The 111922-nt window shown below is 69.9% G+C and carries 107 protein-coding genes, 1 tRNA gene and 3 pseudogenes (1 of these 111 cut by a window edge); 58 read left to right on the forward strand and 53 right to left on the reverse strand.

The genetic code is table 11. From position 1 onward, the window contains the following. Positions 1–851 precede the first annotated feature (851 nt). Positions 852–1616 (forward strand): methyltransferase domain-containing protein, encoded by a 765-nt coding sequence (locus ACZ3I4_RS11735; RefSeq protein WP_465381856.1) that lies wholly within the window; start codon positions 852–854, stop codon positions 1614–1616. On the opposite strand, the gene ACZ3I4_RS11740 is transcribed toward ACZ3I4_RS11735, so the two are convergent. Continuing rightward, entirely contained in the window at positions 1613–2275 is a 663-nt protein-coding gene (locus ACZ3I4_RS11740) for a YqeB family protein (protein ID WP_465381857.1), read from the reverse strand. The genes ACZ3I4_RS11735 and ACZ3I4_RS11740 overlap by 4 nt on opposite strands. Positions 2276–2384: 109 nt before the next feature. Between ACZ3I4_RS11740 and ACZ3I4_RS11745 the strand changes: the two genes are divergently transcribed. Together ACZ3I4_RS11745 and ACZ3I4_RS11750 are read left to right on the forward strand one after the other, a co-directional pair. Further along, positions 2385–3491 carry a sensor histidine kinase gene (locus ACZ3I4_RS11745; protein ID WP_465381858.1) on the forward strand — a complete coding sequence of 369 codons (1107 nt, stop codon included), beginning with the start codon at positions 2385–2387 and terminating at the stop codon, positions 3489–3491. Further along, positions 3455–4129 (forward strand): response regulator transcription factor, encoded by a 675-nt coding sequence (locus ACZ3I4_RS11750; protein WP_465382415.1) that lies wholly within the window; start codon positions 3455–3457, stop codon positions 4127–4129. Before ACZ3I4_RS11745 ends, ACZ3I4_RS11750 begins: the two co-directional genes overlap by 37 nt. On the opposite strand, the gene ACZ3I4_RS11755 is transcribed toward ACZ3I4_RS11750, so the two are convergent. From ACZ3I4_RS11755 to ACZ3I4_RS11770, 4 genes are all read right to left on the reverse strand, one after another. After that, a complete protein-coding gene (locus tag ACZ3I4_RS11755; RefSeq protein WP_465381859.1) occupies positions 4068–5609 on the reverse strand; it encodes a glycoside hydrolase family 130 protein in 1542 nt (513 codons plus the stop codon). The genes ACZ3I4_RS11750 and ACZ3I4_RS11755 overlap by 62 nt on opposite strands. An 8-nt stretch (positions 5610–5617) precedes the next feature. Further along, complete coding sequence (locus tag ACZ3I4_RS11760; protein WP_465381860.1) at positions 5618–6715, reverse strand: glycosyltransferase; 1098 nt, start codon at positions 6713–6715, stop codon at positions 5618–5620. Beyond that, entirely contained in the window at positions 6712–7860 is a 1149-nt protein-coding gene (locus ACZ3I4_RS11765; protein ID WP_465381861.1) for a glycosyltransferase, read from the reverse strand. The genes ACZ3I4_RS11760 and ACZ3I4_RS11765 overlap by 4 nt, the downstream gene beginning before the upstream one ends. 158 nt (positions 7861–8018) lie before the next feature. After that, complete coding sequence (locus tag ACZ3I4_RS11770; RefSeq protein ID WP_465381862.1) at positions 8019–9020, reverse strand: glycosyltransferase family 4 protein; 1002 nt, start codon at positions 9018–9020, stop codon at positions 8019–8021. A gap of 82 nt (positions 9021–9102) precedes the next feature. Between ACZ3I4_RS11770 and ACZ3I4_RS11775 the strand changes: the two genes are divergently transcribed. Beyond that, the gene (locus ACZ3I4_RS11775; RefSeq protein ID WP_465381863.1) at positions 9103–10797 is read left to right on the forward strand and encodes a glycoside hydrolase family 13 protein; all 1695 of its coding nucleotides are present in this window, start codon (positions 9103–9105) and stop codon (positions 10795–10797) included. Here ACZ3I4_RS11775 and ACZ3I4_RS11780 read toward each other — a convergent pair. Continuing rightward, a complete protein-coding gene (locus ACZ3I4_RS11780; protein ID WP_465381864.1) occupies positions 10787–10933 on the reverse strand; it encodes a hypothetical protein in 147 nt (48 codons plus the stop codon). The two genes, ACZ3I4_RS11775 and ACZ3I4_RS11780, sit on opposite strands and share 11 nt — an antisense overlap. Positions 10934–10990: 57 nt before the next feature. Then, complete coding sequence (locus ACZ3I4_RS11785) at positions 10991–12544, reverse strand: CocE/NonD family hydrolase (RefSeq protein WP_465381865.1); 1554 nt, start codon at positions 12542–12544, stop codon at positions 10991–10993. A 55-nt stretch (positions 12545–12599) separates the two neighbouring features. Between ACZ3I4_RS11785 and ACZ3I4_RS11790 the strand changes: the two genes are divergently transcribed. Then, positions 12600–13238, forward strand: coding sequence for a TetR/AcrR family transcriptional regulator (locus tag ACZ3I4_RS11790; RefSeq protein WP_465381866.1), 639 nt, complete (start codon positions 12600–12602; stop codon positions 13236–13238). Here the strand turns inward: ACZ3I4_RS11790 and ACZ3I4_RS11795 are convergent. Both ACZ3I4_RS11795 and ACZ3I4_RS11800 read right to left on the reverse strand, forming a co-directional pair. Then, complete coding sequence (locus tag ACZ3I4_RS11795; protein ID WP_465381867.1) at positions 13228–13593, reverse strand: VOC family protein; 366 nt, start codon at positions 13591–13593, stop codon at positions 13228–13230. The two genes, ACZ3I4_RS11790 and ACZ3I4_RS11795, sit on opposite strands and share 11 nt — an antisense overlap. Before the next feature lie 40 nt (positions 13594–13633). Continuing rightward, complete coding sequence (locus ACZ3I4_RS11800; RefSeq protein ID WP_465381868.1) at positions 13634–15646, reverse strand: N-acetylmuramoyl-L-alanine amidase; 2013 nt, start codon at positions 15644–15646, stop codon at positions 13634–13636. A gap of 176 nt (positions 15647–15822) precedes the next feature. Between ACZ3I4_RS11800 and ACZ3I4_RS11805 the strand changes: the two genes are divergently transcribed. Then, positions 15823–18120, forward strand: coding sequence for a putative bifunctional diguanylate cyclase/phosphodiesterase (locus ACZ3I4_RS11805; RefSeq protein ID WP_465381869.1), 2298 nt, complete (start codon positions 15823–15825; stop codon positions 18118–18120). Here the strand turns inward: ACZ3I4_RS11805 and ACZ3I4_RS11810 are convergent. Beyond that, entirely contained in the window at positions 18080–19273 is a 1194-nt protein-coding gene (locus tag ACZ3I4_RS11810) for an FAD-dependent monooxygenase (protein ID WP_465381870.1), read from the reverse strand. The genes ACZ3I4_RS11805 and ACZ3I4_RS11810 overlap by 41 nt on opposite strands. 80 nt (positions 19274–19353) lie before the next feature. On the opposite strand from ACZ3I4_RS11810, the gene ACZ3I4_RS11815 reads away from it, so the two are divergent. Next, positions 19354–20262, forward strand: a complete 909-nt coding sequence (locus ACZ3I4_RS11815; protein ID WP_465381871.1) for a GntR family transcriptional regulator — start codon at positions 19354–19356, stop codon at positions 20260–20262. On the opposite strand, the gene ACZ3I4_RS11820 is transcribed toward ACZ3I4_RS11815, so the two are convergent. Together ACZ3I4_RS11820 and ACZ3I4_RS11825 are read right to left on the reverse strand one after the other, a co-directional pair. Further along, a complete protein-coding gene (locus ACZ3I4_RS11820) occupies positions 20243–21154 on the reverse strand; it encodes an NADP-dependent oxidoreductase (RefSeq protein ID WP_465382416.1) in 912 nt (303 codons plus the stop codon). The two genes, ACZ3I4_RS11815 and ACZ3I4_RS11820, sit on opposite strands and share 20 nt — an antisense overlap. Positions 21155–21319: 165 nt before the next feature. Beyond that, positions 21320–21541 (reverse strand): annotated as a pseudogene (locus ACZ3I4_RS11825) (TetR/AcrR family transcriptional regulator); the annotation flags it as partial. 263 nt (positions 21542–21804) lie between these two features. On the opposite strand from ACZ3I4_RS11825, the gene ACZ3I4_RS11830 reads away from it, so the two are divergent. The 3 genes from ACZ3I4_RS11830 to ACZ3I4_RS11840 are packed head-to-tail and all read left to right on the forward strand — an operon-like array spanning position 21805 to position 23962. Continuing rightward, positions 21805–22395 (forward strand): hypothetical protein, encoded by a 591-nt coding sequence (locus ACZ3I4_RS11830; protein WP_465381872.1) that lies wholly within the window; start codon positions 21805–21807, stop codon positions 22393–22395. Beyond that, entirely contained in the window at positions 22392–23039 is a 648-nt protein-coding gene (locus ACZ3I4_RS11835) for a bifunctional 4-hydroxy-2-oxoglutarate aldolase/2-dehydro-3-deoxy-phosphogluconate aldolase (protein WP_465381873.1), read from the forward strand. Before ACZ3I4_RS11830 ends, ACZ3I4_RS11835 begins: the two co-directional genes overlap by 4 nt. Then, the gene (locus ACZ3I4_RS11840) at positions 23036–23962 is read left to right on the forward strand and encodes a sugar kinase (RefSeq protein WP_465381874.1); all 927 of its coding nucleotides are present in this window, start codon (positions 23036–23038) and stop codon (positions 23960–23962) included. Before ACZ3I4_RS11835 ends, ACZ3I4_RS11840 begins: the two co-directional genes overlap by 4 nt. On the opposite strand, the gene ACZ3I4_RS11845 is transcribed toward ACZ3I4_RS11840, so the two are convergent. Together ACZ3I4_RS11845 and ACZ3I4_RS11850 are read right to left on the reverse strand one after the other, a co-directional pair. Beyond that, positions 23959–24150: a hypothetical protein gene (locus ACZ3I4_RS11845; protein ID WP_465381875.1), complete on the reverse strand. Its 192-nt coding sequence runs from the start codon at positions 24148–24150 to the stop codon at positions 23959–23961. The two genes, ACZ3I4_RS11840 and ACZ3I4_RS11845, sit on opposite strands and share 4 nt — an antisense overlap. Before the next feature lie 78 nt (positions 24151–24228). Beyond that, positions 24229–26304 (reverse strand): M14 family zinc carboxypeptidase, encoded by a 2076-nt coding sequence (locus ACZ3I4_RS11850; protein ID WP_465381876.1) that lies wholly within the window; start codon positions 26302–26304, stop codon positions 24229–24231. 117 nt (positions 26305–26421) lie between these two features. Between ACZ3I4_RS11850 and ACZ3I4_RS11855 the strand changes: the two genes are divergently transcribed. Continuing rightward, positions 26422–26919, forward strand: coding sequence for a hypothetical protein (locus tag ACZ3I4_RS11855; RefSeq protein WP_465381877.1), 498 nt, complete (start codon positions 26422–26424; stop codon positions 26917–26919). A gap of 5 nt (positions 26920–26924) precedes the next feature. Here ACZ3I4_RS11855 and ACZ3I4_RS11860 read toward each other — a convergent pair whose 3' ends face one another. From ACZ3I4_RS11860 to ACZ3I4_RS11870, 3 genes are all read right to left on the reverse strand, one after another. Beyond that, positions 26925–28136, reverse strand: coding sequence for an RNA polymerase sigma factor (locus ACZ3I4_RS11860; protein ID WP_465381878.1), 1212 nt, complete (start codon positions 28134–28136; stop codon positions 26925–26927). Continuing rightward, positions 28133–28474 (reverse strand): YciI family protein, encoded by a 342-nt coding sequence (locus tag ACZ3I4_RS11865; RefSeq protein ID WP_465381879.1) that lies wholly within the window; start codon positions 28472–28474, stop codon positions 28133–28135. The genes ACZ3I4_RS11860 and ACZ3I4_RS11865 overlap by 4 nt, the downstream gene beginning before the upstream one ends. A 69-nt stretch (positions 28475–28543) precedes the next feature. After that, positions 28544–29410 (reverse strand): S66 peptidase family protein, encoded by an 867-nt coding sequence (locus ACZ3I4_RS11870; protein ID WP_465381880.1) that lies wholly within the window; start codon positions 29408–29410, stop codon positions 28544–28546. Positions 29411–29525: 115 nt separating this feature from the next. On the opposite strand from ACZ3I4_RS11870, the gene ACZ3I4_RS11875 reads away from it, so the two are divergent. The 4 genes from ACZ3I4_RS11875 to ACZ3I4_RS11890 are packed head-to-tail and all read left to right on the forward strand — an operon-like array spanning position 29526 to position 32480. Continuing rightward, positions 29526–30110 (forward strand): isochorismatase family protein, encoded by a 585-nt coding sequence (locus tag ACZ3I4_RS11875; RefSeq protein WP_465381881.1) that lies wholly within the window; start codon positions 29526–29528, stop codon positions 30108–30110. A gap of 7 nt (positions 30111–30117) precedes the next feature. After that, positions 30118–30999, forward strand: a complete 882-nt coding sequence (locus tag ACZ3I4_RS11880; RefSeq protein WP_465381882.1) for a GlxA family transcriptional regulator — start codon at positions 30118–30120, stop codon at positions 30997–30999. A gap of 9 nt (positions 31000–31008) precedes the next feature. Beyond that, on the forward strand, positions 31009–31725 hold the full coding sequence (locus ACZ3I4_RS11885; protein ID WP_465381883.1) for an HAD family hydrolase: 717 nt from the start codon (positions 31009–31011) through the stop codon (positions 31723–31725). Positions 31726–31739: 14 nt separating this feature from the next. After that, positions 31740–32480: a dienelactone hydrolase family protein gene (locus ACZ3I4_RS11890; protein ID WP_465381884.1), complete on the forward strand. Its 741-nt coding sequence runs from the start codon at positions 31740–31742 to the stop codon at positions 32478–32480. On the opposite strand, the gene ACZ3I4_RS11895 is transcribed toward ACZ3I4_RS11890, so the two are convergent. Together ACZ3I4_RS11895 and ACZ3I4_RS11900 are read right to left on the reverse strand one after the other, a co-directional pair. Further along, complete coding sequence (locus ACZ3I4_RS11895) at positions 32422–33063, reverse strand: peptide chain release factor-like protein (RefSeq protein ID WP_465381885.1); 642 nt, start codon at positions 33061–33063, stop codon at positions 32422–32424. The two genes, ACZ3I4_RS11890 and ACZ3I4_RS11895, sit on opposite strands and share 59 nt — an antisense overlap. Further along, a complete protein-coding gene (locus tag ACZ3I4_RS11900) occupies positions 33060–34130 on the reverse strand; it encodes an RNA ligase RtcB family protein (protein WP_465381886.1) in 1071 nt (356 codons plus the stop codon). The genes ACZ3I4_RS11895 and ACZ3I4_RS11900 overlap by 4 nt, the downstream gene beginning before the upstream one ends. 215 nt (positions 34131–34345) lie before the next feature. Here ACZ3I4_RS11900 and ACZ3I4_RS11905 point away from each other — a divergent pair, with 215 nt between their 5' ends. Then, on the forward strand, positions 34346–34801 hold the full coding sequence (locus tag ACZ3I4_RS11905; RefSeq protein ID WP_465381887.1) for a hypothetical protein: 456 nt from the start codon (positions 34346–34348) through the stop codon (positions 34799–34801). 1 nt (position 34802) lies between these two features. Here ACZ3I4_RS11905 and ACZ3I4_RS11910 read toward each other — a convergent pair. After that, positions 34803–34979, reverse strand: a pseudogene (locus ACZ3I4_RS11910) (mycothiol transferase); the annotation flags it as partial. A gap of 37 nt (positions 34980–35016) precedes the next feature. Here ACZ3I4_RS11910 and ACZ3I4_RS11915 point away from each other — a divergent pair. Genes ACZ3I4_RS11915 through ACZ3I4_RS11925 form a run of 3 tightly spaced genes read left to right on the forward strand, consistent with a single transcriptional unit; the run spans position 35017 to position 37688 of the window. Then, positions 35017–35985 (forward strand): NAD-dependent epimerase/dehydratase family protein, encoded by a 969-nt coding sequence (locus tag ACZ3I4_RS11915; protein ID WP_465381888.1) that lies wholly within the window; start codon positions 35017–35019, stop codon positions 35983–35985. Positions 35986–36019: 34 nt separating this feature from the next. Beyond that, a complete protein-coding gene (locus ACZ3I4_RS11920; protein ID WP_465381889.1) occupies positions 36020–36598 on the forward strand; it encodes a nucleotidyltransferase family protein in 579 nt (192 codons plus the stop codon). Next, positions 36591–37688: an XdhC family protein gene (locus ACZ3I4_RS11925; RefSeq protein WP_465381890.1), complete on the forward strand. Its 1098-nt coding sequence runs from the start codon at positions 36591–36593 to the stop codon at positions 37686–37688. Before ACZ3I4_RS11920 ends, ACZ3I4_RS11925 begins: the two co-directional genes overlap by 8 nt. Here ACZ3I4_RS11925 and ACZ3I4_RS11930 read toward each other — a convergent pair. The 3 genes from ACZ3I4_RS11930 to ACZ3I4_RS11940 are packed head-to-tail and all read right to left on the reverse strand — an operon-like array spanning position 37676 to position 39803. Continuing rightward, on the reverse strand, positions 37676–38215 hold the full coding sequence (locus ACZ3I4_RS11930) for a dihydrofolate reductase family protein (protein WP_465381891.1): 540 nt from the start codon (positions 38213–38215) through the stop codon (positions 37676–37678). The genes ACZ3I4_RS11925 and ACZ3I4_RS11930 overlap by 13 nt on opposite strands. Before the next feature lie 9 nt (positions 38216–38224). Beyond that, positions 38225–38977 (reverse strand): class I SAM-dependent methyltransferase, encoded by a 753-nt coding sequence (locus tag ACZ3I4_RS11935; protein ID WP_465381892.1) that lies wholly within the window; start codon positions 38975–38977, stop codon positions 38225–38227. Beyond that, positions 38970–39803: a LysR family transcriptional regulator gene (locus ACZ3I4_RS11940; protein WP_465381893.1), complete on the reverse strand. Its 834-nt coding sequence runs from the start codon at positions 39801–39803 to the stop codon at positions 38970–38972. The genes ACZ3I4_RS11935 and ACZ3I4_RS11940 overlap by 8 nt, the downstream gene beginning before the upstream one ends. 92 nt (positions 39804–39895) lie before the next feature. Here ACZ3I4_RS11940 and ACZ3I4_RS11945 point away from each other — a divergent pair, with 92 nt between their 5' ends. Further along, positions 39896–40612 (forward strand): SDR family oxidoreductase, encoded by a 717-nt coding sequence (locus ACZ3I4_RS11945; protein WP_465381894.1) that lies wholly within the window; start codon positions 39896–39898, stop codon positions 40610–40612. Positions 40613–40616: 4 nt separating this feature from the next. On the opposite strand, the gene ACZ3I4_RS11950 is transcribed toward ACZ3I4_RS11945, so the two are convergent. Next, complete coding sequence (locus ACZ3I4_RS11950; protein WP_465381895.1) at positions 40617–41273, reverse strand: flagellar brake protein; 657 nt, start codon at positions 41271–41273, stop codon at positions 40617–40619. Positions 41274–41601: 328 nt separating this feature from the next. Between ACZ3I4_RS11950 and ACZ3I4_RS11955 the strand changes: the two genes are divergently transcribed. Continuing rightward, positions 41602–42792 (forward strand): reverse transcriptase family protein, encoded by a 1191-nt coding sequence (locus ACZ3I4_RS11955; RefSeq protein WP_465381896.1) that lies wholly within the window; start codon positions 41602–41604, stop codon positions 42790–42792. Here the strand turns inward: ACZ3I4_RS11955 and ACZ3I4_RS11960 are convergent. Continuing rightward, positions 42779–43342 carry a helix-turn-helix domain-containing protein gene (locus ACZ3I4_RS11960; protein ID WP_465381897.1) on the reverse strand — a complete coding sequence of 188 codons (564 nt, stop codon included), beginning with the start codon at positions 43340–43342 and terminating at the stop codon, positions 42779–42781. The genes ACZ3I4_RS11955 and ACZ3I4_RS11960 overlap by 14 nt on opposite strands. Positions 43343–43407: 65 nt before the next feature. Here ACZ3I4_RS11960 and ACZ3I4_RS11965 point away from each other — a divergent pair, with 65 nt between their 5' ends. Further along, entirely contained in the window at positions 43408–43854 is a 447-nt protein-coding gene (locus ACZ3I4_RS11965; RefSeq protein WP_465381898.1) for a DinB family protein, read from the forward strand. Here the strand turns inward: ACZ3I4_RS11965 and ACZ3I4_RS11970 are convergent. Next, entirely contained in the window at positions 43841–45184 is a 1344-nt protein-coding gene (locus ACZ3I4_RS11970) for a hypothetical protein (protein ID WP_465381899.1), read from the reverse strand. The two genes, ACZ3I4_RS11965 and ACZ3I4_RS11970, sit on opposite strands and share 14 nt — an antisense overlap. 120 nt (positions 45185–45304) lie before the next feature. On the opposite strand from ACZ3I4_RS11970, the gene ACZ3I4_RS11975 reads away from it, so the two are divergent. The 3 genes from ACZ3I4_RS11975 to ACZ3I4_RS11985 all read left to right on the forward strand — a co-directional run bounded on the left by ACZ3I4_RS11975 (position 45305) and on the right by ACZ3I4_RS11985 (position 48669). Continuing rightward, entirely contained in the window at positions 45305–46456 is a 1152-nt protein-coding gene (locus ACZ3I4_RS11975; protein WP_465381900.1) for a hypothetical protein, read from the forward strand. 390 nt (positions 46457–46846) lie between these two features. Further along, positions 46847–48043 (forward strand): sensor histidine kinase, encoded by a 1197-nt coding sequence (locus ACZ3I4_RS11980; protein WP_465381901.1) that lies wholly within the window; start codon positions 46847–46849, stop codon positions 48041–48043. Continuing rightward, on the forward strand, positions 48040–48669 hold the full coding sequence (locus tag ACZ3I4_RS11985; RefSeq protein WP_465381902.1) for a response regulator: 630 nt from the start codon (positions 48040–48042) through the stop codon (positions 48667–48669). Before ACZ3I4_RS11980 ends, ACZ3I4_RS11985 begins: the two co-directional genes overlap by 4 nt. 301 nt (positions 48670–48970) lie before the next feature. Here the strand turns inward: ACZ3I4_RS11985 and ACZ3I4_RS11990 are convergent, their stop codons facing one another. After that, positions 48971–49093, reverse strand: a complete 123-nt coding sequence (locus tag ACZ3I4_RS11990; RefSeq protein ID WP_465381903.1) for a ribosomal protein bL36 — start codon at positions 49091–49093, stop codon at positions 48971–48973. 116 nt (positions 49094–49209) lie between these two features. Here ACZ3I4_RS11990 and ACZ3I4_RS11995 point away from each other — a divergent pair, with 116 nt between their 5' ends. Then, positions 49210–50859 (forward strand): S8 family serine peptidase, encoded by a 1650-nt coding sequence (locus ACZ3I4_RS11995; RefSeq protein ID WP_465381904.1) that lies wholly within the window; start codon positions 49210–49212, stop codon positions 50857–50859. A 154-nt stretch (positions 50860–51013) separates the two neighbouring features. On the opposite strand, the gene ACZ3I4_RS12000 is transcribed toward ACZ3I4_RS11995, so the two are convergent. Next, positions 51014–51493 (reverse strand): NADPH-dependent FMN reductase, encoded by a 480-nt coding sequence (locus ACZ3I4_RS12000; RefSeq protein ID WP_465381905.1) that lies wholly within the window; start codon positions 51491–51493, stop codon positions 51014–51016. Positions 51494–51618: 125 nt separating this feature from the next. Here ACZ3I4_RS12000 and ACZ3I4_RS12005 point away from each other — a divergent pair, with 125 nt between their 5' ends. The 8 genes and pseudogenes from ACZ3I4_RS12005 (at position 51619) to ACZ3I4_RS12040 (ending at position 59800) form a co-directional block, all read left to right on the forward strand. After that, positions 51619–53820, forward strand: a complete 2202-nt coding sequence (locus tag ACZ3I4_RS12005; protein ID WP_465381906.1) for a molybdopterin-dependent oxidoreductase — start codon at positions 51619–51621, stop codon at positions 53818–53820. Between the two features lie 54 nt (positions 53821–53874). Then, on the forward strand, positions 53875–54375 hold the full coding sequence (locus ACZ3I4_RS12010; RefSeq protein ID WP_465381907.1) for a winged helix-turn-helix domain-containing protein: 501 nt from the start codon (positions 53875–53877) through the stop codon (positions 54373–54375). Further along, entirely contained in the window at positions 54372–55634 is a 1263-nt protein-coding gene (locus tag ACZ3I4_RS12015; RefSeq protein ID WP_465381908.1) for an FAD/NAD(P)-binding protein, read from the forward strand. The genes ACZ3I4_RS12010 and ACZ3I4_RS12015 overlap by 4 nt, the downstream gene beginning before the upstream one ends. Positions 55635–55799: 165 nt before the next feature. Next, entirely contained in the window at positions 55800–56831 is a 1032-nt protein-coding gene (locus ACZ3I4_RS12020) for a S1 family peptidase (RefSeq protein ID WP_465381909.1), read from the forward strand. 272 nt (positions 56832–57103) lie between these two features. Beyond that, positions 57104–58051: pseudogene (locus tag ACZ3I4_RS12025) on the forward strand (GAF domain-containing protein); the annotation flags it as partial. Positions 58052–58201: 150 nt separating this feature from the next. Further along, positions 58202–58558 (forward strand): methyl-accepting chemotaxis protein, encoded by a 357-nt coding sequence (locus ACZ3I4_RS12030; RefSeq protein ID WP_465382417.1) that lies wholly within the window; start codon positions 58202–58204, stop codon positions 58556–58558. Positions 58559–58575: 17 nt separating this feature from the next. Continuing rightward, positions 58576–59199 carry a carbonic anhydrase gene (locus ACZ3I4_RS12035; protein ID WP_465381910.1) on the forward strand — a complete coding sequence of 208 codons (624 nt, stop codon included), beginning with the start codon at positions 58576–58578 and terminating at the stop codon, positions 59197–59199. A 106-nt stretch (positions 59200–59305) separates the two neighbouring features. Further along, positions 59306–59800: a mycothiol transferase gene (locus ACZ3I4_RS12040; protein ID WP_465381911.1), complete on the forward strand. Its 495-nt coding sequence runs from the start codon at positions 59306–59308 to the stop codon at positions 59798–59800. On the opposite strand, the gene ACZ3I4_RS12045 is transcribed toward ACZ3I4_RS12040, so the two are convergent. After that, a complete protein-coding gene (locus ACZ3I4_RS12045; protein WP_465381912.1) occupies positions 59797–60609 on the reverse strand; it encodes a hypothetical protein in 813 nt (270 codons plus the stop codon). The genes ACZ3I4_RS12040 and ACZ3I4_RS12045 overlap by 4 nt on opposite strands. Positions 60610–60748: 139 nt before the next feature. Between ACZ3I4_RS12045 and ACZ3I4_RS12050 the strand changes: the two genes are divergently transcribed. Beyond that, positions 60749–61711, forward strand: a complete 963-nt coding sequence (locus ACZ3I4_RS12050) for a serine hydrolase (RefSeq protein ID WP_465381913.1) — start codon at positions 60749–60751, stop codon at positions 61709–61711. A 10-nt stretch (positions 61712–61721) separates the two neighbouring features. Here the strand turns inward: ACZ3I4_RS12050 and ACZ3I4_RS12055 are convergent, their stop codons facing one another. Both ACZ3I4_RS12055 and ACZ3I4_RS12060 read right to left on the reverse strand, forming a co-directional pair. Beyond that, positions 61722–62315, reverse strand: coding sequence for a DedA family protein (locus tag ACZ3I4_RS12055; protein WP_465381914.1), 594 nt, complete (start codon positions 62313–62315; stop codon positions 61722–61724). Further along, on the reverse strand, positions 62312–63082 hold the full coding sequence (locus tag ACZ3I4_RS12060) for an MBL fold metallo-hydrolase (RefSeq protein WP_465382418.1): 771 nt from the start codon (positions 63080–63082) through the stop codon (positions 62312–62314). The genes ACZ3I4_RS12055 and ACZ3I4_RS12060 overlap by 4 nt, the downstream gene beginning before the upstream one ends. A gap of 69 nt (positions 63083–63151) precedes the next feature. Between ACZ3I4_RS12060 and ACZ3I4_RS12065 the strand changes: the two genes are divergently transcribed. The 5 genes from ACZ3I4_RS12065 to ACZ3I4_RS12085 all read left to right on the forward strand — a co-directional run bounded on the left by ACZ3I4_RS12065 (position 63152) and on the right by ACZ3I4_RS12085 (position 69680). Continuing rightward, entirely contained in the window at positions 63152–64117 is a 966-nt protein-coding gene (locus tag ACZ3I4_RS12065) for a diacylglycerol/lipid kinase family protein (RefSeq protein WP_465381915.1), read from the forward strand. Next, a complete protein-coding gene (locus ACZ3I4_RS12070; RefSeq protein ID WP_465381916.1) occupies positions 64110–65153 on the forward strand; it encodes a YihY/virulence factor BrkB family protein in 1044 nt (347 codons plus the stop codon). The genes ACZ3I4_RS12065 and ACZ3I4_RS12070 overlap by 8 nt, the downstream gene beginning before the upstream one ends. A 10-nt stretch (positions 65154–65163) precedes the next feature. Next, entirely contained in the window at positions 65164–66657 is a 1494-nt protein-coding gene (locus tag ACZ3I4_RS12075; RefSeq protein ID WP_465381917.1) for a phosphatase PAP2 family protein, read from the forward strand. Between the two features lie 34 nt (positions 66658–66691). After that, a complete protein-coding gene (locus tag ACZ3I4_RS12080; RefSeq protein ID WP_465381918.1) occupies positions 66692–67495 on the forward strand; it encodes an endonuclease/exonuclease/phosphatase family protein in 804 nt (267 codons plus the stop codon). 70 nt (positions 67496–67565) lie between these two features. Continuing rightward, positions 67566–69680 carry an EAL domain-containing protein gene (locus tag ACZ3I4_RS12085; protein ID WP_465381919.1) on the forward strand — a complete coding sequence of 705 codons (2115 nt, stop codon included), beginning with the start codon at positions 67566–67568 and terminating at the stop codon, positions 69678–69680. Positions 69681–69694: 14 nt separating this feature from the next. On the opposite strand, the gene msrA is transcribed toward ACZ3I4_RS12085, so the two are convergent. Continuing rightward, a complete protein-coding gene (gene msrA / locus ACZ3I4_RS12090; RefSeq protein WP_465381920.1) occupies positions 69695–70192 on the reverse strand; it encodes a peptide-methionine (S)-S-oxide reductase MsrA in 498 nt (165 codons plus the stop codon). Between the two features lie 238 nt (positions 70193–70430). Here msrA and ACZ3I4_RS12095 point away from each other — a divergent pair, with 238 nt between their 5' ends. Beyond that, on the forward strand, positions 70431–71093 hold the full coding sequence (locus ACZ3I4_RS12095) for a DivIVA domain-containing protein (RefSeq protein WP_465381921.1): 663 nt from the start codon (positions 70431–70433) through the stop codon (positions 71091–71093). Between the two features lie 30 nt (positions 71094–71123). On the opposite strand, the gene ACZ3I4_RS12100 is transcribed toward ACZ3I4_RS12095, so the two are convergent. The 3 genes from ACZ3I4_RS12100 to ACZ3I4_RS12110 all read right to left on the reverse strand — a co-directional run bounded on the left by ACZ3I4_RS12100 (position 71124) and on the right by ACZ3I4_RS12110 (position 74329). Beyond that, positions 71124–72785: a DEAD/DEAH box helicase gene (locus ACZ3I4_RS12100; protein ID WP_465381922.1), complete on the reverse strand. Its 1662-nt coding sequence runs from the start codon at positions 72783–72785 to the stop codon at positions 71124–71126. A 117-nt stretch (positions 72786–72902) separates the two neighbouring features. Beyond that, the gene (locus ACZ3I4_RS12105; protein ID WP_465381923.1) at positions 72903–73046 is read right to left on the reverse strand and encodes an RICIN domain-containing protein; all 144 of its coding nucleotides are present in this window, start codon (positions 73044–73046) and stop codon (positions 72903–72905) included. 116 nt (positions 73047–73162) lie between these two features. After that, positions 73163–74329, reverse strand: a complete 1167-nt coding sequence (locus ACZ3I4_RS12110; RefSeq protein ID WP_465381924.1) for a sigma-70 family RNA polymerase sigma factor — start codon at positions 74327–74329, stop codon at positions 73163–73165. A 161-nt stretch (positions 74330–74490) separates the two neighbouring features. Here ACZ3I4_RS12110 and ACZ3I4_RS12115 point away from each other — a divergent pair, with 161 nt between their 5' ends. Both ACZ3I4_RS12115 and ACZ3I4_RS12120 read left to right on the forward strand, forming a co-directional pair. Continuing rightward, the gene (locus ACZ3I4_RS12115) at positions 74491–75075 is read left to right on the forward strand and encodes a GAF domain-containing protein (RefSeq protein WP_465381925.1); all 585 of its coding nucleotides are present in this window, start codon (positions 74491–74493) and stop codon (positions 75073–75075) included. A gap of 1 nt (position 75076) precedes the next feature. Continuing rightward, complete coding sequence (locus ACZ3I4_RS12120) at positions 75077–75778, forward strand: GAF and ANTAR domain-containing protein (RefSeq protein WP_465381926.1); 702 nt, start codon at positions 75077–75079, stop codon at positions 75776–75778. 1126 nt (positions 75779–76904) lie between these two features. Here ACZ3I4_RS12120 and ACZ3I4_RS12125 read toward each other — a convergent pair. Both ACZ3I4_RS12125 and ACZ3I4_RS12130 read right to left on the reverse strand, forming a co-directional pair. After that, positions 76905–77171, reverse strand: coding sequence for a Txe/YoeB family addiction module toxin (locus ACZ3I4_RS12125; protein WP_465381927.1), 267 nt, complete (start codon positions 77169–77171; stop codon positions 76905–76907). Next, the gene (locus tag ACZ3I4_RS12130) at positions 77168–77437 is read right to left on the reverse strand and encodes a type II toxin-antitoxin system Phd/YefM family antitoxin (RefSeq protein WP_465381928.1); all 270 of its coding nucleotides are present in this window, start codon (positions 77435–77437) and stop codon (positions 77168–77170) included. The genes ACZ3I4_RS12125 and ACZ3I4_RS12130 overlap by 4 nt, the downstream gene beginning before the upstream one ends. 846 nt (positions 77438–78283) lie before the next feature. Between ACZ3I4_RS12130 and ACZ3I4_RS12135 the strand changes: the two genes are divergently transcribed. Next, positions 78284–79036 (forward strand): hypothetical protein, encoded by a 753-nt coding sequence (locus tag ACZ3I4_RS12135; RefSeq protein ID WP_465381929.1) that lies wholly within the window; start codon positions 78284–78286, stop codon positions 79034–79036. 31 nt (positions 79037–79067) lie between these two features. Here the strand turns inward: ACZ3I4_RS12135 and ACZ3I4_RS12140 are convergent, their stop codons facing one another. Next, on the reverse strand, positions 79068–80588 hold the full coding sequence (locus ACZ3I4_RS12140) for a hypothetical protein (protein WP_465381930.1): 1521 nt from the start codon (positions 80586–80588) through the stop codon (positions 79068–79070). Between the two features lie 158 nt (positions 80589–80746). On the opposite strand from ACZ3I4_RS12140, the gene ACZ3I4_RS12145 reads away from it, so the two are divergent. Next, positions 80747–82036 (forward strand): plasmid pRiA4b ORF-3 family protein, encoded by a 1290-nt coding sequence (locus ACZ3I4_RS12145; RefSeq protein WP_465381931.1) that lies wholly within the window; start codon positions 80747–80749, stop codon positions 82034–82036. 109 nt (positions 82037–82145) lie between these two features. Here ACZ3I4_RS12145 and ACZ3I4_RS12150 read toward each other — a convergent pair whose 3' ends face one another. Then, positions 82146–83507 (reverse strand): DUF2786 domain-containing protein, encoded by a 1362-nt coding sequence (locus ACZ3I4_RS12150; protein WP_465382419.1) that lies wholly within the window; start codon positions 83505–83507, stop codon positions 82146–82148. A 138-nt stretch (positions 83508–83645) separates the two neighbouring features. Beyond that, the gene (locus ACZ3I4_RS12155; protein WP_465382420.1) at positions 83646–83879 is read right to left on the reverse strand and encodes a UPF0158 family protein; all 234 of its coding nucleotides are present in this window, start codon (positions 83877–83879) and stop codon (positions 83646–83648) included. 107 nt (positions 83880–83986) lie between these two features. Here ACZ3I4_RS12155 and ACZ3I4_RS12160 point away from each other — a divergent pair, with 107 nt between their 5' ends. The 3 genes from ACZ3I4_RS12160 (at position 83987) to ACZ3I4_RS12170 (ending at position 86527) form a co-directional block, all read left to right on the forward strand. Next, positions 83987–84493 (forward strand): hypothetical protein, encoded by a 507-nt coding sequence (locus tag ACZ3I4_RS12160; RefSeq protein ID WP_465381932.1) that lies wholly within the window; start codon positions 83987–83989, stop codon positions 84491–84493. 533 nt (positions 84494–85026) lie between these two features. Then, positions 85027–85644 (forward strand): hypothetical protein, encoded by a 618-nt coding sequence (locus ACZ3I4_RS12165; protein WP_465381933.1) that lies wholly within the window; start codon positions 85027–85029, stop codon positions 85642–85644. 367 nt (positions 85645–86011) lie between these two features. Next, positions 86012–86527, forward strand: a complete 516-nt coding sequence (locus ACZ3I4_RS12170; protein ID WP_465381934.1) for a GNAT family N-acetyltransferase — start codon at positions 86012–86014, stop codon at positions 86525–86527. A gap of 252 nt (positions 86528–86779) precedes the next feature. On the opposite strand, the gene ACZ3I4_RS12175 is transcribed toward ACZ3I4_RS12170, so the two are convergent. Both ACZ3I4_RS12175 and ACZ3I4_RS12180 read right to left on the reverse strand, forming a co-directional pair. Continuing rightward, a complete protein-coding gene (locus tag ACZ3I4_RS12175; protein ID WP_465381935.1) occupies positions 86780–87412 on the reverse strand; it encodes a hypothetical protein in 633 nt (210 codons plus the stop codon). Between the two features lie 39 nt (positions 87413–87451). Continuing rightward, positions 87452–87889: a hypothetical protein gene (locus ACZ3I4_RS12180; RefSeq protein WP_465381936.1), complete on the reverse strand. Its 438-nt coding sequence runs from the start codon at positions 87887–87889 to the stop codon at positions 87452–87454. Between the two features lie 267 nt (positions 87890–88156). Here ACZ3I4_RS12180 and ACZ3I4_RS12185 point away from each other — a divergent pair, with 267 nt between their 5' ends. Together ACZ3I4_RS12185 and ACZ3I4_RS12190 are read left to right on the forward strand one after the other, a co-directional pair. Then, positions 88157–88699, forward strand: coding sequence for a GNAT family N-acetyltransferase (locus ACZ3I4_RS12185; RefSeq protein ID WP_465381937.1), 543 nt, complete (start codon positions 88157–88159; stop codon positions 88697–88699). 571 nt (positions 88700–89270) lie between these two features. Then, the gene (locus ACZ3I4_RS12190; protein ID WP_465381938.1) at positions 89271–90176 is read left to right on the forward strand and encodes a helix-turn-helix domain-containing protein; all 906 of its coding nucleotides are present in this window, start codon (positions 89271–89273) and stop codon (positions 90174–90176) included. A 386-nt stretch (positions 90177–90562) separates the two neighbouring features. Here ACZ3I4_RS12190 and ACZ3I4_RS12195 read toward each other — a convergent pair whose 3' ends face one another. Beyond that, the gene (locus ACZ3I4_RS12195) at positions 90563–91240 is read right to left on the reverse strand and encodes a hypothetical protein (protein WP_465381939.1); all 678 of its coding nucleotides are present in this window, start codon (positions 91238–91240) and stop codon (positions 90563–90565) included. A 530-nt stretch (positions 91241–91770) separates the two neighbouring features. Further along, the gene (locus tag ACZ3I4_RS12200; protein WP_465381940.1) at positions 91771–92187 is read right to left on the reverse strand and encodes a scabin-related ADP-ribosyltransferase; all 417 of its coding nucleotides are present in this window, start codon (positions 92185–92187) and stop codon (positions 91771–91773) included. 116 nt (positions 92188–92303) lie between these two features. Here ACZ3I4_RS12200 and ACZ3I4_RS12205 point away from each other — a divergent pair, with 116 nt between their 5' ends. Together ACZ3I4_RS12205 and ACZ3I4_RS12210 are read left to right on the forward strand one after the other, a co-directional pair. Next, on the forward strand, positions 92304–92618 hold the full coding sequence (locus ACZ3I4_RS12205; RefSeq protein ID WP_465382421.1) for a type II toxin-antitoxin system RelE/ParE family toxin: 315 nt from the start codon (positions 92304–92306) through the stop codon (positions 92616–92618). After that, positions 92615–92932 (forward strand): helix-turn-helix domain-containing protein, encoded by a 318-nt coding sequence (locus ACZ3I4_RS12210; protein ID WP_465381941.1) that lies wholly within the window; start codon positions 92615–92617, stop codon positions 92930–92932. Before ACZ3I4_RS12205 ends, ACZ3I4_RS12210 begins: the two co-directional genes overlap by 4 nt. Before the next feature lie 204 nt (positions 92933–93136). Here the strand turns inward: ACZ3I4_RS12210 and ACZ3I4_RS12215 are convergent, their stop codons facing one another. From ACZ3I4_RS12215 to ACZ3I4_RS12235, 5 genes are all read right to left on the reverse strand, one after another. After that, a complete protein-coding gene (locus ACZ3I4_RS12215) occupies positions 93137–93595 on the reverse strand; it encodes an SMI1/KNR4 family protein (protein ID WP_465381942.1) in 459 nt (152 codons plus the stop codon). Positions 93596–93616: 21 nt separating this feature from the next. Further along, positions 93617–100489 (reverse strand): RHS repeat-associated core domain-containing protein, encoded by a 6873-nt coding sequence (locus ACZ3I4_RS12220; RefSeq protein ID WP_465382422.1) that lies wholly within the window; start codon positions 100487–100489, stop codon positions 93617–93619. 100 nt (positions 100490–100589) lie between these two features. After that, the gene (locus tag ACZ3I4_RS12225) at positions 100590–102740 is read right to left on the reverse strand and encodes a LamG domain-containing protein (protein ID WP_465381943.1); all 2151 of its coding nucleotides are present in this window, start codon (positions 102738–102740) and stop codon (positions 100590–100592) included. A gap of 75 nt (positions 102741–102815) precedes the next feature. Then, positions 102816–104078 carry a hypothetical protein gene (locus ACZ3I4_RS12230; RefSeq protein WP_465381944.1) on the reverse strand — a complete coding sequence of 421 codons (1263 nt, stop codon included), beginning with the start codon at positions 104076–104078 and terminating at the stop codon, positions 102816–102818. Between the two features lie 355 nt (positions 104079–104433). After that, positions 104434–104754: a hypothetical protein gene (locus ACZ3I4_RS12235; RefSeq protein ID WP_465381945.1), complete on the reverse strand. Its 321-nt coding sequence runs from the start codon at positions 104752–104754 to the stop codon at positions 104434–104436. A 554-nt stretch (positions 104755–105308) separates the two neighbouring features. Here ACZ3I4_RS12235 and ACZ3I4_RS12240 point away from each other — a divergent pair. After that, positions 105309–105986, forward strand: coding sequence for a site-specific integrase (locus tag ACZ3I4_RS12240; protein WP_465381946.1), 678 nt, complete (start codon positions 105309–105311; stop codon positions 105984–105986). A 223-nt stretch (positions 105987–106209) separates the two neighbouring features. On the opposite strand, the gene ACZ3I4_RS12245 is transcribed toward ACZ3I4_RS12240, so the two are convergent. Together ACZ3I4_RS12245 and ACZ3I4_RS12250 are read right to left on the reverse strand one after the other, a co-directional pair. Then, a tRNA-Val gene (locus ACZ3I4_RS12245) sits at positions 106210–106281 on the reverse strand. A 51-nt stretch (positions 106282–106332) separates the two neighbouring features. Next, positions 106333–106734 (reverse strand): TIGR02611 family protein, encoded by a 402-nt coding sequence (locus ACZ3I4_RS12250; RefSeq protein WP_465381947.1) that lies wholly within the window; start codon positions 106732–106734, stop codon positions 106333–106335. A gap of 276 nt (positions 106735–107010) precedes the next feature. Here ACZ3I4_RS12250 and ACZ3I4_RS12255 point away from each other — a divergent pair, with 276 nt between their 5' ends. The 4 genes from ACZ3I4_RS12255 to ACZ3I4_RS12270 all read left to right on the forward strand — a co-directional run bounded on the left by ACZ3I4_RS12255 (position 107011) and on the right by ACZ3I4_RS12270 (position 109280). Further along, a complete protein-coding gene (locus ACZ3I4_RS12255) occupies positions 107011–107442 on the forward strand; it encodes an SsgA family sporulation/cell division regulator (RefSeq protein WP_020514863.1) in 432 nt (143 codons plus the stop codon). Between the two features lie 197 nt (positions 107443–107639). After that, positions 107640–108509, forward strand: a complete 870-nt coding sequence (locus ACZ3I4_RS12260; protein WP_465381948.1) for a helix-turn-helix transcriptional regulator — start codon at positions 107640–107642, stop codon at positions 108507–108509. Between the two features lie 65 nt (positions 108510–108574). After that, complete coding sequence (locus ACZ3I4_RS12265; RefSeq protein ID WP_184956002.1) at positions 108575–109030, forward strand: RrF2 family transcriptional regulator; 456 nt, start codon at positions 108575–108577, stop codon at positions 109028–109030. A 64-nt stretch (positions 109031–109094) separates the two neighbouring features. Further along, the gene (locus tag ACZ3I4_RS12270; protein ID WP_465381949.1) at positions 109095–109280 is read left to right on the forward strand and encodes a DUF4236 domain-containing protein; all 186 of its coding nucleotides are present in this window, start codon (positions 109095–109097) and stop codon (positions 109278–109280) included. 11 nt (positions 109281–109291) lie between these two features. Here the strand turns inward: ACZ3I4_RS12270 and ACZ3I4_RS12275 are convergent, their stop codons facing one another. Continuing rightward, positions 109292–110194: a hypothetical protein gene (locus ACZ3I4_RS12275; RefSeq protein ID WP_465381950.1), complete on the reverse strand. Its 903-nt coding sequence runs from the start codon at positions 110192–110194 to the stop codon at positions 109292–109294. Between the two features lie 67 nt (positions 110195–110261). Between ACZ3I4_RS12275 and ACZ3I4_RS12280 the strand changes: the two genes are divergently transcribed. After that, the gene (locus ACZ3I4_RS12280; protein WP_465381951.1) at positions 110262–111836 is read left to right on the forward strand and encodes a fibronectin type III domain-containing protein; all 1575 of its coding nucleotides are present in this window, start codon (positions 110262–110264) and stop codon (positions 111834–111836) included. Here ACZ3I4_RS12280 and ACZ3I4_RS12285 read toward each other — a convergent pair. Further along, a protein-coding gene (locus ACZ3I4_RS12285; protein WP_465381952.1) for an MBL fold metallo-hydrolase crosses the window boundary here: on the reverse strand, positions 111833–111922 show its 3' end. Its footprint extends 714 nt past the window's final position; only the last 90 of its 804 coding nucleotides appear in the window; its start codon lies off the right edge, out of view; its stop codon occupies positions 111833–111835. The two genes, ACZ3I4_RS12280 and ACZ3I4_RS12285, sit on opposite strands and share 4 nt — an antisense overlap.

Consider the following 111922-nt stretch of genomic DNA (forward strand, 5'->3'; position numbering starts at 1 on the left):
GACGCCGAAGATCCACCAAGTTCTATCGCGGATGCCATGTGGATAACGAGTCAGACTCGCCGCCAAGGGCCACCCAGCATCTCAACGTGGATAACCCTCCGCCTGTGGATAACCGGCTGGGCTGTCGCCCGCTGCGGTAGCTTCGGCATGGCTCGTCCCGGCGCGCCAGCCTCGGAGGGTGGAGGCCCCCTTGGTTGGGGTGGGTTGGGCTAGTTGGCGGCCCCGGCGAGGCGGCGGCGCCGACCGGCGTGGGCCTGGCGATGGGGACCGGGCTGAGCGGCGCGGGCCTGGCGAAGCGCGGCCGGGCTGGTTGGGCCGGGCTTGGCGGGGCGACGGAGATCCGTGGCGCGGGCCCGGCGAGGCGGCGGGGCTGGTCCGGCGGGGGCCGGCGAGACGGCGGGGCTGGTTGGCGCGGGCTTGGACCAACGGACGGACCGGTTGCCGCGTCTGGCGAGGCGGTAGGGCGCGTTGTGGGCGGGTATTCAGGGACCTGGGGATGCGGCGGGTCTGATCCACGGGCCTGGAGACGGCGGTCCGGCAACCGCGGCGAGCTGGTCAAAGGCTGGGCGGCGCGGCGGTCCGAGCACTGTTCAGAGGCCTGGCGACAGCGGTCCTGGACCACTGATCAGCGAGGCCGCGCAGCTGGTGGAAGGACCCCGGCCGAGGCAACGACGGCCGCAGGAGACCCGCGGGCGAAAGCTTGGAAAACTGAGTGCGGGCTGTGATCCTCCGCTGTCGGATGAGTGACCGGTGCCGTCATCGAGGGCTTCTGATGCGTCAACATTTGCCGCATGAAGCCCGCACAGATGGAACGTACACCTTTCGCTGATCTTGATCGGCAGCCCCGTGAGATGACCGCGATGCTGCTTGCCGCGCTCGAGGCGATGGGCCGCCATCCCGAGATCCGGCGGGTTCGGCGTACGGCGATGGACGCGCTCCGCCCGGCCGAGGGCTGGCGGGTTCTCGACGCGGGCTCCGGGGCGGGCGACGTGGCGCGGTGGATCGCCGGTGAGGTCGGCCCGGGTGGTGAAGTGATCGCCCTGGACTACTCGGCCGCCACCATCGCGGCCGCCATCGAGCGGCATGACGGCAGCAACGTGCGCTACACCACGGGGGACGTGTCGGCCGTCGACCTGCCCGCGGACAGCGTGGACGGCGTCTGGTGCGAGCGGGTGCTGCAGCATGTGGACGACGCCGACCTGGCGATCGCCGAGCTCGTGCGGGTGACCCGGCCGGGCGGGCGGATCTGCCTGATCGACACGGACTGGAGTTCGCTGGCCTTCGACGGGGTGCCGGCGCGCCTGGCCCGCACGGTGGTGGCCGACATGCACGGCCGGCTCACGCCGCGGCAGTTCGACATGGGCCGCACCTTGCGGCGGCGGCTGGTCGGTCAGGGGCTTCGGGACATCAGCGCAACGCCGGTGACCTGCCTGTTCGGCGACCCGGCATCGGCCGCGGTGGTGCTGCCGATGGTCAATCCTATGGTGCCCGAGCAGGTGTGGATGACGGCCCCGGGCGTACGGGAGAAGTGGTTTTCGCAGGTCGACGAGGCGGGCTCGCGCGGCGACTTCCTCGCGGTGCTGACGATCTGGGTGGTCACCGGGACTGTGGCCTAGGACGCGACCCGCCGCCAGTACTGCTTCTTCTTGTCGTCCCGCACCACGAAGCCGAGCCGCCCCAGCTCTTCGCGCAGCTCCCGCACGTCCTCGTCGTCGCCGGAGTTGAGGGCCTTCTGACGGGCCGCGAAGACGGCGTTGGCCGCGTCCGACACGTCGGGCAACTGCGGAACCCAGCGCCGGTACGCCTCCAGGTACGGATCCTGTTCGGCCCAGGCCACGCCGTGCGAGCCGAACGCCTCCCGCAGCCGTTTCTTGGACAGGTGCGACGGCTCCCGCGCCAGTTCCTGACCGGTGCGGCCGAGCAGCACCAGCTGATCGCGGTCGGGGAAGGCCACGGCGATCTCGCCCCGGGGGACCGCGCGCCGGTGGCCGGGCCGGGTCAGCAGCACCTCGAGCGAGGAGACCCGTACGGTCAGCGACTCGGCGTCGACCAGGGCGGCCAGGATCAGCCCGATGATCGCCCCGACGCCGAGCGAGACGACCACGTCCCACGGCGGGGGCAGCTTGCGCACGAGGTCGAACGGGCCGCCGAACGGCAACCAGTCGATCAGCAGCAGGACGCCCCATAGCAGCGCGGCGCCCGCGATCGGCAGGACGAGCCACACGAGCACCCGCGACCACATCGGGGTGGGCACCGTCGTTTCCTGTTCCAGCACGCCACCGAGTCTGGACGGCCGGGCGGGCGCGCCGATACCGACTCGGGTCGACGCGACGTAGACCAAAGTCGACTGCCCGTCCGGGCGTGCCGCCGGTAGCGTCGACGGCATGCGGAGATGGCTGCTGGATGCGGCAGTGGTCCTGGCGGCGACCGGGGTTGGCGTCTTCTTCCTGGTCAACTCCCTCTCCGAGGACGGCGGCGCCCCGCTGCCGCTCGAGGTGACGCTGGCGGTGCTGTCGGCGGCCGGTCTCGTCTTCTTCCGGCGCACCCGTCCGATCACGCTCGTCCTGATTCTGCTGCCTGTGTCCATCCTGTTCGCGATGCCGATGGGCGCGCTGCCGTTCGCGTTGTTCAGCGTGGGGTTGTATCGCCGGGCCTGGGTCGCCATCGCGCTGACCGCATTGCACGCGGTGCTGGTCGCCGTCCTCTACCGGGCCGCCATCGGCGCCACCCAGGTCTATTACGAGAGCGTCGTCTTCCTGGTGATGCTGCACGTGATCGCGGTGGCGGCGGGCATGCTGACGCGCTCGCACCGGCAGCTGGTCGCGTCGTGGGCGGCGCGGGCCCGCGAGGCCGAGGAGGGCCAGCGGCTGCGGGTCGAGCAGGCCCGTCTGGCCGAGCGGGAACGTCTGGCCCGCGAGATGCACGACGTGCTGGCCCACCGCATCTCGTTGCTGGCCGTGCACGCCGGCGCCTTGGAGGTACGCCGGGAGTCCTCCCCTGAGGAGCAGCAGGCGGCCGGCGTGATCCGCGAATGCGCGTACGAGGCCCTGGAGGACCTGCGTTCGGTGATCCACGTGCTGCGGGCCACCGCCGACGACCATCCTCAGCCCACCTTGGGCGACGTTCCGGCGCTGGTCGAGCAGTCCCGGGTGGCCGGGGCCGAGGTCGGTCTGACCCTCGACGGCGAGCAGAACGTGCCCGAGAGCGTGGGCCGGCACGCGTACCGCATCGTGCAGGAGGCGCTGACCAACGCCCGCAAGCACGCGCCCGGCGCCCCGGTGCGGGTGGCCATCAAGGGCAGCGCCGAGCACGGGCTCGACGTCGCCGTCCGCAACAGCCTGGCCCGGGGCAGCGTGGAAAAGGTGCCGGGCGCCGGTGCGGGCCTGACCGGGCTGCGCGAGCGGGTCGCCCTGGCCGGCGGCCGCCTCGAACACGGCCCGACCGCGACCGGCGAATTCCATCTGAGAGCCTGGCTGCCGTGGGTGGCGTAAAAGTACTGCTGGTCGACGACGACGCCCTCGTACGGGCCGGGCTGACCATGATGCTCAAGGCGTTCGACGACCTCGAGGTGGTCGGCGCGATTTCCGACGGCACCGAGGTGGCCTCGGCCGTCAACTCGTACCGGCCGGACGTCGTGCTGATGGACATCCGGATGCCCGGTCTCGACGGGCTCAGCGCCACCGAGTCGCTGCGCGGGCGCAAGAACGCACCTCAGGTCATCGTGCTGACGACCTTCGACACCGACGAGCACGTGCTGCGGGCGTTGCGGGCCGGGGCGGGCGGGTTCCTGCTCAAGCACACCCCGCCCCGTCAGATTGCCGACGCCGTACGCCGGGTGGCGGCGGGCGAGCCGATGATGTCGCCCGAGGTGCTGCGCAAGATGATCGGCCTGGTCTCGGGCGTGGGTGTCGACCCGGCCCGCGACCGGGCGCGTGCGGCCCTCGACCGGCTCAGCCCGAGCGAACAGGATGTCGCCCGGCTGATCGCCGAGGGCCGCACGAACGCCGAGATCGCCTCGGAGCTGCTGATGAGCACCGCGACCGTGAAGGCGTACGTGTCCCGGATCTTTACGAAGCTGTCGCTGACGAACCGGGTGCAGATCGCGCTGCTTGTCCACGACGCCCGCTGACCTTCCGCGCGGACGGCGCCATGCGCGAGAGCAGCTCGTCGAGCGGCATGCTGGCGAACCCGATCCGCACGTCGCTGGCCCCGTACGGCATCCAGAAGCGCCCGCCGTGCACGAGTCCGCCGCACGAGTAGAGCACGTTGGGCACGTACCCCTCGCGCTCGACGTCGTCCGGGTCGATGAGGCCCTCGGGCAGGTCGGCGATGACCTTGGACGGGTCGTCCAGGTCGAGCAGCATCGCGCCGATCGCGTACCGCCGCATCGGGCCGACGCCGTGGGTCAGCACCAGCCACCCGGCCTCGGTCTCGATCGGCGAGCCGCAGTTGCCGACCTGGATCAGATCCCAGCCGCGGTGCGGCATGAGCAGCGGCACGGACTGCTGCCACCGGTGCTGGTCGTCGCGGACGGCCAGGCCCAGGGTCTCGCCGTCCGAGCGGCAGAGCGCCATCTTCTGGCCCTTGATGTAGCGCGGGAACAGCGCCACGCCCTTGTTGCGCGCGGCCGGCCCACTGAGCCGGGTCACCTCGAAGTGCCGCATATCGCGTGTGAAGATCACCCGGCCGGAGATCTGCCGGCCGTCGTACGCGGTGTAGGTGGCCTGATAGACGTGGCGGCCGTCCGGGTCGGTCACGCGCACGAACCGCGCGTCCTCCATGCCGTTGCTCTCGGCCGGGGTGGCCGGCCACATGACCCGCTGGTGCAGCGGCACCGCGCAGGGGAACGTGAGCGCGTAGTCCTCGGACACGATGTGCCGGATCCGGTCGATCGTCTCCTGCGAGTGCGGCCGGGCCAGCAGCTCGCCGGGCACGTGCGCGATGGTGTCCTCGAACTCGACGTCGGTGAACCGCTCGGGCAGCACGGAGACCACGTACGAGGAGGCCTCGTTGTCGATCTCGGCGTCGATCAGCGCCGCCGCCAGCTGGTTCTTCCAGTGCGTGGCGCCGACCCGCTGGCCGACGGTGAGCGGCCCGTCGCGGTCCTCCATGCGCAGCTGTTCGCCGGGGCCGAGCACGGCCGAGCAGAACCCGATCGACGAGATGTGTCCCTCGCCGATCTGCCGCAGACTGATCGCCACCCGCAGCTCGCCCGGTTCGAGACCGGTCTGGTCGGGGTGCTCGACCATCGACGGGTTGCACAGCGCGGCCGCCTCGACGGCGAACTCGTGGCTGAAGTAGGCGCCGATCAGCGAGCGTGCCGTCGGCGACAGGTCGATCTCGGGCGGCACCCGGTGCTGCACCAGTTCGTAGTGGTGCTGGAACGTGGCCAGCAGGTCGTGGTGCCGGCCGCCGAAGCGGGTCAGCACGTCGTCGAGCAGCCGGCCGATCTCCTCCTCGTCGAGCTGCAGGATGCGCTCGATCAGGCGGCCCGCCCGGTTCTTGACGGTCTGCGAGTCCTCACCGGGCACGAACAACTTGATCACGACGCGCCGGCCGTCCGGCTGCATCACGACGTCGTGCCTGGTGATGTTGGTTTGAGTATTCATGGTTGCGGTCACGCTAGGCCGCCTGACGGTCGGGTCGCGCTCCGGGTCGCCAGCGTGCGGGCGTGCTGCAACGTGGAGACGAGCGCGAGGGTGGATTCGGCTCCTTGATTCACATTAGGACCAGTTGCCGTCAATCCGTCATAACATCCGCCGGTTAGGGGGTCGTACATCGGTTTCTGCCCGTCGTTGTCGCCCAGGAACCAGGCCACCGACCGGAACAGCTGCTCGTCCCACCGGTCGTCGCCGGTGACCGCGGCCGCGGTGGCGCAGGCGTCGGCGGTCGCGGCCGCCTCGATCGGCTGCTGGTCGAAGCGGTGCTTGGGCACGCCCGGCCGCCACCCGCCGACCGGCACCACCGACAGGTGCCCGTGGTGGTCCTGCTCGCGGCACAACCAGACCAGCATCCGCAGCCCGGCCCGCAGCAGCGGCTCGTCGCCGAGCAGGTCGCCCGCCGCGATCAGCACCTCGGCCAGGGCCGGGTTGGAATAGGTCAGCTCGGGCTCGGGCCACACCCAGTCCGCCTGCGCGGAGGGCAGGCCGATCACCGTGGCCGCGTCGGCCAGCAGCTGGGTGGCCGCCGGCGAGCGCGGGTCGGACCGCAGCACCTCGGCCGCGCCCAGACCGGCGAAGGCCATCGCCCGCGGCCAGGCCGAGCGGTTCCGGCAGCCGATCAGGAACGCGTTGAGCGCCTCGCGCCGGATCCACGGCACGGTCGAGCGCCCGGCCGCGGTGCCCAGCCCCCAGAGCGCGCGGCCCCACCAGTCGCCCGTCGACGGCTCGTCCTCCCAGACCCGGGCGTACGAGAAACGGTTGCGGAAGCCGCCGTCCGGGCTCGCCGCGTGGGTCAGGAAGGCCAGATAGCGCTCGGCCAGCCCGACGAGCCGGCCGGTCGGGCGTGGCTCCCGGCAGATCAGCAGCAGGCCGCGGGAGACGTCGTCGACGCAGTAGCCGTGCTCGCGCCGCACGATGGCGTTGCGGGCGTGCTCGAGCAGGCCGGTGTCGTCGGAGAGCCGGACGACGTGCGACCAGTCGGGCGCCGGCGCGTCGGCGAGCTGGATGGGTGGCGGAACGAGGCGGAGCCCCCCGGGGGCCTTGGTCGTGGTCACGCCGGGACCGGGGCGGCCAGCGGCGTGCGGGCGGCGAGCAGGCGGGCGGCCAGCGACTGGTAGCGGGCGGCCACGGCCGGCCAGCGCAGGGTCGGCCCGCCGGCCAGACCGGTCAGTCCGACCGACATGCCGGGCTCGGCCAGCACGTGCCGGATCGCCGAGGCCATCGCTTCCGGGTCCTGATGCGGCACGAGCAGGCCCGGGCCGTCGGCCAGCAGCTCCACGGCGTGCGGGAACTCGGTCGCCACGACGGGGATCCCGGCCCCGACGGCCTCGATGAGCACGCCCGAGGTGACCTGTTCGGTGGAGTCGTACGGCAGCACCACCACGTCGGCCGAGCGGATCATCCGGGACAGCTCGTCCTCCTCCAGGTACGCGTCGTTCCATTGCACCGCGTCGGTCACGCCGAGCGAGACGGCCAGTTCCTCGAGCGAGTTCCGGTAGGCGTCGCCGAACTGTTCGAGCACCTTGGGGTGGGTGCGCCCGGCGACCGTGTAGACCGGCGCCGGGTCGAGGTCGCCCAGCAGCGCCAGCGCCCGCAGCGCCCACTCGATGCCCTTGCCCGGCCCGAGCAGGCCCCAGCTGAGCAGGTGCGGGCGGTCGTGGTCCTCGCGCGGGCCGGTGCCCCGGCTGGCCGCGCCGTGCGGGATCACTGAGATCTTGCGCGGGTCGACGGCGTACCCGGCGGTCAGCCGCTGCCGCGCGGTGTCGGTCATCGTGACGACCGCGTCGGCCGTCGCGGCGATCTCCTCGAGCACCTGGCGCTGCAGCGGGTCGGGCGAGCTGAGCACGGTGTGCAGCACGACGATCGAGGGCACGGTCAGGGCGCGCAGCACCGGGAGCACCTCGTAGCCGGCGTCACCCGGGTAGATGCCGTACTCGTGCTGGATGATCGCCACGTCGTAGCGGTTGAGCACGTCGGCCGCCGCCCGCCAGCCTCCCGGGATGCCGGTGTGCCAGGTGTGCACGGTTCGCGGCGCCGCTTTGTCGAGCTCGATTCCGCCCGCGACGCTGTCCTTGGCCAGCAGCCGGACGACTCCCGAGTCGCTGCCATTGGCCAAGTGGACGGCCAGCGCGGCATTGAAGGTCGCCAAACCGCATTGGGTCGGCGGGTACGTGCTCAGGAAACCGTACGTCGCGGGCATGACTAGGCCTTTCTCGCTCTGCGGCTTGCCTCCCCGCAGCACGGCTCAGCGCACGCGGACAGGCCAATGGCGGCCGCGCACAATCGGCATTGCGGAGTATCGGGAAATTGCCCGGTTTAACGCGCAATTCACAATACGACGTTAACAAGTAAGACCATTCAGCTGACGATTTTTCGATAAATCTCCAGGTAGTTCTCCACCATGCGGTCGCGGGAGAACCTTTCCCGGGCCCGTCGCGCGCAGGCTGCCCGGTCGATCCGGGCGACCCGATCGACTGCGGCGACCGCCTCGTCCACGTCCTCGACGAGATGTCCGGTCACGCCCTCGTCGACCACTTCGGGCATCGAGCCTTTCCGGTACGCGATCACCGGAGTCCCACAGGCCATCGACTCCACCACCGAGAGCCCGAACGGCTCGGCGAACCGGATCGGGTGCAGCAGCGCGAGCCCGGACCCGAGGACCGTGCCGCGCTCGTCCGGCCCGACCGAGCCCCGGTAGACGACGCGGTCCCCGTCGATCCGCGGCTCGATCAGCTCCTCGAAGTACGCGCGATCCTGCACGATCCCGCACATGATCAGCCGCCGGCCGGCCCGCGCCGCGATCTCGATGGCCAGGTCGGTCCCCTTGTCGGGGTGGATGCGCCCGAACAGGACGAGGTCCTCCTTCGCGCCCTCGGAGACCGGCAGCGCGTCCAGGTCGATCCCGTGGTGCACCGTGCCCAGATAGTCGAGGTCGGGGGAGCGGTCGCTGTCCGAGATTGACACGTACGCCGACCGGCCGCGGCGGTACGCGGGCAGGATGTTCGACCCCGAGAACCCGTGGATGGTCGTCACCATGGGCGCCCGGCACGACTGCGAGAACGCCAGCGGCAGCCAGTCCAGGTGGTTGTGCACGATGTCGAACTCGCCCGAGCGGGCCAGCGCGTGACCCACGTGCATCGCCTCCCACACCCGGCCGTCCAGCTCGTCGCTCTCCTCGTAGCCGGCCGGCGCGACCCCGTCGAGGGTGGCCTTGGTGATCGAGTCGAGGGTGGCGAACAGCGTCACGTCGATGCCGCGTTCCACCAGTCCCTCGGTGATCAGGCTGGTCACCAGTTCCCACGGGCCGTAGTGCCGGGGCGGCGTACGCCACGCGATCGGGCCCAACATGGCCACCTTCACGACAAAAGCCTCATTTCGGTAGTTAACACGTGCTTAGTATGCCCACCGGTTTGGCACGTCGTTCTCGTGTTACAGAAGACCCATGACGGATCTCTGGTGGAAGAACGCGGTCGTTTACCAGGTCTACCCGCGAAGCTTCGCGGACGCCGACGGCGACGGCATGGGCGACCTGCGGGGAATCATCGGCCACCTGGACCATCTGGCCGAACTAGGGGTCGACGTCATCTGGCTGTCGCCCATCTATCCCTCGCCCCAGGACGACAACGGCTACGACATCAGCGACTACCAGGACGTCGAGCCGGTCTTCGGCACCCTCGAGATCTTCGACGAGTTGCTCGCCGGAGTGCACGCCCGGGGCATGAAGCTGGTCATGGACCTGGTCGTCAACCACTCGTCCGACGAGCACCCGTGGTTCGTCGAGAGCCGGTCGAGCCGGGACAACCCGAAGCGCGACTGGTACTGGTGGCAGCCCGCCCGCGAGGGACTGGAGGCCGGCACGCCCGGAGCCGAGCCGACCAACTGGGGATCGGTGTTCGGCGGCTCGGCCTGGGAGTTCGACGAGACCACCGGCGAGTACTACCTGCACCTGTTCTCAAAGAAGCAGCCCGACCTCAACTGGGAGAACCCGGAGGTCCGGGAGGCCGTCTACGCGATGATGAACTGGTGGCTCGACCGGGGCATCGACGGCTTCCGGATGGACGTCATCAACATGATCTCCAAGGTGCTGCCGTTGCCCGACGGCCGTGTGGTCACCGGCTCCGCGTACGGGGACGGCTCGGAGGGTTTCATCAACGGCCCGCGGCTGCACGAGTTCCTGCAGGAGATGCACGCCAAGGTCTTCGCCGGCCGGGACGCGAAGCTGACCGTGGGTGAGATGCCCGGCGTGACGGTGGACGAGGCGATCCTGTTCACCGACCCCGAGCGGCACGAGGTCGACATGGTCTTCCAGTTCGACCACGTCTGGGCCGACCGCGGCGCCGACCCCTGGGCGCTGGTCCCGCTGCGGCTGACCAACCTCAAGGCCATCTTCAACCGGTGGCAGGCCGGGCTGGCCGAGGTGGGATGGAACAGCCTCTACTGGAACAACCACGACCAGCCGCGGGTCGTCTCGCGATACGGCGACGACAGCGCCGCCTATCGGGTGATCTCGGCCAAGATGCTCGGCACGGTGCTGCATCTGCACCGCGGGACGCCGTACGTCTATCAGGGCGAAGAGCTGGGAATGACCAACTTCCCCTTCCGGACGATCGACGACTTCCGCGACATCGAGGCGCTCGGCCAGTACGCGCAGGCAATCGACCAGGAGGGCCGCTCGCCCGAGGAAGTGCTGACCGTGCTGCGCGCCCGGGGCCGCGACAACGCGCGTACGCCCATGCAGTGGAACGCCTCCGAGCACGCCGGGTTCACCACCGGCACGCCGTGGCTGGCCGTCAACCCGAACTACCCCGAGATCAACGCCGAGGCCGCGCGGGCCGATCCGGACTCGGTCTTCCACTACTACCGCAAGCTGATCGAGCTGCGGCACACCGAGCCCGTGGTGGTGGACGGCGACTTCACGATGGTGCTGCCCAACCACGAGCAGCTGTACGCCTTCACCCGGCGCCTCGGCGACACCGAGCTGCTGGTGATCGGCAACTTCTCCGGCGACACCGTGAAGGCCGAGCTCGATGACGACTGGCCGGACGCCGAAGTGCTGCTGACCAACCTGCCCACGGCCCCGAAGGATCTGACCTTGGAGCCGTGGCAGGCGGTCGTCTACAAGCGGGTCAGGCGGTGAGGACCGGCCAGGAGTAGGCCAGCAGGGCGAACGCGGCGCCGAGCAGGGCCAGGCTGATGCCGCGGGTCGCGATCGGCAGCGCCGCCAGGACGAGCAGGATGACGGCGATCAGGTAAAGGATGCCCTGGAAGGACATGGAAGCTCCTCGATAGTGGGGGTGGCGGCGCCCCTGTTACCCCCACGCCGAGGATGCCTAAACCATGGTCAATTCCAGCGTCGACCCACGGCCGATCGTGGTCTCGGTCGGCACCAGGCGGGTCGCCCGGCCCGGAGCCTCCCCGGTGCCGTAGTTGCGCAGGAACCGGGGGTGCGCGCCGCCGCTGACCTGAACGCGTACGCGGTGGCCGGGCCGGAAGACGTGGGCGGTGTGGCCCAGGTCGACCACGACCCGGCCGTCGGAGGACATGCGGGTCAGGCCGTCGCAGATGTTGAGCGAGACCCCGGCCGGGTCGACGTCGCACAGCCGCACGAACAGGTCGCCGCTGGCCGCCGAGGTCGACGCGTCGAGCTCGGCCCGCACCGGTCCCATCAGCGTCAACGGCGACTCGACCGGCTCGCCGGTGAAGAGCAGAACGTCGGCGCGGCTCTCCAGCGGCGCGTTGTCGACCTGGCCCTGCGTCGGTGACTGCAGCGCGCCGCCGATCGACGGGGTCGGGTCGGCCGGGTCGTAGCGGAACGACCACCCGCGCTCGGCCTTCAAGCCGGCCATCGCCAGGCTCAGCGGACGGGCGCCGGGTGGCGGCCAGTCGGGCAGGTCACGCCACTCGCCGGCGCCGCCGACGTGCACCCGCACCCGATAGGCGGGCGGCTCCCGGCGCAGCCGGCGCATGGCCTGGGCGAACACCTGGGGCCAGTCGCGTTCCAGGAAGTTCGTGTGCGTCCAGGGGCCGATCAGCAGGTCGACGTCGCGCCCGGCGGCCCGCATCCGGGTGTACTGCTCGAGGACCTGGTCGGGGGAGAGGTCCCACCAGCCGGTGAGCAGGCTGGTCGGGATGTCCATGGCCCCGGCCACCTTGACCAGGTCGATGTCGTGCCAGTGGTCCGGCTCGGGGTGCGTCAGCCACTCCTCGAGCGCCGGCCGCCGGCCCCCGATTGCCGACGGATAGGCGTCGAGGAGTGGCAGGCCGTGGGTGGCCCGGCGCAGCCGGAACTTGAGGCGCAGGGCGCCGCGGAGCATGTCCCACGAGGTGACCTTGCCCTGCACCAGGCTGAGCCCGCCGACCAGCGCCCGTTCCAGCCCGAAGGCGCCGGTGGACCAGAAGAAGTCGTGCGGGTCGGTGTGGCCCACCTGCATCACGGCGCCCCGCCACTCGGGCGGCGGGTCGACGGCCAGCGCCGCCTGCGTGTACGACATGTAGCTCGCGCCCAGGGTGAACAGGTCGCCGGTGAACCACTCCTGCTTGCGGAGCCACTCGACGGCGGCGCGGCTGTCGGCGACCTCGTTGCGCCAGGTGTGGAACTCGCCGCCCGAGCCGCCGGTGCCCCGGCTGCTCTGCAGCACCACATGGAAGCCCTGCTCGGCGAAGCGCACGCCGAAGAAGAGATTCCAGGGAAACCCGCTCCGCACGTACGGCGCCCGGATGAGCACGGTCGGGCACGGTTCGCCGGTGACCGGGGCGTAGTGGTCGGTGAGCAGCGGGCTTCCGTCGGCGCCGGGCACGGGCAGGGCGGTCTCACGGTGAACCTCGTAGGGGGCTTTCGGGCCCCGGCGGGCGAGGAGTCGGAGGGAAAGTGGCAGTCTTCGCATGGCTACCCCCGTTTATTCTCGTACGTCGTACCGGAAATAGTAGCAGGAGGTATCGATGCCCCGCGGACGTCCGCCGTCGCACACCCGCGAGCAGGTCGTGGAGGCCGCGATCCGGATCGCCGACGCCGAGGGTCTGACGGCGCTGACCATGCGGCGGATCGCGCAGAACATCGGGGCGGGGGCGATGTCGCTCTACACCTACGTGCCCGACAAGGACCGGCTGCTCGATCTGATGGTCGACCGGGCCGGCAGCGAACTCGGCCCCTCGAAGGTCACCGGTGACTGGCGTACGGACCTGATCGCCCTGGCCGGCGCGCAGCGGACGCTCATGCTCGCGCACCCGTGGCTGCCCTCGGCCCTGCCGAACCGGCGGCTGACCGGGCGCAACATGCTGGCGTACCTGGAAAAGGGTCTGGCCTGCCTGGCGCCGACCGGCCTGGCCGGGCCGACCAAGATGGAGATCGTCGCGCTGATGACCGGCTTCGTGGCGTCCTTCGTGACGGCCGAGCTGGCCGGGACGACACCGCCGGAAGAGCAGGTCGCACTGATCGGCGAGGCGGTCGCCAGCGGCGCCTTCCCCGAGCTGGCGGCGGCCCTGGCCGAGGGTGGCCAGGGCCGCGAGCCGGGCTTCGACCGCATCGCCGACTGGATGATCACGGGCCTGGTCACCCAGGCCCTCGCGGTCAGCTCTTGAGGCAGATGTCGAACGGGTGACCCTCGGGGTCGAGCAGCACCCGCCACCGGTCGGGCTGGGGCTGCTCGCCCGCCTTGGTCGCGCCCAGCGCCAGAGCCTGCTCCTCGCCCTTGTCCAGATCCTCGACATAGAAGTCGAGGTGGTAGCGCTTGGGCGCCTTCTCCTGCGGCCAGCCCGGCCCCGAATAGCCCGGGACCTGGCCGAAGCCGAGGCTGGTCGAGCCGTCGCCGATCATCGCGTACTCGTCCTGGGCGTGCAGGACCTCCCAGCCGAGCACCGCCGCATAGAAACGGGCCTGCCCGGCCGGGTCGGACGCGTCCAGATTGATCATCGCCAGTGTTGCGAATCCACTCATGGACGCGATCCTGCCCGCAGAGGCTGACACCTTCTGTCAGTTATCGCAGATAGATGAGCCCGTCCAGCACCACTCCCGGGCGGCCGCTCGTGCCCTCGACCACCACCCGCACGGTGTGCTCGCCGCTGTCCGCCCACGAGCGGGACCAGACCACCTGACGCGGCGCCGAACTGGCCGAACGGAGGTCGACCATGCCCTGCGGGCGCCCGTCGACGAACACCCCGACCCGGCCCGCACCCGGTCCCTTGCTGAAGACGAGCGCGGCCGAGGCGCCGGTGAAGGTCCAGCTCGCGGCGGCCCCCCGGGTGCTGCCGCCGGTCGCGGTGCCACCGAGATAACCCCCGTTGCGCAGGGGCCGCCAGCTTCCCCGCCGCTGGGCCGAGACTTCCGAGATCACCCACGGCGTACGGGTGATGGTGGCGCTGGTGGCGTTGCCGGCGCGGTCGGTCGCGCGCACCGTGAACGGCGTGGCCCGGTTGGGCGGAGCGGCCACGTCCCGGCTGCTCGAGGCCGTGCCCAGGTTGATCGGCAACGGCCGGGTCAGGCCGACCGCGCCGAGGGCCACGCCGTCGCCGACGTTCCAGCGCAGCCGCAGCGGCACCGCCCCGGCGCTGACCGTGCCCGGCCGCAGCGCCAGAGCCGGCTTCGCGGCGAACACCGGCGAGTCGGTGTCGACGACCACCCGGCTGCTCACGGTGGTCGAGCGGCCGGACAGGTGCAGGGCCCGTACGGTCAGGGTGTGGCTGCCCGGGGCCAGGCGCAGCCGGGTGGTGCGGTGCCCGCCGGGGGTGGCGGTCCGCAGCACGCCGTCGACCCACACCTCGAAGCGGTTGATCAGCGCGGTGGGGGTGCTGGTCGTCCAGACCGGCTGAATCAGGCCCTGCGTGAAGTAGCGCCGGGCCGACAGCGCGGTGCCGCCGATCCGCAGCACGTGCAGGCCGGAAGGGGCGGCCCCGGCGATCGCGCGGATCGAGGGGAGCTGGGCGTAGAGCGCGTTGCCCGGGCAGGCGGTGAGGCCGGCGTCGCGGTGGCCGGCGATGCGCCACAGCGCGGCCCGCTGACCCTTGGGGAAACGGGGGCCGCCTCCGGAGGTGAGCACGACACGGCCGCTCGGAGCATTCCCGTACGCGCCGAGCTTGTACGCGGCGACGGCGGCGATCACGGTGCGGACCCTCGGGGTGACCCCGCGGCCGCCGTAGTTGCCGATCACGGCGATCGAGCTGGCGTCGGCGTTGAAGCCCACGGTGTGCGCGCCCAGCACCGTGCGGCCGACCCCGCCGCGGCGGCCCTCGAAGACCGTGCCGCACTTGTCGATCAGGAAGTTGTAGCCGACGTCGTCCCAGCCCCGGCTGCGCACTTGATAGACCTGGATGCCCCGGACGATGCCGGCCGACTGGGCACAGCTGTAGCCGTTGCCGGTGGCGGTGTGGTGCACGAAGAAGACCTGGGTGGGCCCGGTGTATTCGGCGCCGCCCTTGACGATCGCCTCGTTGGCCCGCCACCCGGCGCGGGTGACCATCCGCGGAACCGGCCGGGCCGGCAGCGGCACCGCCGACCTGCTTCCGATCTGTGCCTTCTCCGCCCGAATCCCGCCGTTGCGTACTTCGGTCCGCGCCGGCTCTTCGATCGTGTCCGGGTTGATCAGGTCGAGGCGCAGGCCGGGCGGGAGGGGGCGGCGGGCGCCGGTCACGCGGGCCTCGATCGCGTTCGAGGGGCCGACCCACAGCGGGTCGGACGAGCCGCGTACGTCGGCCGGAGCGCGACCGTCCGTCTCGAGCGTCTGCCACGGGGTCCACCGGGCCGAGCCGATCGGGCGGGTGCGCACCTGCACGACGCCCTCGACGGTGGCCCGCGGATCGGCCCAGGTGACACCGACCAGGCTGAACGGCCGGATCGTGGTCCGGGCGACACCGCCGAAGTCGATCGTTTGCAGGGCCGGGGCGATGACCCGGGCCGGCTGGGGCTCGACCGCTCGCGCCGGGAGGCCGCCGGTGCCGGCGATCAAGGCCAGCAGTCCCGAGGCAGCAAGAAGTTTCGTCCGATTCCGGTGCACGTGTCCCCCCGTGGTGCTGGTCGATCGGCCAAATGACACCCTCGCCGCTTGTGCCGTCGTCCGTCCCCGGAATCCGGAACTATGTCGGACATCTCCGTCAAAAAGCGGAGCATCCTGTCCGAACGTCGGAGCTGTCGGTCTTTTAAAAAGCCGGGCTGTGTGGCCGATGGAAGGACGTGACCAGAACCGAAGCCGCCGCTCCCGGCGCTCGCCGGTGGGGCTTCGCCCACCATCTGGCGCTGGCGTTGCCCGCGCTCGCGGCGTTGGTGTTCGGCCCGCCCGGTCTGCAGCAGGTCGCCGTCGTGCCGATCATGGTGCTGTGCCTGGTCGGACTGCGCACCGGGCCGCGCCGGTTCCTGCCGAGGGCCGAACGGGCGCCGTGGTGGTACCTCGAGATCAGCGCCTACCTGTTCGTCGCCACCTTCGTCATCCGCGTCGTCGTGCCGGGCGCGGACTCGACCCCGCCCACGCCGATGATGCTGATCCCGGACTCGGTGATCCTGCCCGCGTACGGGTTCATCGGGATGGCCTTCGCGACGATGCTGAAGCGCCGGCGCGCGGCCGAGGACGACCCGGCCCGGATCGACGCGCTGCTGATCGGCCTGGCCGCGGCCTTCCTGGTCTGGACGTTCGTGATCGAGCCGGCCGTGGCCAACTCCGGCATGAGCCCGCTGCGGATCTTCGACGCGTTCTTCTCGATCCTCGACGTGGTGCTGCTGGTGCTGGTCGCACAGCTCATGCTGGCCGGCGGCGTACGGCAGCCCGCGCTGTGGATGCTCGTGATCGCGGCGTGCTGCATGTTCCTGGCCGACACCTACTTCGTGTTCCGCACCGCCGAACTGGTCGACGTCTCGGCGCACACCATCCAGACGCTGTTCATGATCATGTTTGTGGCCGTTCCGGCGGCGGCGCTGCACCCGTCCATGCGGACGCTGACCGAACCGCAGCACATCGTCGTGCGTGACCTGAGCCGGCGCCGTCTCATGCTGATCGGCCTGGTCGTCTCCGTGCCGACCGCGGTGACCTCGATGATGCCGACCGGCGTCCTGGCCAACGACCTGATCCGCGCCGCGCTCAGCGTGGCGCTGATGCTGGCCGTGCTCGCCCGGGTGGTGCGTTCGAACAATTCGCGGGCCCGGGCCGAGCAGGCCAGCCGCCGGCGGGCGACGCACGACGCGCTCACCGACCTGCCCAACCGCGAACTGCTCGCCGAGACGATCGGCGAGTGGGGTGACCGGGCGGCCGACGAGCAGCTCGAGATCAGCCTGCTCTTCCTCGACCTCGACCGGTTCAAGCACGTCAACGACCATTGGGGCCACCAGGTCGGCGACGAGTTGCTGTGCGCGGTCGCGGACCGGCTGTCGGAGCAGGTGCGTACGGGCGATCTGGTCTGCCGCATCGGAGGCGACGAGTTCGTCATCGCCCTGGCCAGCCCCTCGCATCTGCGGCTGGCCGAATCGCTGGCCGAACGGTTGCTGGACGAGTTCGCCCGGCCGTTCCGCCTCTCGGTCGGCGAGGTCGTTGTTTCCGCGTCGATCGGGCTCGCCAAGTCGCACGGCGGCGCACACGCCCTCGAGCTGATCCGCGACGCCGACACCGCGATGTACAAGGCCAAGGGCTCCGGCCGCAACGCCGTGGCCCTGTTCGACTCGTCGCTGCGCGAGAAGCTGCGCGACCGGGTCAACCTCGAGCAGGCCCTGCGCGGCGCGGCCGAGCGCGGCGAACTGGCCGTGCACTTCCAGCCGATCGTCGACGTGGCCACCGGCGAGCTGGACGGCTTCGAGGCGCTGATGCGCTGGGAGTCGCCCACGCTCGGACCGGTCAGCCCGATGGAGTTCATCCCGGTCGCCGAGGAGACCGGAATGATCGTCGAGATGGGCGAGTGGCTGCTGCGCGAATCCGCCCGGCAGCTGGTCGAGTGGTCGCTGTGCCGCGGCCCGGGCGCGCGTCCGCTGCACATCTCGGTCAACGTGGCCGTGCGCCAGCTGCGCGACGGCTCCCTGGTGCGCGTCGTCGACGAGGTGCTGCACGACACCGGCCTGCCGCCGTCGTCGCTGTGGCTGGAGATCACCGAGTCCGGCGTCATGGAGAACATCGAGGCCGCGCTGCTCACGCTGAACGCGCTGCACGCCCTCGGTGTGACGCTGTGCATCGACGACTTCGGCACCGGCTATTCGTCGCTCAGCTACCTGCAGCGCCTGCCGATCGGCATTGTCAAGATCGACCGATCGTTCGTGTCCCGCATCGGCGACGGCACCGACGAGCCCATCGTCCGCGCGGTGCTAGCCATGACCCACGCGATGGGACACCGGGTGGTCGCCGAGGGCGTCGAGACCGCCGAGCAGCGTGACTGGCTGCGCAACCAGGGCTGCGACCTGATCCAGGGGTGGTTCTACGGCAAAGCCGACCGCCCCGAGAACCTGACCCACTGGATCAGCCCCGCGGTGCCGGCCGGGCGTACGGCTTCAGGGTGATCGCCTCGGCCTTGCCGAACTGCTTGGCCAGCAGCTGCTTCATCGGCCAGTGGCCCATCGAGCTCATCGACAGGGCCCGCAGGCGGATCATCAGGCGGCTGTCCGGCGCGAAGGCCGCCATGCCGCCCGGGGGCAGTTGCGTGCCGTCGGCGACGTAGTCGGCCATCGCGGACTGGTAGGCGGCGAACGCGGCCGCGGGGGAGGACGCCCCGGCCAGCTCGCCCGCCAGCACGTACGCGCCGACCAGGGCCATGCTCGTGCCCAGACCGGCGAGCGGGGAGCCGCAGTAGCCGGCGTCGCCGAGCAGGACGACGCGCCCGCGCGACCACCGGTCCACCTGCACCCGGTCGATGGAGTCGAAGTAGAAGTCGCCGGCCTCGGGCAGCGCGGCCAGAAACGACGGCACCCGCCAGCCGACCCCGGCGAAACGCCCAGCCAGCACCCGCTTCTGGGCCGCGCGGTCGAGCCGGCCGAGACGCCGCGACGACCGGAAACTGAGGCTGGCCTTGGCCGTTCCGCCGCGTTCGGGGCGCAGACCGGCCACCCGGCCGCCGGGCGCATTGAACATCAAAAACCAGTGATCGAGGTCGCCGGGGTCGGGCACGGTGAAATACGCGCCGTAGCCGCCCAGGGGGCGTACGAAATCGGCCTCGGGACCGAAGGCGAGCGCGCGCACCCCGGAGTGGACGCCGTCGGCGCCGACGACGATGTCGAAGCGCTCGGTGCCGCCGCTCGCGAACGTCACGCCGACACCACTGTCGTCCTGGCGCAGCGCCGTGACATGGTCGCCGTAGCGGTACCGGGCCGTCGTCGCGGTGGCGTCGAGCAGAACACCGGCCAGGTCACCCCGGGAGATCTCGATCTCGGCGACGATGCCCTCACCGCCGAACAGGCCGGCCGGCATCGACGCCAGGCGTCGGTCGCGCGCGTCGACCAGCGCGACACCGCGTTCGTCGACCTGGCGGGCCAGCACGGCGGGCATCAGGCCCATCCCTTCGACCACTGTGCGGGCCGCGCCGCGCACGTCGACCGCGTGGCCGCCCGGGCGCGGCCCGGACGCCCGCTCGACGACCGTGACGTCGGCGCCCGCGCGGTGCAGCCACCAGGCCAGCGCCGGGCCGGCGATGCCGCCGCCGGAGATCAGAACACGCATTTGCGTACCGTGTACTCGCATGTACTAGGACGCTAGAAGTGGCCTCAGCTGAGCGCAAAGCGCCCTAGTACAGTGCGACCATGGCGATCGAGCGTACTAGTACGGAGGCGCCGTATCGGCGGATCGTGGCCGACATCCGCCGCCGCATCGACTCGGGCGCGCTGCAGCCGGGCGACCGGGTGCCGTCGGCCCGGGCGATCACCCGCGAGTGGGGCGTCGCGATCGCCACGGCCACCAAGGCGCACGCCGCGCTGCGCGAGGAGGGCCTGACCATCTCGCGGCCCGGCGTGGGCACGGTCGTGGCCGGCCCGGTGCCGCGCCGCGAACACGAGCTGAGCCGGGAGCGCATCGTCCGGGCCGCGATCGCGATCGCCGACGAGCACGGCATGGCCGAGCTGACCATGCGCCGGCTCGCGGCCGAACTGGACGTGGCCACGATGTCGCTCTACCGCCACGTGCCCGGGCGCGAGGACCTCGTGCTCGCCATGATCGACGTGGCCCTCGGCGCGGTGCGACTGCCACCCCGGCCCCCGGCGAACTGGCGCACCGGCCTGGAACTGTGCGCCCGCGAGCAATGGGCGGTCTTCCAGCGCCACCCGTGGCTGGGCCCGTCGATGTCGCTGACCCGGCCCCAGATGGCGCCGAACGGGGTGCTGCTCACCGAGTGGGTGCTGACCGCCTTCGACGGCACCACGCTGACGGCCGGCGAGCGGATGTACGTCCAGATTCTGCTGTTCACGTTCGTACGGGGGCTGTCGACCGCTCTGGAGATCGAGAACGAGGCCATCCGGGAGACCGGCATGACCAACGAGCAGTGGCTGCGAACGCAAGAGGGATCGCTCGCCGGACTGATCGACTCCGGGGTGCTGAACCATTTCCGCGAGCTGACCGAGCACGGGTTCGACTTCGGGCTCGATCAGCTCTTCGAGTTCGGCCTGGCCCGGCTGCTGGACGGCATAGCCCAGTTCGTCACGCTCCGGGCTCGATGATCAGCACTACTTTGCCGTGGCTGTGGCGCGACGCGACCGCCCGGTGCGCCTCGGCCACCTCGGCCAGCGGGAACGCGTGCACCGGCAGGCGCACCCGGCCCTGCGCGGCCAGCTCGACCACCCGGGCCAGCCGCTCCGGATCCCGGCCGGCCCGCACGACCCGCGTTCCGTGCTCGGCCGCGGCCTTGTCGTCGACGATCGTGCCGATGCGGTCGGGCGCGATGCCGAGCTGCACGGACTGGGCGATCGCCTCGGCACCGGCGCCGTCCAGCGCGACGGTCGGCTGCAGCCCGAGTTCGCGCACCTCGGCCACGAGCCCGGCGCCGTACGTGACCGGGAGGGCGCCCTGCCGGCGTACGCGCTCATGGTTCTCCGGACTGGCCGAGCCGATCACCGTGGCCCCGCCCAGACGCGCGAGCTGCGTGGCCACCGTGCCGACACTGCCCGCGGCCGCGTGCACGAGCAACACGTCACCCTCGCCCACCCTCAGCTCGAGCAGCGCCCCACTGGCCGTCTGCGCCGCGGCGACCAGGGCCGCAGCGGTCGGAAAGTCGACCTCGGCCGGTTTGCGCACCACGTTCGCGGCCGCCACGACCACCAGCTCGGCGGCCCCGTTGAGCATGGTCGAGCCGAGCACGGCGTCACCCACGGCCAGATCCCGTACGCCCTCACCCAGCGCGTCGACCACTCCCGCGTACTCCTGGCCGATCGTCTGCGGGAACTCCACCTTCGCCCACGGCATGTTCCCCTCGCGCACAGCCACGTCGAAGGGCTGAACCCCGGCGGCCAGCACCCGGACGCGGACCTCACCCGGGCCGGGCCGCGGATCGGGAACGTGCACCACATGCAGCACGTCGGGCGGACCGAACCGGTCGAACACGGCAGCTCTCATGCGAGCGAGTCTGCAAGCTGAACCGAGGTTGAGGTCAAGCGCCGGTCTCTTCCGGCCGCTGACCGTGGAGCACGCGCAGCGCGTCGAGTGCGACCGCGGTGAGAACGCCGCGACCGACACCGGCGCGGCCGAGCAGCGATCCTCGGAGAGTGCCCGCAGGAACAATTCCCGCTTTCCGCCGAAAGCGTTGTACAAGCTCTGCTTCCCCAAGCCGGTCGCCCGCACCAGGTCGTCCAGCGTCGCGGCGGCCAGGCCATGCACGGCGAACACCTCACTGGCGCTGCTGACGACATCACTCTCGAGGAACTTGCGGGGGCCGCATCTCGGCGGGTTCCCGACTCCGATCGGCGAAATCCGCCCGACCGGTAACCGTATCGACGTGCCCACGGCGGATCTCTGGTATCTCCGTGACGGAAAATCGATAGCTTCAACTGCTACAACGCGGCGAATGTGCTGCTCGCTCAGATCGGAGCCACCCCCGACTTCAAGGCAGCCATCGAGGCCGCCGCCGGGGCGTAGTTCGACGAAGCGTCACGCGCCATCGACGCTGTGCTGTCCCGGATGGCCGGATAGGTCAGCTTTGGTCGCCGCCCGGCCACGATCGGACGGCATGCCGCGACCACCGGGCGCGGCCTCGCTACCGTTAGCGCGTGTCTAACGTCCCGTGGTGGGGGCTGCCCCTCATCGCAGCGCTGTTCGCCCTGGCCGGAGCGGCCGCTGTGCAGCTTCTGTCCGCCCGCAACGACTATCTGCTGAGCCGCCGCCGGCGCACCCGGAGGTGGTACGAGGAGCGCAAGGCGGCGTACGTGGCCCTGCTCGCCGTCTTCGAGCGCGACACGTTCCGCCTGCGGGCGGCGTTCGACGCGGGGGAGAAGCCGGTGCCCGCGCTCGTCTACATGGACGAGGTCGGCCCGGCCCTCATGCAGGTGCGGTTGCTCGCCTCAGGCCCGGTGCGCAGCGCCGCCCTGGCCGTGCACGTTCTGTTGCAGAAGTTGCACGGCGAGATGAACCCGGCCGCCGTGATCGGGGTGCAGCCCGAGATCCACTTCCGTGAGCTGCTGACCCAGGTCCCGCTGGTCCTGCAGCAGTTCGAGGCGGCCATCCGGGACGAACTGGGCATCGATGCCAATCCACCCGCTCCGCCGGCGGCGAACGGCCGGGCCCGCGGCCTGTTGAGACGCCCCGCACGCTCCGCGCCTCTGGAGGGTTTGGCCGAGATCGGGCAGGATCGCAAGGTGTGACCGATGAGAGCGTTCCCCTCGACGCCGTGTCCGCCGCCGTGGTCAACAGTGGGATCGTCGCGGTCCTGCGGGCTCCCACAGCCGACTATTTCGCCGCCGTCGCCGAAGTGCTGGCCGGCAACGGCATCACCGCGCTGGAGGTGACGCTCACCTCGCGGGGCGCCCTCGACGCGCTGGCCGGTCTGCGCCGGCAACTGCCCGCCTCGGTGGCGATCGGCGCGGGAACCGTGCTCACCGCCGACGATGCCAAGGCCGCGGCCGACGCCGGCGCCGAGTTCCTGGTGTCGCCGGTGCTCGACGCCGATCTCGTACGCGGCTCCGCGCTGCCGTTCTATCCCGGCACCTGCACCCCGACCGAGATGTACGCGGCCCACGTCGCCGGCGCCCCGCTGGTCAAGGTGTTCCCGGCGGCCGGGCTCGGCTTCGAGTGGCTGCGCAACGTGCGCGGCCCGCTGCCGCAGATCAACGTCATGCCGACCGGCGGCGTCAAGATCGAGGACATCGCGGACTGGCTGTTCGCCGGGGCCCGCGCGGTTGGTCTGGGCGGCCCGCTCATCGGCGACGCCGTCACCGGGGGCAGCCTGACCGCCCTGGCCAACCGCGCCCGCCACGCGGTCAGCGCGGTCAAGTTCGCACGCTCGTGACCGGCCTGCTCACCTTCGGCGAGACCATGGGCCTGGTCGCCGCGGACGGCATCGGCCCGCTCGGTCACGCCAAGAGCTTCTCGTTCGGCATCGGCGGCGCCGAGAGCAACGTGGCGATCGGCGTGGCCCGGCTGGGCGGCGAGGCGACGTGGCTGGGCCGGGTCGGCGCCGACGCGACGGGCGCGCTGATCGCGTCGAGGATCGCCTCGGCCGGCGTACGCACCCTGGCCGTCACCGACGAGTCGTTCACCGGTCTCATGGTGCGGCACCGGCGTTCCGGGGAGTTCGCCCAGGTCGACTATCACCGGGCGGGCAGCGCGGGCTCGCGGCTGTCCCCGGCCGACATCCCGCCCCACGAGGTGCGGGACGCGTCGATCGTGCACGTCACGGGCATCACGCCGGCCTTGAGCGAGACGGCCCGGGCCGCCGTGTTCCAGTCGATCGAGACCGCTCGCGCGGCCGGGGTCGCCGTGTCGGTCGACGTGAACTTCCGGGCCAAGCTGTGGAGCCGGTTCGACGCGGCACCCGTCCTGCGTGACCTGGTCTCGCGGGCCGACATCGTCTTCGCCTCGCCCGAGGAGGCGGCCCTGTTCGTCGACGAGGGCGACGTGGCGGCCGAGCTGGCCAAGCTGGGACCGGCCGAGGTGATCGTCAAGGACGGCGGCCGGGGGTGCACGGCCCTGATCGAGGGCGTCCGCCTCCACAAGCCGGCGCTCGCCGTGACGGTTGTCGACCCGGTCGGCGCCGGGGACGCGTTCGTGGCCGGCTATCTGGCCGACCGGCTGGCCGGGGCGGCGCCGGAGGACCGGCTGACCACGGCCATCGCCACCGGCGCGTTCGCGGTGACCGTGCCCGGCGACTGCGAGGGCGCCCCGACGCGGGACGAGCTGTCGGCGCTGAGCGGCGAGGACGTGCGCCGCTAGAGCTTGGCCTGACGCTTGCGTTCGCGCTGCTCACGGGTGTAACGCTTGCGGTTTTCGAGGTCGCGCTTCCACTGCTCGCGGGCACCCTCGTCGCAGCCCTGAACGGCGCCCTTGGTCTGGGCCGGGCCGATCAGCGACCGGAACCACCAGTCGTCGAACGTCTCGTGGAACCACTGGCGGACCTTCATGTCAGTGCCCTCCCGTTCGTTGCCGTGCCAATAATTTGTACCCCAACTATCGGCACGGCCCCAAACGGATGTGAGCGGTTACTCCCGGGAATCCGGGGCGTCCGCCTTGTCCTTGGCCACCCGGACGAGCTCGACCAGCCCGCCCGCGTACTCCTGCGACTCGCCGTGCGCCTCGTCGAACGGCGGCTGGAACCCGACACCCTCCCACTGCTGGGTGGCGTCGTTCCACCGGTCGTTGCCCACCTCGAAGTCCCAGGCGTCGATGCCCAGATCGTAGTAAAGCTGGTCGGCCGAGTTGCCCGCCGCCGAATAGAGCACGTCGGCCACCGGCCCGGTGTAGGACGGCCAGGTCACCGTGCCCCGCTCGGACGAGATCGCGCCGACGATCCGCCGCGCGCTGTCGAGGAAGAACTTCGACTCGTCGATCGACGGCCGCGGCAGCGTGACCCGCCCGTCGGCCCGGTACGCGCCGGGCGGCCACATGAAGTACCCGCCGTAGCTGTGCACGTTCATGGCCAGCCCGATGTTCGGGTGGGCCTTGGCCAGCGCGATCACGTTGCCGCTCTCGGCCTCGGACAGTTCGGCCGTGCCCGCGTACGTGCCGGAGAGGCAGTTGGCGCTCGCGCCGACATACCCGTCGAAGTACGACCCGACCGTGTAGTTGCGGTTGAGGTCGACGCCCCACGAGTCCCGGTTGCGCGGGTCGCGGGCGGGGCCCGTGCAGTGGTTGACCAGGTTCTTGCGCTGGAAGTTGAAGTCGTTGAACGAGTAGTTGGCGCCGTCCGGGTTGACCGTCGGGATCACGAATACGTCCACGGCGTCGACCAGCTCACGGGTGCCCGGGTCGGTCGCGTAGTTGGCCAGCAGCCGCTCGGCGAACTCCAGCGTCACCAGGGGAGTGGCCCACTCACGCGCGTGTTCCTGCGAATAGGCCAGCACGCCCGGTTTCGACCCGTCGCGGACCTTGCCGATGCGCAGCGCCTGCACGGTCCACGGGCCGCGGGGGACCTCGGTGCCCTTGAGGCCGTCGTCGAGGCGTACGGGACCTGTCACCGGCATCGGAATCCCGGCCGAGCCCTCCTCGACGAACGCGCGGAACCGTTGCGGATAGCGCGCTGAGATGAAAGCGGCGACGTCGTCCGTCGTGCTGATCACCTTGCCGCCGGCGTCGGTGGCCAGGCGCAAGGTCAAGACCCGGTCCCGGTACGTCGAGGAAAGCGGACGGTTGGGCAGGCCCGGGTCGACCGTGCGCACCTGGACGCCGTTCATCCCCTGATCACCGAACTGCACCGACTCGACGACGACGGCGGCCGCGGCCGGATCCCCGAGATACGCCACCGCCGTACGCCGATAGCCCTGGGTCTTGCCGGGCAGGTTGATCACGTCGACGAGCGCCGGGTACTGCCGGGCCAGCCGCTTGATCCGGGCCCGCACGTCGACCGGCGTCATGTACGCGTCGATGAAGTCCTTCTGGTATCCGCTCGGCGTGGCCGGCGGGGTCGCACCCGGCCAGGCCGCCGGTGTGACCGCGCGCGACGTCCCGCCCAGGCTGGAGGTGGCGGTGACCTGCACGGGCTTGGCGGGCAGCGGCTGCGGCAACGTGTAGTGGTACTGGTATTCGCCCGAGTCCTCGAACCGCACCAGCGGGAACGAGCCGGTCGCGCCGTCCGCCGTACGCCAGGTGACCGTGATCTCCACGTCCGGGTCGGCGGTCGCGGTCGTGGCCACCTGGGTCTGCAGGAACGTCCGGCCGCCGGTGGTCCACCAGTACGCCTGCAGGAAGTGCAGCGTGTCGGCCTGCGCCACCCGCGCCTGGTCCCGGTTGAGCGATCGCGGCGCCTCCGACGAGCGCTGGATGACCTGAACCGGCACGGCCCCCTGCCCGGTCAACGCGGTGAGCTGCGCCTGGTCGACCACCAGGTCGGCCAGCACCACGCCCTCCTGGGTGCGGGGCCGGGCGGCGAGGTCGGCGCCCTCGCGGACGAGCCGCTGCAGCGCGGCCTCGTCGGGGAGGCGGAACCGCACGAGCGCGGCCTCCCCGGCGGCCAGAGCGAGCGGCGCCTCGTCCGGCGCGGCCTGGGCCGGCAGTGACGCCGGCGTAACGATCAATGCGAGAACGGCGGCGACCGCCATCCATCGGGCACGAGACGACATCGAACCCCCTGCTTCATTGAAGGATGTCGCTCCCCACCCCATCGGGCGCATAGGCAATTGTCAATGAGCGGTGGTGCCGCGCCGGGTGCCGTCAAGGGATTCGCGTAAGGTGCGCGCATGCCTGACATCAAGGACGCGCAGGTGGAAGCCCGGGTGCGCGAGCATCTGGAGCCCGGCGAGAGCTTTCGCGTCGCCGTCTGGGTGAGCCGGGCCGACGGGCGTACGACGGCCGGGACGACCCGCGGCGAACTGTCGCCGTTCCGGTTCCGCCGGCCCGTGCCCAACCGCCCCGGCGACCGGCGCGGCGTCCACGGCGTGCCCAGCAGCCTGGCCGTCGGCCTCGACGAGCACATCCGCATCGTCACCGACCCGCGCGTGCTGGCCCTCACCGACCGGCGCCTGCTGGTGCTGGCCAAGCGCACCGGCTGGCGTGACATGTTCCGCCCGGCCCCCGACGACCTCGCGCCCCTCCAACTGCGCTGGCAGTGCCCGCGCACCCAGGTGAAGTCGGCCACCGGGCCGGCCGCCGGCCGCCTGCGCCTCGACTTCACCGACGGTTCGGCCGTCACCCTGCTCACCCCGGCCGCCGGCCTCCCGGCTTTCCTGGCCGGCTGACGCGGCTACGGCCCGAGGCTCCGCAGTTTTGCGGTGAGGAAGTCGCGCTCGGTCTCGTTCCCGGTCAGGGCCAGGGCTTCCTCGTACGCGGTGACCGCCTCGGCGACGCGGCCCAGCCGGCTCAGGAAGTCGGCCCGGGCCGCGGCCAGATAGGGGTAGGTGGCCAGGGCGGGCTCGGCGGTCAGCGGGTCCAGGGCGGCCAGCCCCGCCGCCGGCCCGTCCCGGAAGCCGATCGCCACCGCCCGGTTCAGGGCGACCACCGGCGAGTTGTCGGTCAGGCGCAGCAGGACCATGTAGAGGCCGGCGATCTCCGACCAGTCGGTCCGCTCCCACGTCGTGGCCTCGGCGTGCACGGCGGCGATCGCGGCCTCGACCGAGAAGCGGGACGGCGGGTGGCGGCGCAGCGAGTCGGTCAGCAGCGCCACACCCTCGGTGATGAGCTCACGATTCCACAGCGTGCGGTCCTGCTCGGAGAGCAGTAACAGACGGCCATCGGGAGCGACCCGGGCCGCCGCGCGGGCGTCGATCACCAGCATCAGGGCCAGCAGCGCGGTGACCGGCGCCGAGCGGGGCATGAGCAGGTGCAGCGTGCGGGCCAGCCGGATGGCGCTCGCCGTCAGGTCGGCCCGGGTCAGCGCCGGGCCGGTGGGGGCCGTGTGACCGGTCGTGAAGAGCAGGTGCACCACCTCGAGCACCGGTTCGAGCCGCTCGGCCAGGGCGTCCGGCGGCGGCACCCGGTACGGGATCCGGGCCGTGGCGATCTTCTTCTTGGCCCGGGTCAGCCGGGCCGCCATCGTCGGCTCGGAGACCAGGAAGGCCCGTGCCACGTCGGCCGTCGACAGGCCGCAGACCAGCCGGGCGGTCAGCGCCACCTGATGGTCGCGGGACAGCGCCGGGTGGCAACAGGTGAAGATCAGCCGCAGACGGTCGTCCCCGGCGGCCGGCGCGTCCTCGACGACCAGCAGGGGCAGGCGGCGCCGGAACGCCGCCTCCCGGCGCAGCAGGTCGAGCGCCCGGTTCCGGGCGACCCGGGTGAGCCAGGCGCCGGGCCGGGCCGGAATCCCGGTCCGGCCCCACGTCTCGAGAGCCTGCGCGTACGCGTCCTGGGTGCACTCCTCGGCCCGGTCCAGATCACGCGTGACCTGCACCGTCGTCGCCAGCACCTGGGCCCAGTCGCGGCGATGCGCCTCGGCCAGGGCGTCGGCGACCGAGGTCATCCGTGCTCGACCACCGGCCGGATCTCGACCCCGCTGTGCCCGGCCCGCACCTCCGGCAGCAGCTTGGCCAGGGCCAGCACCTCGTCCAGGTCGGCCGCCTCGAGCAGATAGAACCCGCCCAGCGCCTCCTTGGTCTCGAGGAACGGCCCGTCCGAGGTGGTGAACCCGCGCAGCGTGGTGGCCGTCGGCGCCGGCTCCAGCTCCTGCCCGCCGATCACCCGGTCGCCCGCCGCCGCGCGGAACTCGGCGTGCGCGGCGTCGTGCTCCCTGCGCTGCTCGTCGGTCAGCGCCTCCCACTCGGCCGAGTCGCCGTAGATGAGCAGCGTGTACTTCGCCATGATCAGTTCCTTCCGTCGTGGGCCGATCTCAGCTCACCGACGAACGGCACGGCCCCGGAATCGACAGTTTCAGGAAACCGCCGGCTCGATGGTCAGCGTCCCCGCGTCCGCGTCCAGCATGGCCGGCGTGCCGACCGGAATTGCCCCTTGACCGATCGGCAGACCACCCAGGATCGGTACGCCCAGTGGCGCCAGCCGGTCACGCAGCACGCCGAGCACATCGCCCGGCCCGCACTCGGTGTAACGACCGACCGCCACGGCCCGTACCCCCTTGAGCCGTCCCGTGCGGAGCAGCATGGTCAGCTGCCGGTCGATCTGCTCGGTCCGCAACCCGTACGCCTCGAGCAACAGGATCGCCCCGTGCAGGCTGGGCAGCACCCACCCGGCCGCGGTGGCGATCTGCTCCTGGTCGCCGCCGAGCAGCACCCCGGACGCCCGCCCGCCGGTGGTCAGCCCGGCCGTGTGCGAGTCGGGTTCGCTGCGCACCACCACCGGCTCGGTGCCGAAGGCGGCCTGCAGGAACGACCGGTCGGGCCGCCCGTAGACGCCGGCCAGCCCGGCCCGCTCCCAGAAGGCCAGGTGCAGGATCGTGCACTCGCGGAAGCCGACCAGCAGGGTCGGCAGGTGCGCCGCGGTGGTGAAGTCGAGGTCGTCGGCGATCCGGTGCGCCGCGGTCCCGGCGCCGACCGCGACGATCGCCTTGACCGACAGGTCGCGCAGGCCCCGGTCGATGTCCTGGATGCGGTCGGCGTCGTCCAGCGCGTCCACCGCGTGCGGGCCCACCGACACCTCGAGGCCCTGGTCCTCGAGCCACTGGACCGTGCGCTCGACCTCGGCCCGGTCGGGCGTTCCGGTCGGTGTCACCACCCGCACATGATCGCCGGGCCGCAGCCGCGGCGGCCGGACGACATCGACATACTCGTATGCACTCTGCACGTCCGCATTATCGCGTCGCTTTCGCCCCGACGCCTCGGGCGTACGACCGGATCGTTCCGCCTCGGGACGCGATGGTGCCTTTCCCGGCTCCGGCGAAAGGCGAAAGCTCGAGGGTATGACCACAGCGCTTCTCGTCATCGACGTCCAGGAATCGTTCCGGCAGCGCCCGCTCTGGCGCACCCTCGACAACCCCGCCCTGATCGCCAACGTGGGCCGGCTGGTCGAGGCGGCCCGCGCCGCCGGCGACCGGGTCGTGTGGGTGCTGCACGCCGAGCCCGGCACCGGCAACCTCTTCGACCCCGAGAGCGGCCACGTGCGCGTCGTCGACGAGCTCAAGCCGGCCGCGGACGAGCACGTCGTCGTCAAGACCTCGCACAACGCCTTCAGCACGACCAACCTGCAGCAGTACCTCACCGCGGCCGGGGTGACCGCCGTGACCACGTGCGGCCTGCGCACCGAACAGTGCGTGGAGACCACGACCCGGGTCGCGTCCGATTTCGGATACGAGGTCACCTTCGTCACCGATGCCACCGGCACGTTCCCGATCCCGCACTGGACCGCGCCGGACGGGCGATGCGTGGAGGAGCTGCTGGCCGACCCGCGTACGCTGGCCGCCGCGGACGTGGTGTCCCGCACCGAATACGCGCTGGCCGGCCGGTTCGCCGCCGTGCGCACCGTGGACGACTATCTGGGGGAGTGACCGGATCGTGCGGCGGGTGGTGTTCGTCCTGACCCCGCGGCTGCACCTGCTCGACCTGGCCGGCCCGGCCCAGGTGTTCTCGACCGCGCCCGGCTACCGGCTCGACTACGTGGCCGAGACCGAGTCCGTGCCGTCGTGGCAGGGCGTGACGCTGCGGGCGGAGGTCGAGTGGCCCGCGCTGACCGCCGACGACCTGGTGCTGGTGCCCGGCTGGCGCGACGGTTACGACCCGGTCGGCCCGGCGATGCTGCGGCGCATAGCGGCCCACCACGCGGCCGGGGGCACGGTGGCCAGCGTCTGCTCGGGCGCCGAGGCGCTGGCCCGGGCCGGGTTGCTCGACGGGCGGCGCTGCACCACCCACCACGACCTGCAGGACCGGCTGGCCCGCGAGTTCCCGCGGGCCTCGGTCGTACGGGATGTGCTGTTCGTCAGTGACGGCCGGGTGGTGACGTCGGCCGGGATCGCCAGCGGCATCGACCTCGCCCTGCATCTGGTGGCGCAACGGCACGGCCCGGCGGTGGCGGCCCGGGTCGCCCGCGAGATGGTCGTCTACGCCCGCCGCAACGGCGACGAGCAACAGGCGTCGGCCATGCTGCGCCACCGCGGCCACCTGAGCGACGTCGTGCACCGCGTGCAGGACCGAATCGACGCCGAGTTCACGAACGCGCTCCCACTGGGCGACCTGGCCTCCGGCGCGGGCGTCAGCGAACGCACCCTGACCCGCCTCTTCGAGACCGCGACGGGCCGCACGCCGCTGCGCTACCAGCAGCAACTACGCGTGGAGCGGGCCGAATACCTGATCGGCCACGGCACCACGGTCGAGGCCGCGGCCCGCGCGGTCGGCTTCAGCGACGCCCGCATGCTCCGCCGCCTGCGCGCCCGTGCCTAAGCTCATCGGGTGCTGCGCGGCGTACTGCTCGATCTCGACGACACGCTCGTCGACCATCGCGGGGCCGTGAGCGCGGCGCTCGACCGGTGGCTGCCCGAACTCGGCGTCGCCTCGACCCCGCACACTCTCGCGCTCTGGAACGAGGCCCAGGAGCGCCACCTGGTGGCCTGGCGCGAGCGCCGCGTCACCTTCGCCGAGCAGCGGCGCCGCCGGCTACGGGACTTCCTTCCGCAGATCCATGTCTCGTACGCCGAAAGCACGCTCGACGAGATCTTCGAGGGCTACCTGCGGGCGTACGAGTCCTCCTGGCGCCGTTTCCCCGATGTGGACGACGCGCTGGCCGCCCTCACGGCCGCGGGCCTGACCACCGCCGTCCTGACCAACGGCACCGTCGAGCAGCAGCGCGCCAAACTCGTCAAGACCGGGCTGGACGGGCGGGTCGGCCCGCTGTTCACGGTCGAGGACCTGGGCGTGGCCAAGCCGTCGCCCGAGGCGTTCCGGCTGGCCTGCGAACGTCTCGGCCTCCCGCCGGGCCAGGTCGTCAGCGTCGGCGACCGCCACGACCTCGACGTGCTGCCCGCCCGCGCGGCCGGCCTGCACGCGATCCACCTCGATCGCCACGACACCGGCCCGCACGACGAACCCCACCGGCTGACCACGCTGACCGGCCTGACCGCGGCGCTGGACGTCGCCGCGCGTCGCCCCCGGGATGGGCGATCTTCTTAGTAGGGTTCGGGGCCATGAAGGTGCAGGAGGAAGACGTACGGATTCCCGGTGCGGGCCATTCGATCCGGGCCAAGGTGCTCACCCCCGCCGGCGGCGGTGACCGGCCCGGGGTACTGCTCTACTCCGACATCTTCCAGCTGACCGAGTCGACGCTGCGGACGTGCCGCCGGCTCGCCGCGGCCGGGCTGATCGTGTGCGTGCCCGAGATCTATCCGCGGGGCGAGCTGGCCGGGGTGGCGCTCGAATTCGACGATGAGGGCAAGCAGGCCGGGCTGGCCGGGGCCGCGTCGATGACGACCGCCGAGTTCGACGAGGACCGCGCGAGCGTCCTCGACTATCTGGCCGGGCGTTCCGACGTCACCACCGTGCACGCGGCGGGCTACTGCCTGGGCGGGCACCTGGCCTTCCGGGCCGCGTTCGACGAGCGCGTGGCCTCGACCGTCTGCTTCTATCCGACCGGCCTGCACAACGGCTCGCTCGGCGCCGACAACGCCGACTCGCTGGCCCGTGGGGCCGACATCCCCGGCCGGCTGATGATCATTTTTGGGTCGCGGGACCCGCACGTGCCCGCGGCCGCGCGCGTGCAGATCCTGTCCGCGCTCTACGAGGCCGGTCACGAAGACCTCGAACTGCACGTCTACGCGGGCGGGGAGCACGCGTTCATGCGCGACGTCGGCCCCCGCTACGACCCCGAGCTCACCGACCGCGGGCTGGACGAGGCCGTGTCCTTCTTCCAGGGGCGCTCGATTCCGTAGCCGGCCTCTCCACCCGGGCCGGATTTCCCCGTACGAGCTCGTCGTGCACCCGCCACCGGGCGGTCACCGCCGCCCGCTCGGCCGCCGCGTCCCCCGCTTCGAGGCGTTCCCGCAGCAGCCGCATCGCGATCCGGCGGTTCAGCCCGAACTGCCGCTCGGTGTCGACCACGACGACCAGCCCCGAAGGACGGTGGGTGGCGCGGACGGCCGTGCTCGCCTTGTTGCGGTGCTGGCCGCCCGGGCCGCCGGTGCGGATCGCGACGACGACCACGTCCGCCTCGTCGAACGTCGTGCGTGGACTCTCCAGCGAGCACGGCTGCGAGATGACATACCAGTTCTTGCGGCCGATGCCCGTACGGAACGGGCTGGGAGCCTGCCAGCAGAGCGTGCCCGTCCAGCCCCGCGCGAACTCGTCCGCCCCCGGCCCGTCGATCTCCACCACCACGGACCGTGGCATCTCTGTCTTCCCGATCGTGAGTCCGCGCCCGGCCGCCTCCGCCTCGAGACGCCGTACGAGCTCGGCCAGCGCCCAGTCGCATTCCCGCGGCCCGCGCCCGGCCGACATCAGCAGGTGCACGCTCACGAGCGGTCCCGCGTCTTGTAGGTGACCAGCGGAACCGTCACCGCGACGGGCGTGGCCAGCTCGTGCGCGACCAGGTCGCCGACCACCTGCTCGATGCGCTTGTAGGCCGTCGGCGCCTCCTCGAACAGCAGCTGCCGGTCGCCGCAGACCACCAACGACCCCACCGCCGTACGCCGGAGCTCGGCCACGGTGTGCTTGGCCTTGTTGCGCCGCAGCGCGTCGGACCGCGACATCTTGCGGCCGGCCCCGTGCGCCACCGAGAAGTTGGCCTCCGCCCCCGCATGCCCCGCCACCAGATAGGACGGCGTGCCCCGCGTGCCCGCGACCAGCACCTCGCGTCCGTCACCGCGCGCGGCCCCCTTGCGGTGCAGATAGAGCCCGTCGCGAACCTCGACGAAGTTGTGGCATTCGTCGACGACCGGCTCGGCCGGCGCTGCTCCCAGCGCGTGCGCGACCCGTTCGGCCATGAGGCGCCGGTTCAGCGACCCCCACCGTACGGCGTCGTCGTGGGCTTGAAGATAGGCCGCGGGATCGGCCGCCGGCCCCGCGCCGTGCACCTCGGTGTGCGCCCGCAGAATGCTCTCGCCCAGCCCACGCGAGCCGCTGTGCACGATCAGCACCAGGTCACCCTTGCGCAGAGCCCCGTCCCGCATCACCGCGTCGACCCGGGCCAGCTCGACGAAATGGTTGCCGCGACCCACCGTGCCCAGGCTCTCGGCGTAACCGCCCGGGATGTCGTCCGGCCACTCCGGATCCTCCGGAGTCAGCCCACGGTCCAGGTCGGGAAAGCGGGCGGCCAGCCGCTCGAGATTGGGCCGCTTGAGCTTGACGGGAAAGACGGCGATGCCGCAGCCGATGTCCGACCCCACCAGAAACGGATAGAGCACCGACGACAACATGGCCGCCCCGATCGGCGCGCCCTTGCCCGGATGCAGATCCGGCATCCCGGCGACATGCCGCATGCCGTCGAGCGCGGCCACGCGGTGACATTGGTCGACAGCGTCGGACTCGATCCAGCTGCCCGGGGAGGAGAAGACACGAACGGAGGCAGAAACCTGCTCAGACAAGACAAGAACTCCGAAGACGACGAAGCGGCGGACAAACCTCGAACGAGGCGCCGAGAGAGGCTGAGTTCAGTCCGTCAGTACGTCATGCCGAGATGCTCCCGAACCCACCGCCGCACAGCAAGCGATTTACGCGGTCGCGGGTCGCTCGTGCTGGTCTTGTGGTGATCCGGTGAAGACCGTTGTGCTGCTGCCGTAGCTGACCCGAGCATGACTTCGTGTCCAAGCCGTCGCATCGAGTTGTGCTGGCGCTCACGGGCGTGATGACCGCCATGGTCGTGGCGTGCGGAGTTCTGGTTCACATGTCTTTTGTTGACTTCGCCGATACTTTTCGTGACGATCCGAGAGCACCGGCGGCCTCGATCGACGGCCGCTACTGCTCGGTGGCGGGCGACCTGCTGATAATCGCTGGGCACCAATTCACCGCACACCATTTGGCCCCGCAAATCGCCCAGTTGATCGGAATTCGCGGGCCGGCAGCGGAGGTCCAGGGTGCCGTCGGCTGGAGCCGGGGCGAGGGTTATTCGGCGGCGAACTTCTCGTTCGAGGATCCTCGTTCGAGGCAGCCGGTCGGCGAGCCCTTGGAGGCCATCATGACCGAGAGCATGGCTGGCTTGCAGCTCGACTTCGGCTTCTCCTCGAAGCCGCTGACGCCCTGGGCGGCCGGCAAGTGATTCAGCTACCGGTTACTCCGTCGACGAGTTCTCGGATGAGGTCGGCATGGCCGTTGTGCCGCGCGTACTCCTCGATCATGTGTACATAGACGTATCTAAGGTCGCATGACTTCTTCTCGGTTCCGAACAGCACGGGCAGGGCGACTTCTTCGATCCCGTCCCGTTCGGCCACGAGGCGACCGTGCCTGGATAGGGTCTGTACGGGAGGTGCTGGGATGAGTCGTGTGGTGGTGATCGGGGCGACCGGGCACACCGGCAGCTATCTGGTGCCGCGGCTGGTGCGGGCCGGGCACGAGGTGGTGGCGGTCAGCCGCGGGGAGCGGGGGCCGCATCAGGAGCGGCCCGAGTGGCAGGCCGTTGAGCGGGTGAGCGCCGACCGCAAGGCCGAGGACGCCGCGGGCACGTTCGGCGAGCGGATCGCGGCGTTGCGGCCCGACGCCGTGGTTGACCTGATCTGTTTTTTGCCCGATTCGGCCCGGCAGCTTGTCGAGGCGCTGCGACCGGCCCGGCCGCTGCTTCTGCACTGCGGCAGCATCTGGGTGCACGGGCCGGCGCTGCGGGTGCCGCTGACCGAGGACGAGCCGCGCACCCCGTACGGGGATTATGGCGTCGGCAAGGCCGCTATCGAAGCGTTGCTGCACCGCGAGACGATCGCCGGTGGGGTGCCCAGCGTGGTGCTGCATCCGGGGCACATCAGCGGTCCGGGGCGGCGGGCGATCAACCCGGCCGGAAACATGGACCCGGAGGTGTGGCGGCGCCTGGCGGTCGGTGAGCCGGTCGCCCTTCCCGCTCTGGGCCAGGGCGTTCTCAACCACGTGCACGCCGACGATGTGGCGCAGGCCTTCGAGCGCGCGCTGACCCGGCCGGCGGCCATCGGGTCCAGTTTTCACGTCGTCGCCGAGCAGGCCATGACGTCGCGAGGGCTGGCCACCGGCGTGGCCGCGTGGTTCGGGCGGCGGCCCGAGCTCGAGCTGGTCGACTGGGCCGAGTTCGAGGAGCGGGCGGGCAAGGAGCACGCCGAGGTGACCCGCGAGCACATCGAGCGCGGCATCGCGGCGAGCATCGACCGGGCCCGTACGGTGCTCGGCTACGCCCCGCGCTACTCCTCGCTGGACGCTCTCCACGGCTCCCTGCACTGGATGGTCGACAACGGCCAGGCCGACGTGGGCGGCCAGCAGTTCTAGAGAGCCGCCGGGAAAAGGTCGTACGCTCGGCCCCATGGCATGGATCACGGCGGGAGTGGTGCTCGCCGCGGGGGCGGGGCGGCGATACGGCATGCCCAAGGCCCTGATCCCGTACCCGGAGCAGTTGCTGGTCGATCGCGCCGCGGAAACCCTGCGTGAGGCGGGAACCTCACCCAACGTGGTGGTCCTCGGAGCCGACGCGCAACGAGTGATCGAAGCCGCGAAGAACTTGCCGCACACCGTCATCAACGCGGAGTGGCCGACCGGGATGGGGTCGTCACTGCGGGCGGCCCTGCGGGAGCTGGAAACGACGACGCGGGCCGACGCGGCGGTGATCGTGCTGGTGGACATGCCGGGCATCACCGCGGAAGCGGTCCGGCGGGTGATGGCCCACGCGTCTCCGGATGCGCTGGTCATGGGCGGTTACGGCGACGGCCGGCGCGGGCATCCGGTGCTGCTCGGAAGAAACCACTGGGCGGGCGTCATCGAGTCCGCGACCGGCGATCAAGGCGCGCGCGGTTACCTCAAGACCCGTCCCGTACGTGTCGTGCCCGTCGACGACGTGGCCGACGACCTCGACCTCGACCTTCCGGAGCTGAACCCTCATGCGTGACGTGCTGGACAGGCTGCTGGCCTGGTGGGAGGCGGGTGAGCCGGTCGGGCTGGCGACCGTCACGGCGACCTGGTCGAGCGCGCCCCGGCAGCCGGGCGCGGCCATGGTCGTCGGGCCGGACGGCGAGGTGGTGGGCAGCGTCTCCGGCGGGTGTGTCGAGGGTGCGGTCTACGAGCAGTGCCGCGAGGTGATCGAGACCGGCCGGGCCCGCACGGCCCGGTACGGCGTCAGCGACGACGACGCGTTCGAGGTGGGCCTGACCTGCGGCGGCATCATCGAGTTGCTGATCGAGCGGGTCGACCGGGAGTCGTTCCCGCAGCTGTCCGAGCTGGCCGCCGCGATCACGGCGTCCCGGCCGGTGGCGTTGCTGACCCGGCTCGACGACGCGCGCCATCTGCTGGTCACGCCGGACGAGCGGGCCGGCACGCTGGGCAGCGACCGCGTCGACGACGCCGTCACCGACGACGGGCGCGGGCTGCTGGCGGCGGGGCGCACCGGCGTGCTCCACTACGGACCGTCGGGGGAACGCCGCGGTGAGGGGCTTTCCGTCCTGGTGGCCTCGTTCGCGCCGCCGGCCCGGATGCTGGTCTTCGGCGCCACCGACCACGCCGCCGCGACCGCCCGCATCGGATCGTTCCTGGGCTATCACGTGACCGTCTGCGACGCGCGGCCGGTGTTCGCCACCGCCCGCCGCTTCCCGTCGGCCGACCAGGTCGTCGTCGACTGGCCGCACCGCTATCTCGCCGCCGAGGTCGAGGCGGGACGGATCGACGAGCGAACCGTCCTGTGCGTGCTGACCCACGACCCCAAGTTCGACGTGCCGGTGCTCGAGGTCGCGCTGCGGCTGCCGGTCGCGTACGTGGGCGCGATGGGTTCCCGCCGCACGCACGACGACCGCAACAAGCGCCTGCAGGAGGCCGGACTGTCCGATGAGGACCTGGTCCGGCTCGCCTCGCCGGTCGGGCTGGATCTGGGCGCGCGTACCCCGGAGGAGACCGCGGTCAGCATCGCGGCCGAGATCGTCGCGCTGCGCTGGGGCGGCTCAGGGGCGCGACTGGCCGCCACCGCCGGGCGCATTCACCCCGAATAGGGGGCGTATTCCAGCATGACCACCCCCGAGCCGAAAGTCATTGTCCGTACGGGCTCCAGCCGCAGCGAATGGTCCTCGAACAGCCGCGTGCCGTGCCCCTGCACGATCGGATGAACGAAGAGCCGGAAGATGTCCACCAAACCTGTCGGAATCAGTGACCGTACGAGCGTCGTGCTTCCCGTGACGGTGATGTCGTGGCCTTCGGTGGCTTTCAGGGCCGCGATCTCGTCGGCCATCGGGCCGCGCAGGATCGTGGTGTTCTGCCATTCCGCCTTCTCGAGGTTCGCCGACACCACGTATTTGGGCACCTGGTCGAGATACGCCGAGATCTCGCTGCCGTGACCGGGCCAGAAACCGGCGAATTCCTCGTACGTCGTCCGGCCCAGCACGAGCCCGTCGGAGTCGGCGCCGTTCTGCGCGTTGACCGCGGCCAGTTCCTCGTCCGCGGCCATCGGGTCGAACCAGTCGCCGATCGGCGAGATGATCCCGTCGAGGGTGATGTTCTCGGTCACCACGAGTCTTCGCATGGCCTGTCCTTACCCTCGGCGGCCGGTCCACAACGTCGCCGATCGGCGTAGCACGAAGCCGGGCTGCTCGACCATGCGCTCGAGCAGGCGGGCGTGCATCTCGGCCCGGCGGAACGGCGTCAGGTTGTCGATGAACCGTCCCGATCCGTGGGACCGGCTCCACCGCCAGTAGGTCTCCCCGTCCGGGACGGGAACCGCGATTTCCAATTCGATCGCCGTCAGTTCCTCCAGCCCGGGAAAGCCGTCCTCGAAGTCGAAGTCGTTCCCGTGCCGGCCGGAGCCGTCCTGTTGATAGGCGCGGTATTCGGCATAGAGCTCGACCAGCGGATCGGGATGGTCGCCGGCCGCCCCCGGCACGGTGAAAGCCAGCCGTCCGCCGGGTTTCGTCACCCGCAGACCCTCCCGCAGCGTGGCTTCGGGATCGGTCACGATGTGGATCGCGAAGCCGCACACCAGCAGATCGAAGGTCCCGTCGGCCAGCGCGAGGCGGGCCCCGTCCATGACGCTCACCGGCACCCCGGGGCGGGCCGCCTTGAGCAGCGAGACCATTCGGGGTGCGGCGTCGACGGCGGTGACGGCCGCGCCCCGATCGAGCAGCGCACCCGTGAGGGCTCCGCGACCGGCGGCCAGATCCAGCGCCCGTACGCCCGCAGCCGGCGCCAGCCTCGCCACGGTGACCTCGGCGAACCCGGAGAAGAAGGGCAGCACCTCGTCGTAGCGTTCCGCCACCTGGTCGAAGTGGGCGACCACGGCGTCAAGCACGGCGGGCCGCCCGCACGAGGGCATCGATCGCGGGGAAGTGATTGCCCGGCGGCCACGCCAGCAGGGTGGTGACGTCGGGCGCGTCGGTCACCGGCACCGCGACGTGTTCCGGCCACTGCCAGGCCCGGGCCGACGCCGGGATCACCAGCAGCGTCTTGCCCAGCGCCACCAGCTGGGCCAGCTGTGACTGCGTGTGCACCTCGGGACCGGGCCCGTCCGGATAGGTGCCGTCGAGCCGGGGCCACCGCGCGATCGGCAGGCCGGGCACGTGGCTCACCTCGGCCAGCGTGACCCGCTCCCGGGAGGCCAGCGGGTGCGCGGCCGGCACGATCGCGACCTGGCTCTCGACCAGCAGGTCCTCGGTGGCGAAGCCGTTCAGGTCGTCGTACGGCCGGTGCATGAGGGCGACGTCGGCCTGCCCGTCCCGCAGCCGCCCGGCCTGCTCACCCACCTCGCACAGCAGGACCTCGATCGGATCGGCGTACGCGTCGAGGAGCCGTTGCAGCAGTTCGTGGGACGCCCCGGCCTTGGTCACCAGCACCAGCGGCCCGCGGGGAGCCCCGGCCCGGCGGGTGCGCCGCGCGGCCGCCGCGACCGCGTCGAGCGCCACCCCGGCCTCCTTGAGCAGCACCCGGCCGGCGTCGGTGAGCGTGGCCCCGCGACGGTCCCGGTCGAGCAACCGGACGCCGAGTCGGCGCTCCAACCGGCCGATCGCGCGGGAGAGCGGCGGCTGCGCGATCCCGAGCCGGACGGCGGCCCGCCCGAAGTGCAGTTCCTCGGCGACGGCGACGAAATACCGCAGCTCGCGGGTCTCGAGATCATCCACGCGGACGAGCGTACGTCGTGATACCCGGCGAGTATCACAGCGTACGCAGATGGTCTTGGACCCGGAACGCGCGCACGACCAGCATGGGACGCATGAACGACACGAAGATCGCGCTGGTCACCGGCGCCAACAAGGGCATCGGGTTCGCCATCGCGCAGGGGCTCGGGGCGCTCGGCTTCCGGGTCGCGGTGGGGGCCCGGGACGACGCCCGGCGGGACGAGGCCGTCGGGAAGCTGCGGGCCGCGGGGGCCGACGCCTTCGGGGTGGCCCTCGACGTCACCTCGGACGAGAGCGTCGCCGCGGCGGCGGCGGTCCTCGAGCGTACGGGGGAACGCCTGGAGGTTCTGATCAACAACGCGGGCATCGCCGGGCGGACCGACGGCGACGCCCAGGACCCGACGACCCTCGACCTCGACGTGGTGCGCACGGTCCTCGACACGAACGTCTTCGGGGTCGTGCGGGTGACCAACGCGATGCTCCCGCTGCTGCGCCGGGCCGAGTCGCCGCGGATCGTCAACATGTCGAGCAACATGGGCTCGCTGACGCTGCAGACCGGTCCGATCATGGCCGCGTACGCCCCGTCGAAGTCGATGCTCAACAGCATCACCACCCAGTACGCGCGCCGGCTGGCCGGCACCAACGTCATCGTCAACGCGGCCTGCCCCGGCTATGTCGCCACCGACTTCACCGGTTTCCAGGCGCCGCGGACCGCCGAGCAGGGCGCCGCCATCGCGATCCGGCTGGCCACCCTGCCCGACGACGGACCGCGCGGCGGCTTCTTCGACGACGAGGGAGTAGTCCCGTGGTGAACGCCTAGGAAAGGCGCATCCGGCGCTCGCTGATCTCCCACGACATCACGTACAGGCGGATCATCTGGGCCAGGGACTCGCCGCTGCTGAAGGTGAGCACGATGTGCTGACCCGGGTCGCCGTGCGGAGCCTCCCGGACGGTCAGAATCGTCCCGGTCACCTCGACCTCGCCCGCCGCGCCGAGCGAGACGGTGGCGCGCATCCGGTCGCCCGGGGCGACGGCCGCCGGCTCGTCGATCCAGCAGCGCAGGCCGCCCTCGCTGATGTCCAGCAGGGCGCCCTCGATCCGGTGGCCGTCGTCGTCGCCCTCGGTCATGAGCCGGACCGCGGCGCCGCCCCCGCCGCGGACGTACTCCCGGCGGTTGCTCTGCCGCGGGGCCTCGGTCGGGGCGAGCCGCCAGCGGAACGGCGCCTCGTCGGAGATCGCGACCAGGCGGGTCGGCACCACGATGCGGGTACGCGGCGTGGCCCAGAAGACGTCGAACTGCTGACCCGGCGTGAACCCGCTGGGGCCGGCGGTCTCGAGCGGCGCGGCGACCGTGAAGGTATCGCCGTCGACCGACTCGAGGCGCGACCGGAAGTTCACCCCGTCGCCGAGGACGAGGAACATCGGCGTCCCGGCGGCGGGAAGTTCGATGGCAGCGGAGACGGCAACAGTCATGGGAACACCTCGGGTGGGGGATCGGTCGAGGAAGCTCATCGGCCGCGGGTGCGGGAACGTTAGGGTTCCGGTTGCGAAACGGGACGCTGGCGTCTGATCACTATGCTGACCCGATGGCAGCGTGTCCCGAGCTGGCCGTCGTCCGTCGTTCCCGGCGGCGAGGGCTCTCCGGGGCAACCCCGGGGAAGTTCGCTTGACCACCGCAGCGCATCGCCGGCGCGCCTCTGCGCTTCGCGCAGCTCGGCGCAGGCACGACCGGGATTCGTCGGGGCACGCTGCCGCCCCCGTCGCCGACGCGTTCCTCACGACGAACTGGCAACCCCAGGAAATGCTGGCCACCGTACGCTCGGTGGCCGGGCTGCGCCGCCGCCGCGCGCGGCGGCTGGTCAAGGTGGTGCTGCGGGCCTATCCGCGGATACCCGCCGACCGGCCGGGCGAGCTGCGCCGGTTCCTGGTGGCGCTCGGCCTGCTGCCCCGCTGGGCGGCCGTCCGGCATCGGCTGGTGGCGCCCACCCGGGTCGTACGGATGCGGTGGGGCGCCCCCGGAATCGGCGATCTGGCCGAACTGGCCGAGTTCCTGAGCCTCGACGGCGACGCGCTCGACTGGTTCGCCGACCGCCGCGAGATCAACCGCCACGCCACTGACGAGCGGCTGCGCCACTACCGGTACGCCTGGATGACGCACCGCCTGATCGAGGCGCCCAAACCGCGCCTGCGTGACTTGCAACGCCTGGTGCTCGATCGGATCCTGGCCGCGGTGCCCGTCCACGAGCGCGTCCACGGCTTCGTTCCCGGCCGCAGCACACACACCTTCGCCCGTACGCACGCCGGCCGCGACCTGCTCGTACGCCTGGACCTGCGGGCGTTCTTCTCCAGCATCACCGCGGCCCGGATCTACGGCCTGTTCCGGGGCATGGGCTACCCCGAGCCGGTCGCGCACGCCCTGACCGCGCTGACCACCACCCGTACGCCGGCCCGGATCCTGCGCGCCGCACCCGACGCGCATCTGGCCGCCCTGCTGCGCCGGCCCCACCTGCCGCAGGGCGCGCCCACCTCGCCCGCCCTGGCCAACCTGTGCGCGTACCGGCTGGACCGGCGACTGACCGGGCTGGCCGGCCGGTTCGACGTGACCTACGGGCGCTACGCCGACGACCTGGCCTTCTCGGGCCGTCTGAGCGGTGCCCACGTCGAGCGCCTGGTCGAGCTGACCGGCCGGATCGCGTACGAGGAAGGCTTCCGGATCCACCCGCACAAGACGCGGATCCGCACCCGGGCCCAGCGCCAGTCGCTGACCGGCCTGGTCGTCAACACCCGCCCGGCCGTGCCCCGCGAGGATTACGACCGCCTGCGCGCGATCCTGCACAACGCGGCCACCCACGGCCTGGCCGAGGCCAACCGCGACGGCCACGCCGACTTCGCCGCCCACCTGGCCGGCCGGGTCGCCTGGATGTCGCACCACCACCCGTCCCGCGCGGCCAAGCTGCACGCCCTGCTCGGCCGGGCCCTCAGCGCGGGGTGAGGTGGGCGCGTTCGCCCTGCGCGCCGAACAGCGTGAGCAGCTCGGCGGGCTGGGCGCCGGCGCTGCCGAGCCAGTGCGGCGTCCGGGTGTCGAACTCGGCGGCCTCACCCGGGCCCAGCTCGTACTCCCGGTCGCCGAGGACGAAGCGGATCCGGCCGTCGAGCACGTAGAACCACTCGTACCCGTCGTGGGTCTGCAGTCGTGTCGTGGTGGACCGGCCGGCCGGTGGATAGATCACCTTGTACGCCTGCACGCCGCCGGCCCGCCGGGTCAGCGGCACCACGGTGAGGCCGGAACGCCGGACCGGCCGCAGATGGATACGCGGATCACCGGTGGGCGGCGCGGCGACGAGATCGTCGAGCGGCACGTCATGGGCCCGGGCGAGCGGCAGCAACTGCTCCAGCGTCGGCCGCAACTTTCCGGTCTCGAGCCGCGACAGCGTGCTCGTGGTCAACCCGGTCTCGGCGGCCAGCACGGCCAGCGAGAGGCCCCGGGCCCGGCGCAGCGCCCGCAACCGCGGACCCACCCCGGCCAGCACATCATCGGTCACGAAGGCATTTTGCGGATCGGCAACGTTTCTTGCAACCCGGGAACGGCGCGGCCGACGCTGGCCCGATGAACACCGAGAAGAGCACCCTGCTCGACGTCCTCGACGGGCTGCGGGAATCGATCGCCGGCAAGCTCGACGGCGTGCCCGAACCGCAGGTCCGCGCCGCGGGCGTCGGCTCCGGCACCAACCTGCTCGGGCTGATCAAACACCTGACGTACGTGGAACGCTTCTACTTCCTGGCCGAACCGATCACCGACATGCGCCGCACCCTGCGGCCCACGGCCAAGGAAACCGCCGACGGCGTGCTGGCCGGTTACCGCGACACGATCGGGGAGGCCAACAAGGTGATCGGGTCGTGGACCGACCTGGCCGCGCCCGCACCCCGCCCGCCCGGCCGCAACGTGCCGGTGTCCCGCCGCTGGGTGCTGATCCACATGATCGAGGAGACCGGCCGCCACGCCGGGCACGCCGACATCCTGCGCGAGCGGGTCGACGGCGTTACCGGGCGCTGACCAGACCCCGCACGGCGGCCAGGCCCAGCGCCGTGCGCGGGTGGTAGGCCGTGGTCCACAGGCCGCCGTGGGCCGCCGCCACGGCCTCGTCCTGCCCCGTCGTCGCGGTGGCCGGGCGCGGCTTGCGGATCTGGTGGACCAGCAGCAGGGCCATCAGGCGGTTGGCCGTGGCCGGCTCGAAGATCTCGACGTCGAAGAGGTGCGCGCCCGCGTAGGCGGCGGCCAGCAGGCGGTTGCTGGTGACCGACCGGGTGCGGGTCGGAGGCGCCACGGCGAAGCTGACCACGCCGTCGCGGCGCGTGACCGAAGCCCGCCAGCGCTGGATGCGCTTGGCCAGCGCGTAGTTCGGGCCCTGCTGCGGCACCAGACTGTCGTTGATCGGCTCGCCGTCGTAGTTGGGCTGCAGCAGACGCCCGCCCGAGACCGCAGCCGTCATGCGGGCGGTCCGCGAACGCGACCGGAAACGCGACTCGGACAGCGCCACCGCGGCCGGCGGCGCGGCGAAGACGTCGGTCGGGGTGGCCAGGAAAGCCAGCGCCACGTCGTCGCGGCGGTCACGCAGGTGCACGGCCAGCGCGTCGACGGCGACCGAGAGCTTCGTGTACGCCGCCCCCGGCGCGTACACGTAGTTGCCCAGGATCAGCCGGCCCTCCAGCTGCTCGAGCCACTGCGCGACGGCGCCCAGCTCGGCCAGCAGGTCGGCGCCGGGGGAGCGGCCGGGAAGCACGGGGGCGATCAGGCGGCCCGCGCTCGGCACGGCGGCGATCCGGTCCCACACCGCCGGCAGGTCCACCGCGGCGACCGTTCCGCCCCAGGCCAGCACGGCCGGCAGCGGGCCCATCTCGGCCGCCGCGCCCAGCACGACGAGCCGCTGGTCGGAGAGGTCGAGCCAGTCCGGGTTGTCGGCGACCTCCCGTACGGCGTCGGCGCACGACTGCTCGATCACACCGCCCGCGACCCAGGCCTCGAGGCGCCGGACAAGCGCCGCGCCGCGCAGCGACTCCCCGCGGTACGGCAGCACCACCTCGGTCTCTCGCACGGCGTCACCGTCGGCCGTCAGCGTCTCGAACGGCCGGGCCGGCGCGGTGATCCCGACCGGCATCCGCTCGTGCACCGACGCCAGACCGGCCGCCGCGATGTCGTACCCACCCGTGGATCCCGCCGAGATCAGATCGCGGAAGGGACGCAGATAGCCGCGTCGCCAGTCCCGGACGCCGAGCGTGGCCTCGGCGGCGGCCGGGTCGGCCACGCGCAGGGCGTCGGCGACCACCTGACGGCCGAAGGCGGAGCTGCTGCGGCGGCCGGACTCGTCGGCGGGAAATTCGATCACGCGCGGCAGTATCTCCTACTCCGGATCTCCTACCCCGGTAGGAGCCCGCCTCGGACCACCGGCCGACACTGGGGCTCGCGGGCGGAAGATTCGGTCCCCGAACAACGCGACGCTGCCGTCATGACCAGAACCGAGAGATGGCACCGCCCGCTGCTTGTGCTGACCGCCGCCATGGCCGCGCTGACCATGGTGACCCTGGCCGGACTCGCGGTCGACGACCGGAGCCTGCTCGGCGCCCCGGTCTGGCTCAAGCCGTTCAAGTTCGCGGTCTCGTTCGCCGTCTACGCCGCCACGCTGGCCTGGATGCTCTCCGTGCTGCCGCGCCGCAGCCGCCTCGCCGAATGGGCCGCCACGATCATCGTCGCCGTCTCGGTCATCGAGGTAGCGATCATCACCGTCCAGGCCGCGCGCGGCCACCAAAGCCACTTCAACAACACCAACCCGCTCGACGAGCGCCTCTTCTCGATCATGGGCCCCTCGATCATGGTGCTCTTCGTCGCGCACCTCGGCATCGGGATCGTCGCGCTGATCCAGCGGATCCCCGACCCCGTTTCCGCGTACGCGATCCGCCTCGGGCTCTTCCTGTCCGTGCTCGGCATGCTGGCCGCCATCCCGATGGTGACCCCCATGCAGGACCCCGGCATCGACGGCATCTCGGGCGCCCACGCGGTCGGCGTGCCCGACGGCGGCCCCGGCCTGCCCGTCACCGGCTGGAGCACAACGGGCGGCGACCTGCGAATCGGCCACTTCGTCGGCATGCACGGCCTGCAGTTCCTGCCGCTGCTCGCCATCCTGCTGACCCGCCGCACCCGGCTGACCCGGCTGACCACCGCGCGGCTGCTGTTGGTGGCCGGGTTCGGATACGCCGGGATGGTCGTGCTGCTGACCTGGCAGGCGTTGCGGGGGCAGCCGCTGCTTCGGCCGGACGGGCTTACGTTGGTCGCGCTGGCCGTGCTGGTCGTTGTCACGGGGGTGGCCGCCCTGGCCGTCATCAAGTCCGGCGCGCGCGGTACGGAGGCGGCGGTGGGCGGGTCTGGTCTGGGTGGTTCAGAGCCCGGCGTGGCCGGGTCCGGTTTGGGCGGTCCGGAGTCGGTCGTGGCCGAGTCTGATCTGCGCGGCCCGGACTTCAGCGTGATCGAGTCTCACTCGCATGGGCCACAGTCAGCGGTGATCGAGTCGAACTCGCGCGATTCGCAGTCGGCCGGGATCGAGCTGAACGCGGGCGGCCCGAAGCCGACCGCGGTCGAGTCTCACCGGCGTGGCCGGATCTGACCGTGGCCAAGTCGTACCCGTGCGGCCCGCAGCGGCTGAAATCGAGTTGCACGCGGACGGCGCCTCAATCAGCCCGAACTCAAGTGCCCCCAACCCATCCCGGCGCGATCAAGTCGAACTGGCGTGGCACCGCGGCTGCCTCGTGGTGATCGAGTCGGACCGGCATGGCCCGGGTCTGCCCCACCGTGATCGAGTCCGACTGGCGTGGCCCCAGCCCCACCCCCACAGTGATCAAGTTCAACTGGAGTGGACAAAGGCCCGCCCTCCCAGGGGGTGCCCCCGCCGAGAATTCTGCCGGAGGAAGGCGATCTTTGCTGGGCCCCTGTGGATAACTTCGCGCCTGTGGATAACGAGGAAGGGATCATGGTGGCACCGCCTAAGGTGAGCGCCATGGGCTGGCTAGGGCGTGTTTTCGACAAGCGGGATGCTTGGGCGCGCATGGTCCTGCTCGATCTGACCGGCGTGAGCTATTTGCTGTTCACGCCGGATGGGCAGCACGTCACCTCGGTCACCCAGTGGACTCTGGCCGTCATCGCTTTCGTCTCGCTTCCGCTGCTCGGTCGCCGGCCGGTGACCAACCTGCTGGTTCAGACGGGCCTGCTGGTGCTGGCGTTCGTGCTCGTCGACGACAGCACGATCAACCAGGTCGGCAGCAGCTGGGCGCTGGGTGAGCTGGTCGTCTGGGCCTCCCGTCCGCGGGTCTTCGGGCTGGCCGCTGCGCTGCTCGCCGGCGTCCATGTGGCTTTCGACGTCCTGCCCGACAGCGAGCAGATCAAGGACGGCATCTTCAGCCTGGTCGTCCCGATCGGGTTGCCGATGCTTCTCGGGCTGGTCGTGCGCAACTCGCGCGAGCTGAGCCGGCAGGCCGAGCAGCGGGCCGCTATGGAAAACCGGGCCGCCCGGGCCGACGAGCGCAGCGCGATCGCCCGCGAGCTGCACGACGTGGTGGCGCACCACGTGGCGTCGATGGTGCTGCGGGTCGGCGTGACGCGGCACGTGATTGCCGACATCGATCCGCGGGTGCGTGAGGTGCTCGACGACGTGCACGGCACCGGCACGGCCGCGCTGGCCGATCTGCGGCGGCTGGTGGCGGTGCTGCGCGCGGACGGTGAGGTGCAGAGCGCGACGGCCACCGCGATCGAGCCGGGTTCGCTGCCGGTGGCCCTGGGCTCGGCCGTCGACACCGCGCGGCGTGCGGGGCTGACGGTCGAAGCCGACATCGACGAGGCGGTGGGAAACCTTGATTCCGTACGCGGTCTGGCCCTGCTGCGCCTCACCCAGGAGGCACTGACCAATGTGGCCAAGCACGCCGGGCCGTCCGCGCACGCGCGACTGCGGGTGGCCGTCGAGGGCGGCGACGTGGTGTGGGAGGTGTCCGACGACGGTGGTCAGGGTCCCGGGCCCAAGCCTCCGGGTGGCGGCCACGGCCTCACCGGCATGCGGGAACGCGTCGAGGTGCTGGGCGGCGAGCTGAGCGCGGGACCGTCGGGCCCGGGCTGGCGGGTCGCCACCGTCCTACCCGCAAACCCCGAGGAGCACAGCGGGGCAGGCCGCGGCGGGAACGGGCGTAGCGGGGCGGCGGCGTGATCCGGGTTTTGCTTGTTGATGACCAGCAGCTCATTCGGGCGGGGCTGCGGATGCTCTGTGATGCCGAGCCCGACCTCGAGGTGGTGGGTGAGGCGGGCAACGGGCGGGAGGCGATCGCCCTGGCCGCGCGGCTCGCGCCCGACGTGATCGTGATGGATCTGCGGATGCCGGGCGTCGACGGGATCAGCGCCACGAGCCGGGTGCTGGCCGAGCGGCCCGCGACCCGGGTGCTGGTGCTTACTACGTTCGGCGACGACGATCACCTTTATCCGGCGCTGAACGCGGGGGCGTGCGGGTTCCTGCTCAAGGACGCGCCGCCCGACGAACTGCTCGACGGGATCCGGCGGGCGGCGGCCGGGGACAGCCCGTTCAGCCGGGACGTGCTGCACCGGCTGGTGCGCCGGGCGACCGATGCGGGGGCCCAGCGGCGGCGGCCGGTCGAGGGGCTGACCGCCCGCGAACAGGACGTGCTCGATCTGGTGGGCGAGGGGCTGTCCAACGCCGAGATCGCCGAGCGGTTACACATCGGTATCACCACGGTGAAGACGCACATCACGGCGTTGATGACCAAGACGAACAGTCCCAATCGCGTACGGCTGGCGCTGGTCGCGCATCAGCGGAGCTGACGCGCGGGACGCGGTCGGCCGGGACGCGGGCGGCAGGGATGTGGGTGGGCGGGATGTGGGCGCGCAGCCAGGGCGTGGGCGGGCGCTTGGCACGCGGGGGCCGGGACGCTGGCGGGCGGCCCGGACGCTGGCGGGCGGGACGCAGGCGGGCGGGACGCAGGCGGGTGGGCGACACGCAGGCGGCGGGAAGCGGCCGGGCGGTGCGGGGCGAGAAAAAGCCGGAGCCCCGTGGCGGCGGGACTCCGGCTTTGTCGCATCTACGTTATCGCGGTTCGCCCGTGGCGTCCCGTGATCTGCGGTATCAACCCTGACGACCGTTCCAGCGCGGGTTCTTCCGGTTGATCACGACCTGGCGGCCACGGCGGCGGGTGATGATGCTGCCGGGCTTGCTCTTCAGGGACCGCAGGGAGTTTCGGACCTTCATGATGAGTTCCTCTCTTGAAGCCGTACCGGTCAACGCTCGTGGCAGGGCCGGTATTTCCCCGGTGCGGGCTGGGTCTTTTCCTCACCTTGACCAGGGCGTACGCCGATGAGGCGGCCATGCGAATGCGCACCCTTGCCACCGCGGCCGCCACGGCCGCCGTCGTCATCTCCGGCACCGCCGTTCCGGCGCAGGCCGCCGTCCCGGCCCAACTCGAGGGGACCGTCTTCGGCGCGGGTGCGGCCGGCGCGGTCCCGGGCCGCTACATCGTGACGCTGGACGAGCCGGCCCCGGGCCAGGCGTCGGCCCTGTCGCTCGACGGCGGCACGACCTACGTCGCCGACCTGAGCGCGACCGAGGCCCGCCGCCTGGCCGCCCAGCCGGGGGTGCGTTTCGTCGAGCAGGACCGCGTTCTGACCATCCAGGGCGCGCAGAAGAACCCCCCGTGGGGCCTCGACCGGGTCGACCAGCGGGCCGTCAAGGGCTCGAAGTCGTACACGGCAACCGACGACGGTAGTTCCGTGCACGCGTACGTGCTCGACACCGGCATCCGGGTCAGCCACGTCGACTTCGGGGGCCGGGCCTCCTACGGCTACGACGCGATCACCGGCACCTCGAACGCGGCCGACTGCAACGGGCACGGCACGCACGTGGCCGGCACGATCGGCGGTCAGGTCTTCGGGGTGGCCAAGAAGGTGCAGCTGGTGGCCGTACGGGTGCTCGACTGCAAGGGCGAGGGCACGCTGTCGCAGGTGATCAGCGGGGTGAACTGGGTGACCGCGCACGCCGTGAAGCCGGCCGTGGCCAACATGAGCATGGGCGGCTCGTACAGCGCCTCGCTCAACGCGGCCGTCCAGCGTTCGATCAACTCCGGGGTCACGTACGTGGTGGCGGCCGGCAACGAGAACGTCAGCGCGGGCAAGTTGAGCCCGGCCGGCCTGCCCGCGGCGATCACCGTGGGCGCCAGCGACGCGTCCGACCGCCGGGCGTCGTTCTCGAACTTCGGACCGGTGCTCGACCTGTTCGCGCCCGGCGTCAACATCCGCTCGGACTTCTACGGCGGCGACTATTCGACGGCCGTGGCCAGCGGCACCTCGATGGCCTCGCCGCACGTCGCCGGGGCCGCCGCCCTGGCCCTCGACGCGTCCCCGGCCCTGACCCCGGCCCAGGTGCGCAACTACCTCGTCAAGAACGCCACCGCGAGCAAGGTCAAGGACGTCAAGGGCTCGCCCAACAAGCTGCTGTTCGTGCCCGCGCCGCCGGCCCAGCCGGTCATCACCAGCTCCGCGCTGACCGTCACCACCGGGCAGGCGTACACGGGCAAGCTGGCCCTCAAGGCCGCGCGCCGGGGCGCCTGGAGCATCACGTCGGGCCGCCTGCCCGCGGGCATGACGTTGTGGCCGAGCGGTTCGATCACCGGCAAGCCGGTCGCGCCGGGCACCGCCACCGTGACGGTCCGCTTCACCGACTACGTGCCGCAGTCGGCCAGCCGCACGGTCACCGTGACGGTGCACAAGACCATGCCGGTGATCGCCACGACCTGGCTGCCGGACGGCTCGCCCGCCTCCTACTACTCGGAGACGCTCGCAGTCGCCGACGGTCGCACCGGCACCTGGTCGGTGGCCGGCGGCGCGCTGCCCGACGGGCTGTCGCTCACCGCGAGCGGTCTGATCGAGGGCTGGCCGGCCGGCTCGGGCACGTTCACCGTGGCCTTCACCGACGGCTGGGGCACCCGTACGACGCACACGCTGTCGATCAACGTCGCCTGAAGGGCGGAGAAGGCAAGACCAAAAAGGGACTCGTCCCGCTCGGTGACCGGGGGCACGGCATCACCGAGCGGGACGGGTCTTCTGTGCGTCGGGCCGGGCGGAGACCCATGATCGAACTAGCCGAAAGGTACGAGAGGCGGCTGTCAGCGCCCTGTCACGAGCCTGTGTACTCGCTGAAGGTGGCCGCGTACTTGCCGGCGATCGCCGCCGATTCCGGAAGTTCGGCCTCGACCACCGGCAGGCCCGGGGCGACGTCGGCGCCCAGTTCGGTGAGCAGCTGACGCAGCAGCGCCTCGGCCGCGGCCGCCTGGGGTGCGACACCGGCCGTCACCACCGGCACGGCCCGCTTGCCGGCCAGCGCCCGCGCGGGCAACTGGTCGAGCAGCACCTTGAGAATTCCGGTGTAGCTGCCCTTGTACGTGGGTGTGGCGACCACCAGGACGTCGGCCTCCTGAAGCGCGGTCACGGCGGCCGCGGTCGCCTCGTCGCCGGGGGTGAGCAGGCCGGTCCCGAGCTCGCCGACCTCGATGCGGGTGAAGGAGCCACCGGACAGGGCGGCGCCCACGGCGTCGGCCAGGGTCGAGGTCCGCGAGCCGGGACGGGGATTGCCGGACACGACGACGTACTGGGTCATGATTCTCCTGAGCTGGCGACAGGGCTGGGCTGGGCGACTGGGCTGGGCGACTGGGCTGGGCGACTGGGCGGAGTTGCCATATCCTATTACGCCTACAGGATATGGCCAATAGCTATTCTCGGGAGATGCCCGACCAGCAGTGGACCAGCAGCTCGCACTGGGGCGCCTTCCGGGTCTCCCGCACCTCCGCCGGCCTCGAAGTCACCCCGCGCCCGGGCGATCCCGACCCCGCGCCGCTGCTCGGCAACATCGCCGGCGCGCACCGGCACCGGTCCCGGGTGGCCCGCCCGTCGATCCGCCGTCGCTCGCAGGGCCGCGGTTGCGACTCGTACGAGGAAATCGCCTGGGACGACGCCCTCGATCTGGTCGCCACGGCCTTGCGAGACACCCGTACGCGGTACGGGGACAACGCCATCTTCGGCGGCTCGTACGGATGGGCCAGCGCCGGCCGCTTCCACCACGCGCAGTCCCAGCTGCACCGGTTCCTGGCCCTCGGCGGCGGGTTCACCCGGTCCCGCAACACCTACAGCCTCGGCGCGTCCGAGGTCGTGCTGCCGCACATCGTCGGGCGGCGTGGCGCCAACGGGATCCTCTGGCAGGGCACCGACTGGCCGGTGATCGCCGCGCACACCGATCTGATCGTCGCGTTCGGCGGCCTGCGCCGGAGCACCACGTTCGTCACGCCGGGCGGGCGCGCCACCCACACCAACCGGGGCGACCTGGCCGGCAGCAAGGCGCGGGTCGTCTCGATCTCGCCGCTGCGTAACGACGTGCCCGAGGGCAAGGGCGACTGGCTGCCCATCCGGGTCGGCACCGACGTGGCGCTGATGTTCGCGCTGGCCCGCCGGCTGGTCGCCGACGGGCACGCCGACCTCGGCTTCCTCGACCGTTTCACGGTCGGCGGCGATCGGTTCCTGGCGTCGATCAGCGAGGCCACCCCGGAGTGGGCGGCGGAGATCTGTGGCATCCCGGCCGCCCGCATTGTCGAGCTGGCGCGGCGGATGGCCGCCGGCCGCACGTTCGTCACGGTGAGCTGGTCGTTGCAGCGGGCCCGGCACGGCGAGCAGCCGCTGTGGGCCGGCATCGCGCTGGCCGCCGTGCTCGGGCAGATCGGCCTGCCCGGGGGCGGCTTCGGTCACGGGTACGGCTCGACCGGCGGCGTCGGGGGCGGCCGTCTCCCGTACGGGCTGCCGACCTTCCCGCAGGCGATGAACCCGGTCACCGACTTCATCCCGGTCGCCCGCGTGGCCGACATGCTGCTGCACCCGGGGGAGCCGTTCGAGTACGACGGCGGCCATCACAGATATCCCGACGCCAAGCTCGTCTATTGGGCCGGGGGCAACCCGTTCCACCACCATCAGGACCTGACCCGGCTGCGCCGCGCGTTCCAGCGGCCCGAGACGGTGATCGTGCACGAGCCGTTCTGGACGGCGACCGCGCGCCACGCCGACATCGTGCTGCCGGTGACCACCACGCTGGAGCGCGACGACCTCGGGATCAGCCACGGCGACACGCACCTGATCGCGATGAAGGCGGCCGACGAGCCGTACGAGCAGGCTCGCGACGAGTACGACATCTTCGCCGCGCTGGCCGCCCGGCTGGGCTACGCCGACACGTTCACCCAGGGCCGGACGAGCGCGCAGTGGCTGCGTCACCTCTACGAGCGGTGGCGCGCGGAGCCGAAGAAGCCGTTCGACGAGTTCTGGGCGGACGGCGAGATGGAGACGCCGGGACGACGTGAGGACACGGTGCTGTTCGCCGACTTCCGCGCGGGCCGGCCGTTGGACACGCCGAGCGGGCGGATCGAGCTCTATTCGGAGACCGTGGCCGGGTTCGGTTACGCCGAATGCCCGGGTAATCCTGTCTGGGCCGCCCCGCGCGAGGAGGCGTACGGGAAACTGGTCTTGATCTGTAATCAGCCGGCGTCGCGCCTGCACTCGCAGCTGGACATGGGTGGTTTCTCGCAGGCCTCGAAGCGGGCCGGACGCGAGCCGGTGCGGATGAACCCGGCCGACGCGGCCGCTCGCGGGATCGCCGACGGTGACGTCGTGCGGCTGCACAACGACCGCGGCAGCGTGCTGGCCGGCGCCGTGCTCAGTGAGGACTGCGCCCCCGGTGTGGCGCAACTCTCGACCGGCGCCTGGTGGGATCCGTCGGTGCCGTCGGTGGCCACCTGTGTGCACGGCAACCCGAACGCGCTGACCACGGACATCGGCACGTCGCGGCTGGCTCAGGGCTGCACCGGGCAGGTGACGAGCGTCGAGATCACCCGGTTCGACGGCGAGATTCCACCCGTACGGGCCTACGACCCGCCGATCGACTATTAACCTACCTCGCACATAGGAGATATATTATTCCTCCGTCACCGGAGGGAGAACCCCATGTCCGCGCTCGCCGTCGCCCACCCCGCCGTTCCCCGTCGCCGTCTGCACCCCGTGCCCGATCTCGACGACTCGCCCGTCACCGTGACCATCAGCATCTCCGGCGACGGAGCCGGACGCGACCGGGTCGTCGCCGCGCTGCGCGACCTCGTCGACGCCGCGGGTCAGGCGGTGCGGGTGACCCTGGCCGACCCCGGCGGAACCGGCGGGCTGAGACTCGATCCCGGCGCCCGTACCGCCATCCGGGACGGCAAGGCGCTCGACCTGAGCCGGCTCGAGTACGACCTGCTGCTGTTCTTCGCGCGGCACCCGCGGCAGGTGTTCAGCCGCAGCCAGCTGCTGGCCCAGGTGTGGGGGCACACGCACACCACCAACCGCACGGTCGACGTGCACGTCAGCCGGCTGCGCACCAAGCTGTCCGACCCCGAGGTCGTCACGACCGTGTACGGGCTGGGCTACCGCCTGGCCGACGAGTCCGGCGTGACAGTGGTGGAGCGGTGACCACGGTCGCCGTCGTGGGGGGTGGCTGTGCCGGCGTGCTGGCCACCCGGGAGCTGTTGGCCGGCGCCGGTGACCGGGTGGTGCTGATCGAGCCGGACGAGCCCGGGGGCGGTCTGGCCTACGGGTCGGCGCGGCCCTGGCATCTGCTCAACTCGCGGGCCGGGGCAATGAGCGCTGATCCCGCCGATCCGGGGCACTTCGCGCGCTGGGCCGGGTGTTCGCCCGACGAGTTCCGGCCGCGGGTGGAGTACGGGCAGTATCTGCGGTCGGTGTTCTCCGAGATGACCGGCCGGTCGGGCACGCGGTTGGAGGTGCGGCGCTCCCGGGCGTCGGGCCTCTCGTCCACCGGGGTGCTGCTGGCCGACGGCTCCGAGGTGCGGGCCGAGCACGTCGTGGTGGCGACCGGCAGCCCGGCGCCCGCCCAGCCCGCGGCCCGGCCCGACCACCCCGACTACGTGGCCGACCCGTGGGCCAAGGGCGCGCTCGAGGCGATCCCGTCCGATGTGCCGGTGCTGCTCGTCGGGGCCGGGCTGACCGCGATCGACGTGGCGCTCACGCTCACCGAGGGCGACCGGGACGCGCCGATCACCGCGGTCAGCCGCCGGGGTCAGTTGCCGCTGACCCACACCGAGGTGGCCGCCCCGCCGGTCGGGCCGGTGCTCGACGACTGCGCGACGCTGCGTGATGTCGTACGGGCGGTGCGGGCCGAGGCGGCGCGGGCGGGGGACTGGCGTGCGGTGGTCGACGGCCTGCGCCCGTACCTGGACCAGCTCTGGACCGCGTTCACGCCCGCCGAGCAGGACGCGTTCCTGCGTCATCTGGCCCGGCCGTGGGAGTGTCACCGGCACCGGATGGCGCCCTCGGTCGGCGCCCGGGTGGCCACGCTGCGCGAGGAGGGCCGCCTCGAGGTCCGGGCGGGCGGCGTCCGCTCGATGACCGCCCCGCCCGCCGGTGGCCTGCTGTTCGAGCTGGAGGCGGGCGTGCAGTGGTTCGGCGCGGTGGTGAACTGTGCCGGTCCCGGCCGCCTGCCCGCCGCGGCCGGGTCGTTCGTCGGCAGCCTGCTCGACACCGGACAGGCCCGGGTCGGCCCGCACGGGCTGGGCCTGGACATCGACGCGTCCGGGCGGCTGATCGGCGCCGACGGGCGGGTGCGGCCCGACCGCTGGCTGATCGGGCCGCTGCGCCGCGGGGCGAGGTGGGAGACGACCGCCGTGCCCGAGATCCGGGCCCAGGCCCATAACCTCGCCATCCCGGTTTAGTAATACGATTCGCGGTATGTGGGCTGTTTTGGCAGCTCAGGGTAGTTGTGAACGGACTTGTGGCAACAATTGCCAACCCTTGAACACGCATCGAGAAGTCTCAATACTCTCAGGGCAAGAGGTGCGCCGGTTCCGGCGTACCCCCCACCCCCTGGGAGGAACCCCGTGCTCAACCGGAAGCTGCGCCGGCCGATCGTCGGCCTTGCTGCCTGCATGCTCGTCGGCACCGGACTTGCCGCGTCACCCGCCTCGGCGGCCCCTGCCGGAGACCCCTCGTTCGCCCCCTCGGCCCTCGCCACCAAGCTCGACGCCCAGTTCGGCGTCAACACGGCCGGCTCGTACATCGACTCGGCCGGCAAGGTCGTCGTCAACGTCACCGACGCCGCCACCGCCAAGTCGGTGAAGGCCGCCGGGGCCACCCCGCGCTTCGTCACCCGTACGGGGGCCCAGCTCGCCTCGGCCGACAATGCCCTCAAGAGCTCGCTGAAGACCCCGGGCACCGCGTTCGCCATCGACCCGGTCAGCAACCAGGTCGTCGTCGAGGTGGACAGCTCGGTCACCGGCGCGTCGCTCGCGGCCGTCGAGGCCACCGTGGCCAAGCTCGGCGACAGCGCCCGCATCGAGAAGACCGCCGGCACGCTGAGCACCAAGATCAGTGGTGGTGACGCCATCTACGCCGGTGGCGGCCGTTGCTCGCTCGGCTTCAACGTGCGCTCGGGCAGCACCTACTACTTCCTGACGGCCGGCCACTGCACCAACATCGGGGCGACCTGGACGAACGGCTCGGCCACGCTCGGCACGCGCGCCGGCACCAGCTTCCCGGGCAACGACTACGGCATCGTCCGCTACACCAACACGTCGATCACCAAGAGCGGCACGGTCGGCTCCCAGGAGATCACCTCGGCCGGCACCCCGGCCGTCGGCGCCACGGTCTACCGCCGCGGCTCGACCACCGGCATCCACTCGGGCCGGGTCACCGCCCTCAACAGCACGGTGAACTACGCCGAGGGCTCGGTTTCCGGCCTGATCCGCACCACCGTCTGCGCCCAGCCCGGCGACAGCGGCGGCTCGCTCTACTCCGGCACCACCGCCCTGGGCCTGACCTCGGGCGGCAGCGGCAACTGCAGCTCCGGCGGCACCACGTACTTCCAGCCGGTCGTCGAGGCCCTGAACGTCTACGGCGTCGCGGTCTACTGATCGTCCCAGCTGAAGAAGGCCCCGCCGATCCGGCGGGGCCTTTTGCTGCTTAGCGTCAAGCCCGAACGCTCACCGAACCGCAACATTCCAACTCTTCATGTGCTCTCGGACGCGGCCGATCTTGCGGGCACCTGAGTGGCGCAGCGCCACTTCGACCCCCGAGGGGAGCTGTGGTGTTTCGATCCGGCAAGCGCGCGTCCGCCGAGAAGGCCGAGGCCGAACTGACCGAGGCCCGCGCCGACGTCCAGGCTGTCACCGCGATCATGCGGGCGATGGAGAACGCCAAGACTCCGGAACAGGCCATCGGTGAGGCACTGGACCTGGTGCGCGGTCTTCTCGGGTGGGCCTACGGCTCCTACTGGCAGCTCGACACGGCCGACAAGGTACTGCGCTTCACCCAGGAGAGCGGCCGGGTCAACGAGGACTTCCGCCGGGTGACGCTGGAAGCCTCCTTCGCCGAGGGCGTGGGTCTGTCCGGCCGGGCCTGGCGCAGCCGCGACCTCGTCTTCGTCACCAACATCGCCGACGTCACCGACTGCGTCCGCGCCCCGATCGCCGCCCGCTCCGGTGTGCACAGTGGTGTCTGCTTCCCGCTGATGGAGGAGGACAAGGTCGTCGGGACCATGGACTTCTTCGCCACCGAGGAACTGCACCTGTCCGAGGCCCGGCTCTCCGTGCTGCGCGCCGTCGGCCAGCTCGTCTCGGGCGCGCTGGCCCGGCTGCACGAGGCGGTCCGGCAGGAGAAGACGGCGCAGGACGTCGACGCGGTCTCCGAGGTGATCCGCGAGCTGACCCAGTCGACCAGCCGGGACGCCGCCCTGCGTACCGCCCTCGAGATCATCCGCAAGGACTTCGACTGGCAGTACGGTTCGTTCTGGCAGCTCGACGAGGACCAGAACGTGCTGCGCTTCGCCCTCGAGTCGGGCGACGCCGGCGCCGAGTTCCGCCGGGTGACGATGTCCGCGTCCTTCGCCAAGGGCGTCGGCCTGTCCGGCCGGACCTGGGCCCGCGGCGACCTCGTGTTCGTCGAGGACCTGGGCGAGCTGACCGACTGCGTACGCCGTCCGGCCGCGCAGGCCGCCGGGGTCAAGTCGGGCGTCTGCCTGCCGATCAAGGTCGGCGGCAAGATCATCGGCACGATGGACTTCTTCGCCACCCGGACGCTGATCATGTATCCGGGCCGCGAGAGCGCGCTGCGCAACACGGCGTTCCTGGTCGGTCAGGCGCTGGAGCGGTTCGCCTCGACCGAGCAGCTGCACAACGCCGGCCGTGAACTGCTCGACTCGATCGCCGAGGTCGAGCGGAACGTCACCTCGGCGGCCACCGTGGCCGCGCAGGGCGAGAAGCTGACCGTCGAGGCCAACCAGCAGGTGGCCGCGCTCGGCCAGGCCAGCGCCGAGATCAACGCCGTGGTGCAGAGCATCCAGTCGATCGCGGCCCAGACCAAGCTGCTCGCGCTCAACGCGACCATCGAGGCGGCCCGCGCGGGCGAGTCGGGCAAGGGCTTCGCGGTCGTCGCGGGCGAGGTCAAGGAACTGTCGACCGAGACCGAGCGCGCCACCGACGAGGTCAGCGCCAAGGTCAACGCCATTCAGGCCCGCGTCGACGCGGTGACGGCCTCGCTGGCCGAGATCCACACCGCCGTCGAGGAAATCAACCAGACCCAGCGCCTCATCAGCGGCGTTCTCACCGAGCAGGTCGCCACGACCGGCGCCATTCTCAACTGATTCCGGAGCCCCCCACCATGTTTTCTGATCAGACCTCAGCCTGGGAAAAGCTTCTCGAAGGCAACCACCGGTGGCTCGAGGACCGCAGCACGGGCGCCGCGAACCGCGGCGCCGTCCGGCGGGCGGAGCTCAGCCAGTCGCAGTCGCCGTTCGCGCTCGTCGTCGGCTGCGCGGACTCCCGCGTGCCGGCCGAGATCCTCTTCGACCAGGGCCTCGGCGACCTGTTCGTGGTCCGCACGGCCGGGCACGTCGTCGACTCGGCCACCCTCGGCTCGGTCGAGTACGCCGTCGGCATGCTCGGCGTGTCCCTGATCGTCGTCCTCGGCCACGAGGGCTGCGGCGCCGTGGCCGCGGCGACCGGGGTCGTCGACAACGCCACCGTCCCGGCCGGCTACGTCCGCGACATCGCCGAGCGCATCGCCCCCGACGTGCTGCGGGCCCGCCACAACGGCGCCACCACACCCAGCGAGATCGGCGCGCGGCACTCGATCTACACCCTCGACCTGCTGCGCGAGCGTTCGTCCGTGGTGGACAAGGCCGTCCGCAGCGGCGCGGTCCAGGCGGTGGCGGCCCAGTACTGCCTGTCCACCGGCGCCGTCACCGAGGTCCGCGACGTGACCAGCCTGGTGGCCGCCGCCTGACCCACCCGACCCCCCGAACAGTCGGCCGTCCCGGTTCCCCCTACCGGGACGGCCGGTCTGTTTCCTGGCAGGGTGACTACTCAGGAAGTTGCCGGGAGGTCGGTCGATGGACTATCCACATCTGCATCCGCCGGAGCGGGAGACGCTGGAGCAGTTCCTCGAGCAGCATCGCGCGATGGTGCTCGCGGCGCTCGACGGGCTCAGTGAGCGGGCGGCGGCCGCGCGGCTGCTTCCGGCCACCGATATGACCATCGGCGGCATCGTGAAGCACCTCGCGCACATGGAGGATCTCTGGTTCACCCACAAGCTGCTCGGCGCGGCCTATCCACCGCCGTGGGAGCAGGCGCAGGGCGACGAGAGCTGGGCCTGGGCGTCGGCGGGCGACGACTCGGTGGAACAGCTGCGGGAGCTCTATCGGGCCGCGTGCGCGCGGAGCCGGGAGGCGGTCGCGCGCTTCGACGACCTCGACCGTCGGGCGGCTCTGCCGTCGTTCGGTCAGGCGCCGGTCAGCCTGCGCTGGATGATCGTGCAGATGATCCGGGAGACCGCCCAGCATCGCGGCCACCTCGACCTGATGCTGGACGTCGTCCGTTCCGCCTAGCGCGACTCCTCCTCGACCCGCTCCTCGCCGCGGCGGCGCAGCAGCTTGAGGCCGGGCAGGCCGGCGATGGCCAGGTGCAGGTCCTCGGTGACCGAGAGCAGCTTGTGCAGGTCGGGGCCGACCTGGTCGAGCTTGCCGAGCAGCGGCATCACGTCGTCGACCAGGTGGGCGCGCAGGGCCGGCAGCTGGTCGACCATCCGGATGGCCGCGGTGACCTCCTCGGGCGACAACTCGTCGACGAAGCGCTGGGCGATCGGGGCCCCTTTCAGGAGCGTTTCCGAGTACGCCTCCAGCAGCCGGGTGGCCTCCCGGGCCGCGGCGTCGGCCCGCTCGACCACGCCCTCGGCCCGCGTGCTGACCTCGGTGGCCCGGCCGACTACGCCCTCGGCCGCGTCCGAGATGCCGACCGCGCGCAGCACGATCGTGCCGGCCTGCTCGCTGACTCCTTCGGCCGTGCCGACGACCACCCCGGCCCGCGAGCTGATCTCTTCGGCGCTGCCGACGATCATGTCGGCTCGGGCGCTGATCGCCACGGCCTGGCCGACCACGTCGGAGGCGGCGGCGGCGATCGTGCGGGCCTCGGTCACCGTCGACTCGGCCGCGGCGACCACCGCGGACACCCGCTGGATCAGGGATTCGGCCTCGTCGGCGAGCATCGTGACCCGGCTCACCAAGAGTTCTGTCTGGCCGAGCACGCTGATCACCCGTACGGGGACGGTGGCCACCGCGGCCGCGGTCTCGACCACCTGACCCACGGCGTAGCGGGTGAGCTCGGCGATCGCGGACGGGGACACCAACGGGAAGCGCATGACTCCATCATGCGGCAGGCGGTCACTTCCGGCCGGTTGTCACCCGGGGTGAGCGCAAATCACCCGTACGTCGATAGTCTCTGTCAATCTCGTACGCGAAGCACGCTAGGACGCACATGAACCGGCGCGACACGGCACTATGGCAGGCGTGCGACGTACGCGGAATTGGATCTTGGCCATCGCGGTGGTGGGCGTCCTCGGCGGTGCGGGGCTGGTCGGCGTGGCGATGATGCGCGACGACTCCGGCGGCGGCCCGATCGGGACGTTCAGCGACGCGGCCAACGCGGCTCCACCGCCGGCCTCGACCGGTCAGGCCCGGGTGCGCGCGCAGGCCGCCCCGACGCCGACCGGCCCGTCCCAGGCCCAGCTCGCGGCTCAGGAGCGGGCCAAGCGGGTGAAGGCCCTCGACGCGGCGCTGAAGAAGTACGCCGCCTCGGCCCCCGAGTTCTCGGTCGCCGTGCTCGACCGTCGCACCGGTCAGCGCTATTCGTTCCGGGGCAGCGAGAAATACGAGACCGCCAGCGTCGTCAAGGTGCAGGTGCTGGCCTGCCTGCTGCTCAAGGCCCAGGACGCCCGCCGCGATCTCACCGCGACCGAATTGTCGCTGGCCAAGCGGATGATCCGGCTCAGCGACAACGACGCCACGACGTCCCTTTTCGCCAAGCTGGGCCGGGCGAGCGGCGTCGGCGCGTGCAACAAGCGGCTCGGGCTGACCCAGACGAAGGTCAACAGCGCCTGGGGCCTGACCCGCACGACGGTGAACGACCAGGTCAAGCTGCTGTCCGAGCTGGTCGACACGTCCGGCCCGCTCGACGCCGGCTCGCGCAAGCTGGCCTACACGCTGATGAGCACGGTCGACGACAGCCAGGACTGGGGCGTCCCGGCGGCGGCCCGCGGCGCCGAGAAGTTCACCGTCAAGAACGGCTGGCTGGCCCGCTCGACCGAGAACTACCGCTGGATCATCAACTCGGTCGGCCGCATCACCGGCGCGGGCACCGACGTCTCGATCGCCGTCCTCTCCCACGACAACGGCACGATGTCGGGCGGCATCATCTCGGTGCAGAAGGTCGCCAAGCTGACCCGCCAGCACCTGAAGTATTGAGGGCGGGCGCTCAGGCTTCGGAGGGGCTCTCGGCCGCCTCGGCGCGGGCCTCGCGGCGTTTGGTGATCCACGAGACCGTCTGGTTGATGATCAGGATCAGCAGGACGGCGGCGACCACGCCCTCCCACGGCTCGGGAAAGATCGAGCCGCCGAGGACTCCGATGGCGGCGTAGACGGTCGACCACAGCGCGCACGCGGGGGCGTTGGCGACCACGAACGTGCGCCACGGCATGCCCAGGAAGGCGGCCGCCAGCAGCACCGGGACGCGGCCGCCGGGGATCAGGCGGGAGACCAGCAGCACCGGGATCTGGCTCTTGTGGAGCTTCTCCTTCACCGCGGCCAGGTGTTCCTCGTCGCGCAGCCAGCGCAGGCGGCGGGCCAGCTTTTCGCCGCCGACCCGGCACATCGCGTACATGACCAGGTCGCCCACGTACGCCCCGGCGGCGCCGGCCGCGATGACCAGGACGATGGTCAGCGGGTGGTGCTCGTGGAATGCCAGCGCGGCCGCGCCGCTGACGGCGGCTCCGGTCGGCACGATCGGCAGGATGGCGCCGAACGCCACCACCCCGAACAGCCAGGCCAGCGTGCCCAGAGTGGCCGTCACGCGGTGGGACCGATCGTCAGCGTCTCGCCGGGGGTCAGCACCCGCACCAGCGAGTCGGGGGCGGCCCGCCCGGCCAGGCGCGCGAAGTTGGCCCCGGGTTCGTGGAACATGTGCGAACGGACCCGGGCCAGGCCCATCGGCCACAGCGTGCCGTAGTGCACCGGAACCGCCCACGACGCCTTGGCCCGGCGCAGCGCCTCGGCCCCGTCGGCCGCGTCGAGGTGGCCGTGCGCACCGAGCGTGGGGCCCCAGCCGCCGACTGGGATCAGCGCCAGGTCGAGCGGGGCCAGGTCGCTCATCTCGTCGAACAGGCCGGTGTCGCCCGCGTACCACGTGCGGGCCGTGCCCTCGACGACGAAACCGATGGCGATCGCCCGCTCCCGCGACCACGGGCCGCGGCCACCGTCGTGGGCGGCGGGCACGGCCGTCACCCGTACGGAACCCACGGTGGTCTCGTCGCCCGGCGCCAGCTCGACCGTACGGGAAGCCGCCTCTGAGCCCAGGCATCGGACCACGAACTTCGCGGCGCCGCGCGGGACGATGAGCTTCGGACGGCCGCCGAGCTTGCGCAGCGACGCCACGTGGAAGTGGTCGGCGTGCAGATGGGAGAGCAGCACCGCGTCGGGCACGCCGGGCACCGCGGGGGTGGGACCGGCCATCCGTCTGAGGTGGGCGACACGATCGGTGAGCACCGGATCGGTGAGCAGAGTCGTGCCCGACTCCTCCAGCCACACGGTGCTGTGGCCCCACCAGGTGACTGCCGTCATGCTCACGAGGTAACGGTACAGAGCCACGGGGGAGTTTCAGTCGTTACCTCACCCGGGCAAACTGTCCGCGTGACGGGACCCCGCAGTGCAGTCGTCGTGAACCCCACCAAAGTGCCCGATATGGACGCCCTTCGCCGGATGGTCGACGAAGGTCTGGACAGCGTCGGCTGGCCCCGGCCGGACTGGTACGAGACCACCCCCGAGGACCCCGGCGAGGGGCAGGCCAAGCAGGCGATGGAGGACGGCGCCGAGCTGGTCTTCGCCTGTGGCGGCGACGGCACGGTGATGGCCGTGGTCAGCGCGCTGGCCGGCACGGACGTGACGATGGCCGTGCTCCCGGCCGGCACCGGCAACCTGCTGGCGGCCAACCTGGGCCTCGGCGCCGACGCGGCCACCGGCGTGCAGGTGGCCATCGAGGGCGGCCGCCGGCGCATCGACGTGGGCGTCTGCGAGGGCAAGAGCTTCGTGGTGATGGCCGGCATGGGGTTCGACGCCCAGATGCTGGCGGGCACGTCCGAGGAGGCCAAAAAGCGGATCGGCTGGCTCGCGTACGTCGGTGGGGCGGTCAAGCACCTGCGGGACCGCCCGATGCGCGCCCGGATCGTGCTGGACGACCGGCCGCCGATGCCGCGCCGCCCCCGTACGGTGATTGTCGGCAACGTGGGCCGTCTGCAGGGCGGCGTGCGGCTGCTGACCGAGGCCGACCCGGCCGACGGCCTGCTCGACGTGGCCATCCTCAGCCCGAACAACCTGGCCCACTGGGCGTCGCTGGCCTGGGGCGTGATCCGCCGCCGGGACCGGGTTCCGCTGATGGAGACGTACACGGCCTCCAAGATCGAAATTCATTCCCGCGGTACGCAACCCCGGCAGCTCGACGGCGACCTGATCGAGCCCGGCCGCAGCCTCAAGATCTCCGTGCGGCCCAAGGCGCTGCTGCTCAGCGTCCCGCGGCCCGCGGGCGACGCCGACCTCGCGTACGACGTGAGCACGGCGGCGGAGGCGGCCGAGGACATCCGAGAGGCGGCCCGTGAGTAGTACCGAGCCGGTCCCCGAGACGCGGGACATGCGGGGGGACGACCTCTCGGCCGACGACGCGGTGCACGCCCTCTGGCATTACGGCCGCTGGCCGCTGCTGCGCGACGCGTTCATCCGGTTCCGCTACGGCGACGGGTTCAGCCATGCCCGCGCGTTCGCGTTCCAGCTGTGCCTGGCCATCGTGCCGTTCCTCATCGCGCTGGCCGGTCTCGCGGCCGACCTGGGCGCCGAGGAGGGCGGCCGGGTTGTGGCCGAGACGGTGCTGGAGCTGACCCCGGGGGCCAGCGACCCGCTCGTCCAGGATCTGCTGGAGGACAGCGAGAGCAGCAGCGACGCCGGTGAGGTGGCGCTGACCCTGGGTCTGATCACCGGTCTGGCCGCGCTGATGACGGCGATGGCGCAGATCGAGCGGGGCGCCAACCGCATCTACGGCGTCGAGCGGGACCGGCCGGCGCTGTTCAAATACCTCTGGGCCGGTCTGCTGGCCGTGCTCGCGGGCATCCCCGCGCTCTTCGGGTTCCTGCTGCTCGTCGGGGGCCGGCCGTTCGGCGACGCGGCCGCGCGGCATTGGCCGTGGGCCGACGACCTGCGGGTGGCCTGGGACTTCGTGCGCTGGCCGCTCAGCCTGGTGCTGATCGTGTTCGCCGTCGGCCTGCTGTTCAAGTATTCGCCGCGCCGGCGCCAGCCGGGTCTGTCCTGGCTGCTGTTCGGGGCCGTGGTCGCGACCGCGCTGTGGTGGCTGGCCAGCCTGCTGCTGGCCGGGTACGTGCGCTTCGGCAGCAACTTCGGCGCCACGTACGGGCCGCTCACCGCGATCATGGCGTTGCTGCTCTGGGCCAATCTGACCGGCATCGCGCTGTTCCTGGGCATCGCGTTCGCGGCCCAGCTCGAGGCGGCCCGGGTCGGGGTGGACCGGCCCGCGCTCAAGGACAAGTGGGAGCCGAGCCCCGACGAACCCAAGGCGAGCCGGGGCAAACCCCGTCCGCGGCGGGCGGCCCGGATCGGGCGCGGTGTACGCGCGAAGCGCTCCGGGTAAAGCCCGCGGTGTGACGGACGACAACTATGTGGTGGAACGCGCCGGATGGGCGCCGGTCAGGCATTTCGCGGAGCGGAGCATCGCCGGTCTGATCGCGGTGGTGCTGGCCGGTCTCGGCTTCGGCACGCTGCTGCTGCTCGTTCGCAGCAACTGGGCGCCGATGCGCAACCTCGACCAGTCGATCGCCGACGGCATGAACGGCCTGGTCGCCCCGCACCCGGCGGTGGTCAAGGTGATCACCACGATCACCTCGCTGGGTGGCCGGGGCGTGCTGGTCCCGCTGGTCGTCATGGTGGTGCTGTGGCTGCTGATCCGCCGCCGGCCCCGCCTGGCGCTCTATCTGGCGGTCGCCGGCCTCGGCGCGATGGTCCTCGATCCGTCGCTGAAGGCGCTGGTCGGGCGGGTGCGGCCGGTGGTCGCCGACCCGGTCGCGTTCGGCGGCGGCCACAGCTTCCCGAGCGGGCACACGCTGGGCGCCACCATCGTCTGGGGCGCGCTGGCCCTGGTGGTGCTGTCGGCCACCCGCGGCCGCTGGAAGGGCGCGATCCTGTCGGTCGCGGCCGTGATCATCGTGGCCGTCGGGCTGACCCGCATCGCCCTGAGCGTGCACTTCCTGTCCGACGTGCTCGCCGGCTGGCTGCTCGGCCTGGCCTGGATCAGCATCACCGCGTACGCCTTCCGGGTGTGGCGCCGCGAATCCGGCCGCCCGGTTCCGGCGGTCACCGACGGCCTCGAACCGGAGGCCTCCGACGATCTCGTGCCCGCCCCCGCCGAGGAGGCCGTGCTGCCGCACCCGTGGGCCAAGGGGGCCGAGATCCTGGTCGGCTGGGTGTTCACATTCGGGGTTCTCTACTTCGTCGGGTACGCCCTGACCAAGTGGACGCCCGGCACCGCGTTCGGCTCGTGGGACGACGGCGTGCCCCGCTGGCTGCAGACGTTCCGCACCGAGCGGCTCGACCACCTGAGCTGGCTCGCCTCCAAGGCCGGCGACACCCACGCGATCCTGCTGATCTGCCTGGTCTTCTGCCCGCTGGCCCTGGCCCTGTGGCGGCAGTGGCGTCCGGTGCTGTTCCTCGTGCTGACCATGGCCGGCGAGCTCACCCTGTTCCTCACCAGCGCGGCCGCGACCGGGCGCCCGCGTCCGCCGGTCGAGCAGATGGACGGCCAGATGCCGACCTCGTCGTTCCCGTCCGGGCACATCGCCGCCACCATGTGCGTCTGGGTCGCCATCGCGGTCATCGTGATGCCCCGCGTACGGCAGTGGTGGCGTTACGTCTTCCTGGCGCTCGCGGTGCTCATGCCGGCGATGGTGGCGCTGTCCCGGATGTACCGCGGCATGCACCACCCGACCGACTTCCTCGGCGCGACGCTGCTGACGGCCTGCTGGGTGGGGGCGCTCTATCTCATCATTCGGCCCACCGAGCACGCCGAGACCGTCACCGAGGCCGCGGAGGAGGCGCAGCTCGTCCGCGACAGCGAGCAGCACCGGCCGGTCGCGGCCTGACCCGCCGGCCATCGCCACCAACCGGGAGTGAACCATGACCCTGCGCTTCATGACCTGGAACATCAAGACCGGCGGCAAGGGCCGGCTCGACGCGATCGCCGAGGTGATCCGTCGCGAGCGGCCCGACCTGCTCGCCCTGCAGGAGCTGCGCGACTTCGAGCGCAACGACCGCCGGGTGATGCGCGAGCTGGCCGGAACCGTGGGCATGGTGCCGCACCTGGCGCGCTCGTTCCTCGGGCAGCCGGTCGCCGTCCTGGTCCGGCCGCCGCTCGAGATCGTCGACCGGGCGGTGGTGCGGTTCCGGCTGCACCACGCCGCCGCGGTCGTCACGGTGGCGACTCCGGGCGGCCCGCTGCGCGTGGTCAGCGCCCACCTGAACCCGTTCTCGCCGTACCGCCGCATGCGCGAGGCCCGGTGGCTGGCCGCGCGCTACCGCCCGGACAAGGTGCCCACGATCGTCGCCGGTGACCTGAACGGGCTCGACCCGGGCACCGACCACACCGAGACGCTCGCCCCGCAGCCCGGTTTCCTGCGCGCCCGGCACCTGGCCGCCGACGGCACGGCCGACACCCGGGCGGTCGCCGCGTTCCTGGACGCCGGGTTCGCCGACCTGTGGAAGGTGGCCGGCTCGGGTTCGCCGCTGACCGTGCCGACCACGCGCGGCGGCGGACGCGAGTTCTCCCGGATGCGCCTGGACTATGTGCTGGCGAGCCCGCGGATCGCCGCCGCCGCGACCGGCATGACGGTGGTTCGCGGCGACGAGACCGAGTTTGCTTCGGACCACTACCCCGTACGGGTGGAAATGTCGCCGATGATCGATTTGATTGGCGCGAGCTGATCGCTATCATCAGCGACGGCCGCACTCGGATGCATTTCAGTGAGGGAGTGCGCGAAACCGGAGGCGTTCGATGGCAAATCAGCGCTTCGCGGTGATTGTGGGGGTCAACGACGCCCACACCCGCCTGCGCTTCGCCGAACGGGACGCCGAGGCCGTGCACGAGCTGTTCGAGCTCGAAGGCTTCGACGCGCGGCTGTTCACGGGCCCTCATGTGACTGCTAGTGACGTCAAGGCTGCGCTACGCCAGATCGCCACCCGCTCCGACAAAACGGATCTCCTGGTCGTCTATTTCGCCGGCCGGGTGACCACTCCTACGTGGAGTCGCGGCGCCGAGACCTATTTGGCCACTCCTGATCTGGACGAATCCGTTCTTTCCGAAAATCCCGACTTGGGGCTTCGGATGGCCTTTCTCGAACGGGACGTCCTCGAGTTCTTCTCCGGCGCGGCGGTGCTGATCGTCGACGCCGCCGGTCCGGCGGGAGTCTTCGGCGCGCCCAGCCACCGGTACGGCGCGTTGATGTCCTGCGCCGACGACGCGGCCGAGCGCGAGACCCCGGTGGTCGGGCACGGCGTGCTCACCGCGCACCTGCTGGCCACGTTGCGGCGACAGCCGTGCGTCACGTTCGGGGCGCTGGCCTCCGCCGTACGCGAACAGGGGTTGTCTCCGCAGGTCACCGGGCCGCCGTGGGCCGAGGACGTGGTGCTGGTCGGATCCTCGGGCAATGCCGCGCCGGCCGTCCTGCCGCTGGCCAACCCGCTCGACGCGGCCACCGCCGAGATCGGGCAGCTGATCCGGCGGCTGTCGCAGCACGCCCGCATGCCCCGGCACGCCGCCCCACGCTCGTCCGGCACCCGAGCCGACGCCGGGTCGGCCGCGCCGTCGCGTGTCGAATACGTGCGCGCCGCCACCCGGGCCCACTCGACGGCGCTGCTCGAATACACGTCCGGCGGGTTCCAGCCGATCGACTCCAGCAAGCGGTTCGACCTCGACGCGATCGGCCCGATGCTGCGCTTCCCGCCCGGCGCCGACTGGTTCGGCCACACCGTGCACGACGACCACCGCACGGTGCTCTGCGTTCCGCTGCGGCACGCCGAGGGCCGGTCCCTGCTGCTGGCCCTGGTCGACCCGGCGCCCGAGCTGCTGGGCCTCGGTCAGCCCCTGGCCAAGATCCTCGAGACGGTCTGGCGTACGGATTTCGCGGCGTCCCCGGACGAGGCCGAGATCGAGGTCGTGACCGCGCTGCGGGAGGCGTTCGGGCGGCTGCCGCGCGCGCTGTTCGAGCACTGCTTCGAGCTGTACCGCCGGGTGCTCGGGTCCTACAGCGTGGTGTTCCAGCCGGTCGTCACGCTGGGCAAGACCGCCCGCCGGATCGAGGTGCACAGCTACGAGGCGCTGGCCCGGCGCTCGGCCTCCGACTCGCGGGCCCCGGTCGCCATGCTGCGTCTGGCCGAGGTGTGGGGCGACCGGTTCGTCGTCGAGCGCGACAAGGTGATCCTGCGGATGGCCCTTTACACGTACGCCCGGGCGCACGCCGAGGGCCCGTGGGCCGAGCCCAAGCCGCTGTCGATCAACGTGGCCGTCCGCTCGTTGCTGAGCGACGCCTACGTCGAGGTGCTGCGCACGGCCATCGCCGAGCTGGGCATCGAGCCCGCCGCCATCACGCTGGAGATCTCGGAACAGGACCCGATCGAGCCCCGCCGCGGCGAGCAGTGGGCCGAGGCGCCGCACGCGTACTTCCACAACCGGCTGGCCGCGATCGCCCGCGACGTCGGGGTGGCGTTCGCCGTCGACGACTTCGGCGAGGGCTACGCGTCGCTGTCGCGGATGGCCGAGCTGCCGCTGACCCAGATCAAGGTGGACCGGGCCATCCTGCACCACCCGCTGGCGGCCAAGGAGCTGTCGCTGGTGATGGACACCGCCCGGCACGCCAGCCACGCGCCGCGGGTCGTCATCGTCGAGGGTGTCGACGACGAGTCCCCGCTGACGCTGCGCGAGATCTACGAGCAGCGGATCCGGCACGTGCAGGGTTACATCACCGAGCAGCCGGCCCGGCCGACCCTGAGCCGGCTCGAGCCCGAGGTGTGCGAGCGCATCGCCGCCCTCGTGCGGGGCGACGATGAGCATCGCGGCACCCTGATGACCCGGCCCCACACCGGCGAGTTACCCATGCAGCGCGGGGCTTAGCGCTCAGGCACGGCTCAGCGCTTCGGCAGCTTCCAGTCGGGGCGCGGGAAGTGGCAGGTGTAGCCGTCCGGGATGCGCTCCAGATAGTCCTGGTGCTCGGGCTCGGCCTCCCAGAACGGGCCGGCCGCGGTCACCTCGGTGACCACCTTGCCCGGCCACAGCCCCGACGCCTCGACGTCGGCGATGGTGTCCTCGGCGACGCGCTTCTGCTCGTCGTCGGTATAGAAGATCGCCGACCGGTAGCTGGTGCCGACGTCGTTGCCCTGCCGGTTGCGCGTGGTCGGGTCGTGGATCTGGAAAAAGAACTCCAGCAGATCCCGGTACGACGTGACGGCCGGGTCGTACGTGATCTCGATCGCCTCGGCGTGGCCGTCGTGGTTGTAGTAGGTCGCGTTCTCGACCCGGCCGCCGGTGTAGCCGACCCTCGTCGTGATCACCCCTGGGCGCCGGCGGATCAGGTCCTGCATCCCCCAGAAGCAGCCTCCGGCCAGAATCGCCCTCTGCTCGGCCATGCCGTCCACCCCTCAGTTCGTCGTCGGTGCCGACTACCAGCGTTACCCCATGTGCGGCGCACGGCCATTGTCACGTCGGTCACCGCGCCTGATCGATCGCGGCCGGGAGCGTACAGTGAGGCGGGTTCACTATCACCCGCCTCAGGGCTCCCGGGCGCCCTCCGGTACGTGACATCGGCACGGTCGCCATCCGTCCCCGAGCCCGCGAGCCACCGCTTCGGCGGAGATGAGGAGCACGATGCCACTTACACCGGCCGACATCCACAACATGGAATTCGGCAAGTCGCCCCTGGGCAAGCGCGGTTACGACGAGGAAGAGGTCGACGCCTTCCTCGACGAGGCCACCCAGGAGATGATCCGTCTGCTGGAAGAGAACGAGCTCCTCCGGACGCGATCCGTCCCGCCCCGCGCCGCCCCGGCCCCCGATCCGGGCGCCCGCGACGAGCTCGCCGCCGCGGGTGCGCAGCTGACTCGGATCCGCCGGGCCTGCGACGCCGCCGAACGCCACGCCAGCGAGACCCGTGACCTGCTGATGGAGGCTCGCCGGGCCGCACAGAGCGCTCCCGCGCCGGTCGCCCCCGACCTTCATCGCGTGCTGGCCATGGCGCAGCGCACCGCCGACGACCACATGCGCGACGCCCGCGAGGAATCCTCGTCGCTGCTGGTCGGGGCGAGGGAACGGTCCGATCAGCTGATCCGCGAGTCGGAGAGCCGGGCCGCCGCCATCGAGACCGACGCCCGCCGCGACCACGACCGGGCGCTGGCCGGCACCCAGGACGACCGCCGCCGCGTGGTGCAGGAGATCGAGGGCCTGACCGAGCTGGCCGGGCAATATCGCGCCGCCCTGCTCGGCCACATAGACCGCCAGCGGCAGCTGCTGGAGGGAACGGACCAGAGCTAGGCTCTGGCCCGTCCCGCACCGTCGTGGGCGCTAGCGGTCGTACCGCTCGCGCCGCACGGTGGGCCGCTTGCCGCGGATGGTGCTCTTCTGCAACGACTGGATCACCCGGTCGGCCTCCGCCTCGGGCACCTCGACCAGCGCGAAACGGTCGGTGATCTGAATGGCGCCGACGTCCCGCGCGGGCAGGCCGGCCTCGTTGGCGATGGCCCCGACCAGGTCCTGCGGGCGCAGACCGGCCCGGCGGCCGATGCCGACGAACAGCCGGGTCGTGTCGTTGTTCCGGTTCTTGGGCCCGCGGGTGGGCGGTTCGCGGCGCCGGTCCTCGCGTTCCCGCGGCGGGAACGCCGTGGGGATCTCGGGCTCGTCGACGTCGCCGCCGTTCGCGTCGTGCAGCAGCTTGAGGCCGGCCAGCGCCACCAGCTCGATGTCGGCCTCGTCGGTGAGCAGGTCCAGGATCGGCCGGAACCGGTCGAGATCGTCGTCCTCCAGCGCTTCCCGTACGGTCGTGCGGAGCAGTTCCAGGCGGCGCGCCCGCAGATCGGTCACGGTGGGCAGCTTCTCGGGGACGATCCGCTGCCCGGTGAGGCGCTCGATGGCCTTGAGCATCCGCTGCTCGCGCGGTTCGGCCAGGGTGATGGCGGCGCCCTCGCGCCCGGCCCGGCCCACCCGGCCGATGCGGTGCACGTACGCCTCGGGGGCCGACGGCACGTTGTAGTTGATCACGTGGGTCAGCTGTTCCACGTCGAGGCCGCGCGCGGCGACGTCGGTGGCCACCAGCAGTTCGGTGCTGCCGCCGCGCAGCCGTCCCATCACGCGGTCGCGCTGGTCCTGGCTCATGCCGCCGTGCAGCGCCTCGGCCCGGTAGCCCCGGCCGTTCAGGCTCTGGGTGACCTCGTCAACCTCTTCCCTCGTGCGGCAGAACACGATCGCCGCCTGCGGAGCTTCGACATCGAGCACCCGTCCGAGAGCAGCCGCCTTGTGGGCGCGGGCGATCAGGAAGGCGCTCTGACGGACCTTGGGCAGAGTGTCGGCCGCCGTGGTGTCCCGGCCCATCCGGATCCGCAGCGGGTCACGCAGGTGCCGCCGGGCGATCGCGTCGATGCGCGGCGGCATGGTCGCCGAGAACAGCACGGTCTGCCGGGTGTCGGGCGTCTCGGCCAGGATGGCCTCGATGTCTTCGGCGAAGCCCATGTCGAGCATCTCGTCGGCCTCGTCGAGCACGACGGCCCGCACCTGGCCGAGCTGCAGGGTGCCGCGCTCGATGTGGTCGAGCACCCGGCCCGGCGTCCCGACCACGATGTCCACCCCGCGTCGCAGCACCTGCAGCTGCCGGCTGATCGGCTGCCCGCCGTACACCGGAAGGACGCGAACTCCCAGCTCACGCCCGTAGCGGTGAACGGCCTGCGAGACCTGCTCGGCCAGCTCGCGGGTCGGCACCAGCACCAGCGACGCCGGCCCGTCCGATCCGCCGGGCTCGAGCCCCTGCAGCAGCGGCAGCGCGAAGGCCGCGGTCTTGCCCGTGCCCGTGGCCGCCTGGCCCACGAGGTCTTTGCCTTCGATCAGCGGCGGAATGGCCTCGCGCTGAATCGGTGTGGGTTCTTCGTAGCCCAGACCGCTGAGCGCTTGAAGCAACTCCGCCCGCAGCCCCAGCGCGCCGAAGTCCGTAGCGTCGTCAAGTCGGTCATCACCCATCCGTACAGGATACGAAGCCGTTTTTTCGCCGTCCCGGTGGGCGCTCCCGTGCGCCTCGCTCGGCAACGTGTGGAAGCGCCGGCCCGCCCGGCCTGGTCAGTTGTTGTCGTTAATGATCTACAGGCCCAGCGCGCCGTTGCACGGACACGTGATCGCCTGCACCCCCAGGTTCGGGTTGCCTTTCGGGATGGACAGGCGCCGGTCGCTCGCCGAATTGCGCAGCGTGTAAACGTGGTCGGCGGCGCCCTCGACCTCACGCATCTACCAGAGCTGGGCCGAGTTGCCCGGGCGAGCGACCGCTTGCTCTCCTGAACGACTCTCACCCCGACGTCGGTAAGCCTCCCGACCTCCGCTCTCACCGCGTTATCGATCGACTCTCAGCGCTCACCGCTTCCGTCTTGGGGCAGCAGCGGGCGCAAGCCCGCTGCTTCGGCGTACTGGCGGATGAAGGGTTGCATGGCCACGACGGTGACCGGGATGCCACGGCGGCGGCCGGTGTCGTAGGCGGTGAGCAGGGCTCGGGCGGCGGCGGCGTCCAGCAGTGGCACCGCGCCGAGGTGGATGTGTATCGGGGTGCCGGCGGGGGTGCGGGCGATGATGCGTACGAGGTCCTGCTGCAGCTGGTCGGCGTTGTCGCGGTCGAGCTCGCCGGTGAGGGTGACCTGGAGGGGTCCGGCGGTGGTGCGCCGGATCGCCACGAGGGGTCCGGTGCCGGTGGTGGGGTTGGCGCCGGGCCAGGAGGGTGTGTCGTCGGTGAGCATGGCGGTGCGGAGCCAGCCGAGGGTGCGGTTGATCAGCCGGGAGACGTGCATCTGGGAGATGCCGAGCTCGTCGGCGATGTCCTGCTGGGTGCGGTTCCCGTAGTAGCGCTGCAGCAGAATGTGTTTCTCGCGCGGGGGCAGCTGGTTGATCAGGCGGCGCAGGGTGAGTTGGTCGGTGAGCAGTTCGAGGTGGGTGTCGGGGTCGCCGAGGAGGTCGCCGAGTTCGGTGCCGGAGTCGCCGACGGGCAGGTTGAGCGAGACGGGCCGGTAGCCGGCTCGGGAGGCGGCGGCCTCGGTGATGTCGGCCGGGTCGACGCCGCAGTGCGCGGCGATCTCCTGTTCGGTCGGGGGGCGGTGCAGTTCGGCGGTCAGCGTTTCGGCGGCCCGTCCGGCCGTGCGGGAGAGGTCTTGCAGGCGGCGGGGTACTTGCAGGGCCCAGGTGTGGTCGCGGAAGTGGCGTTTGAGTTCGCCGCTGATCGTGGTGGCCGCGTAGGCGGTGAAGGATCCGCGTTCGGGGTCGTAGCGGTCGATGGCCTTGACCAGGGCGAGGCGGGCGACCTGTTCGAGGTCGTCGGCGGGTTCGCGGTTGTGCCGGTAGCGGGCGGAGAGCCGACCGGCGAAGGGCAGCAGCCGGCGGATCAGATCATCGCGGAGCCGGCGTGCCTGTGCCGGGTCGAGACCGGCGCGGTCGCGGTGGTACTGCTCGGCGATCTCGTCCAGGTCATCGGTGATCTCAACCGGCGCGTTGGTGCAGGCCGGAACGCCTTCGTGGTCCGTGAGCATGGGTCACCCTTCCGTGACACCAGCTCCGCGGACACAGGGCGGAGGTCTGACAGGACTTCCCACGATATCCGCGTATCGCCGGATCGGCATCCCGCATCGCTGTTTCGGTCGCGGTGTACCGGGCAACCACGCCACGCCCCTCTCCCACCGAAGGAGCCGCCGTGCCGGTCGATCATCGGGCGCTGTCGTCCTCCCTGCACGGTCTGCTGCAGACCGTGGACCTGCACGTCGCCACCGACAGCGTGGCGCTGGTGGAGCATCTCAACCGGGTGCTGCACGCGGCCCAGGAGGTCCTGCAGATCGATGGTGCCGGGCTGATGCTTCTCGACGAGAGGAACGACTTGCGGATAGTGGGTGTCTCCGACGCCACGGCGGCCGCGCTGGAACGGGGTCAGCTCGATCAGGGGCAGGGGCCGGGCATCGACTGCGTCATCCGGGACGCGACTGTGGGGGTGGCCGACCTCGGGGGCGCCGCTCCCTACGCCGGCCTGTGGGATTGGCTGACCGGGCACGCACCGGACGACGCGCCGGCCCGAGCCGTACTGTCCGCCCCGGTGCGGGTGGCGGGCAACGTCGTCGGCACGCTCAACGTCCTGCGTGCGGAGCCGCGACCGTGGACACCCGACGATGTCGGAGCGGTCGAGACCTACGCCGGGATCATCGGCGTTCTGCTGCGCCTTCAATCCGGAGCCGTCGCGGACACCATACGTGCGGGACGTCCGCCCGAGCCGAACCGAGGATCCTGACATGGCGCCCATCGACCCGCAGATGCTGGCCGGCAGCCTGCGCCGCCTGGACTCCCCTCCCGGCCACGACATCTCGGCCGCCGTCGACGAGGCCGTCCGAGCCTGCGCCACCCTCTTCTCGGTAACCGGCTGCGGCCTCATGATCATTAACGAGGACAGCACGCTGCACTACGTCGCGGCCAGCGACGACCGCGGCCGCATCCTGGAGAAGGTGCAGTCCAGCAGCGGCACCGGCCCCTGCGTCGACGCGTTCGTACGCAACGACGTGGTGGTGGCCGACAACATCAGCGCCGATTCCCGCTGGCCCGAGGTCACCCCCGTGCTGGTTCGCCACGGGGTCCTCGCGGTCCTGGGCTGCCCGCTGCGCCTGGGCGGTGTACCGGTGGGCACGCTCGACGTCTACCTCGACGAGCCACACGCCTGGGACGAATCGGAGCAGACCGCCCTGGCCCGCTACAGCGACGTCATCGAGGCCATGTTGAGCACCGCCATGGCCGCCCACCACGCCGACGTACTGGCCGGCCAGCTCCAGTACGCGCTGGACTACCGAGTAGTAATCGAACGAGCCGTCGGCTACCTGATGGCCCAAAACAACGCAGACGCCGTAACAGCCTTCAACACCCTACGAGCAGCCGCTCGAAACCACCGCCGAAAGGTAGCCGACATAGCCCAGCTCCTACTAGAAACCGGCGACCTGCCTTAAATCCCCAAAAAAAGGCCCCCCAGCTCGGCGACATGAGCCGGGGCTCGTGCAGTGGGCAAGCTGTGCGGCGGCGTGCTGCGGTGGCCTGCGTGGTGGGGTGGGGTGGGGGACGCGGTGTGATGGGTCTTGGCTGGAAGCTGTTGCGTTCCGAGCGGCAAGTCCGCCGGTGGCACGGCTGACCCCGCCCAGAGCAGCCCGTATTGCCGGCGCCGAAGCACGGGAACGGACAGGGAACCCGGCCCGCATCGGTCGCTTTCAATCGACTGGCAACCCAGCGGTCGGGACGTGTGGTTGCAGCCCGAGCGGGCGGGCCGGCCATAGTCGGCAGGACGCTGTAGCTGCGGCCCGAGCGGCCGAGTCAATGCGGGCATCAAAGCCCCCGGGAGCCTGCATAGCTCCAGCCCGAACCAGGCGGTGTGGATGCGGCCCGGCAATACCTGAGGGAACGGTATGTGGCGGCGACCCGACCAGGCGGAGTAGCTGCTGACAGGGAAGAGCTCGGCAGAAGCGCGGCTCTGCCGAGCGCGGTAGGCGCCGGCGAGAAGGCCTACGACAGGGTGTCGCCGCGGTCCAGGAGGCGGGGTGGTGCCCACGGCGGAGCCCCGGCGCCTGCGTCTCGTTCAGGCGAGCTGGGTGCCGGTGGCGAAGCCCCGGGGAGGCGCAACCCCCACGCCCCGATCAAGCCAGCTGGGTGCGGGCGGCGAAGCCCCCGGAGAAGCAAAACCCCCCACGACCGGCGACAATCCGGCAGAGGGGGTGCGGGTGGCGTCGCCCCCCGACTCGTGGACCATAGTTGGCAGAATAAGAACCGCATCCCCGCAGCTCAGGGGCCGATCGTGACGCTACCAGCCGTCCGCCGACGGATACCCTGACCCGGCTCACCGTTCGTCCACCTCGCCGCGCTGGTGTATCCACGATCAGCGGTCAAGATCAACCCGTGGGCCACCCCGTCCCAGTCCACAGCAGTGCGTGCCACGGCGGCAAAGAACATTTCTCCGTCGCCGCCGGTGAACCCACCACCAGCGGTGAGTTGCGCGCCGGATCCGAACAACTCGGCCATGGAAACCCACCGGCCGCCGAGGTGGAAGTCCGGCCGGGCCAGCAGCACCTGATCAGGAACGAAGCGTTATCGACCGTAGTGATAGCGGCAGGACATGATCTCCAACTGGTCCTGGGTGTCCAGTACGCGGTACACGAGCCGGTGTTCTTCGGTGATGCGCCGCGATGCCCAGCCTGAGAGGTCGCCCTTGAGGGGTTCCGGCTTGCCGATGCCGCCGTCTTCACCTCGCTGAATGTCCTTGATAAGAGCATTGATCCGCTTAAGGGTCTTGCGATCACCCGACTGCCAGCCCACGTACTCGTCCCACGCATCCGGGTGCCAGACGAGCTTCACGCAGAGCCCTCTGCGTCCTGTTCGATCAGCTCATGCTGGACCAGCCCACCGGCTTCCATCTCCGCCCGCCGACGGCGCAACTCGCGGCCATTGGCGCCCCGGGACAGGTACTCAGTTTCGCGCCACGCGTCATAGTCGCTCTTCAGCATGACGACCAGCGGCTCGTGCCCACTGCGGGTAACTACAAGATCTTCGGCGTCGTTCTCGATGGCGTCGAACTCGTTCGCGAGGTTCGCCCGCAAGTCCGAAGCAGTGATGACCTTCATGACCCCTCCAGTGTTGTACGTCATATCGTACAACACCCTGGAGATCAAACCCTAGAAAGCGACGACCACAGGGCAGCCGCCAGCGACAACAGCTACGACGACAACCTACGTGCCTCACCGCACACTCGCAGCTCAGCGCGCCGTTCCATGCCGCGAGCCGCGCTGCTGGCCGTGACATCCTTGTCCGCGCTCGCCCGCAGGCTCACCTGCAGCATGTTGACCGAGCGGCTCCAGGGTCCGAGGGGTATGCCCGGGGTCGGTGACTGTGCCCTGTGGCCCGGGTACGATCCGGGGCCCTGCCGGTGTCTCGTAAGCGTAAGAAGAAGTCGCAGTCCGGTCGCCGCCCCGGGGCGGCGACCCCGAGCAAAATGGCGCAGGCAAACCCGTTGCGGGAGGTGTTCGAGTACCGTCGTCAGCTCGACGAGCATCGCACCGCACTGGCTACGGAGTCCGCCGGACCGATGGTCGACGCGTTGGTCGCGGACGCTCCTGGGTGGTCCGACGACGATCTCGAGGACGATTTCTGTGCGCGCTTCGGCGCGGCGATGCTCCAGTACGAGCGCGGCCCGCTGGAGGACAGGGTCAACCCGGACGACTTCGTCCGCGCCGTGCTCTCCGTGCTCGACGAGCGGCTGCACGAGGCCGAGGAGTCCGGCATTGGCCTGGCTGTGGTGCAGCGGCTGCTGGCCGTTCTCGCCGGTGTGCTTCCGGCGCCGCTGAGCGTGTCTGCGCAGGACCTGGTCGCCGAGCATTTGGACGACGACGCGGCGCAGCGGGCCATTCGTGGGCGTGCCGTGACCGGCTCGGCCTTGTGGGCAAAGAGACAGCTACGGCAGCCGCTGGGCTGTGGTCGCCCTCTTCGCCTCAGCGGACGGCTCGGGCCGGTGGTACCTGTGGGATGTGGACGCCTGCGGATACGAGGTGGCCACTGTCTACAGCGCCTTCTATCAGTCAGCCGAGGGCGCCCTTGCCGAGTGGCGGCAAGCCGTTGGCTCCTCCGCCGCCGGTGCCACCCTGACCCCGGCGGACGACACGGAGACGCTCGACGCGCTTCTGGTCGGCGAGATGGAAGGCATCCGGCCGGGCGGAGAAGACCAGGAGCAGTACGCCGAGTTCCTGCGCAGCCGTCGGCTCGGCCACACCGTCCGGCAAGCGGCCGGCCAGGCCCGGCCCGGCCGTACGCTCGCACTGCTGAGCGCGGACACTGCAGCCGAACAGTTCGCCCGCAGGCTGCGACGACTCGGCCACGACGACAGGCCGGCCGGCGACGCGTCGGACGAGGGCACCGCCGGCGCCACCGACCTCGCTGCGGAAATGGCCGACTCCTGGTCCCCGCGCGAGTACCCCAGCTTGTATCCGGCCTGCTCGCCGCACAAGGTCGCCGCAATAGTGCTGCACCTGCGCGACTTCTACAAAGACGACTTCGCCGCAGAACTGGTCGCGATACTGCCCGAGTGGATCCGGTTCCTCGCCGAACACACCGGCATGACAGCTGACCTGATCAAACGCTGCGTCGACTACGCCTCTGGCGAACTCCGGTTCCCGGGCCTGCTCGACGAGCACGGACGGCCCAGCCTCATGACCCGAGTAACCGAATGACAACACCAGCGTCATGCCTGCAGTGCCCAGCTCAGGGCCGCCCCGTCGCCATCGGGCCGGCCGACGTCGCATCGTCCGGCTCACCGGCCACGGGCGCGTGTGCGCCTTCAGCGAGAAGGCGTTGGCGGACCAAGTAGCGGCCAAGATCGGTGAGGCCGACGGTCAGGCCGGGCTGGGGGTTCAAGGCCCATGGCGCGACGCCGATCGCAGCGGCGCGTTGGTCGTTGACGTGGTCGCCGATGCCGGCAACGGCGACGGCGCCATGGTCGGCCAGGTCGGAAAGGGCGTTGCGGACGACCGCGGCGGCCAGTCCGGCAAACAGCGCGGGATCGCCCGGCGGGAGGCGGCGCTCGTACTCGTCGAGCAATTGGTCGATCATGGTGTCCAGTACGGCGGGTTCGCCGCTTGCTGTGGCGGTGTACAGGATGCCGAGGAACCGGGGCATCCAAGGCCGCAGCCACTCACGTAGGTGCTCGCCGTTCTTCGGCGCGGTCGCCGGCGCTGGAGGATCCAGCAACTCGTCGGCCAGATCGGACCAGAAGTCGAGGACCTGTTCCGGCTCTGCGGAACTCGCCAGTGTGTTCGCGATGAGACTCGCGCCTGAGCCGGCGACGACTCGGGTACCGCGGCGTTGAATGACGTCGAACTCGATCGCCAGCCGCCACATTCGGGTGAGAGCCGGTGTGCCGCCTGTTCGGTCGCTGCTGGCCGGCAGGTCGAGCGACGCGAGCAGCACCGGCACGTCGGCCTTGCGAGGCTCGCCGCGACCGTCGACGGTCTTGCCCTCGCCGGCCCACCTCGCCAAGGCTGCGAGCCGACTGAGCCAGCCGGCCCCGTCGGTGGCCACCATCCTGGCGAGGTCGGCTGCCTCGGGCATCGCGACGGGCGGAAACTGTGCCTGCCGCTCGCAGCCACAGTCGCAGGCCAGATCTGGCCAGACCAGGTGCTTCGCGGCTGGCGCGGCGCGCCCGAGCATCGCGACCTGACCGTCGTGGATGAGCAGCTGCCCGGTGGCGTAGCCGGGGCGCTCGTCCATCAACTCGCCCAAGACCGCGCGGCGGCCCTCGCCGTCTCGAGCGTTGAATCGCTGCGCCCAGGCGTCAAGAGCCGCGGGCTCGGCCTCCAACGGGATCCCGTCGGCGAGGATCGCGTGGAACACTCGTTTCGCGAGCCGCCATCGGCTCGTGTCGGCCATCGCGACGGGATACCTGGGCGCGAGCCGCTCCAACTCCTTGAGCAAGGCCGGCACGCGGGTGCTGGCTGGGTGCAGCCGATCGGTGGCGTCGAGGAAACGAAGAAAGTCGCGGATGGTGTCCAGGCCCTGCGCGGTGAGATCCCAGTTGTCGACCTGCCGGGGCACGACATAGGTCATGAACATGTCATGGACGTCACCGCTGCGCCACCGGGTCGGATCCGGCCGATCAAGATACTGCGCGCGGCCCCGAAGCAGGATCGTGATCCGTTCCCGCCATCGTGTGCCAGCTTCTCCGCCCGGGACGAGCCCTGCAGCCGAAGCCCACTCCGCGAACTCGTCGATCACCGTCTGCTGCAAGCGAGGCACCGAGCGACCCTACCGCCGTCGCCTCGCCCGCCCGCAGCGGCACGCCAGGACCGCTCGCCGAGCCTAGCCCAGCCCAGCGAGCGCATCGCCGTACGGTTGTTTGTCGCAGCTGTCGATGATGACGATGACGCTCGAGAGGTTTACTGCCCATGCCTGAAGACGATCTCGCCGCCGTGGCAGCTTCCACACCTGCGCTACGACAGGTCACCGCTTTGACACGGTGGGTCGGACAGGGCCGCAAGCTAACCCAGACCGGACAGCTGACCATGGCCGACGCCCGCCATCTGGTGAGTCTGCTGGATACCGGCGACGAAATCGATCCTGTCATCGGCGAGCGGGTGTTCCGTACTCGCAGCAGCGCTGATCTGCCTGTCCTCGCGATCGTGGTGGCGTGGGCCAAGGCCGCGGGACTCATCCGCGTCGTCCACGGCCGGCTGGTCCCGGTGAAGAAGAACCAGCGGCTGATCGATCGGCCGGCCCAGCTGTGGAACCTCATGTTCGCTGCTTTCGACCAGCTCGGACCGGCAATCTGCTCCGCCGGTTGGTTCCAGTCGCTGCTTGGCGACAACTTCGCCGACGGCATCGCCGTCCTTTTCGGCGGCATCGCGGACGGCGACGGTGCCGCGCCCACCGGCGCGGTGCAGGAGGAGGCCTGGTCTGCGCTCAGCGCGCGCTATTACCTGGACGACGCCACGACCGAGCAACTGACTCGCCTGCGCAAGACAACGGACAATGACGTATGCCGCGCCGTGGCCGGTCTGGTGACCCTCGGCGCGCTCGCCGAAGAGGAAGCCGCAGCCGGGACGCTCCGACTGACGCCGTTGACCGAGTGGGCGCTGCGCTCCCGGTACGGCGTTGTCGCGCCCGGCGACCAGATTGCCCAGCTCAAGGTCACCCTGCTGGACACCGACCCGCCGGTGTGGCGCCGCCTGCTCGTACCCGCGACGATCCGCCTCGACCGGCTGGACCGGGTGATTCAAGCCGCCATGGGCTGGACCAACTCGCACCTGCACATGTTCGTCCACCCCCGCGGCCGCTACGGCGTCCCCGACCTCGACTTCCCGCTACACGACGAACGCCGCGCCACCCTGCGCGACCTGGTCCCACGAGAAGGCGAAACCGTCGGGTACGAGTACGACTTCGGCGACGGCTGGGAACACGAAATCGTGCTGGAGCAGCTGCTGGCCGCCGAGCCCGGCAGCCGGTACCCCAGCTGTGTGGCCGGTGCACGCGCCTGCCCACCGGAAGACTGCGGGGGTGTCCACGGCTACGCCGACCTCATCGACACCTTCGCCGACCCCACCCACCCCGAACATCAGCGCCTGCTGGAGTGGCTCGGCATCGAGAAAGCCAGCGACTTCGATCCGGCGCACTTCGACACGGCCGACGCCAACCGCCGACTCGACGCCGTCATCCTTGCCGCGACCCGCACCGCCTGACCAGGGAAGCGCCGCGGGCGTCGGCCACGCATGCGGGCGACACTCCGTACGGCCGGCAGCGGACACCGCGAAGAGCGAAACCGGCCGCTGCCGGGGCTGCCGGTGGGGTTCACTCGTGGGCGACCGCGTGCCGGCCGTGCAGTGCTGCCCGTTCGGCGGCGGCCCGGCCCGACGCCCAGCCCTGCCGATTGTTGATGTTCGTCGTGTGGTGCGTCAGCTGAGGGAACTGTTTCTCGAACGCGTCGCGTACCGCGTCGTCACGGGCCGCGAGCACCGGTAGCAGCTGGGCGCCGCTGGCCGAGCCGGCCGCTTCCTGGCCGACCTCGTCGGCCGCGGCGCTGAGCCGTTCGCCGATCCGCGACGCGTACGCCGTCAGGAAAGACTGCCGAAACGAGCGGGTGGTGTTACGCCCGTACTCGTCGGTGGTGGGTTTGGCCTGAGTCATCGCCCTGGTCGCCTGCACCAGCAGCGACGTGAACAGCAGTTCGGTGGAATCCAGATCCGCCGGGAAGCCGACGACGGTGGTGAAACCGAAGCGCTTCGCCCACACCGCCCGGCAACTGTTCGCCTCCGCGACGACCTGGAGCAGCAACGACTTCGGCGCCTCATACGGATTGTCGACGGCGATCCGGCGGGTGACCGGCTGGTCGCGTTCACCGGTCGCGGCTACCAGCAGGGCGTGGTCGATCCGGTGCCGGGCCATCAACTCCTGCGCCTTGGCCGTGAACGCGTCGGCCTCCTGCGGGAAGTCGGTAGACTCCGCCTTGGCCAGCAACGCCCGGACCCGATCGAGCATCCGCTGATCGACGTCCGTCGGCGCGGGCGCCGTGGCCGGCCGGGCATCGCCGGGAGCCGGGCCGACCACCTCGATCGCCGGCAGCGTCGCGAGCAGATGAAGCACGTCAATCAGCGCGGCGATCGAGGCGGCGCGGTCCAGACCCTGCCGGTCACCCCAGATCGTCACGTAATGGTCATCGTGGTCCCACCAGACCCGTGCTTCGAGGATCGCCAGCTGTGACTGCCACCGCGGGTCGACGGTGGCCATGGGATAGCCGCGCATCCGCGCCGCGATGGCATCGACCATCAGCCGGCCATGACGTGCGCCGCATTCGCGGCGCGCCACCCGGACCAGTTCGGCCGGCTGCCAGCCGCGCCGCCACGCCTGCTCCACATCGTGCAACAACCGCGCCAGCAGGGCGCGGTTGACGACCTGGATCCCGACTGCACCACCCGGCCCCGCGATCAACAGAGCATGACAACGGTCCAGCTCCGCCATGTGTTCGCCATGCTGGGCGTGGATTGCCTGCTCGATGATCTGCTCCGCTAGGTCGAGCTGCGACGGAACACGCGGTGCACCGAACAGACCCAACGGATCATCGGCACCACCCGCCGCCCGCTCGGACCTTCGGCGTAGCGCCGCGTCCGCCGCCTTCCGCTTGGCCTTGTGCCGTTCGCGACTGTTCTTACCCACTGATCTCCGCCCGATCTGGTCACGGCAAGCCGCCAACGCTACCAACCCGACAACCTCGCGGACGCACCCGTTAGGGTGGGATCGGCCTCATGGCACAGCCGGATCGGGATGGCTTGCCCGGAAGCGGTCCGCGGCGTCCTAGCTGATCAGCGAAGCGTCGAACAGCCAGTCGACCGCCCGGCGGGCGGCTCGGGCGTCACGGAACGCATACCAGGCCGGTAACAGGTGCGGGTACTCCTCGTGAAGTTCGTCCTTGAACCGGCGGAACGCACCGCGGCCGTTGATCGCACGGGCGAGCCGGCGGGCCGCCTGGTCATCGCTGACCAACTCGGTGAAGTCGGCCATGTCCTCATGCCAGACGTACGAGGGCAGGGGCGGATCGCGACGAGGTCCAGGTCGTCCAGGTCGACCGGGGTGTTGCCGTCGATGCCGCCGTCACGGGTCCACAGCATCATCTCCCCGGTCTCCGGGTCGACCAGGTGCAGGTGCTCGTCGTAGACGTTCTGATCCGACAACGCGAACGCGATCTCGTCAAGATCAAACTTGTCGATCTCCAGCATGGCCCGCTCCACCCGATCCGGTATGCGCCCGAGCGTATCGGCACCGTATCTAGCCACGGCCGCAGCCCAGTGGGTGCGCTGCTGCTGCAGTTTCGACTCGCACGAAGCTTTACCTCATCAGTCCTCGAGACAATCGGAGGTGTCACGGCTTGGGCAGAGCGACATGGTGATCGCCTTCGGGTGCATCACCGGCCTGCGGGCCAGCTGGAGACCAATCGCACCTACGAGCTGCAGACGCCGCATTCACGCGCGTACCGGACCAACCACGGCATGGGTTTGATCGGCTACTACGCCACCTCGACCGCAGCAAACGGCGTGCCCCTCAGGGAGGCGATGTACCGGGTCAAGCCGGCCACGCTCGAAAGCGCCTGGATCGCCTCGGCGTCTACCCCGAGGACGCCGAGGCTGCTGCTCACATTCGCGTGAGCAGCCAATATTTGCAGCTCAACGCGCTGTCGACCGAGGCGGTTCTTAAACTGCCAACAATCGATTCACGTTTGCCCTGGTCAGGGGCATTGGTGGACCATACGTGGCAGAATAAGAACCAGGTTTTCCCTGTTCAGGGGCTATCTGTAGCCGTCCCGGCGGTTCGTTTTCGCGCCGCACCAGCACAGTCGTGAGCGCACCAGGTGCCTGTCGTCACCGTACGTCACTATGGAGTACCGGCTTGCCGGAACCGCCGTCAACGCTTGGCCCACAAGCCGCGCGCTTTGTCCGCGGCCAGATGAGTAAGCAAACGCGGCGTGGACCGCCGATCGCCGTGCTGTTCGGATTGGCAAAGACCGCTCGGTGAAACGATGTCCAGCACTGCGGCAAGTACTGAGAGAGGAGTCCTGCTGCGGTTTCGACCAGCATCCACTGCACCGTCCGTGCACTGGTGTTCACATGGTCCTCTCCGCCAGCCAACCTGGAACTGACGTCGGTCCACACGCTGCCCGCCGATGGCATACCGTTTCGCGGTGATCGATACCTCGACTGAGTTCTGGGACCCGCCGCCGTCTCGGCCCAGCCTCGCGCCCGCTTGGATCGGCGCGTCCATCTCATCCGTGATGATCCTCGCGCTCGTCGCCGCGGGCGGCGTGGTCGTCCACGCATCGAACGACGAACGCTACCGCGAGACCAGCGACGTCTGTTCCCGCCTCGACATCTCGGCCGTCGCCACTCACCTCGGCGATCCCACGCTGCGACCGCGACCGTCGGCGAACGCCGGTGCCTGCGCCTACGTCGTCGAGAACGAGGACGGCCTCTGGGCCAGCTACGGCACCGTGCAACTCGCGTACGGCGCGAACGCGGCCGCTGCGTGGATCGGGTGGCGATACAACAAAACCGAAGGGAGTCCGCGCGACGTCGCGAACCTCGGACGAGCCGCGCGCCTCGACTCGCAGGCAAGGAACGTCGACGGCACGGCGGTCTGCTCCATATACCTGGACGTGCTCGACTCGAACCTGAGGCTCACCGCCAGCCTCGGCACCGACGCCGACATACCGTCGCGTCCTTGCGACGACTTGGAAGCGCTCGGCAACGCCATGATCGAAAGCACCCGAACGTCCCTGACCCACCTCGCCGAGAGTCCATGATCACGGGCCACGGCTGACGGGTGCGGGCTCCGCCTGCCGTTTCGACTCCTGTCGCTGGTCGGCGTCGCTGCGGCACGCCCCGCAGCATCACCACAAGCCGCCAAGGCGAGTGCTGGCGAACGAGCCGGCCATGGGCGACGCCGAACCCGGACCGCGCGTTCTACGCGGCAGATCCGTGCACTGGATGTCCTGACGACCGGAAGGCCGGCCGTAGTGAAGCGCGAAGTTGCCATTGTTGGCAGCGCCCGGTTCTCGGCAGAGCACAGAGAGGACGGCCGGCGCCGGTCGCACGCGTGTCACTGCCCTTTCGGCGGCATGACGGTGCATATCGCTTGCTGCCCGCGAGCGTGACGGGCAAGCTTCGCCGATGATCGAGACCCGTGTTCTTGACGAAGACGATTGGGCGTTGTGGCGCGAGCTGCGGCTGCAGGCGTTGACCGAGGCGCCCTACGCTTTCGGGAGCAGCCTGGCGGATTGGCAGGGCGACGGTGACCGAGAGGAACGCTGGCGTGCCCGGCTGGCCATTCCCGGCTCGTGCAACCTGGTGGCGTCGCTCGACGGCGAAGCGGTGGGGATGGTGAGCGGCGTTCCGGCCGACGAGGGCCGAGCCGTGGAGCTGATCTCCATGTATGTGCTGCCGCAGGGGCGCGGTCGCGGAGCGGGTGATCTGCTTGTGCAGCGGGTGGCGCAATGGGCGGGGCAGGCCGGTGCGGAGGAACTGCGGCTGGCAGTGGCACAGAGCAACAGCAATGCCTGGGCGCTTTATGAAAGAAACGGCTTTCATGGGACCGGCGAGGAGGGCGAACTCATGCCCGATGGAGTGACCCGGCAATACGTCATGGCAAAGAACTTGGCGGATCAGGCTTCGTTTCCGGACGCCTGACCTGACGCACGGTCATCGGCACGAGCGCGCGTCGGGCCGCCCCGGCGTGCGTCACGAAGCGTGACGATTCACCGCCGACCGCCGACCGCCGTGCGGTCGGCGGCCATGAGCGGATGTGGCTGGCGATGTCAACGCAGCCGGTGGACGAGCCAGAGACGTCGAACAACAGCGGGGTGCTGACGGGAGCTGATTCGGCAGCGCCCCGGGCCGGTGCTGCTATGCCCGGGGGGTCGGCGCGGCGCGAAGGCGCGGTCAGTCATCGGTGATCGGCAGTAGCTGGCGCCGCCGCTGCTGTTCAGTGCCGGCCAGGAGGGCCTGTCTGGTCCCGGCCGGGTCATCGATGACACGCTCGGCAAGGTGGCGCGCCTGCGACACAAGTTCCAGGTACCACTCGGCGGGATCGGGGTCCGGGTCGGCTCCGGCCATCCGGGCCATCCGCTCCAGCGCCCCTGTCGCCTCCACGTTGCGCCCCAGCACGACGCAGGTTGCCGCCAGGCGATAGAGGATGTGCGGGTCCCCTCCATACGGGTGCGTCTCGATGCTGTGCTCGCACCATGCCGCATAGCTTTCCGCGGTGCCGTTCTGCTCGAGGTAGGGGATGAGGTCACCGGTGACGACCTCCACCAGCTGGTTCATGTAGACCGAACCGTCCTGCATGGTTTTGAAGTGCGGGAAGTACCCGAGAGGAACATGGCTGGTGTCGAGCATGAGGCCGACGTCGAGGTAGTCCAGCGGCATGTAGAGCGGATGCAGGATCGGAGTCAGGTGGGAGTATGAGGCATCGATCCCCCGGGCGACCAGCCCGATCGGCCTCATGATCAGCTTGTGGTCGAGAACAACCCAGTCACCCGGCAGGCGGGGAACAGCGTACTGTTCGGCGGCCATGACCCACGGCTTGGCCCGGTTCGCCCGGCTCGGCGACATTCAGCCGACCCCGCCGATAACACTGCGACCCTGCTCGGCGGCCTCCCGGTAAAAGGTCGCGACAGCTAGCACCGGCCACGCTTCATCGGAGTCCGGACGAAGCCACTCCTCCGCGTCGAGGCCGGCAGCGATCTCGGCCACCTCACGTGGCGCGAGTACGAACACGTCCTCATAACCGAAGTCGATCCTGATGGTCGAACCTAGCCCGTTTGCCGCCTTGCGCATCCACTCGTACTCCTCAACCGACTCATCGAGAATTGCCGAGATCAGCAGATAGTTCTCCATCAGCGTGTCGGCCTCGATGTCCAAGGACGCGAGGACATCCGGCAGCGACTCCTGCTCGTCATCGGGAAAGACCAGCCGCAGCAGCTCCGGATTCGCGACGATCGCCTCCGCCTGACCCGGCGTCAGCTTGACCAGCAGCAGTTCCATACCCATGATCCAGCTCCTTGCGCCGCGACACCACGAGCCTACGATCAGTCAACCGATTCCACTGCTAAAGCGCAGTAACCAGCCAACCGATCACCTGATCACCCACCGTGAAGGACAAGGCGCCGGTCAGCCGCCTTCAAACGCACCGATCCTGACGGACACCGCGACACGAACCCGACCTGCGTCACACCACGAGACGGCTATCCGCGTCAAAGCGCACGATCGGCGGCAAATGAGGATGCGCGGCCAGCCGTCCTGCGGTGAGATTGGGCGATGTCGCACGCATGTATCCGCCTGACCGATCGGCTCCGCCTGGAGCCGATCGATGCCAGGCATGCAGGTGATCTGTTTGCGCTTTACCAGGATGCCGACGTGGCTCGATGGTACGGACGATGGACGCGCGAGCAGGTAGAGCAGGAGGTTGCCCGGATCGCCCGCAGCTGGCTGGTTGACGGAGTCCACAAATGGATGGCCTACCAGCGGGTGACCGGTGAATGCGTCGGACGTGGAGGCTTGTCACGGACACATGTAGAGGGCCGTGGGCGCCTGGAACTCGGATGGGCGCTGCACCGACAATTTTGGGGCCGGGGGTACGCCACTGAGATCGGGCGGGCGGGTCTGGAGCTCGCCTTCGGTGAGCTGGGCGCCCAGGAGGTCGCCTCCTTCACCGAAGTGCACAACCACCGTTCTCGGGCGGTCATGGAGCGGCTCGGATTCCGGTACAGCAAGGACATCACCGTCAACGACGAGCCTTTTGCGCTCTATCTCCTCGCGCGCGATGTCGACCGTTCACCAGCAGCAGGAGAAGGTGTATGACCGCGCACTGTTCTCGGCACGAGCGCGCTCCATGGCGTGACACGCTGTAGCCGATCTCCGTGGGCCGCGCGCACGCTCGGCGGCAGATGAGGGTGTCACGCGACGGTATTCATCGGTCCTGCCAAGTCGGTTATTGCCGTCGTTGGGCCAAGACGCGAGTGATACGTTCCGCAACGCCGTCAAACTCACGGAAGCTCTCAAACTTCGTTGCTTTTCGTCTCGTCGCCCTTCTCAGACGACCGGCTCCAAGTATGGCGTCCGACCGGTTCCAGGGCGTTCCACCATGGTCCATGACCCGCCTGGAAAGTGCCGACCCGATGTTCTCCTCGACGCATGAACATCTCGTCCGGCTCCCTCGCCGATCTTCTGGCACGAATCCTCACCCATGCGGGCACCCTCGCTGGCGTCGTCCCACTTGCGCTGGTGGCTCCTGATTGGGTAACAGTGACAACATGCGTATGCGGGACGGTACTCGGCGTGGTTCGGGCTGTCGTCCCACAGGAGTCATCTCATCGGTTGACCTGGTGGCACACCATCCTGGACTGGCGGCTACGAAGGAATGATGGCTCCGATGGCTGAGTCACCGTCCGGCATGATTGCGGCGGAGCTGAGGAGCGCCGTTCGAGATTTCCAATTTTCAACCGGCCGGCCCACCAGCGTGGCCGGCCTTGCCCGCGCTGCGAACATCTCGAAAAGTAGCCTCTACGCCTACCTGAGCGGCGACACTACGCCCGACGTGGCCAAGATGGACGCTATCCTCGCGGTTCTGAACGCCAGCGACGCCACCCGGCGGCGAGTAGCGGAGATTTACGACCGGCTCGCCGAGGGCGACAGCAGCCAACCAGCGCCGCAGCATCGGGGCGCCAGCATGGTGATCGAGCGCGAAGAGGCGGCGCTTAGCTACGCGGAAGGCCGTTACCGGTGTCGGGTTCGCCGCCTCATCCTAAACGACGGCGACGAGCCGATTGAACAACATCGCTTCCGCGTCGTCGTCGACCGCTATCCCAACGATCCCGCCTTTTCCAACCGGCACCACCGTGAACATCCTCTAACGTGGGCGGAGCTCGATCTCCAGGCGTGGTGTAACGGCATTCCGATGTCTTGGCGAGTTCGACTCGACCGCGACACCGAAAAGGGGGCCATGCTGCTGTTCGCCAACGCAGAACGGCGGTTCCCGCTGTATCCCGGCCGGAGCGCAGAGATCGTCTACTCGTACGAGGTCTCCTCCGAGAAGTGGGGTCCTTGGTTTGCCAGGAGCATCAAGTACCCGACTCGGGCGCTCGCGATTGTGCTTGATCTGCCGAGTAGCCTACGGCCGAGCGTCTGGGGCGTGCAGACCTCGGACCTCACCGGTTCTAAGCCTTTCACGACGCCGATCGTCGCTGAGACCACCGGTGATCGGGCACGCTTCTCGTGGGAAGTCGACAATCCAGCATTCGGAACTCAGTATCGTATCGAATGGATTTGTGAAGACTGAAAGAAATGTCGTCGAGAGCCCTTGCCCGGGGATCCATATAATTCAGCAGAGGTCAAGAGCCCAGATTGGGCTCTATCCTGATGTCGATCAACGTCGGGTGCGCACTCTCATCGGCATGTCCGTGCGTCAGCTACTTGCCTCGCCGTGACGCCGCGTAGCGCGCGGATCACGGCAGAAGAGTGCGCTGGTTCGCGAACCTTCGAACGGTGCTTCATCCCCTGCAACACTGCTCTTCTTTCATTTTTTCGATCGGTGTGCACGGTGGCTGTAGCGTTAGTAAGAACGGCAATGCCTCGGCGTACGTCGATCAGGGGCAAGACCGCCAGCAATTCATCGGCGCGCGGTATCGCCCGCGTGAGGCAAATCGGTAAGCAGCTAGCTTGGTGTCATCCGGAGAGCGGGATCTTTCGGCGGCGCTTTTGCTCTCCCACACCTGCGATTAGCTCCTCTCGGACGGCAGCCGGGTCGGCACTAATCCGATCACGAAACTCACCGGCTTGCTGATAAAGCTCTCGCACCACGTCACGATCATCGGTCGGGTCAGAGTCGATTACCTGCCGTACCTTTTCAAGCGCTTCTCGCGCATCATCCGGATGCCGCAGCATGACAGCTGTCGCCGCCTGCCTGTACAGCTCTTGAATGTCTCCCAATCCATTAGGGTGAGTGTTGTTCCTTCGCTGGCAGCGTTCGAAGTAGCCTTCCAAGCTGCCGTTCTTCAGAAGAAATGGGTGCACCGTATCATTGACGATCTCAACTAGGCCATGCATGTACTTCTCGGCGTGCTCCCCGCCAAGCTTGAGATCTTTGTATACGGAGAGCCGGCCTACGTTACAATCTGGTGCGATTAGCCAGCTTGCTTGACGGTAGTTGAGAGGCATGAATAGTGGCTCAAGGATAGGAACGAGAGAAAAATCCTGCGCTATCACGCCTCGCAGGATGAAGCCGAATGGGCGAAGCATCAGCTCCCGGCTGCCCATGATTTTCCAGTCCCCTGACAGGTTTGGCAGCGCATACTTTGCGGCGGCCGCCCTCCATACGTTCTGCCGTTTTGCCGCTGGACTCATGGGTTCACCTCTATCGAGAGCAAGTCTGGAAAGTTTGATTCCGAACCGGTCAAGTTGCAGGTTGCTGTCGCCGCGGATCGCGTTCTCTATTTAACTTTCCCCGGCAGGGTCCGGTCGGCGATGACTGTATCTTGCCATCCCGACCGAGCCCGTTCACTACTTGAACAGTCCGCCGCAAAAACGTCAACCAAGTCCTCGTCAGACACCAGTCGTCCAACTGGAAGCAGGTACGCCAACCGACCATTGCTCATCTGACGCGTCATCCCGGATGGGCTTACATTCTTCCTAGCCCCTTGGCAACACAGGAGCAGACTTTGCGATTCAAGATCCGCGCGGACTGAGATAAGACACTCAAACAGGGCAACACCCGAATATTTCCGAGGCTCCCCATGGCCCCAACGAGCTTGAAGAGCCGCCGGATCCTCAGATAGCAAGGTGAGCTCTACCTGGGCGTTCCCACCGTCGACTCCAGTGGCCAACAATTTGTAAAACATCGCCGCCACGTTACCTCCAACCGCCATAACTAGGATTCATGACCAATTCATGACCCGCGTACCGTCAGGCAAGCGACAGGAGACGATACATTCCGGTGCAACGCTTCTAGGAACTGCCGCTTCACGCTCATGCGAGAAGGGATTTCCTGGGAATTCCTTGTTTACATCCACACCATCCGCGCGCATTTCATAGACGTTGCCGCCCCTGTTTATCGCTACGCGCTCGCTTGTCGTTGTGGAAACATAACCAGAATCTCGCGACCACCCAGAGGCATGTTCCAGAACATCCATGTTATCCCCACGAGATTCGAAGCCATTGGCGAATATTTCGCTCGGATCCCGAGTGTCGCTCCGGTAAAGAGTCTGACTACCGCAGTTGTGCACCAGGACAGGCACCGATGCGCCGCAAGGCGGTTGACGGCAACCGTGACGGCAACCCGGAGAGACGACCACGCACCGCGGGCACCAACGGCCGCGTGCACCCAGCCGTCGGGTTTACTGTTCGCTATACTCGCCGGGTGGCGACCGGCGAGTGGGAGATCTACCTCGTGGACGAGGTGCGGGACTAGATCGACAGTCTTGATCCAGTTGCCCATGCGCGTGTCGTGCAGGCCCTCGATCTGCTCGCCGAAACCGGCCCGGGGCTCGGTCGGCCGCTGGTCGACACGATCCACGGCTCGACGATCGCCAATCTCAAGGAGCTACGCCCCGGCACCGTACGCGTCCTGTTCGCGTTCGACCCCTGGCGCGCCAGCATCCTGCTCGTCGCCGGCGACAAGGCCGGACGATGGAACCAGTGGTACACCGAAGCCATCCCGCTGGCCGAGCAGCGCTACGAGGCGTACCTGAAAGAACGCACCGAGGAAGAGGGCGGCACGCCATGAGCAGCTACACGCGGTGGAGCGAAATCCGCAGCGAGCACGTCGAGCGGGCCGGCGGCGAACAAGCGGTCGACGCCGGCAAGCAGGGGCTTCTGGCGACGGTCGTCGGGCACCGACTCGCCGAGATCCGCCGCACCCGCGGACTGACCCAGCAGCAGGTCGCCGAGCGCATGGGCGTGACCAAAGCACGCGTCTCCCAGATCGAACAGGGCAAGATCTCCGGCCAAGACGTTCTCGCCCGCTACGCCGCCGCTATCGGCGGACGCCTGCACCAGGCCATCTACTTCGACGACGGCAACATCTCCGCCATCGCGTAACACGTGCGTCCAGAGCTCCGGAACGATGGAGTCCCGGAACGAGCTGGTCCAAATTTGCTCTACATAATCAAGAAGGCGGCCCGGCGCAAGGCCGGGCCGCGCGCACGCACTCAAGGCCTACGGCGCCGCGCGCGCCCGATTTACCGAGGTCGAAACCTCAATCACCAAGCATCGATGTCACGCCACGAAGGCACACCGCCGAGGTTAGCGCACTACGCGGAGCCCTTTTGATGACACGAATTCATAAAAGTCGGGTGCGTCGAACTGGACCGCACCCGTTTCGTGATCGAGAAAGCTTACCGGCTCGCCACACATGCCATCTACGGAGACGAATCCCCACCAGTCACCCGTACCAACGGGAGCAACCGCTACAAAATTAGACACGGCGAATGTGCCAGTATTGACGGAAATTAGATCTTCACTACGGCCATCCGGCGATTTGGCCGGCAACAATTCAACGAAGGAAAATACGCCACCACCAAGGATCTGCATGAATTTCTTGTATTTAGATGGCAACTGAGTCTGCAAGGCTGCCTCGACGTCGGCGAGATCCGCCTCTGTTGCAGTCCAGGAGTCGAAGAGCTGAAACCCAGGCGGATACTGCTTACCTGCCCGTTCTCTACGGAACGATTCCACCTGGGCTTCTAGCTCTTCGAACTCCATTACCGTCTCCTTTGCTTCCTGCTAGCCCGGCCAGTTGTCGTACCAGAGGTCCGGCCCATAGTGACCCCAACCCTGCTCCTGTGAGCGATACCACCAGTGTAGTTGGGTATCTTCCGCGCGCATCGCTCCGGTAACGCCTTGGTTATTGGCGTTCGGATGGAGTTGAGAGCCGGGACCCCGATGAACTACCTGATCAAGTTCATGAATAGGCGACCCGGGCATTTGGTCCGCATGGTGAATCTCAATCCGGTCACCCAAATGATTCGGGCGCAACCCATGTGCACCACGACCAATGTCGCCCAGAGTCCACGGCCCTTCGGCGCGAATTGGCGGCACGTTTGGACCCGCACCGGTCGCAGGTGCGCAATTACAGCCAACTCCCGACGGAGTGTCACCGCAATTGTGAACCAGTACCGGTGTTGTGCCGGCGAGCACATAGTACGTGTGGACGTTGGAGACCGTGAGGTTGAACATCTGACGTAACCCGTCGAAGGTCTCAACCTTTGAAACTTCGGCACTTGCGCCCGCATCCGTCGATGTCAGCCGTTCACCTGATCGAAGTTCCGCCGCCGTCTTCCAAACGCCAAGGCTGTCGCTCCAGAACAGGTGATGTTCGGTGGTTTCGATTACCGCCGATTTCCCGCCCTCAGCGGTGACGGTGATGTCGGCGAACTCTTGGTCGAGGTTGTCGCGGATTGCCTCGACGGTTTCGGCGGAGGTTTCACCTGTTTCGGTGTTGGTGGCGACGATTTCGTCACCGATGTCGAGGTCCTCGATGGCTTTAGTGGCTCCACCAGCAAGGAGCACTAAGGTGCCCGGCGCGAAGCTGTCGCACTTCTCGGCCACTCGAGCGGCGCCGCCCTTAGTGGTCGTGGCCGCGCCACCCTTGGTGCCCTTGGCTCCCTTGACGCCTTTACCGCCGAGCACAAGGCCTACCACGGTGGTGGCGAAGTAGGCGGCGTGATAGGACCGGTCTGCAGCGTTGTCTGCGGTTGCTGCTGCTTTGCCTTGCTCGTAGATGTCTTTGACCATCTTGATGGTGCCGGGCAGGCTTCCGCCGCCGCCCCAGAAGGTTCGTTTCGTTTGGCCCCAGATCGCGTCGGTGAGGGTCATCTCGCCGTTGTTGATGGCAACGGCGTCTTGTTGTGCCTGGTCGTAGGTGGCAGAGAACATGTCGACGAAGCCACCGACGGTCTGGTCGTAGACGCTGTTGATGACGCCCTTGACGCCTGCTTTCCATGGCGAGTGGCCGTGGGAGCTGTTCGCCGTGGTGCCTTGCCGGCGCGGCTCTCCGTTGCCCGATGACGTGCTGCCGCCCGAGGACGTGCCGCCGCCCGAGGAAGAGTCGTTGCCGCCCGAGGTCGGCGCGGCGGCCCCGCCTTCGGCGTTCTCGCGGGCTATCAGGCCGCTCGGGTCGGAGAAGGTGATTGGGTTGTTGGTGGAGTAGGTGTAGGCGTTCCATTGCTGGGGGTTGCCGAGGTCCTGGATCGGGTCGACCGAGATGAACTTGCCCAGGCCGGGGTCGTACTCTCGTGCGCCGAGGTGGGTGAGACCGGTCGGGTCTTCTTGGCCGCCGAGGAAGCCGCGGGAGTTGACCCATGGGGCTGCGGGTCCGCGGTCCTCACCGTAGGGAGTCTGGCGGCGCAGTGTGAGGGTTTGCTGGGCGTCAGCGGTGACCGTCGCGCTGCTTGTTCCCTGGTGGTCCGTGGCGAGCCAGCGGAGGCCGGTGGCGTCGCGTTGACCGATGAGCTGGTCGCTGAAGGAGTAGTAGCGGGTTGCGGTGGCCTGGGTGGCACCCTTGGCGAGACGGACTTGGGCGCCGCCGACCTCGAGGGTGATGCCGGCGGGGTCGCGGGAGATCAGCCGGTTGCCGTCGGCGTCGTAGAGGTAGCTGTTGGGGCCGGCTTCGTCGGTGAGGGTGGCGAGTTTACCTTCGGGGTCCCAGGTCAGGGCCTGTTGTCCGTGGTCACCGGGGCGGGTTTTGGTATTGCCGTTCTTGTCGTAGGTGTATCCGGTGGTGACGGCGGAGGTGCCCTCGGTGCGCTTGGCGGTGGTGACCGCGTGGGGCTGCGCTCCGCCGGCTTGCGGGTAGGTGTAGTCGGTGACGACGTTGCCGGCCGCGGTGTGGTCGACCTCTTTGAGCCGGTTCCCGGTGCGGCCGATCGGGTCATCGGGGGCGCCGAATTCCCAGCTTTGCCAGTAAGGTGCCGGGCCGCCGAGCTGGCCGGTGGAAGCCGGCAGGTTGCTGCAGTCGTAGGAGGCGGGTGTCCAGGCCTCGGTCAGGCGGCGCAGGTAGTCGTACTGGAAGCACTGTTTGTCGCGGCCGGCGGCGGCGTTGTCGTCGAGCGAGAGCACGTTGCCGGCGGCGTCGTACTTGATCTCGGTGTTGGCGATGACCGAGGTACCGACATTGCGGCCGGTGCGGCGCTGGATGATCCGGCCGGTGGACTCCTCATAAGTTTGCGAGGACGAGACAAACCCGGCGCCGGTCAGCTGCGTAGAGCGCGAGATGCTACTCGGCTCGTACAGGTTGGTGTAGGTGGCCAGGTTGACGTAGTAGGCGGCACCGGAGTAGTTCGTCTTGAGGCTCGTCGGCACGGCGTATGTGGGGTCGTACTCGTACGTCAGAGTTTCGCCGGCGAGCCCGCCCACTGCCGGCAGCGTGATGCTGTTGGGTGACCCGTCGGCTTTGTAGGTGTAGCGGGTGCTGTAGGTGCCGGCCAGGCCTTGCTCACCGGCGACGGAGGGAATGGTCGTGCGGATCTGGGTGGGCCGGTACTCGGCGTCTGCGGTGAGCAATTCGGTGCTGTAGGCATTGGTGCCGACGTACCGGGTGCTCTTGGCGGTGGCGCCCAAGTAGGGAGTGTCGTAAGTCCAGTCGGCGCGCACCGTCCCGGTGATGCTGCCGTCCCGCACGCTCTTCTTACGACCGATCGCGTCGTAGGTGTAGGCCAGAGTCTGGTTCTCGGCGTCGGTGACGGTCTCGAGCTGGTCCTTGACGTTGTACGTCTGCCTTACGGCACCGCGGTCGGGGTCGGTGGTGTAAGTCTGCCGGCCGCGGATGTCGTAGTCGAAGGTCCAGACGTTACCGGCGGCGTCCCGGACGTTTTCGAGGCTGCCGAGCGGGCTGTACTGGGTCGTCGTCTCCTCGTAGGCGCCGGCGGGGGTGCGGCTGTGGAACTCGCGCAGTGCGGTGGTGCGGCCGCGGGCGTCGGTCCAGGTCGAGGTGCCGATTCCGCCTTCGGGCTGGGTGACATCGGTGTGGTCGCCGTGGTAGCTGGTGGTGGTCCGCCACTTCTCCTTGTTCTCGGACACAAGGATGGTGTCGGTCAGCCGGCCGACCGCGTCGTAGACGAAACGGTTCTGCCGCGGCATGTCGAGGTCTTCACCCAGCCCGTCGCGAACCTTTCCGGTGGGCAGGCCGGGCATAACGTGCGCGTCGTTGCTTTTCCAGAGGCGACCGGCGGAGTCGTAGAAGGTGTCGGTGACGATCTTCTCGGTCGGGGTCTCGCCGCCAAGGGCCATGGCTTGGGTCTGCCGGGGGCGGCTCAGCCCGTCGTACAGGGCGTAGGTCGTCTGGTATTTGCCGTTGGCGTCAAGCGTCTTAGTGGTGAGGACCGACGCGTCTTTCACCGTGTCGCCGTCCGCCTTGATGATCGTGTAGACGTAGCTGGTGGTGGGCGCGGTCTCCCACGTTCCCCGCGGACGGCTCGGAGACCACACGCTGAACGTACGGCCGGCCGGGTCGTAGGTGACCTCGGTGACGCGCTTGTTGTGGTCGGTCACCTTGGTGGGCAGGCTCCGGGCCGGGTTGAACTCCGTGGTGGTAGCCCAGTTGAGGGCGTTGGTGACGACGGTTTTAGTGAGCGGGCCGCCGGCGGCAGGGGTGTAGTCGGTGTGGGTGTTAGCGCCGGTGACGTCGGTCGCGTCGGTGATGCGGCCCTGTGGGTCGTACTTGGCGGTGCCGTCGACGTGGTAGGCGCGGGTGCCCCCGTTGAATCCGCTGATCGTCTCCGTTTTGGTGATCTTGCCGGTGGTGGGGGCGTCGCCGTAGTCGCCGTTGTCGAAGCTGTATCGGGTGTCGCTGATGACCTGGGTGTCCCGAATGGGGCCGGTGGCGCAGGAGCCGGACCAGCTGTGGCTGCGTTTGACCGGGGTGAGCAGCCACGGCCCGGTGGCCTCGGCGCGGCGCGCGTACTCGGTGACTTCGCACTGGTCGTCGGTCGTGGTGGCTTCGTCGCCGAGGTCGGCGGTCTGGGTGACCAGGCCGTAGTCGTCGTACTTGTTGATCGTCTTGGTGCGGCGCCACTCTCCGCCGTCGAGCGCGACACGTGTCCGTACCGTCTCGGGTGCGTAGTAGCGGGCTTCGACGGTGCTCTGGCCGATGGTGCGGCTGGCGCTGGGCGCCGATTGCCACCAGTCGGTGACGGTGGCGCTGCTGATCGACGAACCGTTCCAGCTGATCTGCTCGCGCGGCTTGCCGGCGAAGGCGTCGTAGTCGGTTGCCGGCCCGCCGTCGCGGCCGTCGACGGTCACGGTGCGCTTGGTGCCGTCGGCGAGCAGGTCGCCGTGCATGCCGCGGAAGTACAGCGTCTCGGTTTTGGTCTGTTCGCCGGGTTCACCGATGGTCGTGACAACCGTGGGGTAACCACGCCAGTCGCCCCAGGTCTTCTTGGACACCGGGACGAGGCCGTCATCGTCGTCGTGGTGCCACAGCGGCAGGTTCTTGGGGTTGAGGTAGTCGTAGTGGGTCAGCATTGGCTTGGACCCGCCGGCGTGATCAGTTTCGCGGATGTCGGTGACGACGTACTTGTGGAAGTAGTCGGTGACGTCGCCGGTCTGCCCTTGCGGCTGCCACCTGACCGGGTAGCACCGCAGCGGGTTCTTGTCGATCGTGTCCTTGGTGGGGACGCGGGTCTTGGCGATGCAGTCCCGGTCGCTGTAGGTGACGAAGATTTCGCCGCCGGTCTCGTTGCGGATCGAGTTGACGCGCCACCTGGTCATGGCCGGAGCCCAGTCGGAGCCGTTGGCGTCGACGCGGTTGTCCTTCTGAATGCCGGAGAAGGTGACGGACGGGTAGGTGACGGAGCCACCGTTGAGGCCGGTGTAGCTGATGCCCTTGAGCCACAGGCCCTTGCGGATGTCGTCGCCCTGGTTGAGCCAGTCCTGGTCGAGGGTCCACCGGTCGACGTCGGCACCGGAGACCTTTGTGGTGACCTGGGTGACACGCTTGGATGACCAGAACGTGGGCGAGCCGATCAGGCACTTGGTGTTGTTCGGCGCCCGGGTGCAGTCCAGGTCGACCGGGGTGTCCGGCCAGGCCGTCTCGGTGAACGTGGTGCAGTTGGCCTTGCAGCGCTCGGAGTTGGTGAAGACGACCTGCTGCGGGGCGTTGATGTACGGGGTGGTCGCCGTGTATTCGGTGCCGTCGCGGTTGTCGGTGCCGTAGTCGATGCGCTCCAGGTGGCCGGCGCGGTAGTAGTCGACTGGAGTGGTGGAGACGGCGTTGCGGGCGTACTTGTTGGTGTCCCGGCTGTACCAGTACGACATGGTGTTGCCGTGCGGGTCGACTACGTAGTCGAGATTCCACCGCCAGGCCTGCGCACAACTGGACGCGGCGAACGTTGCTGCGTTGCAGAGCTCGTTGGCGTGGTTGCCGAACACCGGCACCGTCAGCACCGAATTGGTGGTGGGCCGTCCGGTCGTCCAGCCCGGCAGCTGATGCCGGCCGAACCAGTACTCGGTACCGTCGGCCGCGGTGAGCTTCCAGTACTCGTTCTTGTAGGCGCCGTTGGTGAAAACGCTGGTGGTCAAAAGTTCGATCTTGGCGCCGTCTTCGGCCGTGGAGTGCCAGCGACCATCGGAGCTCTTGAGCAGCTCGCCGGATCGGCCTTGCATCGACAGGATCGCGTTGTCGGTGCCCCAGCACAGGTCATCGGTCTTGGTCGTGTTGTTGGCGCCACCGCCCATGTCGTCCGAGCAGGTCTTGTACCGACGCTCGATGTAGGCCTGGGTGATGTCGAAGCCCTCACCGACCGGGCCCGGCTGGTTGTTCGACACCGCGGTACGGCCGTCGACGCTTTGCGCCGAGTAGGACAAACCGATCTGCGGGGCCGGTCCGCTGGCCGACGGCGGTACCTGCATCGGATAGGACCAGGTGAAGTCACCGGTGGACCCGCTGTGGCCCCAGGTCGACGACGGCTTGAGGTCGCTGGCGGTGAAGGTACCGGCGCCGCCGGACGGCCCGGCCGCCAGCGCCACCATCGTGCCTGCCGCGGTGACCGCCTGGACGGTGGCAGTGGCTTTCTGGTTCTGGACGTTGTTGCGGGTGGGCAGCTCGACAAGCTTGCAGGCCGTACCGTCCGCGCATTCCGGAAGCGCGACGAGCCGCAGACGGGAGGCCCAGTCGGCGCCGAACGCGGTCGCGAAGGCGCCGTACTCCACGCTCACCTCGACCGAGGACGGGGTGCTCGCGCCCGGAGCGCTGACGCGCATCAGCAGACCGTTGACGCCGGCCCGGCCGGCGGCTGCCTGGTCGAAGGTCTGCACCCGTACCGTGCCGGCCGCACGGGCCGGACTCCCCGCGGCCTGCGCCACCAGTACCGGCAACCTGCCCGCCCGGACCGAACCCGTACCGGCCGCCTTCGCCCCGGCAGCGCGGGCCGGCAGCGCGGCCTCGGCGACGCCTGCCGACTGCCATACCGGCGCCGGGGCGGTCACTCTGGCTGCGGCGATCGTCGGGTCCGGTGTGCGGGTCACCTTCGCGGCCGGTGGTTCGGCGACAGGTACCGGCTTGTACTTCTGCGCGACGTACGGCCTGACCGGTTCGGCGGCCTCCGCCTGCCCAGGAGGAACGGCGATCACCGTGGTGACGGCGACCGCCCCGAGCATCACGGCGGGCAAGACACGTCCCGGAAGCAGACGGCGGGCACGGCTGGCGGACACAGCTGCCTCCAGGCAGTCCGTAGGGCGGGGGCGGGTGAAGTGGGTCATGTCAGGCCTCGGACGCCAGCGCGGCAACGGTGTCCGGGGACAGCACGCCCTGCCAGACCCGGACGCGGTCGATCGCACCGTTCCAGTAGCTTTCGTAGCCACCCTGGTACTTGACCCGTCCGATCCCGAACGGGCCGGTCGAGCCCCAGGTCGGACGGTAGGCGGCGCTGGCCGTCGCCTGATCTCGGCCGCCGTTGACGTACAGGGTCATGACGCCGGCCTGGGCGTCATACGTCGCCACCAGATGGGTCCATGCGGAGGTCGCGCCGACCGCGTACGCGGCAACCTGAACACCGGTCGTGTCGTCCTTGGTGCGCATGCCGAACACCCAGGCGCCTCCGGTAAAGTTGTCCTGGAAACGCACGTAGGCGGAGCTGTTGGACGTACCGTCCTGACCCCAGACGGCCTGGAAGCCGGTGTTGCTGTCCCGGCGGACCCAGGTGCTGACCGAGAAGGACTGATCGGTGCGCACCACCTGGCTTGTGGAGGCGGCCGCCCCGGACGCACCGTCGAACACCAGACCGCCGGACAAGCTGTAGCCGTCGCCGGTCCATTGCACAGAACGCCCGGACGGATTGCTTGCGTGCGCGGACTCGGTCAACGTGAGTGACCGTCTGAAGGTCGAGTCGTCGGAAGCCTCACGCGGCAGATCGTCGTCGAAGTCCTCCATTTCCCAGCGTGCCACCTCGACCGGCTCCACCAGCTGCTTGAGGTCCAGTCGTGGGTCGACGACCCGGTCCCAGACCCGGGCTTCGCCGACAGCCATGGCACCGTAATTGCTGTACGCGCCGCTGGACGTCTTTGCTTTGCCCAGATGCAGCGGACCGGCGGCCTTCCACGCCTGGGACGGGCTGAACGCGGCGGAACCTTCGAGGACCCCGTTGACGTAGAGGCGCACCTGTTGAGTACCGGCGTCATAGACACCCGCCACATGGGTCCACACCCCCGCCCGCGGAGCCGTCGTCGACATGGCGATCGCTGAACTGAACCCGGCGACGTCACCCGAGGTACGCACGAACCGCCACTTGTTGACGCTGGCCGGTTGCGCCTGTAGGTAAAAGGCGCTGGTGTAGGAACCCGCCTGGCTGATCACCGTCTGATAGGTGGTGTCGACCTTGTTGAGCTTCACCCATGCCGAAACGCTGAAGCTCTTGGACGTGTCGAGCACGCCCGTGGTGCTGTCGGCGGACTGGCTGGTGCCGTTGAACTGCACCGCTTTCGCGGCAACGCCGCCCTCTCGTGCTCCGACGATGCGGTCCTCGGTCCAGGCGGCACTATTACTCAGCTGCAATGCCCCCGCCGGGCCACCAGCAGCCGTACTGCCTGTTCCCTCGTCAAAGGCCCAGTGGCCGACGGGATTGTCGCCCTCGTTGACATCGAACTCGTACTCCCGGGGCTCGGACTGGTTACCCACCCGGTCCTTCATGCGTACGGTCAGTACGTTGCTGCCCAGTTGTGTAGGCGTCACCCAGACTGTGGCGGAACCGCCGAAGGAGGGTGGGCTGGCGGTGAACTCGGCGCCGGCGTTGAGGCGATAGTTGTACGACGCGACATCGGCATTGTCGTTGGCGCTGAAGGTGAACTGACCAGACCGCCCGTTGGCCCCGTGGACCGTGCCGTCCGCGGTCACCTCCGGATACATATTGTCTGCGCTGATCACGCCGGGCTCACCCTTGGGCGCGGTCATGTCCACCTGGAAGTAGCACCAGTCCGACCAGGCCGATGTGGCGCCCAGCGAGTCAGTTACCTGGATCTGCCAGCGCAGCACATTCTGATCAGCGATACCGTTCTTGACCTGCAGCGCCGCCTTGCTGCCGGGGGGAACGCCACTCTTGACACGAATACTGAGCGGCACTGCCGTGCCTTTACCGGAGGCGACGTCGTAGCGCTGCAGCACATACTCGGCGCTCAACGTGCTGCTGTTGGAGCCGTCGCCGTCCCGGACGATGGCTTTGAGCCAGGGCGTCCTCGAGCGGACCATCGGCCAGCTGCTCGACGTCCCGCAGGTGAGCTCAGGAGCCGTGAAGTCGGAAGTCTCCTTCATATCCGACGCGGTGGGCTTCGTCGGTGGGGTGTTGTAAACCACCGACAGCCACGTGCCGGTCGGGCCGAACTTCTTCCAGTTCTCGATATTCGACTCGCCCGCCCGCACCGAGTTACCCGCCGCGAGCCCGACGGTGTAGTTCGTCTGCCCTTTGGCGGCATCGATGTCCGAGCGCAGGGCGTCCTAGACGAACTCCATCGGGAAGTCCGGCTGCGGGTCATTGCTGCATCCGGGCCCAGTGGACGGCTTGTGAGCGTGCGCGGAGATCTGCTGAATCCACTTCTGCAGGTCCGGACCGTCCCACGCCTGACGTCCCGACGCGGTCAGGTCCGCCGAGCGCCACAGGCTGACCGGGGTCGAGTCACATGAGTACGAGTGCGTCAGCAGTGTGCGGAACGTCGTCCTGATGATCTGCTTACCGGCCAGCGGTGCCAGGTTGAAGGCGAAGAACGACCGCTCGATCCCGGTGCCGTCCGGGTCGTTACCGACGCGGGCGATGCCGTCGTTCTTGTTGGCGTTGGTCTCATTCGTGTACGCCCACCGCAACCGGTTGATCGTGGTGGACGGGTCGATCACCACCGGATACACCACATCCGGGCCGCGCAGCACCGACAGGTTCGGGGTAATCACCAGACTGCCCGCATCGATCCGCGTGTCCAGCTCAGCCCGCCGGGACATCTCCGGCGCCGCCGTCAACAACCCTGCCGGGTCGTCGCCCTTGGCCAAGGCAGCCCGCGCGGCGCTGGAAACACCGGCGGCATCCCACATCACCGCCCGCTCAGCCGACAGAATCTCCTGTCCGGAACCGTCTCGAACGTCGAAACCTCCGTCCGGATCGGTCGCCGCCGTCAGCCCCCGAGCGGTCACGGTCATCCGAACAGCATCGAGAAGCGGGTTCGCGGCGGCCGCCTGCGACTTCACGACCAAGGCCCACGTGAAGCCGTCCTCCAGAGCCCGCACCCGCAGGTCCACCCCGCTAAGCACCGACTCGTAAATCGCCGTGTCGTACTCGAGCCTTGGTGGGGGCAGCGTAGTAGGCCAGGAGAACGACACAGAGCCGTCAGCCAACGGCACCGTGACGACCGGAGCCGACCCTCCGGCCGAAAAACGCGTGTCGGCCAGCGTCGCTACCGGGCTCACCACACCGCCAGTGGCTTGCAGCCGCTTGTCGATCTGCCGCCAGCCGCCGGTGGGCGTGCCCACCCAGCGTGGCACGGCGTGCGCCTCGTACCGCAACTCCCCTGCGGGCGTCGCCCAGGCACGCGAGGTCTCCGTCTGCGAACCGGCCACCTGAACCGGCACCCCGGAGTCCGCCGCCGAGGTCAGCGCTTGCTTCTCAGCGGACACCTTCACCGGCGCAGGCGTTAGTTCTGCGAGTGCCTGCGCTGCCGGAACGCCGACTACCGCACCAGCAGCCAAAACGATCGAGCCAAACAGTCCGCGCACGGCGGAACCCCAACTACCCACGACCAAGCCCCCGTTACGACCACAGCCAGACGCACGGGGTGAAAGGACCGACACCGAGCGTTACATCGGCGCTGATCGTATTGAAGGACTTCACAGTTTTCAAGATCGAGACGATGAACTCTGTCGGCTGACCCGGCGAGCCGGTGACCCGATCGGCATGCGGCCGCGGCCGACACCGTCAATGCCCGACCATGGCGCGGCCGCAGAGAAGACCGCCGCAGTACTACGACACCGGCCATCCCGAAACCGGGCTTCACGCTGGATGTACCCGGGTCGGGCGAGGTGTCCTCCAGCAGGCCCCGAAGGACCCGTCACGTCACGGCACGCGACCGGGTCAGCCGGGAGGCGGAGGCTCGCTCTGAGGCTCGGCCGGCTGGGGGTAGCCGCCCTGCTGGGGGTAGCCGCCCTGCTGGGGGTGACCGCCGTTCTGCGGGTGGTAGGCCTGCGGCGGATACTGACCAGGCGGCGGCGGGTAATAGCCCTGCGGATGGTGGGCCTGCGGCGGATACTGACCAGGCGGCGGCGGGTAATAGCCCTGCGGATGATGGGCCTGCGGCGGATATTGGCCGGGCGACTGGGGTGGGTAATAACCCTGCGGCGGATAGGGTCCCGGCCCGAAGTTCTTAGGCGCGGAACGCCGACGTGACGAACGCACCGCCATCACGATTGCCGCCACAATGCCGCCAACAGCGATCACGCAGCACGTGACCCGGCCGGCCGCATAGCCGGCGCTGTACGAAACATCACTGCTGGACTCCGCTGCCACGATGGCAGCCCACCAATTCACTCCCGCGCCTCCCCAACTATCAACCGGGAAGCAGACCCTACCGGGACTGATCAGCCACCAGCCGAGTACCCACCGACCTTCTGTTCCACCAGGGCCTGCTGGCTTGGCGGAGCACCGGACGTTGTCGTCCATCTGGCTGCACTTGCCGCGAGGCCCTCCCGCCGGTCCGCAAGAACCGGCACAGTCAAAAGGGACGCAGCGCGCTGATGTCAGCGCCGGTCACGGGAGGTCACGATGGCCTGGGTGGAAGCACACGCCGGCCGGTACCGGGTACGTTACCGCCGCTCCGGTCACATCGTCACTGACAGCACCCACGCAAGCCGGGACGACGCCGACCGGCAAGCCAGATCGCCGACAGCAGCGTCCGGCACGTCATCACCCTGCTCGGACTCCTACTTCGCGAAGCTATCGACGACCACCTCATGCTCTTCGACCCCACTGCCCGGCTCCGGCTCCGCGACAGGCCCGCGAACAACGCCCCTTTCGCCACCGCCCATCAAGTCGAGCAGATCGCCGCCCGCATGCCCGACCCGAGCACCCGAACCCTGGTCATCACCGCCGCCTACACCGGCATGCGGATCAGCGAACTCACCGCCCTGACCCGAACTAACCTCCACCTCGACCGCGCTGTCATCCACGTCGCCGCCACCAGCGGCGCGCTGCACGAGGTCGCCGGCCACCAATACCTCGGACCACCGAAGACACCCGCCGCCGTCCGTGACGTCGCCCTTCCGCCGCTGCTCGTGGACGGCCTCGAACAACTCCTACGAGCGCATCCGTACGACATGGTCTTTTGCACGCCGACCGGCCGGTGGATATGGCGAACCAACTTCGCCTACCGGTGCTGGCGCTCCGCCTGCGACGGCAATCCCACTCGAGAGTGGAAGCCGATATCGACCGGACTGCACTTCCACGACCTGCGCCATACCCACCGCACCTGGATGGACGAGGACAACGTCCCCGAAGTCGTCCAAGCCCAACGCCTCGGGCACCAACTCCCAGGCATCCGAGGCGTCTACGCCCACACCACCCCGACGATGACCGAGCGCCTACTCGCCGGGCTCCAACAGCGATGGCTCAACGCCGGCGGCCACTGGTAGCCGAACACCCATCCGGGAGAACGCTCCGGGCAGGCAACGGCCCTGGAGGAGCGAAAACAGTCAGAAAATTAGGAAATCACCTGGTCAAGGCGGGAACTCAACCTGCACCGGTAATGGCCGAGGTGGAGAGATGCCGTTACCAGGGGAGCAAAAATACCACCCAAACAGGTGCAATCCTCGATCGACAAGATCAGTGATCAGCAGCCTGAGCTGCGGAAATACGTGGGCGATACTGGGATCGAACCAGTGACCTCTCCGGTGTGAACGGAGCGCTCTCCCGCTGAGCTAATCGCCCTCAACGCGTCATGACTGTACTAGATGCGGCCGCCCGGGTGCGAACAGGGGGTCACGACAGCCAGTCGCGGCCTACCTCGATCAGGTCGATGCCGAAGCTGAGGCGGAACGACACGTAGACGACGGCGCTGACGAAGATGAACGTGGCCACGCCGACCGCCGCCTTCACCGGCCACGACTGGCGGGCGATCCAGTGCGTCCAGGACAGGACGTGCTTCTTGGTGAACTCGAGCAGGTGTCGGGCCCACGCGAATTCGATGGCCCAGATGGCCAGGCCGGCGATCACGATGGCCCAGCCGGGGCCGGGGAGCGGGATCGCCACGATGCCGACGGCGACGACGATGGCGCCGAGCACTGCGATGGAGATTTTGAGCGCGAGCCGGCCCGTGGGGTTGGCTCGGATCTTATCCAGCACACCCGGCGAGGCCCGGTCTTCGTCCGGTTTCGTAGTCATTTCATCCCCCAGTGTTCCGGAGCCCCGTCACCACCCGGGAGAAATGGACGTTACCGGAGTAAGTCAACTGCTGGACCACCCGACGCCGGGCGGAACCGAGTACTTGGGCAGAACAGGACAAGATATCGCTTTACGTCTTGTGCTAAAGGGTTTTCGGAACCGTCTTCCCACTACTGGGTGAGATCAGCGTATGGCGGAGCGTAACGACAGGGATCACCTGAGTATGGGAAACGCGGGGTTCACCAGCCTCGCAGCGGTGCCGGGGGGAGTTCGTCCATGAGTACCATTCGTCCAACGACCGTCGAGGTCGAGACCTCGCTGCGGCTCGTAGCGCCTGATGCCACGGCTCTGCCCGTGCGTGCCAGTCTGCGGTACGACCCAGCCGACCCTTATGCGGTGCACGTTTTGTTCCACGCAGAATCAGCCGGTGGGGAAGCCGTGAGCTGGTCCTTTGCGCGGGAACTGCTCGTCACCGGGCTCGATGAGCCTGCGGGCATCGGGGACGTCCGGGTGTGGCCGTGGGCCACGCCGCGGGGCGACTTCGTGGCCCTCGCTTTGTCGTCGCCTGACGGCAATGCGTTGTTCGAGGTGCCTCGCAGTGTCCTTGTCCGTTTCCTCCGTCGCACCTATGTGGTGGTGCCGCGCGGCCGGGAATCGGAACATCTGGACGTCGATGCGGCAGTGAATCGGTTGCTGGCCGGCCGATAGCACTTGAAATACGACGGGCGACCCGTTCGGACACTGCCGGTCCGTACGGGTCGCCTTTTGCATAAACCGCCCGCTATCCAAATAACCGGACATTCGCCCCATAAATGCCGTTCGATGAGGCGTATAGGCGACAGCCGGGCGGTGCCCGGGTTTTGCCTCGTGCATCGCTGGTCGGCGCCGGTTACCGTCGTGGCGCGATGTCCACTGCAGCTGCGCGGCACGAAACCGCGATCACGTTCCGCCCGCCCGGCTGGGCGGGCGTCGGCACCTGCGCTCTGGACGCCGGCTCGGCCCAGCCGCCGGTCCGCCTTCCCTACCACGTGCTGGTGCTGGCCACGGCCGGTCACGGCACGGTCGAGGTCGACTTCTTCGGGCACGCGTGCCGTCCCGGCACCCTGCTCTGGGTCCGCCCGGGTCAGGCGCTGCGGGTCGGGCGCAACGGTCTGCGCGCCTCCGTGATCACGTTCGACTCCGCCCTGCTGCGGGAGCACGGCGGCGAGCACGGGGAGGAGATTCCCCTGCAGAACCGCTGGCAGCTGCGCGGCGAGGACGAGGACGCGGTGATCAGCGAGTTCACCCAGCTCGCGGTCGACTCCGAGCGGCACGAGCCGAGTTCGATCGCGGCCGACCTGCTGCGTCACCAGCTGCGCGTGCTGCTGTTGCGCCTGGCCCTGCTCAGCTCGGGCGGGCCGCCCGGCCCCGAGAGCCGCACCTACACCCGGTTCCGGGGTCTGCTCGAGGCCGGCCACCCGCACAGCCGCCGGGTCGAGGACTATGCCGAGGAGCTCGGCTGCTCCGTGCGTACGCTCACCCGGGCTTGCCTGTCCGTCACGGGCCGCACGGCGAAGCAGGTGGTCGACGACCGGGTCGCGCTGGAGGCCCGCCGGCTGCTCGCGTGCACGCCGCTGTCGGTGGCCGAGGTCGGCCGTCACCTGGGCTTTCCCGAGCCGACGAACTTCGGTCGCTTCTTCCATCGCGAGGTCGGGATGAGCCCTGGCCACTTCCGGTCGGAGGCTTCGGGGGAGCCGCGGGGGATCATTCCCGCACAGCGACGATCATCTGACTGAGCGTAATTCCCATAAAACCGTGGGGTATGTGCGAGTCAGTGGCGCGGAGGGGGCATGATGAATACGTGCAGATCTCCGCGCGCGGCGACTATGCGGTCCGGGCGGCCCTGAGCTTGGCTAGGGCTTACCCGGCCCTGATGTCTGCCCAGGCCATCGCCCAGGATCAGGAAATGCCCCGCAAGTTCCTCGAGGCGGTGCTGGCCGACCTGCGCCGCGCCGGGGTCGTGCGGGCCCAGCGCGGCGCCGAGGGTGGCTACACGCTGTCACAGTCCCCCCGCGACGTGACTATCGGTCAGATCCTGCGCGCGGTCGACGGGCCGCTGGCCGGGGTTCGCGGTCTCCGTCCGGAAGAGACTCGTTACACCGGCGCCGCGGAAAACCTTCCCAACCTGTGGGTTGCCGTCCGCGCCGCGGTGCGCGAGGTGGTCGACGAGGTCAACCTGGCCGAGCTGATCAGCGGCCGCATGCCGGCGCACGTCCGCAAGCTGACTACCCGCCCCGACGCGTGGCAACCACGCTGACGTTTGCCGATTTGCCGCATCGGGAATCGAACGGCCATCCGACGAACCTTGGAGGGACGTACCGATGGGCCTCGTTTTCCGCAAGCGTAAGAAGTTCGGCCCGTTGATCCTGAACTTCACCGAGAACGGCTACTCCTCGTGGAGCCTCAAGATCGGCCGCTGGTCCTGGAACTCGAAGAGCCGGGCGCACCGCTACGACCTGCCTGGTCCGTTCTCCTGGAAGCAGGACAAGAACAAGAGCCGGTCCTGACGTAGCGAACACTAGAGCGAGATGACGACGTCCCCGCCGAGCCGTCCCTCTGAGGGTCGGCGGGTGACAGTTCCCGCGTCGACGAGCGCGTGCAGCACCCGGGTGGCGTCGGCGGCCCGATAGACCGTCTCGGTGAGCGCGAAAGTGCGCAGTTCGGTCACCGTCGCCTCACCCGCGGATTCCAGATGCGCGAGGATTTCGCGTCGCAGCGGACCGGGATGCGGCGTCAGGGAAATGTCGATCAGATGCCGGTCGGGGTCGCCCGGGTCCCGATACCGTACGCCCGCGAACTCGTCGACCGACCACAAAGCCTCCTTGAAGCCTTCGAGGCTCTTGCCGGCCGTCGCACCGAACACTAATAGCTGGCCCGGTTCGTCCGAGACGGCCAGCTCGACCTGGGTGAACAGGGGCCAGCCCGTACGGTAGGAATCGGTTGTGGCCCCGGGCGGCAGGATCAGCAGCACCTCGGCCGGCTTGCCCCCGGTCAGGGCGGCCACCGTGGCGGGCGCCGGAGGCACTGTCCCGTTCGCCGCGTCCAGGCACCCCAGCAGCGGTACGCGTTGAGCACCGATCGCCTTGAGCCCGACGGGCAGCGTTCCGTCCGTTCCGCCGGAAATGGTGTGCACGGCCAGGCCGGCTCCCGCGCCCGACTGCCCGGCGATCGCCGACAGCCGTGGACCGATCTCGCCCAGGTCGTCGCCGGTGGCCACCATGGCCAGCTCGCGGCCGCGTACGAGATCGGACTGCTCGGCCAGGACCCGCATCGCCGCCTCGGCCGCGGCGCCACCGTCGGCGTCCGCGTAGCCATGGACGTAAATCACACGCCGGGCACGGTGCAGCGCGGCCGGAGCCCAGGCCTCGAGGTAGCGGACCAGCAGTTCCTGCTTGATTCGGGCGATCGCTTCAGAGGGCATAAGGGAGTTCTACAGTGTCCGATCCGCGAGCTGATCGCAACCTTGCACTTGTACCTACAGTGGTCACATGAGCACTATGGGACACGTGGCCCCTCCTCCGCTCGCCGAACTCACCGCGCGCGCCCAGACGTTGTCGTCGGCCGGCGACCTCGCGGGGGCCCGGCGTGTGCTGGCCAATGTGCTCGACCCGGCCGAGGCCACCGACCCCCGTCACGCGACCGCCGACCTCGCCATGGCCGCCGCCCTGCACGCCCGCATCCTGATCGCCCTCGGTGACGCCCACGGCGCCCGGCTCTGGGCCGGTTACGCCCACGCCGCCGAGGAGCGCCTGCACGGCCCCCACCACGACCGTACGATCGGCGCGGCGGCCACCCACGCGGCGGTCCTGCAGCGCGGCGGCCATTTCGGGAAGGCCGCGCAGGTCTACCGCCAGCTCGTCGGCGACCTGACCGAGCTCGAAGGGGCCGACTCCCCGCGGGTGCTGGCGGCCGAGGCCGACCTGGCCACGGCCGAGCATGCGGCGGGTCACTGCACGGCCGCCCGGTCCCGGCTCGCCGCGGCGTGGCGGCGGCACAGTCAGCGCTACGGCGACGCGTCCCCGGCCGGCATCAAGATGCTGGCCCGCCTGGGCGCGATGGAACGTGAGTGCGGCCGCGACGCCGAGTCCCGGGAGCACCTGGCCAAGGCGCAGGAGCTGTGCGCGCGCTACCTGCCTTTCGATCATCCTCTCGTACGCCAGGTGGCCGCGCTCGTGCAGGCCGCGCCGTCGGGCAAGCACGTCTGCGGGCGGGTCTCGCAATCCGACGGTCCGGGCGTCACCACGGTCGGCGCCCCCGGCGTGCGTTCCCTGCCCTTCCCGCGGCGGCCCACGGTGCCCGACCCCGAGGAGTTCCCGCCCGACGATCCCGGCTCGCCGCCGCCGGACAACCGCCCGACCGACCCCAACGGCACGGTCTATCAGCAGCCGCTCTATCTGGCCGACGTGCATCAGGAGCCGGGCGACCTGCAGGGCCGGCATGCCCGCGCCGACACGCCGCCGCCCATGCCCGGCCGCCGCGCCCCCGATTACGGTCCGGACGGCCGTCCTCAGCCGGTCGGTTCGGCCCCCGCTTCGACGTTCACCCTGCCACCCAACACCGAACGGCTTCCCGTACGCACGGAGCCCGCCCCCGCCCCCCGCCGCCGCCAGCCCTTCGTCGTGGCGGCCGTGCTGGTCGCCGGGGTGGCCGCCGCCGTCGCGGTCGTCGCCCTGACTCTCCCCGACGCCGACGGCTCGGAGGGGCCGGCCGCTGCCCCGCCACCGACCGCCGCCGCGCCCGTGTCCTCGGCGCCGGCCCCGGCCGCCTCGGCGACGACTCGCCCGCCGAAGGCCGACCCGGGCGCGCCCACGGCCGTCAAGCTGCGGGACAACCGCGACAGCGTCCTGCTGCAGTGGACCTACCCGCGAAACTCCGAGGGACCGATCCTGGTCTCGGGCGGCCGGGCCGGTCAGCCGCAGAAGCCGTTCCAGCAGCTCCCGGCGGGCAGCACCGATTACGTCGTCTACGGCCTGAACGAGACCACGAACTACTGCTTCACGATCTCGGTCGCCTACGCCACCAACAACATCGCCCGCTCGGTCCCGGCCTGCACCAAACGCTAAGCCTGGCTGAAGCGCCCGGCCTGGCCGTTGTGCACGTCGGTCACCCACTCCCACCCGGGCCGGGCCGAGGGGCCGATCCGAGGGTC

Source organism: Actinoplanes sp. NPDC021490 (genome assembly GCF_055562135.1).

Excerpts from the sequence above, each read along its gene's own strand:
- ACZ3I4_RS12275 (WP_465381950.1), bottom strand. The coding sequence starts at position 110,194 with ATGCCCTCTGAAGCGATCGCCCGAATCAAGCAGGAACTGCTGGTCCGC.
- ACZ3I4_RS12180 (WP_465381936.1), bottom strand. The coding sequence starts at position 87,889 with ATGGGTATGGAACTGCTGCTGGTCAAGCTGACGCCGGGTCAGGCGGAG.
- ACZ3I4_RS12100 (WP_465381922.1), bottom strand. The coding sequence starts at position 72,785 with ATGGGTGATGACCGACTTGACGACGCTACGGACTTCGGCGCGCTGGGG.
- ACZ3I4_RS11975 (WP_465381900.1), top strand. The coding sequence starts at position 45,305 with ATGACCAGAACCGAGAGATGGCACCGCCCGCTGCTTGTGCTGACCGCC.
- ACZ3I4_RS11965 (WP_465381898.1), top strand. The coding sequence starts at position 43,408 with ATGAACACCGAGAAGAGCACCCTGCTCGACGTCCTCGACGGGCTGCGG.
- ACZ3I4_RS11815 (WP_465381871.1), top strand. The coding sequence starts at position 19,354 with ATGGCGATCGAGCGTACTAGTACGGAGGCGCCGTATCGGCGGATCGTG.
- ACZ3I4_RS12035 (WP_465381910.1), top strand. The coding sequence starts at position 58,576 with ATGTTTTCTGATCAGACCTCAGCCTGGGAAAAGCTTCTCGAAGGCAAC.
- ACZ3I4_RS11930 (WP_465381891.1), bottom strand. The coding sequence starts at position 38,215 with ATGCGAAGACTCGTGGTGACCGAGAACATCACCCTCGACGGGATCATC.
- ACZ3I4_RS11865 (WP_465381879.1), bottom strand. The coding sequence starts at position 28,474 with ATGGCGAAGTACACGCTGCTCATCTACGGCGACTCGGCCGAGTGGGAG.
- ACZ3I4_RS12045 (WP_465381912.1), bottom strand. The coding sequence starts at position 60,609 with ATGCGCTTCCCGTTGGTGTCCCCGTCCGCGATCGCCGAGCTCACCCGC.
- ACZ3I4_RS12050 (WP_465381913.1), top strand. The coding sequence starts at position 60,749 with ATGGCAGGCGTGCGACGTACGCGGAATTGGATCTTGGCCATCGCGGTG.
- ACZ3I4_RS11855 (WP_465381877.1), top strand. The coding sequence starts at position 26,422 with ATGCCTGACATCAAGGACGCGCAGGTGGAAGCCCGGGTGCGCGAGCAT.
- ACZ3I4_RS12210 (WP_465381941.1), top strand. The coding sequence starts at position 92,615 with ATGAGCAGCTACACGCGGTGGAGCGAAATCCGCAGCGAGCACGTCGAG.
- msrA (WP_465381920.1), bottom strand. The coding sequence starts at position 70,192 with ATGGCCGAGCAGAGGGCGATTCTGGCCGGAGGCTGCTTCTGGGGGATG.
- ACZ3I4_RS12185 (WP_465381937.1), top strand. The coding sequence starts at position 88,157 with ATGTCGCACGCATGTATCCGCCTGACCGATCGGCTCCGCCTGGAGCCG.
- ACZ3I4_RS11820 (WP_465382416.1), bottom strand. The coding sequence starts at position 21,154 with ATGAGAGCTGCCGTGTTCGACCGGTTCGGTCCGCCCGACGTGCTGCAT.
- ACZ3I4_RS11850 (WP_465381876.1), bottom strand. The coding sequence starts at position 26,304 with ATGTCGTCTCGTGCCCGATGGATGGCGGTCGCCGCCGTTCTCGCATTG.
- ACZ3I4_RS11860 (WP_465381878.1), bottom strand. The coding sequence starts at position 28,136 with ATGACCTCGGTCGCCGACGCCCTGGCCGAGGCGCATCGCCGCGACTGG.
- ACZ3I4_RS11845 (WP_465381875.1), bottom strand. The coding sequence starts at position 24,150 with ATGAAGGTCCGCCAGTGGTTCCACGAGACGTTCGACGACTGGTGGTTC.
- ACZ3I4_RS11810 (WP_465381870.1), bottom strand. The coding sequence starts at position 19,273 with ATGCGTGTTCTGATCTCCGGCGGCGGCATCGCCGGCCCGGCGCTGGCC.
- ACZ3I4_RS11950 (WP_465381895.1), bottom strand. The coding sequence starts at position 41,273 with ATGACTGTTGCCGTCTCCGCTGCCATCGAACTTCCCGCCGCCGGGACG.
- ACZ3I4_RS12175 (WP_465381935.1), bottom strand. The coding sequence starts at position 87,412 with ATGGCCGCCGAACAGTACGCTGTTCCCCGCCTGCCGGGTGACTGGGTT.
- ACZ3I4_RS11780 (WP_465381864.1), bottom strand. The coding sequence starts at position 10,933 with ATGTCCTTCCAGGGCATCCTTTACCTGATCGCCGTCATCCTGCTCGTC.
- ACZ3I4_RS12110 (WP_465381924.1), bottom strand. The coding sequence starts at position 74,329 with ATGCTCACGGACCACGAAGGCGTTCCGGCCTGCACCAACGCGCCGGTT.
- ACZ3I4_RS11945 (WP_465381894.1), top strand. The coding sequence starts at position 39,896 with ATGAACGACACGAAGATCGCGCTGGTCACCGGCGCCAACAAGGGCATC.
- ACZ3I4_RS11955 (WP_465381896.1), top strand. The coding sequence starts at position 41,602 with ATGCTGGCCACCGTACGCTCGGTGGCCGGGCTGCGCCGCCGCCGCGCG.
- ACZ3I4_RS12080 (WP_465381918.1), top strand. The coding sequence starts at position 66,692 with ATGACCCTGCGCTTCATGACCTGGAACATCAAGACCGGCGGCAAGGGC.
- ACZ3I4_RS12005 (WP_465381906.1), top strand. The coding sequence starts at position 51,619 with ATGCCCGACCAGCAGTGGACCAGCAGCTCGCACTGGGGCGCCTTCCGG.
- ACZ3I4_RS11745 (WP_465381858.1), top strand. The coding sequence starts at position 2,385 with ATGCGGAGATGGCTGCTGGATGCGGCAGTGGTCCTGGCGGCGACCGGG.
- ACZ3I4_RS11875 (WP_465381881.1), top strand. The coding sequence starts at position 29,526 with ATGACCACAGCGCTTCTCGTCATCGACGTCCAGGAATCGTTCCGGCAG.
- ACZ3I4_RS12190 (WP_465381938.1), top strand. The coding sequence starts at position 89,271 with ATGGCTGAGTCACCGTCCGGCATGATTGCGGCGGAGCTGAGGAGCGCC.
- ACZ3I4_RS12145 (WP_465381931.1), top strand. The coding sequence starts at position 80,747 with ATGCCTGAAGACGATCTCGCCGCCGTGGCAGCTTCCACACCTGCGCTA.
- ACZ3I4_RS11785 (WP_465381865.1), bottom strand. The coding sequence starts at position 12,544 with ATGCGAAGACTGCCACTTTCCCTCCGACTCCTCGCCCGCCGGGGCCCG.
- ACZ3I4_RS12105 (WP_465381923.1), bottom strand. The coding sequence starts at position 73,046 with ATGCGTGAGGTCGAGGGCGCCGCCGACCACGTTTACACGCTGCGCAAT.
- ACZ3I4_RS11795 (WP_465381867.1), bottom strand. The coding sequence starts at position 13,593 with ATGAGTGGATTCGCAACACTGGCGATGATCAATCTGGACGCGTCCGAC.
- ACZ3I4_RS11890 (WP_465381884.1), top strand. The coding sequence starts at position 31,740 with ATGAAGGTGCAGGAGGAAGACGTACGGATTCCCGGTGCGGGCCATTCG.
- ACZ3I4_RS12195 (WP_465381939.1), bottom strand. The coding sequence starts at position 91,240 with ATGAGTCCAGCGGCAAAACGGCAGAACGTATGGAGGGCGGCCGCCGCA.
- ACZ3I4_RS12010 (WP_465381907.1), top strand. The coding sequence starts at position 53,875 with ATGTCCGCGCTCGCCGTCGCCCACCCCGCCGTTCCCCGTCGCCGTCTG.
- ACZ3I4_RS11995 (WP_465381904.1), top strand. The coding sequence starts at position 49,210 with ATGCGAATGCGCACCCTTGCCACCGCGGCCGCCACGGCCGCCGTCGTC.
- ACZ3I4_RS11790 (WP_465381866.1), top strand. The coding sequence starts at position 12,600 with ATGCCCCGCGGACGTCCGCCGTCGCACACCCGCGAGCAGGTCGTGGAG.
- ACZ3I4_RS12260 (WP_465381948.1), top strand. The coding sequence starts at position 107,640 with ATGTCCACTGCAGCTGCGCGGCACGAAACCGCGATCACGTTCCGCCCG.
- ACZ3I4_RS12130 (WP_465381928.1), bottom strand. The coding sequence starts at position 77,437 with ATGAAGGTCATCACTGCTTCGGACTTGCGGGCGAACCTCGCGAACGAG.
- ACZ3I4_RS11980 (WP_465381901.1), top strand. The coding sequence starts at position 46,847 with ATGGGCTGGCTAGGGCGTGTTTTCGACAAGCGGGATGCTTGGGCGCGC.
- ACZ3I4_RS12270 (WP_465381949.1), top strand. The coding sequence starts at position 109,095 with ATGGGCCTCGTTTTCCGCAAGCGTAAGAAGTTCGGCCCGTTGATCCTG.
- ACZ3I4_RS11920 (WP_465381889.1), top strand. The coding sequence starts at position 36,020 with ATGGCATGGATCACGGCGGGAGTGGTGCTCGCCGCGGGGGCGGGGCGG.
- ACZ3I4_RS12255 (WP_020514863.1), top strand. The coding sequence starts at position 107,011 with ATGAGTACCATTCGTCCAACGACCGTCGAGGTCGAGACCTCGCTGCGG.
- ACZ3I4_RS12240 (WP_465381946.1), top strand. The coding sequence starts at position 105,309 with ATGCTCTTCGACCCCACTGCCCGGCTCCGGCTCCGCGACAGGCCCGCG.
- ACZ3I4_RS12095 (WP_465381921.1), top strand. The coding sequence starts at position 70,431 with ATGCCACTTACACCGGCCGACATCCACAACATGGAATTCGGCAAGTCG.
- ACZ3I4_RS12250 (WP_465381947.1), bottom strand. The coding sequence starts at position 106,734 with ATGACTACGAAACCGGACGAAGACCGGGCCTCGCCGGGTGTGCTGGAT.
- ACZ3I4_RS11735 (WP_465381856.1), top strand. The coding sequence starts at position 852 with ATGACCGCGATGCTGCTTGCCGCGCTCGAGGCGATGGGCCGCCATCCC.
- ACZ3I4_RS12060 (WP_465382418.1), bottom strand. The coding sequence starts at position 63,082 with ATGACGGCAGTCACCTGGTGGGGCCACAGCACCGTGTGGCTGGAGGAG.
- ACZ3I4_RS11990 (WP_465381903.1), bottom strand. The coding sequence starts at position 49,093 with ATGAAGGTCCGAAACTCCCTGCGGTCCCTGAAGAGCAAGCCCGGCAGC.
- ACZ3I4_RS11755 (WP_465381859.1), bottom strand. The coding sequence starts at position 5,609 with ATGAATACTCAAACCAACATCACCAGGCACGACGTCGTGATGCAGCCG.
- ACZ3I4_RS12085 (WP_465381919.1), top strand. The coding sequence starts at position 67,566 with ATGGCAAATCAGCGCTTCGCGGTGATTGTGGGGGTCAACGACGCCCAC.
- ACZ3I4_RS12120 (WP_465381926.1), top strand. The coding sequence starts at position 75,077 with ATGGCGCCCATCGACCCGCAGATGCTGGCCGGCAGCCTGCGCCGCCTG.
- ACZ3I4_RS11775 (WP_465381863.1), top strand. The coding sequence starts at position 9,103 with ATGACGGATCTCTGGTGGAAGAACGCGGTCGTTTACCAGGTCTACCCG.
- ACZ3I4_RS12000 (WP_465381905.1), bottom strand. The coding sequence starts at position 51,493 with ATGACCCAGTACGTCGTCGTGTCCGGCAATCCCCGTCCCGGCTCGCGG.
- ACZ3I4_RS12215 (WP_465381942.1), bottom strand. The coding sequence starts at position 93,595 with ATGGAGTTCGAAGAGCTAGAAGCCCAGGTGGAATCGTTCCGTAGAGAA.
- ACZ3I4_RS11915 (WP_465381888.1), top strand. The coding sequence starts at position 35,017 with ATGAGTCGTGTGGTGGTGATCGGGGCGACCGGGCACACCGGCAGCTAT.
- ACZ3I4_RS12280 (WP_465381951.1), top strand. The coding sequence starts at position 110,262 with ATGAGCACTATGGGACACGTGGCCCCTCCTCCGCTCGCCGAACTCACC.
- ACZ3I4_RS12040 (WP_465381911.1), top strand. The coding sequence starts at position 59,306 with ATGGACTATCCACATCTGCATCCGCCGGAGCGGGAGACGCTGGAGCAG.
- ACZ3I4_RS12170 (WP_465381934.1), top strand. The coding sequence starts at position 86,012 with ATGATCGAGACCCGTGTTCTTGACGAAGACGATTGGGCGTTGTGGCGC.
- ACZ3I4_RS11765 (WP_465381861.1), bottom strand. The coding sequence starts at position 7,860 with ATGCCCGCGACGTACGGTTTCCTGAGCACGTACCCGCCGACCCAATGC.
- ACZ3I4_RS11925 (WP_465381890.1), top strand. The coding sequence starts at position 36,591 with ATGCGTGACGTGCTGGACAGGCTGCTGGCCTGGTGGGAGGCGGGTGAG.